The sequence below is a fragment of the Amycolatopsis sp. NPDC000009 genome, assembly GCF_055563465.1.
In genome coordinates, this window is record NZ_JBVHDI010000005.1 from 367,767 (window position 1) to 483,109 (window position 115,343).

A 115,343-nucleotide genomic window follows, 5' to 3' on the forward strand; every position below is an offset into this window, starting at 1 on the left:
CTTAGTTGCCCGCGTCCCAAACCCCACTTTCGGGACACCAGACGTCTCGAAAGTGGCTTTCGCGACACCCGCGCCCCCGGGGGACGCGCGGAGCGGCAGGCTAGGTTGACCGGATGAGTCTTCTCGATGACGTGGCCGAGCGCGACGGCTGGCGCTGCTGGGTGTGCGACGAACCGGTCGACCCCGACATGTCGGTGAACGACCCGCGCGGGCCCAGTGTCGACAGCCGGACCGCCGACCGGAAGGCCAAGATCCCCGAGCGGCTCGCGCATCGCGGGTGCAACACCCGCAAGGGCGCGGTCAAGGTGGTCATCGCCTGGCCGGACCGCCTCCACGTGGTCGAACCCGCGCCGTTGATCACCGTGGCCGGACGGCTGGAGCGCAAGGGAGGCCGCGAATTGGTCGCCCGTTGCCCAACCGAGCAAGACGCCAAAGAGGCCGCGAAGTGGCTCGAAGACCGGTTTTCCCGTCTGGTGCCGGGTTTGCCGGTGACCGCGGGCGTCGAGCCGGGCGGCGGCCAGTTCCTCGTCATCCTGAACGCCGGCCGTCGCTGAAGCGGCCGACGGAGCGCGTCCGTCCTCAAAGGACACCTGGCGATAGCCCTTTCTCCGTCTTCGCGCAAGCCCTGAACACACCATTGTCCGAGCCGTGGCCTGCCTGTTCACTCAGGGACGCCTGACGACGACAGGGTTTGATCGCCCGGGAAGCGAGGACACCGTGAGCGGATCCGGAAAGGCGTTACGGCGCAGGGTTGGCACGATGGCGGCCGCCGTACTGATGGCGGCCGGTCTCTCGATCACCGGCTCCGGCACGGCTTCGGCCGCGAACTACTACTACGAACTGCCGTTCCCGGCGGGTGAGGCGTACACGGTCACCCAGGGGCCCGAAGGCACCTTCTCCCACACCGGCCCCTACAACGAATACGCCTGGGATTTCGCTCTCCCCGCCAACTACGAGGTTTCCGCCGCGCAGGGCGGCCAGATCCTCGTCTCGGATTGGTCGCCCTACTGGCAGAACGGCATCGAGGTGATCATCCGGCACTCCAACGGCACTTGCACGCATTACGCGCACCTGAACCGGGCCATCTACAACGCGGGCACCCGGGTCCCGCAGGGCCGGGTCGTCGGCTGGTCCGGCACCACCGGGGCGTCCACCGACCATCACCTGCACTACCAGGTCATCAATTGCGCCACCCGGGTCGGGATCTCCTCCACCCTCCAAGGCGGCGTCCCCCGGACCGGTTCCCGCCCGGTCAGCGTCAACACCAGGGCGTAGCTCCTCTCACGGGCGCCGGCCGCAATTCACCACGGAACTTGAGGCCATAACGGCAATTTCACCCGAAAGTGGGTACGACGTCCGTGTTCCCCGCATTTCATCGGTATTTCATCGGCGCTCATTAACGTTCGGCCGGTAAACCCGACAGTGGGGAGAAACCGATGAAAAGAACCGGAGCACGTCTGCTCGCGACCGCCGTCCTGTCCGTCGTCACCCTGGCCGGCGCCATCGCCGGATCGGGCGCGGCACAGGCGGCGCCCGCGCGGCCCGACGGCCCGTGCGGGCCCGTCATGTTCGTCGTGCCGGGTTATCAGGACGGCGGGGCACAGAAACTCCTCGACCGGGCGTTCTCGCCCGGCGGCGCCGACCCGGTGCGTATTCCGTATCCGAACGGCGCCGGGGACGTGAATCTCTACGCCGACGTCGACGCCGGCGTCGCCAATCTCCGGACGGCGCTCTACAACCTCTATGTCACCTACGGCTGCGACCTCGAAACGAAGGTCTACATCGTGGGGTTCAGTCTCGGCGCCCTCGTCGCGGGCACGGTGCTGGAGACCGAACCGCCCGGACGCAACATCCAGGGGGTGCTGTTCGCGGACGGGCGGCGGCAGCCCGTCGAGTCGAATTGGCCGGGTGACCCCGGCGGGCTGATCGGGCACCTGCCCGTTCCCGGCCCCGGCGGCGCCGGTTTCCGGCCGGTGGATTCCTTCCGGTACCCGACGCTCAGTCTGTGCAACGGGCCGAGGGCGGCCGGTGGCGCTGATCTGATCTGCTTCGGCGGCACCAATCTGGACAGCTATTTCAGCTCGCACCCGTATTACAGCTTCGAGGTGAGCAACGAGCTGAACATCCACGGGGAAGGCCCGTACCCGAACAACCTGCGCAACCGCGTCATCCCGTAACCGGCTTCGCGACCTCCCCGGCGTTTCGCGCTCCACGCCGGGGAGGTTGCGTGGCGAACCGAGGTCGTGCCCTGGGGGACACGGCGGTCCGGACCTTCGGGCAACCCTTCGCCGCACCTGCTCTCGAAAGCAACCGCATTCCGCTTCCGGCGTCTTCCGGACAAAGCTTCGAACAACGGATGCGAGAGGGGCGCCGAAATGAAATTCACCGCGAAGAAGACGATCAAAACGGCCATTGTTGGCGGGGCGTTCGCCGCCACCGCACTCCTTTCCGCGTGCGGCGGGAACAATGTCGCGGGAAATGGTTCTCCGGTGAAGAACGCGGCCGTCGAACAGGCGCAGGCGGGTGGCGGCCAGGGGGCGGCCGCCGGCGGTTCCGACGCCGAGTCGGCCGGCGGCGATGTCAACTGCAGCAAGCACGGCGGCCAGGTCGGCGCCCCGGGGCGGCCGCGGATGGATCTGATCGCGGTGGCGGCGACGGACGGCACCACGCCGGGTTGCACCGAGGCGTACAACGTGATCACCGAGTACTACGAGAAACTGCCGCAGGCCGAAGGCCCCGGCGAGCGGGTGCTCGACGTACAGGGCAAATGGACCTGTGCCCGTCTGACGGAATCCGGGACCGAGGTGGTCTGCGGCGTGCCGAACAGCTCCCTGCAACTGGAGACCAGGCCCGCGGGCGGCGAACAGAACCGCAAATTCCCGGACACCACGCAGGATGTGCAGTTCACCGGATACGACGCCAATCTGCGAATGGTGCGCTTCCAGCTGATGGCCGACCAGTCCGGCGGCAAGACGTACCGGCTTCCGCTGCGGTCCGGCGCGGAGGTGTTCAGCGCGGCCACCCTGTGCCCCGGCGAATCGGTCACCGTCGACGACGAGGGCTACGGCAACCTGCCGTGCGGCAGGGACCAGCTGATCCGGCAGTTGCGGGACGGCAACCCGGTGCTCGCGCGGATCAGCGTGAACGGTGCGGACCAGATCACCACGGTCAAGGAGATCCACCGCCCCTGACACCCGGAAGGCGGAAACCGGTGGCCGTGGTCGAACCGTGCCGACCGCAGGCGTGACCCCACGCGAAATGTCCACAAGGACACTCCGCCTCGACGGAGCACCCGATTCATGCCCTTGTGCACAGTTCCCCCGTGGGGTCGTGAGTGAAAAAGAGGGTTAGAACGATCATTGCCACTCACGACCCCCGGCGCAAAGCGCGCAAATCGGGCACCGGGCGAGCCCTGGCGTCCCTTGCGGACGATTACCCCTCCAGATGAGCGAGCACTTCGGCCGCGGCGCGATACCCGGAACGGACGGCGCCGTCCATGTAGCCGTTCCAGATGTCCGAGTTCACATCTGTGCTAGCGTTCAAATGTTCTCAACATCTGATCTGAACATCTTGGATGGACACGTATGCGGATTCTCTTCGCCAGCCTCGCGTCGGTCGGCCATACCTATCCGCTGATCCCGCTCGCGATCGCCGCCAGGGACGCCGGGCACGAGGTACATTTCGCCGCCGGAGAGAACGTCCACCCGCCGCTGCTCAGGAACGGTCTCAAGCCCTTTCGCCCGGCGGACGCGTTCTACGAGATCTACGCCGAGGATCTCGAAGCGGACCTGGCCCGGCTGCGGCCCGACCTCGTCGTGCACGAATGGGGACAACCCGGGGTGGCCGTCGCCGCGGAACGCGCCGGGATCCCCGGCCTCTGGCACGGGTTCGGCCGCATGTTCCCCGACGGGATCGGGCTGGAGCCGCCGACGCGGCCCAGCCGGCCGCATCTCGACATCTGCCCACAGTCCTTGCAGGACAAGAACTTTCTGGCGACCGCGGAACGCGTCGCGCTGCGCCCCGTGCCCTACTCCGAACCGGCGGTGCCCCCGTGGCGCGTCGAAAAGTCCGCACGCCCGCTGGTCTATCTGACGCTCGGCACCGCCTTCGGCACGCCGGAACTCCTCACGACCGTGATCCGCGGCCTGGCTCCGCTCGGCGCGGACGTGGTGGTCGCCTCGGGCCGGGTCCGCCCGGAGGAACTCGGCACCGTGCCGGACAACGTGACGGTGCGGGCGTGGATCCCGCAAGCGGATCTGCTGCCGCACGTCGACGTGGTCGTGCACCACGGCGGCAGCGGCACGACGCTGGGCGCGCTCTCCGTCGGAGCCCCGCAGCTGGTCCTCCCGCAGGGCGCCGACCAGTTCGCCAACGCCGAAGCCCTGTGCGCGGCGGGTGCCGCGCTGAGTCTTCACCCCGGCGAACCGAGCGCGGAAGCCGTCACCGCGCACATCGGGAACCTGCTGGGGCGCGACGACCATCGCGACGCGGCCAGGGCGATCGCCGAGGAGATCGCCCGGATGCCCTCCCCCGGCGAGATCGCCCGCGTTCTGCCGGACTGGGTCTCGTAAGCGACTCAGAAGCCGAAGAGCTCCTGCGGCACTTCGTGCTCGTCCGGCCAGGTCAGCCAGGCGACGTCGGTCGGGCCGATGGCGCAGTTGGCCACCCGCCAGGACCGCGGGTCGTCGTCGACGCCCGTTTCGCTCCTCTTCTTGAGCAGGGCGACGTAGACGTCGGACATGACGCCGTCGGCCCGCTTGTTCTCGTAGATGGTGCCGGCGTAGTACGAACGGCCGGGTTCGGTGCCGCGCATCGTCCCCTGCAGGAACACCCAGGGGCCGAGCCGGTCGAGCTGTTCCACGGCCACCTGGACCCGATCGCCGAACTCCTGGTCGAGCCGGGCGGTGGCGGCCGCGAGTACCGCTTCCCGGACCGGGTCGCCGGGGTTCAGCGACACCGGAACGGGTCGTGCGGACGGGGTGTACATCAAGCTACCTCCCACTGGCGGGCGGCGACGCGAGTGAACGCGTCCGCCTGCCCGGTGCTGCTACGGCGTTCTGTCGGATCAGGTCGGCGGGGTGAGGATCTTCACGAGGCCGCCACCGCCGCCCATGCTGATCTTCTGCGAACCGTCGGGGTTGACGTTGTTCGAGCCGATGAACTGGCCATCGCCCGCGTACAACACGACGTGCCCGCCGTTGTTCGAGATCACCACGTCGCCCGGTTTCGCTTCGGAGAGCGGCACCGACCTCCAGCCGTCCGCTTCGAGGTTGGCCGTCAAGCCCGCGACCGAGGCACTGGCCTGCCCCTTGTCGATCAGGCCCGCCGCCTCGAGACAGCCGGAGACGAAGTTCGCGCAGTTGACGTTGTTCGGCACCCACGACTGCATGGCGGGCAGCTCGCCGCTGCCCTTGAGGTCGCCGGCGTTGCGGCCGAGGAACTGCTCGGCGATCTTCGCCGGGTTGTCGCCCCGCGCGTCGATCGGCTTCGCGGGCCTGCCGTCGCCCGGCACCCCGGCGGGGCCGCCACCGCCACCACCGCCGCTTCCACCACCGCCGCCGTCTCCCCCGCCGTAGCTGGGTGTGCTGCTGAGGTTGGAGTTGACCGGCTTCGCGTTGACGCTCGACGCCGTGGTCTGGCCGTCGTCGGCGGGGATGAGCTCGATGAAACCGCCTTCGATCTCCAGGCCGAGCGGCTTGAGGAGATCGTCGATCTGCTTCTCGGCGTCGTCCAGCGCCTTCTCGATCTCGTCCTTCTTGCCGTTGGAGTCTTTTTCGTTGAGCTGCCGGAGCCGCTCGATGTCCGACGCGGCGGCGGCGATCTCGTTGTCGTCCTCGGAGCTGTTCTTCCGGCGGCGGGCCGAATCGATCAGCTTGCGGTTGTCCGCGTCCTTGTCGTTGGCTTCCTGGGCGAGCTGTGCGACCTTCTTCTTGACCTCGTCGAGGATCTCGGACACCCGCTGGAGGATGTTCTTGGCCGCCTCGGCCTTGTCGCTGACCTTGTAGCTGGCCTTGCCGAGCTTTTCGAGGTGGTCGGCGACGGCGTCGGCGTCCTTGCCCTCCCAGTGGCGCAGGACGTCGTCGCGGAAGACCTTGAGATCGTCCCCGAGGTCGTTGGCCCTGGTGGCGGCTCCGCCGACCTTCCTGGCCTGGTCGTTGACCGCGCCTGAGTTGAGCTTCTGCGTCTGCTGGGCGTGTTTGTCGATGGCGTCCAGCGACTTCGGGCGGTCGTGCGACGGGTCGTCGAGCGTGCTCGGATTCCGCTCCGCGGTGGTCATCGGTAAATCCCCCTGGTTCCCGTCTTCAGTCCGATCAGTCCCGCTCGCGACCGTTGCCGCGGAGGGTGTCGACACCCGCGGCTTCGTCGTTCCGCATCCGCTGCGCGGCGTTGGCCAGCGCGTTCGACGCGGCGTCGACGAGCTTCGCGGCGGCCGCCAGTTCGGCGTTCACGCCGCGGTGGAAACCCTTCATCGTGGTCCCCGTGCTGGCCGCGTTCTTCAGGTCGCCGAACGCGCTTCCGGGATCGCCGTCGCCGAGGTCCTTGCCCGTGCCGCTGTAGCCGTCCTTCAGCCCGCCGACCTTCTTGGCCAGCGCGGCGATCTGCTCTGGATCGAATCGGCGAGTCATGAATGATCCTCCAGTCCGGCGCCTGCGCGCGTGCTTACCTGACCCACACTGCTCTGCGCACCCTATGAGTTCACACCCACGCGTGCGCACCGTTTCCCGAAACGCGGTGACGCCGTTCGTGCACTACCGACGCATCCGGCTACGCGTTGGTTCCCGGAAGATTTCCAACGGCATCCTCGGCGTGGAGATCTTACCCTCTCGGCACCCACCGCCAGCAGCCGAAGCTCACCCGGTCGGGGGGCCGGTGAGAGCGCGGAAACGCCTTTCCCGGAGCTCGGGCCTTTGCCAGGATGAGCCGCGATGACCATCGATCGGCGCACTCGCGCCTTGAACTCCCTGTCCGGCTTGACCCTCGGCGACGCGCTCGGTTCCCAGTTCTTCGTCCCTGAAAATCGCGACCACTGGGCGCGGCGGCAACCCCCGCCCGGCCCGTGGCAATGGACCGACGACGCCGAGATGGCGTGTTCCGTTTTCGCCGTCCTGGACCGGGCCGGCCGGGTCGACCAGGACCTGCCGGCCGCGAGTTTCGCGGCGCGTCACGACTTCGACCGGGGCTACGGCCCGTCCATGAACCGCTTGCTGCGGTTGGTCCGCGAAGGCGGCTCGTGGCGTGAACTGGTCGCGGATCTGTTCGACGGGCAGGGTTCCTGGGGCAACGGCGCGGCGATGCGGGTCGCGCCGCTCGGCGCTTGGTTCGGCGGCGATCCCGACGAGGCCGCGCGCCAGGCCGCGCTTTCGGCCGAGGTGACCCACACCCATCCGGACGGGGTGGCCGGCGCGATCGCGGTCGCGGTCGCCGCCTCGCTGGCCGCCACCCCGGAGCAGGCGGCACCGAAGGACTTCCTCGACCAGGTACTGCGGCGGGTGCCGCCGGGCCGCGTGCACGACGGTGTCCGCGCCGCCGTCCGCCTCGCCGGCGAGCCCTCGGCCGCGACCGCCGCCCACGAGCTGGGCAACGGCAGCCACACCGGCGCCCACGACACGGTGCCGTTCACCCTGTGGGCCGCGGCCCGGAATCTCGACGACTACGAGAAGGCCTTCTGGACCACGGCGGGCGCCGGTGGCGACGTCGACACCACCTGCGCCATCGTCGGAGGCATCGTCGCGACCCGTGTCGGGGCCGACGGCCTTCCGCCGTCCTGGCGGGACGCGTGCGAACCGCTCCCCGGCTGGGCGGGCGTCTAGACCAAGCCCAGCTCGCGCGCCCGGACGCCGGCCTGGAAGCGGGACCCGGCGCCGAGTGCGGCCATCAGCTCGGCCACCCGGCGCCGGTAGGTCCGCACGCCGAGGCCGAGGCTCCGGGCGGCGGTTTCGTCCTTGACGCCGCTGCCGAGCAGGTCCAGCACCGCGGGCGCGAGCCGCCGGATCTCGGACACCCGCGCGTCGAAGACGGCTAGCTCGGTGGCCGATCGCCAGGCCGCCTCGAACAGCGACATCACGCCCTGCACGGTTTCGGGCTGGGTGATGACGCTGTAGCCGCGCCGGCCGGCGGTCAGGTCACCGGCGAGGATGACGAGCCTGCCGTCCATCACGATCGTCTCGTTGACGTCCTCGGTGGAAATACGGACCTGGGCTCCGTGCCGGTCGCGGACCCTCGCGAGCTCCCGCGCGGTTCCCGGGTCGAGCAGCAGACCGGCCCGGTAGATCTTGCGGATCCGGACCTCGCCAGCCCGGCGCTCGGCGATCTCGCCTGCTCCGTGGGCGGCGACCCAGGTCGCGAGGTCGTTGGCCGCGCACGCCATGTCGGTCACGGTCGAGAACAGGTGCCCGACGCGGCGGAACAGCTCCTCCTCGCCGCGCACGACCGTGACCGCATCACTCGTCCGCATGGCATCGATACTGCCTCAACCGCGCGATCAGGTGGCAGGTTGTTGCCATTTTCTGACTACGGACGGCCTCGTCACGACGCTGGCGGTCATGACGAACCTTCACGACACCTGGCGGCTCGGCGACCTCACCGTCAACCGGATCGGCCTCGGCGCGATGCGGTTGACCGGGATGCCGTGGGACGAGAAGCCAAAGAGCCGCGAAAGCGCGATCGCCGTCCTGCGCCGCGCGATCGAACTCGGCGTCGACCACATCGACACCGCTTCGTTCTACTTCACACCCACGCGCTCGGCGAACGAGCTGATCGCCACCGCGCTCCAGCCCTACCCCGAAGGCCTCGTGATCACCACGAAGGTCGGCGCGGGCCGCGACCGCGACGGCGAATTCTCCTACGCGCGCCCGGATCAGCTCCGCGGCCAGGTCGAGGAGAACATCCGGCAACTCGGCCTCGACCACCTCGACGTCGTCAATCTGCGCTGGGGCGCCGCGATGGGCAAGGAGCCCGGCTCGGTGGCGGAGCACTTCGCCGCGCTGGCGGAGCTGCGCGAGGCCGGCTTGATCCGCCATCTGGGTGTCTCCAACGTCGTGGCGGACCAGCTGACCGAGGCGCTGTCGATCGCTCCGGTGGTCTGCGTGCAGAACCGCTACGGCCTGGCCGACCGGGAGGACGACGCGCTGGTCGACCTGTGCGGCGAGCACGGCATCGCGTTCGTGCCTTTCTTCGCCGTCACCACTTCGCTTCCCGGCGCCGCGACACCCGACGCCGTTCCGGGGCAGGCCGAGATCGCGAAAGTCGCCGCGGCGCACGACGCGACCCCGGCGCAGATCCGGCTCGCCTGGACCCTGCACCGCGGCGCGCACGTTCTCGCCATCCCCGGGACCGGCGACCCCCGGCATCTGGAGGAGAACGTCGCGGCGGGCGGCATCCGGTTGAGCGATGAGGAACTGGCCCTGCTCGACGGCGTCGGCCAGGCGAGTGGTCGTGAGGGTTCGACTTCGCGAGGGGTCGTGAGGGGTAAGGAGGGTTAGAACGATCATTACCACTCACGACCCCGCACGAAGCGTCCACATCGGGCATGCAGGCGAGTCTTGGTGTCCCTTGTGGACGGTGCGGTCACGAGCAGCCCGACTGGCAGGTCCCCCGGCATGCAAGACGCCACCTTTGGCTTTCCCTTCGGCTCACGACCCCGGTGGCCCGCTCGTGCCGGCGCCTCAGCGGCGGATCCGGTGATCCACGGCGACCCAGTTCGTCTCCCAGGTCGTCCCGCCGTCGGCCGAGAACGCCTGCTCGAAGCGCGCCACGTCCGGGCCTTGCCGGAAGACGAGGAAGCGCACCTTGATCGGACGGCCGCCGAGCTGGTCGTCGCCGTGGAACTCACCGACGCCGTCGCGGAATCCACCGTGGACCGCCGGGGTGAGCAGGCCGTCGCGCATGTTGACGAAGGTCAGGCTCCACCGCCCCGCCTGCGGTTCGTACAGCCGCAGGTTGAGCGCGTCGATGCGCCCGCTCGGGCCCGACACCTCGAATTCGAGGGCGTTCGCCCGCCGGTCCATGAGCGGGCGGACGGTGCTGGTGCCCGCGAACTGGAGCCACTGGTCCGCGGATTCCGAAAGCGGCTCGGCGAGCACCCGCACCGTCGAACGCCAGGCGCCGATCTCCCAGTCGAAAGCCCGCTGGGGATCAGTGCCCGAGGTCGACGCGTCGCCCGACGCCGCCGTCGCGATCAGCATCAGGGCCGAAAGGCCCACTGTCAGGATTCGTTTGTATGGCACGGTCATGGTCGAACTATCCGAGCGGAGGACGACCATGGACAAGAAGGCACCTGCGGGTAACCTTCCGCGGCCCAACCCGCTGCCCGGCTGTCCGATGGCCGCGGCGTTCGCCGCGATCGGCGGGAAGTGGAAGCTGACCCTGTTGTACTGGCTCGCCCACGGCGAGACTCATTTCGCGGGCCTCCGCCGCCGGGGCGCCCCCATCACGCCCAAGGTGCTGGCCGAACAGCTCCGCGAACTCGAAGCCGACGGGCTCGTCGAACGCGTGGTGACCGGGCCGGTCCCGGCGCGCGTCATCTACCGGCTCACTCCGTACGGGGCCACGGTGCTGCCGGTGGTCGAGGGAGTCCGGGTCTGGGGCGAGGCGCATCTCGAACGCACCCGAGGCGACGCCGCCCCGAACGCGGCGATGGGCTGTGCCGACGCGATCGGATAGCGCACACGCGTGATTGAACGGCGCACACGCGTGATCAGACGGCGAACTCGCGTGATTGAACGGCGAACTCGCGTGATCAGACGGCGCGCACGCCGGACCGGCGGGCGGCGGTCGCCGTGGCGAGGGCCTCCAGCACCTCCTGGGTGGCGGCGAGGTCGATGCACGCGTCCGTGATGGACTGACCGTAGGTGAGCGGCCGGTCGGGGTGGAGGTCCTGGCGGCCCGCCTTCAGGTTGGATTCGAGCATGACGCCGACGATGCCGCGCTGACCGTTCTTGACCTGTTCGGCGATCTGGCCGGCGACGACGGCCTGCCGCAGGTGGTCCTTGCGGCTGTTGTCGTGGCTGGCGTCGATCACCACCCGCCGCGGCAGCCCCGCGTTCTGCAGGGTGGTGAGCGCCGCGCGGACGGACGCCGGGTTGTGGTTGGGCGCGCTGTTGCCGCCGCGCAGCACGAGATGACAGTCCGGATTGCCGACCGTGTGCAGGATCGCGGGCAGGCCACTGGGGTCGACACCGGGGACGACGTGGCGCGCTTCGGCGGCGCGGATGGCGTCGACGGCGACGGTGACGTCCCCGTCGCGGCGGTTCTTGAAGCCGACCGGCATGGACAGCCCGCTGGCCAGCATGCGGTGGTTCTGGCTTTCCACCGTGCGGGCGCCGATCGCGCCCCACGAGACGGTGTCGGCGAGGTACGCCGGGATGGTGGTGTCCAGCCATTCGCACGCGGCGGGCAGGCCGCCGTCGGCGAGTTCGAGGAGCAGGTCCCTGGCGATGCGCAGGCCGCGGTTGACGTCGCCGGTGCCGTCGAGGTGCGGGTCGTTGATGAGCCCCTTCCAGCCACCGACCGTGCGGGGCTTCTCGAAGTACACGCGCATGACGACCAGGAGATCGTCGGCGAACCGGCCGGCGAGGGCGGCGAGGCGGTCGGCGTATTCGAGGGCCGCCGCGGGATCGTGGATGGAGCAGGGCCCGGCGATCACGAGCAGCCGGTCGTCCGTGCCGTCGAGGACGCGCAGGACGTTTTCCCTGCCGTGCCGCACCGTGTCGGCCGCGTTGGCGCCGAGCGGCAGTTCATGGTGCAGCAGGGCGGGCGTGACCAGCGGGACCATCCGGTCGATACGCTGGTTGTCGAGTTCGACCGTGGCGAGGGTTGTCATCACAGATATCCAGGGTTTCTGCCGGCACCGGTGCGGGAAAGCCGGGTTTTCCGGCCCGGCCGGCGGTCTCGGGTGAACGAAGAAACAAACCCGGCGTTATTCGAGCGAGAAAGTCTCTTACCCGGAATCTTCCACCATTCGCCACGCGGAACAACGGTCCAACCCGAATTCAGCGACCGGTCCAGACCGGATCCCGTTTCTCGGCGAAGGCACGGGCGCCTTCGCTCGCGTCCGCACTGGTCCGTCGCCGTTCTTCCCACGGATACGAGGTTTTGAACGCTTCTTCGAGTGGGAGGTCGAGCGAGCGCAGCGCGGCCTCCTTGATCGCGCGGACCGAAAGCGGGGCCGCGCGCACCAGGTCGTCCGTCCATTCGGCGACACGCCGGTCCAATTCGGCGAACGGCACGACTTCGTTGACCAGCCCGTGGTGCAATGCCGTCGCCGCGTCCATTCTCCGCCCGGTCAGCAGATATCCCATCGCCACCTTCAGCGGAAGCTGCCTCGGCAATCGGAACACCCCGCCCGCGCCGGCGATCAGGCCGAGCCGGACCTCCGGCAACGCGAAGACCGCCTCGTCGGAGGCGACGACGACGTCGCACGCGAGCGCCAGCTCGAAGCCGCCGCCCAGCGCGTAGCCGTGCACCCGGCCGACCACCGGTTTGGACAGGGTGAACCGGTCGGTCAGCCGGGGATGTCCCGGCTGACCGCTGCTGCCGAACGTCGACGCCTCGACGCCTTCCTCGGTCAGCCGCGCGCGTTCCTTGAGGTCCTGTCCGACCGAGAACGCGCGATCCCCCGCGCCGGTCAGGACCACCACACGGACGTCGTCGTCGGCTTCGACGTCGTCCCAGATCCCGGCGAGTTCCGCGTGCATCCGCCGGTCCATCGCGTTCAGCACTTCGGGCCGGTCCATCGTCACGTACGCGACGTGGTCCTTCTTTTCGTACCGCACCGGGCTTTCGCTCATCGCGAGCCCACCGCGAACCCGTCCACCTTGCCGATCACGTCCGCGCCGTAGATGCGCAAAGCCTGCTGCAGCGCGAATTCGGCGATGTACCGGCGGAATTCCTCCGGTGGTTCCTCGGCCAGGTTCAGCATGCGCCGGTTCGCGACCACGGCCTCGCCGTCGAGCCGGGCGAGTGCGCCGCCGATCGCCGCGTCCATCTCCTCCGGCGCGACGACCTCGTCGACGATCGACCGGGCGGCCGGCTCGTCCGCCCGGAGCTTGCGGCCACCGAGGATCACCTGCCGCGCCACGCGGGGCCCGGCGATCCGCGAAAGCCGGAAGTTCGACACCCCGGGGATGATCCCCTCCTTCGCCGCGGGCAGGCTGAGGTACGCGTCCGACGCCGCCAGCACGTGGTCGAAGACCAGCAGCAGCTGGGTCCCGCCGCCGATGGCGAAGGAATCGACGGCCGCCATCCAGGGCTTGTCGGTGAACCGGGAATGCCAGGACTCGCCGGTCAGCAGGCCGCGGAAGATCTTCTGGATATAACCCGTCTCACGCCGCAGAAGGAAATCGACGAGCGGGATCTCGCCGGCGCTGAGCTTCTTGAGGTTGATCCCCGCGCAGAACACCCGGCGCCCCAGATAGCGGGGATGGCTCATCACCCCGCCCCGCACCAGTCCCATCCGGACGGACGGATCGAGCAGCGCCAGGTCGACCGCCGTCTCCATGTCGTCGACCTGCTGGGCGTCCTCGGCGTTCAGGCAGTCGTCGCGGCACAGGGTCAGGTGTGCGACACCGTCACGGCGTTCCAGCCGGACGGCCTCCATCTCCACGACACCGGTCTCGGCGAATTCCGGTAGCAGCCGCTGTGCCCTGGCGGTGGGCCGGAGCATCGCGTCGAGCAGATGCGGGCCGGCCTTCGGCGCGCGCAGGATCCCGCGCAGGAAGATGCCCTGGTCGATCTCGCGCCCTTCCTTCGCCGCCTGCGGACGCGACCGCTCGGCCGCCATCTGCTGCTCAGAGGGCACCAGGCCGGGGAAGGCGAGCGCGGCGGCACGGACGAGTTCGTCGACACGCAGGTACCGCGTCCGGCCGTCGGTCAGTTCGGCGTAGATCTCTTCGGCGTGCGCCTCGACGAAGGCCGTGCGCGCGGCCCGGATCTCGTCGTCGACCCGGTGGGCCTCCCCCGCCAGGGCCCGGAGATCGAGCCCTGGCGCGCTGTCCGTCGTCACGACTTGGCTTCCCGGCGCAGCGCCCGGTCGGCCGCGGCCAGATGGGAACCGAGTGCCTCCTCGAAGGCGGTCGAGCCCGCTTCGAAGATCAGCTGACGCCGGATCGCCGCCTCGGCGCCGTCCAGCACGCTGTCCAATGAGGACAGTGTCGCGGCCGGGTCGGCGGACACCTCGTCGATCAGGTCGAGGGCGAGCGCGCGGTCCGTCCCGATCGGGGTACCGAGCAGCACGGCCCGCCGGATGCCCGCCGCACCCGCCTGTTTGGTCAGCCGGTACACGCTCATCCCCGGCCAGGTGCCGCCACCCGCCCAGGCGAGCCGCAAGGTGGTGCCCGGCTCGGCGATCCGGATGTCGGCGGCGAGCAGGAGATCCAGTGCCATCCCGGCGCACTCGCCCGACGCCACCACCGCCGTGAGCCTGCCGAGGCGTTCGAACCGGCGCACGGCCCGCTCCCATTTGGACACCAAGCCGACCGCGAGTCCCTTCGCCCAGCCGGCAGGCGGGGCACCCGTGACGTGGATGGTCACCGGTCCCGGCTCACGCTGGTCCTCGGCGCGATCGCAGAGCGCCGCGATCTCCTCGACGGCCGCGGCCGACAGCGGACGGGAGCCGTCGAAACGCAGCACCAGGTCACCCTTGTTCTCATTACGTGTCACCATTGAATAAGCGCCATTTCGATTGTGGAGCCAGGCCCCATGGTCATGAGCACGCCGTAGTCCCCCGGGCGGGCGACGTCTTCGTCGGCGAGCCGCTCGTAGGAGAAGAGGAAGGAGCCGCTGGAAAGGTTCCCGTAGTCGCGGAGCACGCCGGTGGTGTGGCGGACGTCGTACCGGCTCAGGCCGAGGTTGACGACGACCGCGTCGATCACCTTCTTCCCGCCGGAATGCACCAGCCAGTGGCCGATGTCGCTGCGGCGCAGACCCGTCCCGGACAGGAGCCGGTCGATGACGATTTCGGCGTGCGCCCCGACCACGTAGGGAATCTGCGGATCGAGGAAGAAACTGAACCGGTCCTGGTCACGGTCCCAGTCGTAGCGCATCGCGTCGACCGCGTCGGTGATGATGTAGCTGGCGAATTTCAGGACGCGCGGACCCGGCACGCGCCCGTCTCCGGAAACGAGCGCGAGCGCCGCGGATCCGTCGCCGAAAAGACTGTTGACCACCGCGGTCCGCATCGTGCCGTCCAGGGCGTAAGCGGCGGAGCACGCCTCGCTGCACAGGACGACGCCGAGTTCGCCAGGGTGCGCCGCGGACCAGCCCGCGACCACGTTGAGCGCGTTGAGACCGGCGTTGCAGCCCATGCCCACGATGTCCGACCGGCTGCAGTGCGGGTCGATGCCCAGCTCGCGGATGATCAGCGCGCTGAGGCCGGGGGTGAGGAAGCCGGTCGAGGTGACGCAGCAGAGGTGACGCAGGTCGGAAAGCGTCGCTCCCGCCGACTTCAGGCAGGCTTCGAGCGCGCGGCAGCCCATGTCGACGGCGATCTTCTTGTGCTTGTCGAGCAGATCGCCCTGCGGTTCGGCCGCGCGGGCGCCGCCGCGCTCTTCCGGTGGCAGGGTGAGGAAACGCCGCTCGATGGCGCTGTTCAGGAAGACCGAGCGGATCTTCGGATCCTCGATGCCGAGGATTTCGAGCAGTTCGGCTTGCGAGTAGGACGCCGAGGAGACCGCGGTCCCCACGCCGGCGAACCGGGTGATCTCGGTGAGTCCGGTGAGGACGGAAAGGTCTTCGGCCGGTTCGATGATGGCAGTCATCGGTACATCCACCCCCATGTTCTGAGCTTGCTCCGAAGCAGCTGCTTGACCTGCGCAGCGGGCATTGGTCTCACCTTTCGCGGATCTCAGTGGACAATTCCGAAATTAGGCTTCGCCGATCTCGTCGGTCAACGCGTCCAAGCCCTTTTCGCGCCGGAAACCGTTACCGGCTCACGATTCGGGACCGAGTGGAACGTGTCGCGAAAGCCACTTTCGGGACATCTGGTGCCCCGAAAGTGGCTTTCGCTACATGTGGCGACTGTCGCAAGTGGACCGACCGCGCGTCATGGAGGCCGGCTGTCCGTGAAGGCCTCCATGACTACCTTCAGGGTAGGGAAGGAGGCCTTCACGGAACGAACGACTCACGGGCGGCGGTAGATCGTCATGGAGTGGCCCACCCGCTCCACCTGCGTGCTCCCGGCGATCAACGCCGCCAGATCGCCGGTCGCACCGCCCGGCTGACCGCCTCCACCGGTACCGCCTCCGCCCATCGGGTCGGAGAAGGCCCCTAGGACCGCGGAATCCGACACGGCGAGCACCCCGTGCACCTGGTCCGCGGGCACCGTGAGCGGATCGGCGGCGTCGATGCCGTAGTGGGACGGCAGACCACTCCCCTGGTAGACGAGCCAGGTGCGCTCACCCGCGTAGTCCGTCTTCAGCCGGTCCGCCAGGCGGCCGAGGTCCTGCCCCCAGTCGACGTTCGAATCCAGCAGGTACCGGTGGGTGTTCTCCGGCCCGCCGAACGCCTCGTTGGAGTACGGGAGGTAGTACGGGAACGTCATCAGCGAACTGACCGCGGCGAAGGCCACGACGACCACCGCGGCAGCCTTCACCCACCGTCTGCGGACGACGAGCACCGCGGCCGCCGCGACGGCCAGGAACATCGGCGCGAAAGCCAGGTACCGCACGCCGTTGTCGCGGACGATGACCATGGCCGTGGTCATCAGCAAGGCGGTCGGAAGGAGTACGTACGGCGCGGCCGGGCGCAACCGCCGCACCGACAACAGCACGGCGGCGCCCGCCAGCCAGATCGCCATCGCGCCCAGTGGCGTCTTCACCAGCAGCGCGGCCGGGCCGTAGTACCAGAGCGATCCCGTGTAGTGCCTGCCGAACAGGAAGTTGTGCCACACGTGGTCTTCGAGTTCGAACTGGAACCGCATCCCGTCCTTCAACGGCTGAGGGAACGGCAGCCAGTCGACGAAGGTGCGCATTCCGTGGAGCGGTTGCATTCCCTGCGGTGTCTCCCAGCGCAACCGCGGATCCACCACGAGGTAGGAGGCCCACACGACGGCGATCGCGATCAGCGCCATCCCGGCGGCCGCCAGCACGCCGCGTCCGATCAGCATGGCCGGGGCCTTCAGGTCGAGACCGAGGGCGCGGCGGGCGTGCCACACGGACAGCACGGCCAGCGGGATGAGCACCGGGACCGCCACCAGGGAAAGCACTTTCGTGGCGGTGGCCGCACCGAGGGCGAGCCCGGCGAGCGGGAGATAGAGACCGGGGCGGCGCCGGGCACGCCACACCAGCCAGACCGACGTCAGCAGGAACCCCGCCACCGGCACGTCGAGCGTCGCCAGCGAGCCATGCGCGATGACGTCGGGCGAGAAGGTGAACAGGGTGAGCGCCAGCAGCCCGCCGGCGCGGCCGGCCAGATCGGACGCGAACGCGAAGACGACCAGCCCGAACAGCAACGTCAGCAGGATCACCGGCAGCCGCGCGAACAGCATCAGCCGTTCCGGATCGTTCCCCGCCTCGTAGACGACGTGCTTGCCGAGTTCCCATTCATGCCCGTTGAAGCCGGGAGCCACCTTCGGATCGGTGAAGGCCACCCCGGTCGCGATGATGAGTTTGCCCAGCGGTGGGTGTTCGGGGTTGTACCGCAGGCTGTGCTCTTCGAGATAGACCACCGCGGTGCCGACGTAGACCGGCTCGTCGATGGTCGGGGACTGTTCCACGGCGGTCGTGATCATCGCGATCGCCATCTGGGTGAGCAGGGCGAGCACGGCGCCCGCGAACAACCACCGCTGGTGTCTTCGCACCCAGGCGATCCACTTCGAAGTGTCCATTGACGGCTGAAGGCCATCGGTCGTCAAGTTCGGCGTCCTTCCCCCGGCGGGCCGGTGCGCCCGGCCCGCCCTGGATAACGATTACCCGGCCGGGCACCCGCGCCTTCGAGGGCCATCACGGCCGGCGCCGCCGTTCGGGCGGCGCCGGGTCGGGTCCGTGATGGCCCTCGTCGGCCGGGCGTGGATGAAGAGAAAGTCAGACGGAGAGCGGAAGAACGGACAGCCGCCGTTCGATCTCCTGGCAGACGTTGTAGTCGGGGAGCATTCCCTGCCCCTCCGCCTCGCCGAGGGTGAGGGCCGCCGTGTCCCGTTCGGACAGGATCGGCACGACGTCGGTGTCGATCGGCAGGCCCAGCGCCGGGTCCAGGGGCGAAAGGGCGAGCTCGTTCTCCGCCACGTACGGCGAGGAGATCATGTACGACATGACGGTGTCGTCTTCGAGCGCCACGAAGGCGTGGCCGACCCCGACCGGGAAGTACATCGTCCGGAAGTTCTCCTGGTCCATCAGGACCGCGTCCCATTTGCCGAACGTCGGCGAGCCGACCCGGATGTCGACCACGATGTCCAAGGCCTTGCCGCGGGGACAGTAGACGTACTTCGCGGTGCCCGGCGGCGTCACGGTGTAGTGGATTCCCCGCACCACACCGCGTTTCGACCGGCTGTGGTTCGTCTGCGCCACCGGGAAGAGCGGGCCGCCGTGGGCCTCGATGAACGCCTCCTCCTGATAGGGCGACACGAACAGGCCCCGATCGTCGGGGAAGACGCGCGGGGTGAACTCGAGCGCGCCTTCGACGGCGAGTTTGCGTGCTTGCACGGTTTGCTCCTGTGGTCAGAGGGTGGACAGCACTTCGCGGACCGCGTGGATGACCTTGTCCTGAAGGTCGGGCGAGAGCGCGGGGTACATCGGCAGCGAGAAGATCTCGCCCGCCAGCTTTTCGGTGACCGGGAGCGAGCCCTTCTCGTAACCGAGGTGGGCGAACCCGGTCATGGTGTGCACCGGCCACGGGTAGCTGATGTTCAGGTGGATGTCGTAGGCCTTGAGGCGTTCGAGGATCTCGTCGCGGCGCGGGTGCCGCACCACGTACACGTAGTAGACGTGCTCGTTGCCGGGGACGGTCTTCGGCAGCTTCAGCTCGGTGTCGCCGAGGGCGTCCACATAGCGCTGGGCGACGGCGCGGCGGCCTGCCGTGTAGGCGTCGAGCCGCTTGAGCTTGCGCCGCAGGATCTCGGCCTGGACCTCGTCCAACCGGCTGTTGTGGGCAGGCGTCTCGACCGTGTAGTAGCGCTCCTCCATGCCGTAGTACCGCAGCCGGCGCAGTTTCGCGGCCACGTTCTCGTCGGAGGTGAGGGCCGCGCCGCCGTCGCCGTACGCGCCGAGCACCTTGGTGGGATAGAAGGAGAACGCGGCCGCGTCGCCGGTCGAGCCCGCGATCGTGCCGTTCTGCCGCGCGCCGTGCGCCTGGGCACAATCCTCCAAAATGGACAGTCCGTGCTTCGCGGCGAGTGCCTTCAGCGGCGCCATGTCCACGCACTGGCCGTACAGGTGCACGGGCAGCAGGCATTTGGTGCGATCGGTGATCGCGGCCTCGACCTGGCCGGTGTCCATCAGGAAGTCGTCCTCGCGGACGTCGACGAAGACCGGGGTGGCGCCGGTGCCGTCGATGGCGACGACGGTCGGGGCGGCGGTGTTCGACACCGTGATCACCTCGTCGCCGGGGCCGACGCCCAGCGCCTGAAGGCCGAGCTTGATCGCGTTCGTCCCGTTGTCGAGCCCGACGCAGTGCCCGGCCCCGTGGTACGCGGCGAATTCCGTTTCGAAACCGCGCAGGCTCGCGCCGAGCACGAGCTGCCCCGAGTTGAACACCGTCTCGACCGCGTCCAGCAGGTCGGCCCGTTCGGTCTCGTATTCGGCGAGGTAGTCCCATACGCGCGTGGTCATGTGCGAGCCTTTCCGTGAACTGGGGTGGTCAGCGCGGCGACGGTGCGACGCACTCCTTCGGGCAGTGAGATCTCCGGACGCCAGCCGGTGACCGCCCGGAACGGCGTGGAATCGATGGTGACGCTGCGAAGATCCGTCGACGGCGCGTGCGACGGAGGCTCGACACAGACCACGTCCACCGGCTCGCGTCCGGTGTGCGCGGCCATTTCCTTCGCCACCAGCCGGAAGACGTCGGCCAGCTGGTCTCCCCGGCCGGCGCCGAGCAGCCAGTGGCCGCCGACGAGCGCGTCCGGGGCGGCCAGCGCCGCGGTGAACGCGGTCGCGATGTCCTCGACGTGGACCAGGTCGCGGCGCACGGTGCCGTCGCCCCAGATGGTGAGGTCGTGCCCGTCGAGCGCGCGGCGAGCCATGGCGGACACGACGCCGCGGTCGGAGTTCGCGCCCTCGGTCAGGGTCTCGCCGAACACCGTGGGCAGCCGCAGGCTGATTCCGCGCACACGGCCGTCGGCCGTGGCCTGCTTGAGGATCTGCTCCGCCGCCAGTTTCTGCTGGTCGTACGGGGTGCCCGGCTCGTCGGGCTCGCTACCGTCGATCGGCTCCCGGGGCGGCACCCCGACCTGCGACGCGGCACCGCCGTAGAGCACCAGCGGCTTTCCGCCGACGACGTCCACGAGATCCCGCATGACGCCCAGGTTCACGCGTTCGGCCTCTTCGGTCTCGGCGACCCGCCAGCCGCCGTCGGCGAGGAGCAGGTACACGATCGCGTCCGAGCCCGCGACCGCTTCCGCCAGCGCGGCGCGGTCGGTGAGATCGGCGGTGACGACGGTCGTTTCGGCCTGGCCACCGGGCGGGGTGAGCCGCCTGCGCGACACCGCTCGCAACCGGATCGGTTGCCGCGCCAGCGCGCGCGTGACGGCCGAGCCGACGAAACCCGATGCCCCGAGGACGGTGATCTGTTTCATTTCATGCCCTCTCGTTGCGGCTGTGCCGTCGCGGCGTTGATACAGGCGAGCAGGGTGCGGGCTTCGACGTTGACGTAATGCCCGTGCCGGGTGAGCGCGGTGAGCTGGCCGGGGGTTACCCAGGCGTAGCCCGGCGGGGCCTCGACCGTGTCGTCCGCTTCGATCGCGAGGTACCGGGCCCGGACGTTGAGGAAGCGGCCGCCCTCTTCGGAATGCATGGCCTCGTACCGGATCCGCGATCGCGGCGCGTTCAGCACGTGGTCGAGGAAGGGCGGACGGCTCTCGGCGGGCAAATGCGCGTAGTTCTGGGGCGTGCACTGGACGGTCGGCGCCAGCTCGACGGTGTCCAGGAAGCCGCCGTCGGCGCGGGCGTGCACCAGTACGTGCGGCACGCCGTCGATCTCGCGGACGAGGAACGCGACCACCCCCGTGCCGACCGATTCCAGCAACGGCTGGGTCCAGCTGATCTTCTCGCGGTTGCCGCCCTTCACGGCGACCGCGAGGACCTTGAAGTACCGGCCGTCCTCGTGCTCGATCGCTTCCACACCCTGTTTCCAGCCGCAGACGTCGGTGAGCGGGATGCGCCGCGCGCGCACGTCGTGGCGCGAACGCTCGTTCGTGAACCACGACAGCAGCTGGACGTCGGACAGCAGCGCGCCGGGAGCATCGTCGTGGAAGGGCAGACAGGACAGCACGCTCCTGGCGTTCATGTTGATCGTCTCGTCCTCGTGCATGAGCTCCGCGATCTGGCCGAGGGTGAGCCAGCAGAAATCGTCCCACATCGGCACGTCTTCGACGGTCTCGACGATCATGTTGCGATTGGACTTGCGGAAGAACCACGAGCCCTGCTCGGCCTGGAGGACGTCGACGATGACCCGCTCCGGGTCCGGCGGGGCGAAGTACTCGATCAGTTTGACGTTCGTGCCGCCGTGCGCCTTGGTGTAGTTGCTGCGGGTGGCCTGCACGGTCGGCGACAGCTGCACCAGATTGGGGTTCCCCGGCTCCATCTTGGCCTGCATGAGGAAATGCAGGACGCCGCCGAACTCCTTGGCCAGGATGCCGAGAATGCCCACCTCGGGCTGCTTGATGACCGGCTGCCGCCACTCGCGGTACGGGCCGTCGCCGTGGGGGCCGTCGGCCTCGACCACGTGCAAGCCCTCGATCGCGAAGAACCGCCCGCTGCTGTGCACGAGATTCCCGGTCACGTCCTCGAACCGCCACTGGTCGAGGTCGGCGAAGGGAATGCGTTCGACGTGGAAGACGTTCGCCTCACGGCGTTCGGCGATCCACGAGCGGACGTCCTTGGTCGGCATGTGGACCCCGCCGGTGGTCGCGGCCGACAACGCGATGCGGTCGGCGTGGTCGCGATCGGCGCGAGGGCGCACCGTCACGGGCGCGAGAAGGGGCAGCATGGACCTCACCTTTCGTATCGAGTGCTCAACCGCCGGATCGCGCGCACCGAATCGCAGCCCGCCAGCCCCATCGCGTTCCGGAGTTCGACGGCGAGCAGGTCGAGCACCTGCCGGGCGCCCTCCTGGCCGTCCGCGGCGAGCCCCCACATGAACGGCCGTCCGACCAGCACACCGGACGCGCCGAGGGCGATCGCCTTGAGCACGTCCCCGCCGGTCCGGATCCCGCCGTCCAGCAACACTTCGCAGCCGCCGGAGACCGCGTCCGCGATCTCGCCCAGCATCGCGATCCCCGGTACGGCGCCGTCCAACTGACGGCCTCCGTGGTTGGACACCACGATCCCGGCGGCACCGGCGTCGACGGCCCGCACGGCGTCCTCGACCGCGAGGATCCCCTTGAGCACCACCGGAAGGTCCGTGTGCGCGCGGACGGCCTCGACGGATTCCCAGGTGGCCGGGGCGAATTCGCGCGCGGTGTGATCGGCGACGGCGGAAAGCCCTTCGGTACGGCGATGCGCGGCCGCACCGGCGTCGAAGTTGGCCGCCGTCACCGATTCCGGCAACGCGAAACCGTTCCGCATGTCCCGCAGCCGCCGTCCCATCCACGGCACGTCGACGGTGAACACGATCGCCTCGCAGCCCGCGTCCTCCGCGCGGCGCACGAGCTCCAGCGACCGCTTTTCGTCGCGCAGCCAGTAAAGCTGGAACCACGGCCGTCCACCGACGGCCGCGACCTCCTCCAGCGGGACACTGCTGAGCGTGCAGATGGTGTACGGCACGCCGGCGTCCCGCGCCGCACGGGCCGCCGCGAGCTCACCCTCGGGATGGAACAACCGCTGGTACGCGACCGGCGCGACCGCCACGGGAAGCGCGGCACGCCGGCCGAGGACCTCGGCCTCGGTGGTGCCACCGGTCAGCTCGCGCAGCATCCGGGGGATCACGAAGATCCGCTCCAGCGCGGTGCGATTGGCCTCCAGCGAGGATTCGGCCCCGCTGCCCCCGGCGAGAAAATCCCAGATCTCGCCGGGGAGGGCCGCCCGGGCGGCACGTTCGAGGTCGTCCAGGCAGAGGTGGGTCATCGCTGGGCGGGGCCCAGCTTGCTCTGCCCGGTGCGCTCCAGCTCCACGGCTTCGTACAGGGCCTTGATGTTGGAGCTGCCGAACGTGCCCGCGCCCTGGCGCTCGATGATCTCGAAGAAGATCGTCTTCCGCGGGTGGGTGGAGGCGGTGAAGATCTGGAACAGCTGGCCGCCGTGGTCCTCGTCGGCGAGCAGCTTCGTCTCGCGCAGGTCGTCCAGCGAGTGCGTCTCCAGCTCGATCCGCTCGCCGAGCAGGTCGTAGTAGGTGTCCGGGGTCTTCAGGAATTCCACGCCACGGGCGGAAAGCTCCTTGACCGCGCGGACCGCGTCCGGGCTGGTGAACGCGATGTGCTGGACGCCGGAGCCGTGGTGCTCCTTGATGAAGTCGTCGATCTGGCCGGGGTCGGCGGTCTTGTCGGGCTCGATCAGGGTGAGGGTGACCGCACCCGACGTGCTCTGCACGACGGTGGAGTTCATCGCCTGGGCGCCGACCACGATGTGCTCTTCGAAGATCTGCTTGAACCCGAGGGCCCGCTCGTAGAACGCCACCGTGGCGGCGAGGTCGCCGGCGTTCAGGCAGACCGCGAAGTGGTCGATCTCGTTCAGGTCCACGCCGCCCTTGCCGCGGAAGGCTTCCGGCGCTTCCTCGGTGTCGTCGCTCTGGACGAGGGTGTGCACGACATCGCCGAAACCGCTGACGGTGGCCGTGACGACCGAGTCGGCGCGCTTCTCCGGCTCGCGGATGGGCTGCGCGCCCGCCTTCACCGCGGTCTCGAAGGCGGCGGCCACGTCGGGAGTGCGCAGCGCGATGTCCGCCACGCCTTCGCCGTGGGTCTGCAGGTACGTCGCCCCCGGATGCCGGTCGGTCAGCGGCTCGGTGAGGACCAGCGCGATCGTGGCGTGCCGCAGCGTCACGCTCCGGTGGTCCTCCGACCGGTCCGTGGCCGCGACGGAGAAGTCGTACCTGTCCATCCAGCCGGACGCGGCGGCCTCGAGGTCGGCCACGTACATCTCCACATAGTCGATCTCGAAATTCTGCGTGCTTTCGTGAGCAGACAAGACATTCCTCCGTGGAATAGATGTGATCCTCATGGCAAGAATGGCGCGAAGCCGATTCCGCATCAATGGTGTCCGCTTGACAGTTCAGTCCAGATAGGACGGTCAACGTCCGGTGAAGCGCACCGGAAGTTCCCGGTATCCCTGCACGACGACCGCCCGCAACCAGGACGGCTCCTTCGTCAGCTCCACTCGCGACACTCGCCCGGCCACTTCCCGCAGCACGACCGCCAGCTCGATCCGCGCGAGCGCGGACCCGAGGCAGTGATGCATACCGTGCCCGAAAGCGATGTGCCGATTGGGTTTCCGCCCAGGGCGGAACGTGTCGGGATCCTCGAACACGGCGGGATCCCGGTTCGCCGCGGGCAGCCAGGCGACCACCGGCGTCCCCGGTTCCAGGTCGCGGCCGTTGAGGGTGACCTCTCCCGTCGTCACGCGCAGGACGTGCATCGCGGGCGAAGTCCAGCGCAGGACCTCGTCCACGACGGTGTCGACGTCCACATCGCCGTCCCGTACCTGCGCCAGGAGCCCGGGCACGGTGGCGAAAGCGTGGACCGCGCCGGTGATCGCGTGCCGCGTCGTCTCGTTGCCGCCGATCAGCACGTTGTCGCAGTTGAGCAACACGTCGTCGATCGACAGTTCGTCGTCGGAAAGCAAAGTGCTGACGAGGTCTTCGCCGGGGCTCTCCCGGCGCGCGGTGATCAGTTCGTCGAAATAGACGAGGATCTCGGTATGGGCCTGGCGCGGGGTCATCCCGTCGAACAGCTCGTCCTCGCCGCCGAACGCGTGGTTGGTCAGATCGATGAGCATGTCCTGGTCCTCGGCGGGCACACCGAGGATCTCGCAGACCACGGCCGCGGGGATCCGTGGGCCGATCGCCGCGGCCACGTCGCACACGTCGCCGTCGAGCACCCGGTCCAGGACGCCGGACACTTCGATCCGCACCCGCTCCGAGAGCTTGCGCGCCGCCGCCCTCGAAAGCAGCGGCCCGACCAGCTTGCGCAGTTTCCGGTGCTGGTCCTGTTCGGAGACCACCATCATCTGGCCACCCGAATTGTCGGGATGATCGCGGTCGAACCCGATCATCATCCCGTATTCGGAGGTGAACGGGGCCGACGGCCCGAGCACCGCGGCGCACGCGCGATGCGAGAACACGGACCAGAATCCGCCGGGCGAGCTGCCCGGCTCGCTCCACACCATCGCGTCTTCCGCCGCGTACGCACGCCATCGGTCGTGCCGGTCCAAAGTCGTGTAGAGGTCGGGATTTCCGAGGTCGACGGCTGTCGTCGTCTGCATGACTGGTCTCCAGGTCAGGTGTGGGCGCCGTCGAGCACCTTGGCCAGCCGGGCCACCGTCGGCGCGTCGAAGAACGCCTGCACCCTCAGCCGGATCTTCAGGCGTTCCCGGATCCGGCTCACGAGCCGGGTGGCGAGCAGCGAATGGCCGCCGATCTCGAAGAAGCTGTCGTCCACGCCGACGCTGCTGACGCCGAGCACTTCGGCGAACAGCTCGACCAGGATGATCTCCGTGGGAGTGAGCGGTTCCCGGCCCGCCGCGGCACGCCCGGCGTGCTCCTCTTCGGGCGTGGGCAGGGCGACCCGGTCGATCTTGCCGTTGGGCGAGACCGGCAGGCTCGGCAAGCCGACGATCACGTCGGGTACGAGATATCCGGGCAGCTGCGCGCGGAGCGGCGTCAGAAGGCGTTCAGCGGGGACACGCTCTCCACCAGTGCCGACCACGTAGGCGACGAGCCTGTTCTCGTGCTCGGTCACCACCGCCTGGGCCACCCCGTCGACCGCCAGCAGCGCGGCCTCGACCTCGCCCGGTTCGATCCGGTGGCCGCGTACCTTCAGCTGGTCGTCGACCCGGCCGACGAAAACGTACTGGCCGTCCGCGCGCGTCCGGACCCGGTCCCCGGTGCGGTACATGCGGCCGCCCGGCGCACCGAAGGGATCCGGCAGGAACCGTTCCGCGGTCGCGGCCGCTCTTCGGAGATAACCGCGGGCCAGGCCGGGCCCCACCGTGTACAGCTCGCCGACGTCCCCGTCCTCGACGGGACGCAGCCTGTCGTCCAGGACGTAGGTGCGGACACCGGTGATCGGCCTGCCGATCGGCGGCGTCTCCTCACCGGTCAGCGGCTCGCTCGCGGTGACCGCGACCGTGGTTTCGGTCGGGCCGTAGGCGTTGATCATCACGCGGTCCACCGCCCACCGTTTCGCGACGGGGGCGGGGCACGCCTCGCCGGCGACCAGGAGGGTCAGCCCCGTGGGCAGGCCGCCCGACTCCTCCAGCGGCGCCAGCGCGGACGGCGGCAACGTGACATGCGTGATGCCCTGTTCGCGCACCAGCCGGGAAAGCGGCTCGCCGGGGACCAGGTCCGGTGCGGAGGCCAGGACCAGACAGCCACCCGCCTGCCAGATCGGCCAGAACTCGGCGACGGCGGCGTCGAAACTGGGCGAGGCGAAGGCCAGCAACCTGCTGTCCGGCCCCAGTTCCTGACGGCGCACGTAGTCGTCGGCCAGGTTCGGGATCCCGCGGTGCGTGACCAGCACGCCCTTCGGCCGCCCCGTCGAACCGGACGTGTAGATGACGTACGCCGGATGGTCGGGACGCAGCGGGCCGATGCGCTCCCCGTCGTCCAAGTTCGGCTCGGACAGTCCCGGTTCCCGTTCCACGGTCAGGACGACGGGGGCACCGGCCACGTCCTGCCCCGGCAGGCACAGCAGGCAGTGCGCGGCCGCGTCGTCCAGCATCTGCCGCTTGCGCTCCTCCGGATAGTCCGGGTCGACCGGGACGTACGCGGCTCCGGCCTTGTGCACGGCCAGGATCGCGATGACGAACTCGATCGACCTCGGCATCGCCAGCGCGACGAGCCGCTCCGGGCCGACACCGTGCGCGACGAGCCGCCGGGCGAGCCGGTTGGCCTCGCCGTTCAGCTCGGCGTAGGTGAGGGTGGTGGTGTCCATCGCCACCGCCTGCCGATCCGGCAGGACGGCCGCGGTCGCCTCGAACAGATCGGGTGTCGTGGCCGCCGAAAGGACGGTCATACGGTCTCTCCCAGTGTCTCGCGCGATCCGGCGCGGAGGAACCGGATCAGCTCGCGGTTCACCGCTTCCGGGTTCTCCAGGTAACCGAAATGCCCGCACTCGGGAATCGTGCGGTACGTCGCGCCGGGGATCGCGGAGGCCAGCTCCAGCCCGCCCGCCGGTGGCGCCACGAGGTCGTGCTCGAACGAGATGACGTGACAGGGCACCTTGATCGCCTTGTAGGCGTCGTGGCGGTCGGGCAACGCGCTCACGAGCAGCTGCGCCCGGACGCCCGGACCCCAGGCCCCGGTCGCCGCGAACAGGTCGAGCCAGTCGGCCGCGGTGTCGTCGTCGGCGAGCGTCGCGGGCCCCAGGTTGTGCATGGCACGGACGGCGGCGAGGAAACCCGGCGGCAACTCGATGCCCTGCTCGATCAGCTTCGCCTCGCCCTCGGCGAGCTCCCGCTGGACGAGGCTGCTCTTGCCGCAGGCCGCCATCAGCACGACCGAATCCAGCAGTTCCGGTTGGGCGAGCGCGAGTTCCTGCGCGATGTACGAGCCCATCGACGTGCCGATCACCCGGCAGGGCACCGCGTCGAGGTACTCGATCAGCGAGGCGACGTCGTCGACGAGGTCCGCGATCGTGAACCCGCCCGCGCCGTCGTCGCTCGGCGGGATCCCGCGGTTGTCCATGGTGATCACCCGGAAACCGGCGGCACGGAGCGCGGGTACCTGATGCAGGTCCCACACCGAACTCGGCGCACCGGTGCCGGTCAGCAGAAGGACCGGCGGGCCGTCACCACAGTCGTTGTAGGACAACCGGATCCCGTTCTCGGTTGTCATCAGCATGATGCTCCTTGAGGGGAAATGGCCGCTGCGCCGGGATTCGTTGGCGCGGCGCGGATCCGACCGTACCTTCGGGGATCGAGTGTCTGGACGATTCGGCGATGGACATTCTCCGGAAATGGCGTCCACGGCCCGTTCTTGACACCTCAACGGCGTATGGAAATCCTAGTATTCATGGATTCAAACGGTCTGTCCACTCACTGGAACGTGGAAACACTGCATGGATCGCTCACCGATCCGGCCATCTCGTCGATGAATCTGCTCAACGAACTGATCGACGAATACCCTGTGGCCATTTCCATGGCGGCGGGCCGGCCGTACGAAGAGTTCTTCGACATCCGGCTCATTCACGAGTACATCGACGCCTATTGCGCACATCTGCGCGAAGATCGAAAACTGGACGAGGCTGGGGTCACCCGCACGCTCTTCCAATACGGCACCACCAAGGGCGTCATCGCCGACCTCATCGCGAAGAACATCGCCGAAGACGAGAACATCGACGCCGCCCCGGAATCCGTCGTCGTCACCGTCGGCGCGCAGGAGGCCATGTTCCTGGTCCTGCGCACCCTGCGCGCGGGCGACCGCGACGTCCTGCTCGCGCCCGCCCCCACCTACGTCGGGCTGACCGGGGCCGCGCTGCTCACCGACACTCCCGTGTGGCCGGTGCGCTCGACCGAGAACGGCATCGACCCGGACGACCTCGTCCTCCAGCTGAAGCGGGCCGACGAGCAGGGCAAGCGGGTGCGGGCCTGCTACGTGACCCCCAACTTCGCCAATCCCACCGGCACCAGCATGGACCTGCCGTCGCGGCACCGGCTCCTCGACGTCGCCGAGCAGAACGGGATCCTGCTCCTGGAGGACAACGCGTACGGGCTGTTCGGTTCCGAGCGGCTGCCCTCGCTGAAATCCCTCGACCGGTCGAACTCCGTGGTCTACATCGGCTCCTTCGCCAAGACGGGCATGCCCGGCGCCCGCGTCGGCTTCGCGGTGGCGGATCAGCGGATGGCCGACGGCGGCCTGTACGCCGACCAGCTTTCGAAGCTCAAGGGCATGCTCACGGTGAACACCTCCCCCATCGCCCAAGCCGTGATCGCCGGGAAACTCCTGCTCAACGACTTCAGCCTCACCAAGGCCAACGCGCGGGAAATCGCCATCTACCAGCGTAATCTGCGGCTGACGCTGGGCGAACTCGACCGCAGGCTCGGCTCGTGCGCCGGCGTCAGCTGGAACACCCCGACCGGCGGATTCTTCGTCACCGTCACGGTCCCGTTCGTCGCCGACGACGAACTGCTGGAAGTCGCCGCCCGCGACCACGGCGTGCTGTTCACCCCGATGCACCACTTCTACGGCGGCAAGGGCGGATTCCATCAGCTCCGGCTTTCGATCAGCCTGCTCACTCCGGAACTGATCGAGGAGGGTGTCGCGCGGCTCGCGGCGCTCATCACGGCGCGGCTTCCCTGAGGTCGCTCTTTGTACGGGAAAGGCCCCCATCCGAGGTCGGGATGGGGGCCTTTTCGTGGTGTTCATGAAGGATTCAGGACGTTGAGTGTCCCGATTCCTTCATGGACGACCTTCGTGACACTGGGCTCGCACTCGCGGCGAGATAGGGCACGTTGCGAAAGCCACTTTCGCAACGTTGAAGGTTGCGAAAGTGGCTTTCGCAACCTCTCCGGGCCCGCGGTCGCGAGCCGAGAGGGCGAAGGTGACATTGAGTGAGGGGTGCGTGGAAATAGAGACGTCGAGTGTCCCTATTTCCACACACCCCACCACGAGAGGACCTGTCACAAGTACGTGAAGGGGTCCTTCACGTACTCGCGGCAGATAGAGCACGTCGCGGGCCGGGCAGCCGTCAGGGCTTGGTACCGGTCACCAGCGCGTGCTCGAACGGCAGCTCCACCGAACGCACGTCCACACAACCCACCGACTTGAGCCACGCCGAGGCCTCGGCCTGCGGCCAGGCCATCCCGCGCCCGGTGGCGAGAATGTTGAGATACAAGGAAAGCCGCGCCGACAGCGGCCCGCCGGTCTCGTCGTCCGCCGCCGCGAAGCCGTAGATCGAGATCTTCCCGCCGGACGGCAGCACCTCGTACGCCTTGGCCAGCAGCATGACGGACTGCTCGGCCGTGAAGGTGTCGAGCACATGGCTGAACAGGGCGTGGTCGGTGCCGCCGGGGAAAGCGTCGGTCAGCAGGTCCGCCGGGTGCAGGGTGAGCCTGTCGGTGACTTCGGCGGGCACGCGCTGCTCGGCCAGCTCCACGCTGCTGGGCAGGTCGAGCAGCGTGGCCTTGAGTCCGGGGTTGGCCTTCAGCAGGGCCGCCGCCGTGGTGCCGTCGCCACCGCCGACGTCGAGCAGGTGCCGCGACGACTTCACGTCGATGTGCTCCAGCAGCCCCGGCATCGTCTGCAGCGAGAACGCCGACATCGCCGTGTAGAAGATCCGCGCCTTCTCCGGGTCGTTGCCGAGCCGCGCGTACAGCGTGTCCCCGGGGCCGTCGAGGGCGTCGAGGGCCTCGTTGGTGCCGGCGCGCAGCGCGGAGGTCATCCGCGCGAACGCCGGGTAGTAGATGGTCTTCCAGCTGAGCAGGATGTGCTGCCAGCTCTCCGGTCCGCTCGTGGCGAGCAGTTCGGTCGCGACCGGGTGGTTCACATAGTCGACGCCCCGCTTCTCGATCAGGCCCGACGTGGTCAGCGCGAGCATCAGGACGCGGACCTTGTGCGGCTCCAGGCCGGTGAACTCGCCGAGCGCCGCCGCGTCGGCGCCCCCGCGCTCTTCCAGGAAGTCGAAGATGTCCAACTCGATACCGGACACCACCGCGTTGAACAGGGCGGGACCGTTGGCGATCAGCTGGAAACGGCGGTGAACCTCGGTGGAGTCGAGCGATTCCTGCATCGGCAGTTTTCCTTTCCGGCCGGCGGAGACTTCCGCAGACGTTGAGAACGACACCGGCCCGCCTCAGAACGAGCCGGACGCCGGCCCGGCATTGGCGTCGAAAGAGCTGCCGGAGTAATCGGGATGGAGTACGGAGAAGGCATAGGTGGCCGGCGCGGCGATCATCGCCGCGACACCGAGGGCGAGGGCCGCGGTGACCAGCGATTTCGGGGCGTGCTCACGCATTCGGGCCACGATCAGCACGACGAGGGCGGCCACCCCGAGCACCAGCGTGCCCCATTTCGCCCACGGCAGGAAGTTCGGGTAATGGGACCACAGCCAGGCGCCCCAAGCCAGCTCCGCCGCGATGGCGATCGGCAGGATCCAGCCCTGCCTGCCACCCGCACGGTACGCCCGCCAGAAGGTGACGATGCCGAGCCCCGAAAGGGCCGCGATGGCGGGAGCGAGAGACGCCACGTACGCGGTGTGCGCGACAGCGCTCGCACTGAAGACGAAGAGGAAAGTCACCAGCCAGACGCCCCACATCACCAGCCCGCCGCGCACGGGATCGGTCCGCTCGGCGCGGCGCCACCACCAGAGCCCGCACAGCAGGGACAGCAGGGCGAGCGGGAACAGCCAGGCGATCGCGACGCCGAGGTGACCGTCGAGCAGTTTGGTCGCCCCCATCGGATCCGCTCGTGTCTCCATTTTGGACGGATCCGGCTGCGGGCCGCCAGGACCGAGGGGCTGGCCGCCTTCGGCCTTCGGACCGAAGTCCCCGTTCTGTTCGTCCTGGTGCTTGGTCCCGAAATTCCCGTTCTCGTCCAGGCCCTGACCGCCGCCGGGGCCTTGCGGATCGCCGGGGCCACCCCCAGGACCGTCACCCGGGCCGCCCTCGGGGCCTCCAGGCCCACCGGGGAAGTCGCCTGGACCGCCGCCGGGACCGCCCGGGCCCAGCGACGGAAGGCCACCGCGGCCGTTGGGGTCCTCGGCGCCGGGCAGGTGGACGCCGACCCGGCCGAGACCGTTGTAGCCGAACACCATGGCGAACGCGCTGTTGTTCGTGGTGCCGCTGATATGCGGCCGCGAACTGTCCGGAGTGAAGGTGTAGAGCGCGATCCACGACAGCGACACCGCCAGCGTCACCACGCCGGCGAGCGCCAGATGCTTCATCCGGCGGCGCAGCTCGACCGGGGCGGTGAGCAGGTAGCCGATCGCCAGCGCGGGCAGGATCATCCACGCCTGCACCATTTTCGCCTGGAAGCCGATGCCGACCCAGACACCGGCCCAGACCAGCGACCGGAGCCGCGCCTCGAGCACGGCGCGCTGATAGGCGTCGACGGCCAGCACCAGGCACATGGTGAGCAGGCCGTCCTGCATGCTGTGCCCGAACATGGACGCGAGGACCGGGGTGAGGGTGAAGATACCGGCGGCGAGCAGACCCGGCACCACACCCGCCCAGCGGCGCACGACCCGGTACAGCACGAGTACCGAGATCACGCCCTCGATCACCTGCGGCAGTGCCAGCGACCATTCGTGGTAGCCGAAGATCTTCGCCGAGATGGCCTGCGGCGCGAACGATCCCGCGAGTTTGTCGAGCGTGTACGTCGCTCCCGGGTCGACGGTGCCGTAGAAGAACGCCTTCCAGCTCTCGGACATGCTCTTGGCCGTGTCCGAGTACAACGGCGCGAAGTCGACCCTCGGCAGGTTCCAGGCGTAGAGCACCAAGGCCACGAAGGCGATGCCCAGCAGCGCCGGCCGGGCCCACCGCGGCTGATCGGCGGGTGAGCGCCAGAATGCCCAGCGGCCGCGCACACCCTCGGGCGCGGGGTCCAGTGACGGTGACGGCAGATGGGTGAGTGTTGCGGACACTCCGGTACCTCGCTTAACCGTTGTTGTCGTCGAGGAGAACGGGCCAGGTGGTTTCGCCGAATCCGCCCCGCGGCGAATTCTTCCGCGCGTGCTCGTCCAGCCTTGCGAACAAGTTCTTGTTCCTGCCGTTGAGCATCGTCAGCTGGGAAGAATAGCACTCGACGGCTTCACGTTTCCGTTTCCAAGTCTCCGTCTTCGCGGACTCGAATTCGGAAGTGCCGAGCCGGAAACCGGCGGGAAGTTCGATCTTTCCCGGTTTGAACATCGAATAGGGAAGGTCTTCCCACAGCCGGATCGGAACGTTCTTCGCGCGCGCGGCGGAGGACGCCGCCAGGGCGGCGTCACGGGTGGCCAGATTGTCGGGATGGTCGACGACGGCCGCGCACGTGAGGATCAGCGTCGGCTCGAACTCGGCGACGATCGCCTCGATGTCTTCCTTGATCTCGGCGACGAGGCCGTCGTCCCCCGGCGAATCCTGGGCCACCGCGAGCTTTTGCCCGCCCTCCACGTGATCGGTGAGCCATCGGCCGTCCGGCAGCCTGCGGTAGATGGAGTCGAGGAACCGGCCGTGCCGGTACGCCAGCCCCAAGTGGGCGAGCGCGGCGATGTCCTCGTTGCGGCGATGCAGCGGCGCGTCGTCCTCCGGGGAAAGTCCCCAGACCGCGTGCATTCGTTCCGCCGCCGCGGAATAGGGAGGCGGGGCCGTTCCGGCGAAGACCGTGTTGACGAGCACCTCCGCGCCGTCCCCCGCCGCTTGGGCGAGGGTCGCGCCGAGAGAAAGGACCGCGTCGTCCAAATGCGGGGAGATCGCCAGCAGCCGGGTCTCGCCGGGGCGTGGAAGCATGGTGCTGATTTTGGTTACCGCCTTGTCGCGCTTCAACGGGTGAGTCTGGACAGTGCCCGGGCCTCGTGAGTGGTAAGGACGGTTCTAACCGTCCTTACCACTCACGAGCTCAACGCACGACCGCGGCGCGCACGAGGTCCGCGGCCACCGTCGTCCCGTCGGTGCGGATCGTTCCGGCGACGGATTTCGCGCGGGCGGAGGGTTCCGGGGACAGCGCGGTGACGAGCGCGGCGGACAAGGATTCGACCGTCGGGTTCGGGCCGTCGTGCGCCACGCCGATACCGAGTTCGGCCACCTTGGCGGCGAAATGCGGGTGGTCCGCGATCTGCGGGACCACGACCTGCGGGACACCCGCCAGTGCCGCCACATGCGTCGTGCCGGTGCCACCATGGTGGACCGCGGCGGCCACTCGGCCGAACAGCGCCTGCAGGTTTTCCTCACCGACGGCGAGGCAGTCGGCGCCGTCGTCGGGCAGCGTCAAACCGGCCCAACCGTGGGAAAGGACCACCCGGCGCCCCTGGGCGCGGATCGCCTCGACGGCCACCTTGGCGATGTCGGCGGGAGCGGGCGAACAGCCGAACCCGACGTACACCGGCGGCGCACCGGCCGCGAGAAACGCTTCCAGCTCGGCGGAGAGCGGCCGATCGTCGGGGTGGATCCACGCGCCGGTCCGGACGCCGTCGGCCGTGGGTGCCAGGAGCGGATCCGCCGCCAGCAAGGGCTTGTCGGTGGTGCTGAAGTCGTACAGGTCCTTCACCGGCGGGAGGCCGATCGAAGCCCGGAGCTCGTTGAGCGCGCCGCCGAACATCCCGTCGGCGCCGTCGTTGTACATGCCCCGGTGTTCGGGCGACGGCACGAGCGCCGGCGAGGGGACGACGTAGAAGTACGGAATGCCCAGTTTCTCGGCCACCGAACGGACACCGATCGCGCCCGACAGCAGACCGGTCGCCACCACCGCGTCACAGCCTTCGGCGGCCGCCGGGATCTTGTCGAACTGCTCGGCGATCCCCGCGATCGCGGCCTCGGGCGATTCGGGCGGGCCGCCCAGCGCGCCCGCTTCTTCGAGCACCGGCTTGCCGACCAGGACGTGCGGCACGCCGACCTCGGCCAGCCGCCCGGTGTAGTCGGGCGGCGCGCACATCCGCACCTCGTCGCCCAGTTCGCGCAACCGCAGCGCCAGTGCCACCAGCGGTTCGACCTCGCCGCGGGTTCCGTACGACCAAAACAACACGCGCATTTCGTATCCCCTGGTGTGTTTCAGCGCCGGACCGCGGCGATGCCGACCGTGGCGTAGTTGATGGTGAACGACCCACCGATCTCGTCGATGGCCGAGCCGAGATACGCCAGGAACCGGACGCGCGCGTCCTCCGCGAGGTGGTTGAGGCCGCCCTGCGTCGGGATCTGGTCCAGCCATTCGTCCCGGGTGCAGACACGCGACCACTCGAACCGCAGCTCCTCCGGCTGGCTGAACGCGCCGGTCCGGAGGATGCCTTCCGCCGCCTTCACGTACTGCTTGGCGTAGATCTGCTCGACGTACTCTTCGACGTCTTCGTCCTTTTTGGACGGAGGCTCGAACTTCACGTCCGGCATGGCGTGCCGGTACGCCTCCCCCTGCGCCGCCATGACGGCCTCCGGGAGTTCGAAACCGTTGTCGAACAACGCGATCAGGCCATGCGGGGCGAGCACCTCCGCCACCTTGGCCGCGCCCGCGAACGGGTCCACCCAGTGCCAGGCGGTCCCCGAGGTGACCGCGTCGAAGGTGCGGCCTGCCGGGTCCCAGTCCTCGAACTTGGCGACCTCGACGTCGAGCCCGCGCCTGCGGGCGACCTCCGCCATCCGCGCGTCCGGCTCGACGCCGAGCACCGTGCACCCGGCGGCCTGGAACGGCCGGGACGAAAGGCCGGTGCCGCAGCCGACGTCCACGAAGTTCTTGCCGGGGCTCATCGAGACGACCCGGTCGACCAGGGCTTCGGGGTAGGTGGGCCGGGCGCGGTCGTACCGTTCGGCGTCGGCGCCGAACCACTGCGCCATCTGCCGGTTCTCGTGCGGTGCTGCAGCCAGATCGGACATTTTCCTCACCCTGGTCGGTTGATGGTCAAACGGAAACGCGGCCGACGGCGGCGCGCAGCCGCTCGGCGGCGACGGTGCTCCCGTCGGTGCGGAGCGTGCTCGCGACGGCTTTCGCGCGTGCCCGGGTCTCCGGGGACAGCGCCGTGGCGAGCGCGGCGGACAACGAATCGAAGGTCGGCGCCGGGCCGAATTCCTCGAACGCCACGCCGATGCCCAGCGCGGCCACCTGCTCGGCGAAGTACGGCTGGTCGGTGATCTGCGGCAGCACGACCTGCGGAACACCCGCCCGCGCGGCCACGGTGGTCGTGCCACCGCCGGCGTGGTGGACGACGGCGGCGACACGGGCGAACAGCGCCTGGAGATTCACCTCTCCGACGGCGAAGCAGTCGGCTCCGTCGTCAGGGAGGGCCATATCCGCCCATCCCCGCGAGAGGACCACCCGATGCCCCTGCGCGCGGATCGCCTCGACGGCCAGCTTCACCGTGTCCGCGATTTCGGGCGTACTGCCGAAACCGACGTACACCGGCGGCGGACCGGCGGCGAGGAACGCCTCCAGGTCGCCGGGAAGGGGCCGTTCGTCGGGCAGGATCCACGCGCCGGTCTGCACGGCACCGAGTTCGGGCCGGGGCGGGGCCAGCACCGGATCCGCCGCCATCCAGGGCCGCTCGGTGAACCCGTACCGGACGAGGTTCTCCACCGGCGGCAGGCCGAGCGCCGCGCGACGGCCGTTGAGCGCGTCCGAGTACCGCCGGGAGAAGACCTCGTTGTAGAAGTCCCACAGCGCCCGGTTGTCGTCCATCGCCTCCTCCGGCGGCCGTCCGTCGCCCCGCGACAGAGGTGGCGGGTAGTACGGCGACGGCAGGTAGATCGGGCAGTAGGCGGCGTAGAAGTACGGGATGCCCAGGCTTTCCGCCACCGACCGCACACCGATGGCGGCGGACAGGACGCCGGTCGCCAGCACCACGTCACAGCCCTCGGCGGCCGCCGGGACCCCGTCGAACTGCTCGGCGAGCTCGTCGGCGGGGCGCCGGGGCTCCGGCCCCTCCGTCATCCCCCGCATCATGGCCTGCAACGACTGCCCGACCGGGACGAACGGGACGGCGAATTCGGCCAGCCGCTCCCCGGTGTCCGGCGGCGCGCACACCCGCACCTCGGTGCCGAGTTCCCGCAACCGCACCGCCAACGCGACCACCGGCTCGACGTCTCCGCGGAGTCCGGTCGTCGACAACAACACACGCATCTCGTACCCCTGGCTTCAGACGGAAACGCGGTCGACCGCGTCGAGGAGGAATTTCGCGGCCACGGCTGCCCCGTCGGTGCGGACCGTGCCCGCCACGGCGGTCGCCCGCTCCCGGGTCTCCGGGGCGAGTGCCGTTTCGAGCGCGGCGGACAGGGACTCGAAGGTCGGGGTGGGGCCGTCATGCGCCACGCCGATGCCCAGTTCGGCCACCCGGCCGGCGAAGTACGGCTGGTCCGCGATCTGCGGGACCACGACCTGCGGGACACCCGCCCGGGTGGCCGTGGTCGTCGTGCCCGCGCCGCCGTGATGGACGGCGGCGGCTACCCGGCCGAACAGCAGCTGCTGGTTGCCCTCCCCCGCCGCGAAGCAGTCGCTCCGGTCGTCGATCAGCGCGAGATCGGCCCAGCCACGGGAAATGATCACACGGCGGCCGTGGGCCCGCACCGCCTCGATGGCGACCTTGGCGGCCTCGTCGGGGGCGCGCATGCTGCCGAAACCGACGTACACCGGCGGCGGGCCGGCGGCGAGGAACGCCTCCAGCTCCGGGGCAAGCGGCCGCTGGTCGGGCAGTGTCCAAGCGCCGGTCTGGACGACGTCGAGATCCGTCGGCTGGCGCGGGGCGAGGGACGCGTCGGCCGCCAGCAGCGGGTGATCGGTGAAGCCGTACCCGAAGATGTCCTCGACCGGCGGAAGGCCGATCGCGGCCCGCTGGCTGTTGAGCGGCTCGCCGAAGCGGTTGAGCGCGCTCCGGCTGTTGCGCTCCCACAGCGCCCGGTTGTCGGTCCCTTCCGGCGCGGGCGGCTCGCCGAGCGGGGGCGGCGGCGCGTAATGCGGCGACGGGATGAAGCGCGGGCAGTAAAAGCCGTAGTAGTACGGGATTCCGAGCTTCTCCGCCACCGACCGGACGGCGACCGCGGTGGCCAGCATCCCGGTCGTCACCACGACGTCGCAGCCCTCGGCGGCCGCCGGGACCTCGGCGAACTGGACGGCCATCGCCTCGGCCGAAAGCCGCGGCCCGTCCTCGGGGGACGGCGGCTTCGCCCCCCTGATCGCGGTGCGGGTCGACTGGCCGACCGGCACCAGCGGGACACCCACCTCGGCCAGCCGTTCGGAGGAGTCCGGCGGCGCGGCCATCCGCACCTCGGCGCCCGCCTCCCGCAGCCGCACGGCCAACGCCACCAGCGGCTCGACGTCTCCTCGGCTTCCGGATGTCGCCAGCAACACGCGCTTCACGTAATTCCCCGTTCTTTCAGTTCAGGCGGGAACCGACGGCTTTTCGCGGCTGACCGCGTCGCGCAGCAGGTCCACGGCCACGGTGGTCCCGTCGGCGGGGATCGTGCCGGCGACCTCGATCGCCTTGGCCCGCGTCTCAGGGGCCAGTGCCGTGGTGAGCGCGGCGGACATGGCCTCGAACGTCGGGGCCGGTCCTTCGAGGGCGACCCCGATCCCCAGTTCGGCGACCCGGTCGGAGTAGTACTGCTGGCCGACGATCGACCGCACGATGATCTGCGGCGAGCCCGCCCGCGTGGCGATATGCGTCGTGCCCGTGCCGTCGTGGTGGATGGAGACGGCGACCCTCCGGAACAGCTCCTGCAGGTTCACCTCGTCGACGGCGAAGCAGTCGTCCTCGTCCTCGGGAAGGTCCAGACCGGCCCAGCCACGGGAAAGGATCACCCGGTGGCCCTTCGCGCGGATCGCCTCGATGGCCACCTTCGCCGCGTCCGCGGTGCCGGACGAGCTGCCGAAACCGACGTACACCGGCGGCGGTCCGGCGGCGAGGAACGCCTCCAGGTCGGCGGGAAGAGGGCGCTCGTCGGGCAGGATCCAGGCGCCGGTCTGCACGGCCTCGTGCCGCGGCTCCAGCGGCGCGAGGATCGGATCCGCGGCCAGCAAAGGCTTTTCGGTGGAGCAGTAGTCGAAGAGGTTGTTCACCGGCGCCAGGCCGATCTCGGCCCGCTTCGCGTTGAGCGCGTCACCGAACAGGCCGTCGGCCCCCTGGTTGTACATCTCCCGCTGCGGAGCATCGAGGTGGCTCGGCAGGTGGATGGGGCACAAAGCGACGTAGTAGTAAGGGATTCCGAGCTTCTCGGCCACGGACCGCACGGCGACGGCGCCGGACAGCAGACCGGTCGCGACCACGACGTCGCAGCCTTCGGCGACGGCGGGCATCTGGTCGAACTGGTCCGCGATCCCGGCGGCGGCGAGTTCGGGATCCCGGCCCTCGCCGTCGTTCATCCCGCGGTCCGGCCGGGCGACCGGCGCCAGCGGCACGTCGATCTCGGCCAGCCGCTCCGCGCTGTCCGGCGGCGCGCACACCCGCACCTCGGCGCCGGATTCCTTCAACCGCGCGGCCAGCGCCACCAGCGGTTCGACGTCCCCGCGTGAGCCACACGCCCACAACAACACGCGCATTTCGCTTCCCCTCTACCAGGTGACCGGCAATTGATCCGGGCAGTCGATGAACGCGTTCCGGAGCTTGACCTCGTCGTTGGACACCGCCAGGCGCAGCCCGGGGAACCGCTGCCACAGGGACTGATAAGCCATACGCAGCACCGACCTCGCCACCGCGGCGCCGATGCAGTAATGGATGCCGTGCCCGAAACCGACGTCCGAAACCGGCGGGCGCCGCGCGTCGAGGACGTTCGGATTCGGCGTCAGCGCTTCGTCCCGGTTCGCCATCAGGATCGAGCAGAGGACGTAATCCCCCGCCTTGATCAGCTGCCCGCCGACGACGACGTCCCTGAGCGCCATCCGCGGATTCGGCTGCTGCACGGGCGAGAGATAGCGCAGCAATTCGTTGACGACGCGATCCGCCTCTTCCCGGCCTTCGAAGAGCATCTGCTTCTGGTCCGGGTGATCCAGGAGCGCGAGCACGCCGAAGCCGAGCATCCCCGCGACGGTCTCGACACCGCCGAGCAGCAGCGCCGTGCACAGGCCCTTCAGCTCGTCGTCGGTGACGTTGTCGCCGTGTTCGCGCACGAGCATGCCGAGGAAACCGTCGTCGGGATCCTTGCGCTGGCGGGTGATAAGGCCGAGCAGGTACTGGTTGAACGCCGCGCTGTCGGCCGCCCTCGCCTTGAAGCCGCGGCTGAGATCGACGTTGCGCCGGATGCGGCGGATGAACTCGTTGCGGTCGTCGCGCGGGATGCCGAGCAGTTCACAAAGGACACCGCCGCCCACCGGGTCGGCGAAAAGTCCTTGTACGTCAGCGGGTGGGCCCTCGGCCTCCACCTCGTCGAGACGTTCGTCGATGAGTTCCTGGATCGCGGGCTCCAGCCGCCGGATCCGCCGGACGGTGAACTCCGGCGTCAGCATCCGCCGCAGCCGCGTGTGCTCGGGCGGGTCGTAGGTCGAGATCTGGCCGACGAACTGCGGCGCCATGGGAACGTCTTCGCCGTTCGTCGTCCGCTCGGCTTCCGCCTCGGTGAGCCGGGGGCGCGTCGTGAAATTCTCGTGGTCGCCGAGGATCTTGCGCACGACGTCGTAGCCGAGCGCCTGCCAGACGTAGCCCTTGCCGAGCTGCGTGGACGCGTCGCCGAGAATCCGGACCAACGGTCCCTTCTCCCGCAACGTGAACATGTCCTCGTGCGGATCGCAGTGCGTCCTCATCATGTAGTTCGCCGTCGGCTCCACGGCCGGCGCGACCTCGTCGATTGCGTGCTCCATACCGATGGAAGCTCCTTTGGTGACCTGCGGTCCGGCCGTCTGCCGCGCCGCAATCTTCATCCGCGATCGGGCGGGACGTCCAGCGCCGCCATGGACGTCTCGTGAGTGGCAAGGACGGTTCTAACCGTCCTTGCCACTCACGAGACCCAGCGCCTGACCGCCACTTCCCTCACCACTCGACCATCAGGCTCGTGAGCCCGTAAGCCGGGGTGGTGAGGCGGAACATGGTGTCCTTGGCGGGATCCGCGAGCCTCAGGTCCGGAAAACGCCGCCACAGCAACGTGAAGACCGTGCGCAGTTCGAGCCGCGCCAGCGAAGCGCCGAGACAGTGGTGGATCCCGTGCCCGAACGCCACATGCGGCGCGGGCTCCCGCGTGAGATCGAGCCGGTCCGGATCGGTCACCAGCGCGGGATCACGGTTCGCCATGGGGAGCGAGCAGAGCACGGTCTCGCCCTCCTTGATGATCTCGTCCCCGATGGCGACGTCCTCCATGGCCGTGCGCGGTGTCGGGGCGTACGGGACCGTGAGGTACCGGATCAGCTCGTCGACCGCCCGGTCCGCCGCCGGGCCGTCGCCCCGGATCGCGGCGAGCTGCTCGGGATGCCGCAGGAGAGCCAGTACGCCGAGGCCGATCATGCCGGAGATGTTGTCGTCACCGGCCAGCATCACCTGAACGCAGAAACCCCGCAGTTCCTCGTCGGTGGCCTCGTCGCCGTGTTCGGCGACGACCGCGCCGATCAGCCCTTCCCCGGGCTCCTTGCGGTTACTGGCGATCATCGCCAGCAGGTAGCGGGAGAACGCCTCGCCGGCGGCCGCCCGTCTCCGCTGGCTCAGCGAGGCGTCGAGATGTCCGTGGCACAGCTTGAGGAACATGGCGCGGTCGTCACGGGGCACCCCGATCAGTTCGCACAGCACGGCTCCCGGCACCTCGTCCGCGACGAGCTCGATCACGTCGGCGGGGGATCCCTCGTCCGCCATGACATCGAGCCGTTCCGTCACGATCTGCTCGATGTACGGCTCCATACGCCGCATCTTCCGCAGGGTGAATCCCGGGGTCAGCTTCTGCCGCATCCGGGTGTGCTCGGGCGGGTCGTAGTCCATCAGGTTGCCGACGAGCTCCTGCGGCCGGAAGATGCCCTGTCCGCCGACCTCGTCCTGCTCATGCCAGCGGCGCCGGGTGCTGAACCGCTTGTGGTCGCCCAAAACCTGGCGGACGACGGAGTGTCCCGCGGCCATCCAGATGGTTTCGGCGTCCGCCCCGGTGCCCACCGTGACCTTCGACAGCGGCCCGGCGGCACGCAGTTCGTCCGCCGGGTCGAGATCCTGCCTGCGGATGTGCAGCGGACGCGTGTCCTCACCACTCAACGGGGAGCTCCTCGATGTTGAACGGCGCGGGTTTGCCCGCCACGAACCGGAGTTCTTCCTCCGGGACCGCCAGCCGCAGCGCCGGGAACCGTCGCGCCAGGATCGGCAGCGCCACCCGCAGTTCGAGCCTCGCCAGCGGAGCCCCGACGCAGTGGTGGATGCCGTGCCCGAAGGCGAGATGCCCCGGGCTGTTCTCGCGGGTGATGTCGAACTTGTCCCCGAGTGCGCGGTTGACCGCCAGCATCGAACAGGTCAGCACGTCACCGGCACGGATTTCGTGGCCGGCGATCCGCAGGTCGACGAGCGCGGTCCGGGGAGAAGGCGCCTCGACGATCGTCGGGAAGCGAAGGACCTCCTCGGTCGCGCTGTCCACCAGTTCCGGACGCTCGCGCAGCAAGGAGAGCTGAGCGGGGTTCGTCGCGAACAGGAGCACCGCCATCGCCAGCTGGGCGGCCATCTGCTCGACGGCCACGATCAGGATCGCCTCGGCGAGCCCCGAGAGTTCCTCGTCGCTGACCTTGCCCCCGTGCTCGCGCACGATGAACCCGATCAGCTCGTCGCCGGGATCGCGCCGTTCGCGGGCGGCGAGCTTTTCGCAGTAGTTGACGACACCGAGGCTCGACTGGGCCCGCTGCTTGGGGATCCGGCTCTCCCGGCTGTCCCGGATCATCCGCGACAGATCGGCCTGATCGTCGCGCGGGACACCGAGGAACTCGCAGGCGATGAGCGCCGGGATGGGCCAGCCGGCGTAGCGGACGAAGTCGATCGGCGAACCCATGCTCTCCAGATCGTCGAGACCCTCTTCGATGACTTCTTCGACCCGCGGCCGCAAACGCTCGATCCGGCGGACGCTGAACGCCCCGGCCACCGTCCCGCGAAGGCGGGTGTGGTCGGGCGGGTCGTAGGCCTGGAGGATCCCCGGCAGGTGGGCGCGGTCCGCCTCGTCGTCGACCGGCCGCATCGAGCTGAACCGGGTGGCGTCGGCGAGGATCTCGCGCACCTCGTCGTATCCGGTGACCAACCATTGCCTGCGGCCGTTCAGCCCGGTCTCCGTGTCGTATCTGTGCAGCGGGCCTTCCTGGTGCAACGCCCAGAGCTCCGGCGCCGGATCGAGCCGGATCCGCTGATGCGGCAAGGGAACTACCATGATTCTCCTCAGGCTTGCTGGCGTTACCAGTCGAGCGGCAGGGCTTCCACGTCGAACGGTGGCGGTCCGAACTTGAGCTTGCGGTCGGGCTCGGCGAGCCTCAGCTTGGGAAGACGCCGTGCCAGCGCGGGAATCGCCTCCCGGAACACCATCTCCGCCAGCGGCCTGCCGAGGCAGTGGTGGATCCCGTGCCCGAACGAGACATGCGGCGACTTCTCCCGGGTGATGTCGAATTCGTCCTCCGGCGCGGGGAATTTCGCCCGGTTCGCCCCGAGCAGGGAACACGTGACGGTGTCACCGGCCTTGACCAGGCGGCCGCCGATCGTCACGTCCTCCTTCGCGATACGCGGGTGGAGCTTCTCGTCGGTGGTGAGATACCGGTTCAGCTCCTCCAGCCAGTCCGGGATCGTGTCCGGCTGGTCCCGCAGGATGTCGAACTGCTCCGGGAAGTCGGCCATCAGCAGCGCGCCCGCCGCGAGGAAGCGGGCCACCTGGTCGCCACCGGCGCCCATGATGAACGCTGCCACCCCGGCCAGTTCCGCGTCGGTGATCTCGTCGCCGTGTTCGCGCACCACGACCCCGAAGAGGTCGTCGCCGGGATCGCGGCGGACGCGAGCGACGGCCTTGTTCATGTACTGCATGTACTTGTTGCCGGCGGCGTTGCGCCGCTTGTCGGTCCGCTCCGTCCGGCTGGCGTGCAGGGTGCGGGACAGATCCGCCTGGTCGTCCCGTGGGATGCCGAGGAAGTCACAGGTCGCCGTCGTGGCGATCGCCCAGCCGAAATGCGGGACGAAATCCACCGGACCGCCCATGTCCTCGATGGTGTCCAAGGCGTCCTCGACGATCTGCGCGACCTCGGGCCGGAAGTCCTTCATCCGCCGCATGGTGAACGGCGGGGTGACCAACCGGCGCAGCCGCGTGTGGTCCGGCGGGTCGTAATGGGTGAGGAAGCCGGGCCAGGCGATACCGGCCGCGGTGCCCCCGTAGATCAGGCGCGCGCTGAACTTGTCCGAGCTGAGGACCTGGCGGACCTCGTCGTATCCGGTGGCGAGCCACGCCGTCCGCCGATCGCCGTCTACCTCGGTGCCCAAGGCGGAAATGGGACCTTCGGCCATCAGGGCGAGGAGTTCGGCTCCCGGATCGAAGCGGTTCCTCCGGTGGATTTCCAGGCCCTTGACGACGTTGAGCTCCTCGAACACGGCAGTTCCTTTCGCCTCAACCGGCCGTCACGCGCGGAAGGGATGTTCCCGGCCGGCCGGACGAGCGTCGAGTTCGTCCAACCGCCCGGATCTGGGCGTGCTTCTCGTTCCGGGCCTTCGCTACCCGCGCCGGAGCGCGTCGCCATCGGAGGTGGGCGGGAGCGGGCTGCCGGGAGTGGGCAGGGTGGCACGTTGCGAAAGCCACTTTCGCAACGTTGAAGGTTGCGAAAGTGGCTTTCGCAACCTCGGCGGCGGTCGGCTGCTCGCCTCGTGAGTGGTAAGGACGGTTAGAACCGTCCTTACCACTCACGAGCGCAAGCGGGCGCCGAGCTCGTCCAACCGCCCGGATTGAGCGGCTGGACACCCTCGCTCAGCCGTTGACTTCGGCGATCAGGCTCTTCGGCCGCAGGTCGGTCCAGTTGTCCTCGACGTAGGCGAGGCATTCCTGGCGCGAGGCTTCGCCGTGGACGCGGGTCCAGCCCGCGGGCACCTCGGCGAACGTCGGCCAGAGCGAGTGCTGGCCCTCGTCGTTCACCAGCACGAAAAAGGAACCGTCTTCGTTGTCAAAGGGGTTGCTCATGATCGCTTTTCCTTTCACGCGCCCGGCCGGGGCCGGAGCTTCTCGGCGACGATGGATCCAATCTGGACCAACGCCGCGGGTTGCACCATGTCGTAATGGTTGGTCGGGATCTCGTGGTGTTCGATCGTGCCGCTGGTGAAGTCCTTCCAGCCCGCGACGGCCTCCGACACGGGCAGGTGCGCCGGCCGGTCCTCCGAGGCGACGAACAGCAGGATGTCGCCGTTGAACGGCGACGCCGTGTGCTGCGGCCCCACCTTCCAGAGGTTCTTCATGACCGCTTCCAGCCGCTCCCGGGCACCGGGGCCCTGGACCATCCCGCCCGCCAGCTCCAGATCCTGCTGTTTCCGTTTCTGGAGGCCGTCTTCGTCGCGCGCCGCCTCTTCGGTCACCGTGCCGGTCGCGTTCCGTCCCATGTAGACGGGATAGGCGTCGAGCAGCGCGAGCAGACCGAGTTCTTCCCCGTCGGCTTCGAGCATCGCGGCCATCGCCTGCGCTATCCGGCCGCCGAGCGACCAGCCGAGCAGGTGATACGGCCCGGTCGGCTGCACGGCACGGATATGCGCGAGGTAGTCGGCCGCCATCTCTTCGACGCTCTCGGGCAGCCGTTCGGTCCGCGCGAGGCCGCGTGCCTGCACGCCGTAGACCGGCTGGTTCGCGGGAAGATGCCGCAGCAGCGGCCCGTAGTTCCAGCTCAGCCCGCCGCTCGCGTGCACGCAGAACAGCGGCGGCCGGTCGCCGCCCGCCTGCAGCGGCAACAGGATCTCGTAGTCGCCCGTCTTCACCGAAGTGCTCGTGCGCCGCCGCTCCCCCACCACGATCAGGGTCTTGGCCGGGGTCTTGCGGGCGAGCAGGCCGGTGTTCAGCATCCGGTGTCCCGGCTCGCCGAACGGGCAGGGCTCACCGGACTTGCCCTCGTCCACCGCCGGTCCGGTGACGTAGAGGTCGCCGACGACGCCAGGGGCGACAGGTCGCTTCTGGCCGTCGAGCACCAGCGCGCCGAGCGGACCCAGCTCCGCGACCACCGAAGGCACCTCACCCGCCCACCGGGCCGGCGCGATCGCCGGACGGCCGCGTTCGGTCTCGTCGAGGAAGAGGTCCAGCTCGCTGATCCGCCGCTGCGGATCCTCCGCCACCTGCTCCAGGACGTGGACCAGCCGCCGTGCGACCGATTCCGCCGTGGCCTCGTCGAACAGGTCCGCGGCATACCGAAGCGTGCCTTCGAGACCGTCCTCGTTGTCGTCCTCGTCGAGCCGCTCGGTGAGCTTGACCGCGAGATCCAGTTCCGTGGCCTCGATTCCGCCGGGTTCGACGCTGGTGCGCAGCGCGGGCAGTTCCGCCGCGTCCCACGCGCCGATGTCCTCCTCGTCGACCTCCAGCCCCACCTGGAACACCGGGTGACGGGACAGCGAGGCAGGCAGGTCAAGCAGGTCGACGATCCGCTCGAACGGCACGTCCAGCTGCTGGCGTGCACCTCGGACGGCCTCCTGCACCCGCGTGACGACCTCGAGGAAGGTCGGGTCACCGGAGAGATCCGTGCGCAGGGCGAGTGGCCGGGCGAACGGCCCGATCATCGGTTCGAGGTCGATGAGGTCCTCGTCCCGCGCCAGCTTCGTCCCGATCACGAGGTCTTCGCCCGCGCCGAATTTGCTCAGCAGCATGGCGAGCCCGGCGTGCACGACGTGGATCGTTTCCGCGCCAAGCCTTTCCACCGCTTCGGTCAGCCGGTCGTACGGCTCGGCGCCCAGCCGCAGCGCGACCGTGCCCGCCTGCCGCGACGGGACGGCCGGACGCGGCCGGTCGAACGGGAGCACCGTCTCGCCTTCGATCCCGGTCAGGGTGTCTCGCCAGAAGGCGACCTGTTCGTTGATCAGGCTGCCCTGTTCGTCCTCGTCCGCGAGGAGCCGCTCCTCCCAGATCGCGTAGTCGGCGAACTGCAGCGCCAGCGGCGCGCGCTCCGGGACACGGCCCGAACGCCGGGCACCATAAGCGGCCGCCAGGTCGCGGAAGAAGACGTCGAGCGAGTCGTCGTCGGCGAGGATCCGGTGCAGCCGCAGATGCAGCACGTGTTCCTTTTCCGCGAGCGCGAACAGATCGCAGCGCCACGGCACCTCACGAGTGAGGTCGAAGACCGACGCGCGCAGCCCGGCGAGCAGGCCGGGAAGCTCCTCCTCGGTGGCGGGCACCGGGGTCAGCTCGATGGCCGCGGGCTCGTGGACGAGCTGCCGGACGTTCTGCGCGTCTCCGGGGAACGTCGTGCGCAGCACCTCGTGCCGGGTCGCGACGTCGCCGAGCGCGGCCGCCAGCGCGGCCACGTCGAGCCTGCCGCGCAGGCGCAGTGCGACCGAGATGTGCAGTCCGGCGGTCTCCTCGCCGGGGCTGGCCAGCAGCCAGGCGCGGAGCTGCCGCGCGGTGAGCGGCACCCGCTCGGGCCGCTCGGCGGGCTCCAGCGCGGGACGGGACTTCGCGGCGAGCGCCCTGGCGACACCGGCGGGCGTCGGCGAGGAGAACAGCTGCCGGATCGGCAGATCCACGCCGATCACCTCGCGGATCCGCGCGATGAGCCGCATCGCCAGCGCCGAACTGCCGCCGAGGTCGTGGAAAGCGTCGTCGACACCCACGTTCTCGACGCCGAGGATCTCGGCGAACAGCTCGCAGAGCACCTTTTCGGACTCGCTCTCGGGCGCCTTCTCCGACGCGCGGCCCGCGAGATCCGGAGCGGGCAGCGCCCGGCGGTCGACCTTTCCGTTGGGCGTGACCGGAAGACCGGGCAGGGCGACGACGGCCATCGGGACCATGTACGCGGGCAGCACGAGACCCATCTGGCGCTTGATCTCCTCCGGGCCGGCGTCACCGCCGTCGGAGACGAAGTACCCGACCAGCCGCTTCTCGCCCGGCTGGTCCTCGCGCGCCATGACGACGGCCTCGACCACGCCCGGCTGGGCCGCCAGCACGGATTCGACCTCGCCCAGTTCGACGCGGTAGCCGCGGATCTTCACCTGGTCGTCGGCGCGTTCGAGGAACACCACCTCGCCGTCGCGGGTCCAGCGGGCCAGGTCGCCGGTGCGGTACATACGCTCGCCCGGAAGGAACGGGCACGCCACGAAGCGCTCGGACGTGAGGCCCGGGCTGTCGAGATATCCGCGCGCCAGCCCCGTTCCCGCGATGTACAGCTCGCCAGCCACACCCGGCGCGACCGGCCTCAGGAACGCGTCGAGGAGGTAGATCCGGCGGTTCGTCATGGGGTGGCCGATGGGCAGTTCCCGGCCGACGACGTCGCCGGGTTCGATCGGGAGCCACGTCGCACACAGGGTGGTCTCGGTCGGCCCGTAGGTGTTGCGCACCCGCAGATTCGGCTGGGCCCGCCGCAGGTTCTCCACGGACTGCGCGGGAACGATGTCGCCGCCGGTGCCGATTTCGACCAGGCCGTCGAAGCATTCCGGCGACGTCTCCGCGAGCGCGCGGAAGGTACCGGCGGTGAGGTGGACGTAGTTCGCGCCGCGGGCGACGGCCTGCCGCACCCCGGCCGCGTCGAGCACGCCGGGCTCGGTGAGCAGGACGCGGGCACCCGTCGAAAGCGGCACCCACATCGCGTACAGCGACGGGTCGAAGACGTGCGTCGCGTGCATCAGGACGCCGTCGCCGGGGCCGATCTGCCAGCCCTGGTCGCCGGCCAGACCCGCCACGCCACCGTGCGGGATCCCCACGCCCTTGGGCAGGCCGGTGGAGCCGGAGGTGTACATGACGTACGCCAGATCGTCCGCGCTCGGCCGGAATCCCGGTGCCGTGGCGGCGGAAGCTTCGATGGCGGCCCGCGTTTCCGGGGCGTCGAGGACGATCGTGTCCTTCGGGACGACACCGCTGGTCGCCTGCGTGCACACCACGACCGAGACCGCGGAGTCGTCGAGGACGAACGCGATCCGCTCGGCGGGGTACTCGACGTCCACCGGGACGTACGCGGCTCCCGCCTTCCAGATCGCCAGGAACGCGATGAGCAGCTCCGGCGACCGTTCCATCGCCACGCCGACGCGGTCGCCGCGGCCGACGCCACGGGCGGCGAGGTACGTGGCGAGCCGGTTCGAGGCCCGGTCGACGGCGGCGTAGGTCAGATCCGCGCCCGCGGCGTCGGTGATCGCCACCGCTTCGGGCGCCTCGGCCACCTGCCGCGCGAACAGTTCGACGACGGAGTCACCCGGTACCGGTCCCTCGGTCGCGTTGAATTCGTCCACCACCAAGGCGCGTTCGGCCTCGCTCAGCAGCGTCAACCGGCCGACGAGGACGTCGGGTTCGGCGACCAGCCGCTCCAGCACGCGGGCCAGCGCACCGACGACCGATCCGGCGACCTTTTCGTCGAACAGACCGCGGTCGTAGTCGAGGATGAGCGGCATCTGCTCGCCGGGACCGGTGACCAGGGTGAACGGGTAGTGCGAGGAATTGCGTCCCCGTTTGACCGGACGCAGGGTCAGGCCGTCGTGCGCCTGGCCGAGTCCCTTGCGGGGGAAGTTCTCGTAGATGACGAGCGTGTCGAACACCGCGCCGGGTCCGACCACCGCCTGCACGTCCTGAAGGCCGAGATGCTGGTGCGCCATGAGCGCCGACTGGTCGCGCTGCAGTTCGGCGAACAGGTCGACCGCCCGCTTCGCGCCGTCGAGCCGCACCCGCACCGGCAGGGTGTTGAGCAGCTGGCCGACCATCGACTCGACACCCGCCAGTTCGGCGGGGCGGCCCGAAGCGGTCGCGCCGAACACGACCTCGGTCCGGCCGGCGAGCTGTGACAGCACGACGGCCCACGCGCCCTGTACGACGGTGTTCAGCGTGAGGTCGTGGCCACGCGCGAGATTCGCCAGCCCGTCGGTGAGTTCCGTGGACAGCTCGACGATCGCGGTGTCGATCTCCGGCACCCGGCCGGGATCGGCGGGCGCGACCGCGGTGGGCGTGTCGATCCCGGCGAACTCCTCGCGCCAGGCCGCGCGGGCGATCTCCTTGTCCTGCTTGCCGAGCCAGGCGAGATAGTCCCGATAGGACACTGTGGGCGGCAGCCCGGACGCGTCCCCGCCCGCGGCGTAGATCGCGGCGAGTTCACGGTGGATGATCGGCATCGACCAGCCGTCGGTCAGCACGTGGTGCAGCGTGTGCACGAGCCGGTGCCGGTCCGGGCCGAGCCGGATCAGGTGCAGCTTCATCAGCGGCGCCACCTCGATCCGGAGCCGCTCGGCCAGCTCGTCCGCGGCCAGCCGGTCGACCTCGCTTTCGAGGATCTCCTCCGGCAACCCGGTGAGATCCGTTTCGCGCCAAGGGATCTGTGCGTCCCGGCTGATGACCTGCACCATCTGCGCGCCGCTGACGTAACGGAAACAGGCCCGCAGCGCGGCGTGCCGGTCGACGAGTGCCTGCCACGTCGCCCGCAGCAGAGCGGCGTCCAGCGGGCCGTCGATGCCGTAGACGGTCTGCACGGTGTAGGTGTCGGGCCCCTCGTCGTCGAGGGCGGTGTGGTAGAGCATTCCCTCCTGCAGCGGGGAAAGAGGCCAGACGTCCTCCACGCTGGAACGCGGCTTCGCGCGAGTGTCGTCAACGGTCACGATTTGCTCCTTGGTCGAGTGGGTGAGTGAACTCGCGTGTCCGATGGGGCTCGTGAGTGGCAAGGACGGTTAGAACCGTCCTTGCCACTCACGAGAACCCGGCCTCAAGCTGTTCCAACTGATCCGCGGAAAGCGCCACGAGCGAACCCCCGTCGGGTTCCGGCTCCGGGGCGGTCTCGCCTTCAGGTGGGATCTCCTTGACGAGCGTCGCCAGCCGTTCCGGTGTCTTCTCCTCGAACACCTGCCATGGGCTCAGTTCCAGCCCTTCGCGGCGGGCGCGGGCCGACAGCTGCATCGAGATGATCGAATCGCCGCCGAGTTCGAAGAAGCTGTCGTCGGGCCCGACCTGCTCAAGGCCCAGCACCTCCGCGAACAGCTCGCACAGCTTCGCCTCCATGGCCGTGCGCGGGTCGCGGCCGGAGGACAGGCCGGAGAAGTCGGGTGCCTGGAGCGCCCGGTGGTCGAGCTTGCCGTTCGGGGTGAGCGGCATCTTCTCCAGCGCCACGAACGCCGCGGGCATCATGTACTCCGGCAGCCGGGCGGCCGCCAGCTCGCGCAGCACCGACGTGAGCGAACCGTCGGCCTCGTCCGCGGGCACGACGTAGGCCACCAGCCGTTTGTCGCCCGGCCCGTCCCGGTGCACGGCGACCGCGACCTGGGCGACGCCCGGATGTCCGGCCAGCACGTTCTCGATCTCCGCGGGCTCGACGCGGTAGCCGCGCACCTTGACCTGCGCGTCGACCCGGCCGACGAAGATCAGCTCGCCGTCGGGAGCCCAGCGGAACCGGTCGCCGGAGCGGTACATGCGCTCGCCCGGCGTGAACGGATCGGCGACGAACCGTTCCGACGTCAGACCCGGCCGTCCGAGATAACCGCGGGCGAGTCCCGCCCCGGCGATGTACAGCTCGCCCGCGACCCCCGGCGGCACCGGCTGCAGATACGCGTCGAGGATGTAGTGCTTCACGTTCCGGATCGGGCCGCCGAGCGGGACGATCTCGTGTCCCGGCGACAGCGGGGCGCTCATGGTCGAGCAGATCGTCGTCTCGGTGGGGCCGTACGCGTTGATGAACCGGCGCCCCGGCGACCAGCGGTCGACCAGCGCGGGGGTGCACACCTCGCCCCCGGTCAGCACGCCGCGCAGGGTGTCCGGCAGATCCTCCTCCACCGCCAGCACACTCGGCGACACCGTGAGATGCGTGATCCCCCACTGCCGCAGCGCGTCGCCGAGAGTCACCCGCGGCGGCATGCTCTCCGCGTCGGCCAGCACGAGGGTCGCACCGGCCAGCAAGGACATGTACAGCTCGGAGACGATGGCGTCGAAACCGATCGCGGACAACTGCAGGACCCGCGACGACGCCGTCACACCGAGGCGTTCGATATGCGCGGTCGCCAGGTTCCCGAGCCCGGAGTGAGTGACCTGGACGCCCTTCGGCACCCCTGTCGACCCGGACGTGTAGATCACGTACGCCGCGTCGGTCGCCTTCACCGACGGCAACACGACCGACGGATCGGCGGCCGGAAGTTCGTCCAGCAGCAGGATTTCGCCGTCGAACGTCGACGGCACCACCGCCCGCGTGGCCGCCGTGCACACCAGCACCCGCGGCGCCGAACTGGTCAGCATCAGCTCGATCCGGTCGGCCGGATAGTCCGGGTCGACCGGGACGAACGCCCCGCCGGCGAACGTCACGCCCATCATGGTCACCACGAGCTCGGCCGACCGTTCGACCAGCACACCGACCCGGGTCTCCCGCCGGACACCCAGCCCCACGAGCAGCCGCGCCAGCGTCTCGACCTCGCCGAGCAGTTCGCCGTAGGTCAAGGTCCGCTTCGCGTCCTCGATCGCCACGGCGTCGCGCGACCGCTCCACCTGACGGCGGAACAACACCGGCAGGGCCTCGGCCTCGAACGGCACGTCGGTCCGGTTCCACTCCTCGATCACCAGGCGGCGCTGCTCCGGCCCGATCAGGGCGACCCGGCCCACCGGTACCCGCGGCTCGGTGACCACCTGGTCGAGCGCCCGGATGATCGAGGCGACGATCTCCTCGATCCGGTCACGACCGAACACGTCCGGCCGGTAGATGACCTCGCCGTGGACGCCACCGCCTTCGGAAGCGCGGATGGACAACGGATAGTGCCCGGTGTCGTCCGGGATCCCCGCCGGGCGCAGGGCGAGGACGTCGGGATCGTCGGACGGCGGGGGCGGCGGCGGATAGTTCTCGAACACCACGATCGTGTCGAAGGCCGCGCCGGGACCGGCGAGCTGGTTGATCTCGGTCAGCCCGACGTGCTGGTGCGGCATCAGCGCGACCTGGCGTGCCTGCAGATCGGCCAGCATCTCCAGGAACGGCTGGGCGCCGGTGAGCCGCGCCCGGACCGGCAGCATGTTCATGAACAGGCCGACCGCGGATTCGACGCCGGGGATCTCGACCGGCCGTCCGGCCACCGTGGTCCCGAAAACGACGTCTTCGCGCCCGGTGAGCCTGGCCAGCAGAAGTGCCCACACACCTTGGAAAAGCGTGTTCGTCGTGACGCCGTGGCGCCGCGTGAACTCCATCAGGCGGCCGCTGAGGTCGTCGTCGAGTTCGAAGCGGACGCGGTCCGGCTCGATGGGTACGGCGATCGTGTCCGGTGGCACCACGTGGGTCGCCTCGTCGAGCCCGGCGAGTTCGGTCCGCCACGCCTCCTTCGCGGCCGCCTTGTCCTGGCGGGAAAGCCAGGCGAGGTACTCGCGGTACGACGTCGGTGTGGGAAGCGACTGGTCGCCTTCGTACGCCGCCATCACCTCGCCGAGGAACACCGGAAGCGACCAGCCGTCGGCCGAGATGTGGTGCGACCGGAGCACCAGCCGGTGCCTGCGGTCGGTGAACCGCACCAGGTGCAGATGCAGCAGCGGCGCCTTCGCCAGATCGAACCGCTCGGCGTGGGATTCCGCCGCGAGCCGCTCGAATTCCGCCAGCGCCTCGTCCTCGGGCAGATGCGACAGATCGGTTTCCCGCCACGGCACCGGAACGTCGCGGACGACGGCCTGGACGGCGGTCCCGGAGCCGAGGCGGTGGAAACCCGCCCGCAGCGCGGGATGCCGGTCGAGCAGGGTCTGCCACGACGCGCGGAACCGGACGACGTCCAGCGGACCGTCGAGGATGATGTCACGGATACCGGCGTAGACGTCCGGGCCGCGCTCGTCGACCGCGTGGAACAGCAACCCTTCCTGCAGCGGGGAAAGCGGCCAGATGTCGTGCAGGCTCGGGACGAGGGCCTCGACGTCCGTCACTTCCTGCTGGGTCAGCGAAATCAGCGGGAAGTCCGACGGCGTGTGCCCGCCCGCGCCGCCCGCGGCGTGGCGGGCGAGCTCGGTCAGCATGTCCAGCCATGCCTGGCCGAGCGCCTCCGCGTCGGCCTCCGTGAGCAGGCGTTCCGCCCAGGTCAGAGTCAGCGAGAACGCCCCGTCGAGCACGACCGCGTCGATCTCGACGGCGTGCCGCAGCGGCAGGTCGTCTTCCGCCGTGCCACCGATGGTCCCGGCCAGCTGCCAGGGTTCCGCGTCGCCTTCGGGCCGGGCCGAGAACCGCCCGAGGTAGTTGAAGCCGATCTCCGGCGCCGGCAGCGCAGCCAGTGCCTTCCCGGTCTCCGCGTCGAGATACCGCAGCATCCCGTAGCCGAGCCCGCCGTCGGGCACCGCTCGCACGTTCTCCTTGACCTGCTTCAGCAACCGGCCAGGCGTGTCCGCCCCGGCGGTGTCCAACCGGAGCGGATGGACGTCGGTGAACCAGCCGAGCGTCCGCGACAGGTCCATCCCGTCGAGGGACTCACGACCGTGACCTTCGACGTCCACCACGACGGCGGTGCCGCCACGCCACTGAGTGACCGCGCCGGCGAGGGTCGCCAGCAGTATCTCGTGGACGCCGCAGTGGAAGGCCGTCGTGGCCTTCTCGACGAGCACGCTCGCGCGATCCCGCGGCAGCGTCCACGACTTGCGCCCCGAAGTCGCGATGGTGTCGCGCTGAGGATCGAGTTCGCCGACCCGCGCCTGTGCGCCGTCGAGGATTCCCTTCCACAGCTCCAGTTCCCCGGTCCGCGACGCCGCCTGGCCTGCCAGCGTCCGCGCCCAGCGCCGGAACGAAACGGGCGGCGGGTCGAGCACCGGTTCCTCGCACGCCGCTTGCAGATCCGCCAGCAGGACACGCCACGACACCACGTCGACCGCGAGGTGATGAGCGGCCAGCACGAGCCGTCCCTCGGATCCGGCATCCACCCAAACGGCCTGGAGCATCACGCCCGCGGTGGGGTCGAGCCGTCCGGCGGCCTCGTGCGCGTGACGCTCCGCGATCTCGTCGAGGTCACCGTCTCCGCCCTCGACCCGCTGAAGCAGCGCCGCCGCGTCGACGGATCCGCGTTCCGCCACGACCAGGCGGGAATCGATCACCTTGCTCCGCAGCAGGTCGTGCGTGTCGATCACCGCGCGCAGACCGGCCGTCAACGCCTTGAGTGAAAGGTCGCCGGGCACGCCCGCCGTCACCCACTGCGCCAGCGCGCCCCGCGACATCGCGCCGGGATCGCGTTCGAGCAACGCCCGCACGACCGGCGTCCACGGCACCTCGCCGACACCGTCGGCGACCTCGGCCTCCTGCACGCCGCGCTCGGCGACCGCCGCGATCCCCGCGGGGGTCTTCTGCTCGAAGACCTGCTTGGCACCGAAGACGAAGTCCTCGCGCCGGGCGCGGGCGGCCAGCCGCATCGACAGGATCGAGTCGCCACCCAGTTCGAAGAAGCTGTCGTCCGCGCCGACCCGCTCCAGGCCGAGGATCTCGGCGAAGAGATCGGTCATGACGCGTTCGGCCTCGGTCCGCGGTTCGCGGCCTGCCGGTTTCCCGGCGAACTCGGGGGCGGGCAGGGCGGCGCGGTCGATCTTTCCGTTGAGCGTCAACGGGAAGGTGTCCAGCACCAGCACCACCGCGGGCACCATGAACTCCGGCAGCCGCTCCGCGAGCCGGGTGCGGATCGTTTCGGATTCCAGTCCCGATTCCGCGGTGACGTAAGCGATCAGCCGCTTCTCGCCGGGACGTTCCTCCCGCGCCACCACGACCGCCTGCGCGATGTCGGGCAGCGCGGTCAGCGCCGCCTCGATCTCCCCCGGTTCGACGCGGTAGCCCCGGATCTTCACCTGGGAGTCGGCCCGGCCGCCGAACAGCAGCTCGCCGTCGTCGGTCCAGCGCGCGAGGTCGCCGGTGCGGTACATGCGCTCGCCGGCCGCGAACGGGTTCGCGACGAACCGCTGGGCCGTCGCGGCCGGAGCGCCCAGATAGCCGTGCGCCAGACCGGCACCGGCGAGGTACAGCTCGCCGGTCACGCCCGGCGCCACCGGCTGGAGGAACGCGTCGAGCACGTACGCCTGCCTGCCGGCCAGCGGTCCGCCGATCGGCAGGACGTCGCCCGTCTCGGCACCCGGTTCGAGGACGAGCCAGGTGGCGCACAACGTGATTTCGGTGGGGCCGTACAGCTGACGGAACCGGACGTCGGGGCAGGCGCGGCGCATCCGCTCGACGGAGGCGAGCGGCACGGCGTCGCCGCCGGTCAGGATCTCCCGAAGCCCGGTGAAGGATTCCGGCGCTTCTTCGGCCACCACGCGGAAAGTCCCGGCCGTCAGGTGGATCGTGGTGACACCGCGTTCGACCGCTTCCCGCACCCGCTGCGCGTCCACCGCGCCCGGTTCCGCGACCACCACGGCGGCCCCGCTCACCAGCGGCACCCAGATCTCGACCAGCGACGCGTCGAACGCGTGGGAAGCGTGCAGCAGCACCCGATCCCCCGGCCCCTGCGACCAGCCCGGGTCACCCGCGAGCGCCGCGACACTGCCGTGCGGCACCGAAACACCCTTCGGCACGCCGGTCGATCCCGACGTGTACATCACGTAGGCCGTGTCGTGCGCGCCGATGGTGACCGGCGGTGCCTCGTGCTCCGTCACACCCATGACCACCGGCTCGACGCCGTCCGGCACCGCGTCGCGGCTCGCCGCCACGCAGATCGCCAGCGCCGCACCGGAATCGGCCAGCATCCGCTCGATCCGTTCGGCGGGGTAGTCCACGTTCACCGGGACCTGGGCCGCACCGGCCTTCCAGACCGCGAGCAGGGCGACGATCAGGTCCGCGCCGCGTTCCATCACGACACCGACGCGGTCACCACGCCGCACGCCCAGCGCGGCAAGCCGCCCGGCCAGCCCGTCCGATTCCCGGTCGAGTTCGGCGTAGGACAGCGTGCGGTCCCCGTCGACGACGGCGAGGGCGTCCGGAGACTCCCCGGCCCGGCGCCGGAACAGCTCCGGCACCGTGACCCCCGTGGTCACCTCGCCCGTCGCGTTCCACCGCTCCACCACGGATTCGCGTGCGGGTTCGCTGGTCACGCCGAGGCGTCCCACGGGAAGCGAGGCCTCCGCCGACACCCGCTCCAGCACCCGCACGACCTGCCGGGCGACCTCGGCCGCCGTTCCCGCCTCGATCCGGTCGGGCCGGTAGGCCACGCGGATCTGCAGGCTCTTCCCGGGCGAAACGCTCATGGTCAGCGGATAACCGGTGCCCGTCCTGGTCTCGACCGAGCTGATCGAAACACCGCCGTCGTCGCCGAGACCGTCGGCGTCGTGCGGGTAGTTCTCGATCATCACGATGGTGTCGAAGACCGCGCCCGAACCCGCCGCGCGCTGCACCTGCGACAGCCCCAGGTACTGGTGCTCGGTCAACGCGGACTGCCGGGCTTGGAGGTCCTGGAGCATTTCCAGCACCGGCAGGTCGCCGTCGAGCCGCACGCGGACCGGGACGGTGTTGATGAACATCCCCACCATCTGTTCCACGTCCGGCACGTCGGCCGGACGTCCGGACACGACCGTCCCGAACACGACGTCCGTCCGGCTCGCCAGCCGCGACAGCACCAGCGCCCACGCGCCCTGCACGATCGTGCTCAGCGTCAGGCCGTGCCCGCGGGCGAAGCCGGTGAGGTTCCGCGTCGCCGTCTCGGACAGCCGTTCGGCGTGCTCACCCGGCACGACCATCGCCTTGTCCGCGTCGGCGTCGACCACGGTCGGTTCGTCGGAACCGGCGAGTTCCGTCCGCCACGCCGCCTGCGTCGCCTGGACGTCCTGGCGGCTCAGCCAGGTCAGATAGTCCCGATAGGACGGTGTCTTCGACGGGTTTTGCCCGCCCGCGTAGGCGATCGACACCTCGCCCAAGACCAGCGGCGTCGACCAGCCGTCGAGGAGGACGTGGTGCGACGTCAGCACGAACCGGTGCCGCACCGGGCTCAGCTTGATCAGCATCAGCCGGAGCAGCGGCGCCTTGGTCACGTCGAACCGCTCGGCCTGGTCCTCGGCGAGCAGCCGTTCGATCTCCGCGGCCGCGTCCGCCTCCCCGACGCGCGAGAGATCGACCGTGCGCCAAGGGATTTCGGCTTCGGCGGCGACGACCTGCACCGGTTCGCCGGATGCCAGCTGATGGAAACTCGTCCGCAGCGTTTCGTGCCGGGAGACCACCTGGTTCCACGCGGCGCGCAGCCGCTCGGCGTCGAGCGGCCCGTCGAGGTCGAGGATCCGCTGGCTCTGGTAGACGTCGACACCGTCGTCGGCGACGGCTCGCTCGAACAGCATGCCTTCCTGCAGCGGCGAAAGCGGCCAGATGTCGGTCAGCCCCGGCGTCGCGGCTTCCAGCTCGGTGACGTCCTGTTGTGCCAGGTCGACGAGCGCGAAGTCGGACGGCGTGTGCCCACCGGCGGCGGAATCGGCGGCGAGCGCGTTCAGCGTCGCCAGCCAGGCCTCCCCGAGGCGTTCCACCGTGGCGGGGTCGACGTCCCGGCCGTCGATGGCGAGCCCCAGCCGGGGTCCGTCCGGCGTGTCCTGGACCTCCGCGCCGACCTCCACGGGGTGGGCCAGGATCATGTCCGGGCCACCGCCGAGCGGGCCTTCACCCGCCGGCTGCCACGCCGGGTCCTTGGCGGAAAGGCTTGTCCGGCCGAGATAGTTGAACCCGATCTGCGCGGATGGCAGCTCCGCGAGCCTGGCGCCGGTGTCGGGGTTGAGGTACCGCAGGAGCCCGTAGCCGAGCCCGTCACCGGGAATCGCGCGGATCTGTTCCTTGGCCGTCTTCAGCAAGTCTCCCGAAGAGACGTCGAAGCGGACCGGGTGCACGCTGGTGAACCAGCCCACGGTGCGCAGCAGGTCCTCGCCGTCGGCGGCCTCGCGGCCGTGGCCCTCGACGTCCACCAGTACCGCGTCGCCGGTTCCTCGCAGCGCACCCGCGAGACCCGCCAGCAGGACGTCCTGGATCCCGCAGTGGAAGGCGTTCGGCAGCCGGGTCAGCAGGTCGTTCGCCACTTCGCCGGACAGCGTCGCGGACCACGAGTGCGTCTTGCCCGGGCTCAGTTCCACGGCCGGTTCCGCACCTTCGAGGAGGGCGATCCAGCGTTCGGTTTCGGCCACGGTGCGCTCGTCGCGCGCCTGCTCGGCCAGCCGCCGCGCCCACTGCCGGTAGGGCGTCACCACGGGTTCGAGCGCCGCGTCTTCGTAGGCCGAGCGCAGATCGGGCAGCAGGATTCCCCACGAGACCGCGTCGACGGCCAGGTGATGCGCCACCAGCGCGAGCCGTCCCTGCCCGGTGTCGGGAGAGTCGATCCACACCACGCGCAGCATCGCCCCGGCCGCCGGGTCCAGCGTGGCCGTCGCCTTCCGGACCTCGCGTTCGGCGGCCTCGTCCAGGTTCTCTTCCACCACCCGCGTCACGAGTGCGGCCGCGTCCACCGCGCCCGGCTCGGGCACGATCAATCGCCCCGATTCCACCCGCGCCCGCAGCAGATCATGCGTGTCCAGCAGCGCCTGCACGGCCTTGACCAGCGTGTTCTGGTCGAATTCCGCAGGGGTGACGATCACCCGTGCCTGCGCGAAGCCGGGGCGCACGGCGTTCTCGCCAAGAGCGAGCATCACCGGCGTCATCGGGATCTCGCCCACCCCTGACTCCACTGTGGACGGTGCCGCGGTTTCCTTGGCCAGCGCCGCCAGCCGTTCGGGCGTCCGGTGCTCGAAGACCAGCCGCGGCGTCAGGGAGATCCCCTCGCGCCGGGCGCGGGCGGCCACCTGCATCGACGAGATCGAGTCGCCGCCCAGCTCGAAGAAGCTGTCCTCGACACCGACCCGCTCCAGCCCGAGGACGTCGGCGAACACTCCACAAAGGACTCGTTCGTCGTCGGTCGAAGGTTCCCGGCCCGCCGCCTTCGAGGAGAAGTCCGGCTCGGGGAGCGTCTGCCGGTCCACCTTGCCGTTGACGGTCAGCGGAAGTTCGTCCAGGACCAGGATCGCGGCCGGGATCATGAACTCGGGCAGCGTCTCGGCGAGCCGGCCGCTCAGGCGCGCCGGGTCGAGATCCTGCCCCGCTTCGGGGACGACGTACCCGATCAGCTGCTCACCGCGGGCGATCACCACGGCCTGGGCGACCCCGGGCAGCCGGCCGAGCGCGACCTCGATCTCCCCGGGCTCCACCCGGTAGCCGCGGATCTTCACCTGGTCGTCGGCGCGGCCGGCGAACGCCAGCGTGCCGTCCTCCGTCCAGGACGCGAGGTCCCCGGTGCGGTACATCCGCCCGCCGGGCACGAACGGATCCGCGACGAAGCGCTCGGCCGTCAGCGTCGAACGGCCGAGATAGCCTTGCGCCACACCGGCTCCGGCGACGTACAGCTCACCCGGCAACCCCGCGGGCACGGGTCGCAGGAACGCGTCGAGGACGTAGACCCGCCGTCCCGCGAGCGGACGGCCGATCGGCAGCACCGATCCCATGTCGTCGCCGGGGTCGAGCAGCCACCACGTCGCGCACAGCGTGGCCTCGGTGGGCCCGTAGAGATGCCGCACCCGCACGTCCTGACAGGTCCGCCGCACTCGCTCGACCGCCGCGGGCGGCACCGCGTCGCCCCCGGTCAGCACCTCGCGCAGCCCGGCGACCGACTCCGGCGCCTCCTCGGCCAGCACCCGGAAACTCCCGGCCGTCAGGTGGGCGGCCGTGACGCCGTCCGCCACGTAGCCTGCCAGCGCCTCGCCGTCCACCGCACCCGATCCGGCGAGCACCACCCGGGCGCCCGAGACCAGCGGCACCCACATCTCGTACAGGGAGATGTCGAAGGCGTGCGAAGCGTGCATCAACACCGCGTCGCCCGGGCCGACGTCCCAGCCCGGTTCGCCGACCAGGGCGGCGACGTTGCCGTGCGACACCGCGACACCCTTGGGCGTTCCCGTCGAGCCCGACGTGTACATCACGTACGCGACGTCGTCCGCCGTGGCGCCGATCGACAGCCGGGCGGACTCCGCGACCCCGCGCCGGGTCTCCGGATCGTCGAGGACGATCGGTGCGAGACCGCCGTCCAGGACGGCGTCCCGGTGCGCTTCCGTGCACACGACCGCCGACGGCTCGGCGTCCGCCAGCATGAACTTCACCCGTTCCGCCGGATACGCGGGGTCCAGCGGGATGTACGCCGCTCCCGCCTTCCACACCGCGAGCAGGGTCGCGACCAGGTCTGGCGACCGGTCCATCACCACGGCGACCCGGTCGCCGCGCCGGACTCCCTTGCCGCTCAGGTAGCCCGCGAGCCGCTCGGCGCGCTCGGCCAACTCGCCGTACGACAACGTCTCGTCACCGGCGACGACGGCGATCGCGCTTTCGTCCTGACGCGAGAACAGATCCGGCGCCAGGACGTCCGGTTCGGCCTCGGCCGGCACACCCCACCGGCCGACCGTTTCGCGCTCGGCCGCGGTGGTGACGTCGATGTCGGCGACAGTGAGTTCGCGCGACAGCTGACGCAGCACTCCGGTGAACCGCTCGACGATGACTCGCGCGGCGGCCTCGTCGAACAGGTCCGTGAGGTAGTCGAGTTTGACGAGCATCGACTCGCCGGGGACGGCGACCAGCGTCAGCGGATAGTGGGCGGCCTCCTGGCCCTGGTTCACGCGAATACCGAAGGGCGCGGCGGAATCCGGCCCGCCGAGCTCACGCGGGAAGTTCTCGAAGACGATCATGGTGTCGAAGCTCGCGCCGGGTCCGGCGGCCTGCTGGATGTCCGCGAGCCCCACGAACTGGTCGGGGATGAGCGCCGACTGGCGTCTTTGCAGCTCCGCCAGCATCTCGACGACCGGCGCCGAACCACGCAGCCGCGCGCGCACCGGGACGGTGTTGAGGAACAGCCCCACCATTCCCTCCACGCCGGGAAGATCCGGCGGGCGCGCCGAAACGACCGCGCCGAACACGACGTCCGTGCGGCCGGACAGCTGCGCGAGCACCATCGCCCACGCGCCCTGCACGACCGTGTTGAGCGTCAATCCGTTGCCGCGGGCCAGATCTTCCAGCGAGCGGGTGAGCTCCGAGGGCAGCTCGACCGTGATGCTCTCGGGAATTCCGGGCGCACGTCCCGGATCGGCGGGCGCCACCAGGGTCTGCGCTTCGAGGTCGCCGAGTTCGTTCGTCCAGGCCGCGAGCGCCTTCGTCTTGTCCTGCCGGTTCAGCCACGCGAGGTATTCGCGGTACGGCGTCACTTCCGGCAGCTCCGCCGCCGCGTACAGCGCCGACAGCTCGTCGAACACGATGGGCAGCGACCAAGCGTCCATGATCGCGTGATGGCAGGTGACCACCAGACGGTGGCTGTCGTCGCCGAGCCGGATCAACGTCAGCCGCAGCAACGGTGCCGTCGCGAGGTCGAACCGCTTCGTCCGGTCCTCCTCGGCCAGCTCCCTGACGGCCGCTGTGGCGTCTGCGAGGTGGGACAGGTCGACCTCGCGCCAGGGCAGTTCCACCTGCCGGGCGATGATCTGCACCGTCTCGCCGGTTTTACGCTGCCGGAAGCAGGCGCGCAGCGACGCGTGCCGCGCCAGCAACGCCTCCCACGCCGCGCGCAGCCTCGCCGCGTCCACGGGACCGTCGAGCTCCAGGACCCAGTGTCCGATGTAGACGTCGAGCCCGTCACCGTCGTAGACCGCGTGGAAGACCAGCCCTGCCTGCAACGGCGACAGCGGCCAGATGTCCTCGATCCGCGACTGAGCCATCAATTTCTCCCTCGATCAGCGAAGTTCTTCGGCGAATCCCGTCCTGCGCGAAGTCGAGGCGCCGACGTCGAATGCGGCATGTCCCCCCACCGAATCGTCGCCCGAAGGGCCGACCCGGACAACATGTCCAACGGGCCCCGTTCCGGGCCGGTGACGCGGGGGTGTGTGGAAATAGGGACGTTGAGCGTCCCTATTTCCACACACCCCCTACTGAACGTCCCCGCGCCCGGTTCTGTCCTTACGTCTGGCCGGCGCTCGTGTTGCGAAAGCCACTTTCACAACCTTCAACGTTGCGAAAGCCACTTTCGCAACACGCCACCTGGCCGGCACCGCTTCACCTGACCAACCCCGCGTCGCGAAACCGAAAAGGGGGTGGGGGGGGGGGGGGGGGGGGGGGGGGGGGGGGGGGGCGCCCCCCCCCCCCCCCCCACCCCCCCCCCCCCCCCCGCCACGGCGATCGCGCTCCGCCCCCAGGCCCTGGGGGCCACCGGCCGGCGGCCGGCGTGGCGCAGCCAGGAGGTCCATCCACCTATGAACACCAAGGCCAGCCCGGTCCGGAAACCACCGCACATCGAGGTTGACCCAGTCACGTTCACCCTCACCTGGGGGGAGCGCACCGTGCCATGGTTCGGCCCCACCGGTGTCGTCGACTACGCCGCCGCCAGCGTGGAGGATGCACAGCAGGGTGACCGCAGCGACGCCGGGCTGGAGCCGTCCTACGGAGACCCGCTCATAGTGCGACCCGACCTCAACGCGGTATTCTATCGGGTCGGGAGCCTGCTAAATACCGCTCCGATCCGCGGCGGTCACGTCGAGTTCGACCAGACACGGATGATTGATTGGGCAACAGCCGGTCCCCGCCTCGAACAGTTCCGGGTCATCGAGCACAACCTCACCGAGTGCAGCCCGCTACCGACGCTGGACCCGGCGCTACACGTCGTGCAGGTCGAGGCCACCGGGCGAATGACACTTTCATACCTGGTTGCCGACACCGACGGAAGCCCAGTCATCGGCCCGGTCACCCACCACTACGCGCCCTACCTCATCGACGAGGAGCAGGAGGCCGCGGCCCGGCACGGCCTCCCGGCGATTGCCGGACTGTGGCAAGAGCGCATGGGCGCGAAGGGCGGCCAAGGCGGTTGGGAGATCGCGCCACCGTCCCAGGCTCTGCCCCTGGCGGCCGCCGGATTCACCGTCACCGGCGCCGCAGCGGAACGGCCCGGCCTGGCCGCCGCGTTCCGTGTCCACGCCGGGCAGCAGTGGGTACCGGGCTGGTACGGCGGCACCCGCCTGCTTGCTCTGGCACGATTCCGGCGTGGCACCGTCGTCCGTGACTTGGACTACGACTACCACGAGCCCGGAAGCCGCCAAGCCACCGTGTTCGACGGCCCGGATGTGTATGTCACGCGCGCACCGGCCGACGCCGAGACCCGCCCCCGCGGCGAGTCCGTCAACCTCGGGATCGCCGTCGGCCACTGGGCCGAGTCCACGGTCATCGAGGCGGGCAAGGTTGCGATACAGGAGCCGGTCCTGATCGAAGGCCCGTTGCCGGCCGTCGACCACCTGGTGACCTGGGCCGCCAACTGCCGCCGATGTGGTGTGCCGTTGCACAGCAGCGCCGTCGGCCGCTACGACTTCGTTCCCTACGTCCACGACTTGCATTCCGACGACTGGCGGGCCCCGTGCCCCGCGCACCCGGCGTCCGATCGGCACCGCCCGCACGCCCCAGTCTGCCGGGTGATCGAACGCCCCCAGGATGAGACGCCCGGCCTGCCCCCTGAGGACCTGGTGGTTCCCTTCTGAGCCACAGGCCGCAGTCGCCATCCCCCGGCATACCGGGCGACTGCGGCTCCTCCGCCCCCGCATAACCCGTCCTGACGGGATCCGCAGGCGGACGACCAGTCGAGTGGGGCCGACGGCGACCCGGCCGCCCGGCCCCACCCGCGACCGCATCCCTGCCCCAGCCGGCGTACGGCGCCTCATCCCGGCAGCGCTGGGTGGTCACCGGAGCCCCCCTGGCCTCGATCGTCTTATGTCGGGCCAGCCGCCTCAAGGGTTCTGTGAAAAGATTTTTGACTCCGCAAGCTCCGCCAAAAATCTTTTCACAGAACCCTTGACCCGTCTACCCCAACACAAGAGATGGCAGGGACAGGGGGAACGGGGAAGAAAGGGCAGCAATCAGCAAGCGCATATCAATTCTTGCATTTGCGCTCACCTTTTCGACGCGAGAAACGCGTGGTCAGAGCCATAAACCACGGGGAAAAGTTGCAAAATATTGACCATCGGAAAGCGCCCTATTCCTTGAAAAGTAGCGCTTTGGACACTAAGCTTAAAGCCGTAAGCAAAACCGGGAACGCCAAACCCGGCAGGTGGAAAAAAGTAGTGGGGAATCATTCAATGTCTGTTGTTTACTCCGTTCCGGAGAACCTTACCGAGCTGACCAAGCTTGTGGAAGCGGGAAACATTCCCGCCGCAAAGAAGCTGGGAAAGACGCTTCTCAACAAAGCCGACATGCGCGCGCTCTGGCTGATCGCCAGGATTGCCACCCTGATGGAGAACCAGCCGCACCGCTGCGTCGACATGCTTCGCGCATGGTGGGAAAGCGCCCCCACCGAGGCCGACCGCGCGATCATCGCCGCGTGTGCGCCCAAGAACGGCGAGCAGCGCCACCGCCCGCAGGCCAGCAACGACCGCGCGCCCCGCTGGAACGGCCATAACAACTACCAGGCCCCCAGCACCGTACAGACACGCCGACAGGACGCCGCCGACCTTCGCACCCGCCGCAAGGCCCGTCAGCAGGCAGCCGACGCCGCCGCCTTCCGCCGCTACCAGGGCGAGCGCGGCGGAGTCGCCGAAGGCACCCAGTTGGCCACCCGCGAGGACCGCGAGGCCGCCGAGAACGTCTACGCATCCGGATTCGACTACGACCTAGCCGCCATGCGCGGCACCGAGGTGCCGTTGCGATGCCTCGCGTGCACGATCAGCCGAGGCCGGTACGACCTTGACCACGACCGCATGAAGGCCGGACACGGCGACGACGGATTGTGCGCCGAGTGCCGGGAGAAGAACCACCACCCCGGCATTCCCGAACTCGCAGAAGGGCACACCTTCGCAGACGCGCTAGACGCCCGCTACAGGGTGGCCCTTACCGATCTGGACTTCACCGCCGCGCGGGTGTTCCTGCTCACCGAGTGGAAGCAGGCCGCCGGATCCGCCGCCCTCCGCGTCGCTATCGCCGACTACGGACGCGCCCACTTCCCGAGCAGGCCCGCCGACGAAGCCCCCGCCGAACTCGCCCCGTGCGCCGGGTGCCCCGACATGCGCACCAGTCGCGACCTTCGCGGCGTGACCGAAGACGACGGACTATGCGCCGGATGCCGCGCCGCCGACGCCGAGAACGCCGCCGCCAACGCGGTAGCCGACGAAGTGGCCGCCCGCAGGGCCGCCGCACGGGCAGCCGTCGCTAAGGGCGAGGCCGAGAACGCCGCCGCCCGGTTGGCCGCCGCGAAGGTGGCCGAAGCCGCCGCCATCGAGGCCGCCGAAACCGCCGCCGCCGAAGGTGGACAGGACGAGGTGGAGAGCGCCGCCGAAATTGTCGAGTTCGCGACCGCCGAAGCTGCCGAGGCCGAAGCCGCCGCCGCCAAGGCCGCCGAGGCCGCCGAGGCCGCCGCCGACGAGGCCGAGAACGCCGCCGCCAAGGCCGAGCAGGCCACCTACGACGCGGAGGCCGCCGCCATGCTCGCGGAAATGGACGCCGCCGAAGCCGCCGAAATCGAGGCCGAAGCCGCCGAGCGCGAAGCCGTTTCTGTCGCCTAACCCGCCCGCCGGGGGTCCGCCAGAGCGGACCCCCGGCAACACTCCGGCTCACACCCGACAAAACACATTCAGGAGACGGCCGACATGCACGACCACGTAACCGATATGTTCGACCCCTCTTACCCCGCCGGTGAGGTAATCGACACCGCCGCATTCTTTGCCGCACTGGCTACCGACGTCGCCCAACGATGGCCGCGCCAGAGCGCAGCGCGGGACATGTCCGCCAAAATCGCCAATGGCGCCCGACCTATGCCCGAGCTCATGCCGGTGCATGAGTTCGTAGTGGCCGCAGAAGACACGATCAGGAGCTTTGACATTCACTGGTACTACCAGATTCACCTATGGAACGTGCTCGACGAGTATGCGGCCAGGCAGAACCGCATCTTCGTACCGACGCACTCCGACGAAGCGGTACGGGAAGCGGTAGCCACCTTGCCCCGCCCACGCGCGTTGCAGGCCGCAAGCGACAGTGGCGCCGCGTAGATAGTTGAGCACCGCCGCGCCAGGGTGCACGGTGGACCGCCTAGCGCCCGTTCGGCTTGAAGCCCCCCGGTTTTCGCCGGGGGGCTTTTCGCGCGCGCGTCCGGTCATCGTGCGCCGACGCCGCCCGCCGTTCGCCACCGGCCGCGCCCGCGCCGTACCGGCCGCCGCTGGTCACCAGCCGCCCATGCCATCCGGCCGCACTAGCCTGCCGCGCCACAGCTCGCTCACGACCTCGCCGGCACACAGCACCTCTTGCATATGCCATGCGAACCGGAACTGAATCGTTTAAGTCCCTCGACCATTTCGCGGCATAACAGCTACCTTGGAGGGCAACTGATATGGACAGGCGGCGAATTGTGGCCGCCTGTTCTGACCTCTTCCGCTGTGTTCACGGGTCCGTGGAGCGCCCGGTAATGCGCTGGGAGGAGCTCAGCGGTTAGAAGTCGGAAGTGGCAACTGGTGTGGACGTAGGAAAGGTGTGGGGTGATCGGTGTACGCAAGCTGTCGCCCGGCGGGTATGAGTACCTGACCGGGTCGGTGGCCTGCGCGGACCGCGATCTGGAACCCGGTGAGTCGCTGTCTGACTACTACCTCGCGCACGGCTACCCGCCCGGCGAGTGGTTCGGCCGGGGCGCGGCTGAGTTGAATATGCACGGTGAGGTGACCGCCTCGCAGATGAACGCGCTGTTCGGCGAGGGGCGGCACCCCGATGCCGATCGCATCGAAGCGGAGATGATCGCCGCCGGTCATACCGCGGCCGAGGCCACGGCCGCGACGAAACTCGGTCGCCGCTTCTATCAATACGACGGCCTTGATCAGCTGCGTAGCAAGGTCATCGCGGCCTACAAGCTGCACAACCTCGTCAACGAGCGGCCGCTGAACGCCCCGATCGACGACGCGACGCGCGAGACTCTCCGCCGCGAGGTCCAGGCGCAGGCCTACGCCGACGCGCACAAGGGCCAGCAGCCGTCCGCAGCCGAGCTGACCGCGTGGCTCGCAGGGCAGAAGAAGGCCATGAAGTCGGCCACCAGCGGCTTCGAACTGGTGCTCGCCCCGTACAAGTCGGTGAGCGTGCTCATGCTCGCCGATGACGCCACCCGCGAGCGTGCCATGAACATTCACCGCCAGGCTGTGCGCGACACCCTGGCCTACTTCGAGAACAACGTCGCCTATACCCGTCGCGGCAACGGCGGCCCTACCCAGCACGACGTCAGGGGCATCGCGGCGGCCATCTTCGAGCACTGGGACTCGCGCGCGGGCGACCCGCATCTGCACACCCACGTGACGATCAGCGCGAAGGTCCAGGGCGCGGACGGGATCTGGACCGCGCTCGACGGCCGCACCATCCTGGCCGCGTCGGTGACGATGAGCGAGTTCTACAACTCGCGAATCCGTGACCTGTTCCGGGAAGCCGGGGCGTCGTGGAGCGCACGGCCCGCCGGCGGGATCGATCTCAAGCGGCCGACCTGGGAGCTGGACGGCGTGCCCGACGAACTGCTGGCCGGGTTCTCCCAGCGTGCCGCCAAGGTCGAGCAGGACCGTGCCCGCCGCATCGTCGCGTTTCGCCGCACACACGGCCGCGAGCCCAATCCCAGAGAGATTCTGGAGATCTCCAAGCAGGCGCAGTACGGCACCCGTCACGCCAAACAAGCACCCCGATCACTGGCCGAGCACCTCCATCGCTGGCGGGCTCAAGCCAGGAAAATGGTGTCTCCCGAGGTGATCGGCGAGCTCGGGCGGCGCGTGTTCGGGGGCACGCCCGAAGCGCTGTCCGAGGTGGACATCGGCGAGCTCGCCGAGGCGACTCTGGCCACTGTCTCGGACTACTACTCGCACTTCAATGTGTGGAACATCGAGTCCGAGGCACACCGGCAGACTGCGCACCTGCGTGTCGCCAGGGGCGGTCGTGACCAGCTGATCAACGACGTCGTGGACTCCGTGATCCGTTCCGTCGACATCATCGCTCTGGAAGGGCCGTCGATCGTTGACGAGCCGGACGCGTTGCGGCGGCGCTCGGGCGAGTCGGTGTTCGTCGAGCACAATAGCCAGCGCTTCACCACCGGCCGGACCCTGCGCGAGGAGTCCGCGCTCGCCGCGTGGGGGCAGCTCACCGACGGCAACCGGCTCACTCCGGCGACCGTCAAGCGGGCCCTGGCCGGTGCCCGCCGGCTCAACCAAGGTCAGCGCGCCGCGATCGTTTCCTTCGCCACGTCCGGGCGCCGGGTGCAGTTGCTCTACGCCCCGGCCGGAGCGGGGAAGACCACGGCGATGAAGGTCTACGCGAACGCGGTGCGCGCGGAAGGCGGCCGCATTTTCGCGTTCGGCCCGAGCGCGCGGGCCGCGCACGTTCTCGCTGAGGCGATCGACGCGCGCCCGCACACTCTGCACCAGGTCACGACCGCGCAGAAACTCGGCACCGTGGAGAAGGGTTTTCCGTTCCGCCGTGGGGACGTCCTGATTATCGACGAGGTGTCGATGGCAGGCACCCACACCCTGCACGATGTCGTGGCTTATGCGTTGCGCCGCGGCGCCGATGTCCGATTGGTCGGTGACCACAAGCAGCTCTCCGCGGTTGAGGCAGGTGGCGCGGTGCGGTGGTTCGAGGCGATCAACGGCGCGAACCGGCTCAAGGAGGTCGTGCGTTTTACCGATCCGGGCCAGCGTGCCGCCTCTCTCGAACTGCACGAGGGCAACGCCGCGGGTCTGGATTTTTACTTCGACCAGGGCTGGATCAGCGGCGGTAGCCGGGAATCTATCCGTGACGCCGCGCATCGTGCCTGGCGGGCGGACTTGGACATCGGACGCCAGTCCCTGCTGATCGTGCCGACCAACGTCGATGTCACCGCGCTCAACCTCGAAGCGCGCGAACTGCGGATCGCCCGCCGCGACGTCGACTCCCGCGGACATGCCGCGCAGTTGCACGACGGCACACACGCCAGCCGCGGCGACTGGGTCGTCACCCGCCACAACGACCGCTACAGAACCCTGTTCGGCGGACGTGACTTCGTCAAGAACGGCGACACCTGGACGGTCAACGCGGTCCGTAAGGACGGCTCGCTCAAGTTGAGCAACCATATCAATAGAGGCACTGTCGTGGTGCCCGCCAGGTACGTCGCTGAACACGTCGAACTGGCCTACGCGTCCACAATCGACCGCGTTCAAGGCATGACCAGCAAGGGATCCGCCCACGCGATCGCCACCCAGGGGATCTCCCGCGAGCAGCTCTACACTCTGATCACGCGCGCGGTCGACGACAACCGCGTCTACGTCGAGACCCACCAGCACACCATCGACGCCCACCAGGAGACCCCGCCCGAGCAGACCGCGCGCACCGTGCTGGAGCGAGCGCTGTCGCGATCGTCTGCGGAGACCTCGGCCAACGAGGAACAGCGGGACGCCCTGGTGGCCGCCGAGTCGCTGCGAACCCTAATCGGCCGCCACGACTATGTCGCGCTACTCGGCTCCGAGGAACAGGTTGAGGCCACGCTCAGCAAGCACGCCCCCGAGTTGCTCGAGCGCCGCGCCGCGCCCGCGCTGCGGCAGACGCTGCATACCGCGGAAGCACTGGGGTGGCAGGCATCCCAGCTCATTCCCGACGTACTGAAGCGAGGGCCCCTCGACCGTGACGGCGTCGACGACCCAGCCGCGCTGCTGAAATGGCGCATCGAGCAACGGATCCTCGACGGTGAACCGCCCCCACGCACCGACGTTCCCACCCGCGCCTCCATCACCCGGTGGCGCACCATCATCGAGCGGCGCAACCCCGGCGCAGCGGTGGAGGACGCCACCTGGGATCCGGTGTGGTCGGCGGCGGCAGCAGCCGGGAACGAGCAGATGAACGCTGACGCAGCGATCGGTGACGTATCGCGCCGACTCGCCGCGCGCCCGAGCAACGACCCGATGAGTGACCACCAATTCGCTGCCGCCGTGCTCGACGAGGCAGTGCGACGGTGGCGAGCGGAGGGCGGTGGATGGCGGCCCGCGCTGCCGTGGCTGGCGCACCCAAATCATTCCCATCTCACCCAGCAGCCGGAAATGATGCAGTACCTGCGCCGAGTGGACAGCGCCATCGGTGCACGGGCCCGGGAACTGCGTGCCCTCGTTATCGCCGAAGAACCGGCCTGGACCGGCGCGCTCGGCGCGCGCCCGCTCGATGACACCGCGGCCGCGCAACGCTGGGAGCATGTCGCGGGCCTCGGCGCCGCCTACCGCGACACCTACGGCGTCACCACCGACGACCCGCGCTACCCGCTGGGCGAGGCCCCTCGCGGCAACAGCTTGCGGGCCCGAGCCTACGAAGACCTCATGACCCTGTGGAAGCCACCGCTCGGCGCGGAGGACCTTCAACAAGCTGCCACAGCGGATCAGCCCAGCATGACGGACCTGCTCCGGGACGCGCTCCACCCGGACGAGCTGATGGCGGCTCTGAGCGACGACGAGCTGGTCACCAGCACACTTCTTGAGGAACGGCTGTCCGACCTCGTGCCCCGCTATGAACGCAACGCCCGCTTCGCCGACGAGCAGCACATCGACAACGAGATCACCCGAGTACTCACCGAACGCGCCCCGCGCACACTGGGCCGCGATGCCGAACCAGCGCTGCGGTGGCTGCTGCGCCGCGCCCATGATCTGGGCTGGACAGTCGATCAGGCCGTACCCGACATCGACAGCCTCGCCGGCATCGCGGGAGCGCGTGACCCGGCCGCGGTCGTGTACCGACGGGTCGAACAGCGCCTGCAGCGCGCCGACCCACCCAGCGATCCGGTCTACCACCCCGGCCCTCTGCTCTGGCTCGATGCCGCCGCACCGGAGGCGCTCGACGACGAACCAGAGCTCGCCCAGCACCTCGAGCAGCTCGGGCAGGCGATCACCGAGCGCGCCGAAGAGCTGAGCATCGAGGTCGCAAGGGAACAGCCGTCCTGGACAGCAGGGCTCGGACCACGTCCCGCCGAACCGGCCGCAGCTCACCGGTGGGACACACTCGCCGGCGCGGCTGCCGCCTACCGCGAGACCTACCGCATCAGGACCCCCAATCCCGATGTCCCGCTGGGGGCTAAGCCCTCCGGCGATACCGCCCGCGCTCGTGCGTGGGTGCACCTCACCGACCAATGGAGGCCCATCGTGACCGCACCTTTCGACCAGTTTTCGACCAACCAGGCGCTCATCAACGCCCTGCGCGACCAGGTCATCGAACGCGCGGAAGACCTGGGCGCGGACGCCGAAGAGCGCGCGGTCGACAACGCCGACGAGAGCTGGGACTTGACCAGCGACACCCACGCGGCCCAGGCGGCCGAGGAACTGGACCGCCTGGACGACGCCCTAAATATCGACGAGACGCCGGACCTCCACACCGGGTTCGGATACTGACCAACGCCCCGCAACGCCGTCGTTCCACGGGCTATCGGACAGCACGCTCCCCGCGTCCTCTGTGGACACCTCCGGTCCGACCGTCAGACGGCGCCACGGCAGAACGCACACGAACAATGGAGTCGCCCCGCAGGGGGGCTCCGTTGAGGTGCCCCCCACGACGATGCCGTGCTCTCCGGGGAAACCGAGTTGTGCCAGGCGGGGCGAATCCCGGTGCGGCGATCACAGTCACGGCGTCGCGCCCCATCTCCCGTAAGGAGAACCTGGGGCGCAGAGCGGACGCGTTCGGAAGCGTCCGATCACGACCTGTCCCGCCTGGTGCGAACTTCCAGGACGCGCCACTTTCGTTCCCTACCGAGCAGCATCGACGGCATCAGGGTGCCCTCGCTGACCGTCATGAACGAGGTGCAAGTGGTTGGCCCCGATCGCCGACCCGTCAGCGCGAAGGTCAACGTTCGCCCGCCGCGACTCACCATCCTGGGCTCGGCCGTACGCCTGGGACTCCCGGTTGTCGGCGCGGTCGGCTACTCTGGTGCCCGGCCGTCGCTGTACACGGCCGTACCTGGCTGAGACGCCCAGCACGTTTCGGCGGCAGGTTAAGCCCTTCGGGCAGGCAGCAGATCCGACGACTTTGACGATGCGCCCCGCCACTGCGAGAACCGCGCGGCGGTCGCGTGCAACCTGTCGAGAACAGGACATCCACGATGACTTCCACCAAACCGGACCGGCCCAACGCACAGAAGTCGAGGGCCCAGGATCTTCGCGACCGGACCAACATGCGCTACGCGGCTGCGCTGCGCCAGGTCATGCTCGCTTTCGAATCGTGGCAACCCACCCACCGGTGGGTTCTCACCGACGATGTGCGCGCGTGGCTGGCGGGCGACAGCTGGCACGGCCGCGGATACGGGAACCTCTATACGTGGCTCGACAACGAGGTTGATCCGGTCTTTTCCTGCGACCACTGCGGGAAGCCGGGCGACGCCCGCGAGAACGACTCCAGCATCTGCCTGATCGTCACCGCCTACGACCCCGATTTCGCACCGGTAACCCAGCACCTCGAGACGAGGAAATACCACGCGGCCTGCAAAACCTCGTCGATCCTGTGGACGCCTCCCACCGAGATTCCGTCCGGTCCGCGACCCCTCAGGCTCCCGTCCAGCGCCAAGATCGGGCTCGTCGGTGACTTCGACCTCGAGGTTCGCGCCGTGCTCGACATCGATCCCGAGGACGGCACCCGGCACGCGATGCTGCTGCTGACCGCACACATCACCGAGGACCATGGCCTGGGCACCCTCGCGTGGCTGACCGACCTCGACCTGTACTTGGCGGGTGAAGGCCTCGGCCGGGCGGATGTCCTCGACGACGAGGACGGGGACGAGACCGCCTGGGCACTGCGCATCGCCACCGGGCACGCAGACCTGAATCGCTTGCCGTGGATCGCCCTCCGCACCGAGCATGGCTGGGTTGTCGGTGGCATCCCGCGCCACGTGCTGCGATGTCAGCTCGACCTGCCCGACGGCTGGGCCGAGGCCGCCCGCCGCGACGGCTACGTGGACGCCGTCGTCGGCCCGTGTACACGCCACTGGGACTTCACCCCGATTCCCGAAGACTTCGACGATGAGTTCAGCGAACTCTTCGAGGCGAACTCTGTCACCACGGAAGGACGTTGCGGGTGCGCGCTTCTCAGCGCTGACCACGTCATCGCGCTCGCCGACTCAGGCGCCTTCCACGCCGGATCCGTTCGTGTCCTCACCGATGAGCAGGGCCACTGATCCCCGCAGAGGCCGGCGACCAGGCGCGACCGGCGACGGCGTGCTCAGTCGCGGGTGAGCGTCGGCAACGGCCCGCGGACATCCCATTCCAGCAGTGCCCGTCCGGCCGCTCGGTAGAACGCCTGCTTGGCTCTCTTGCGGAGTTCGTAGCTCTCGCGGCCGCGGACACCCCAGACCTCGACGTAGGTTTCGGGGTCGTCGTCGATCAGGACGAAGTCGGGAAAGACCTCGCTGCCGTCATAGTGCAGAGGCTTGATGAACGCTCGCCCCGCCCTTACGAGCGCGTCGGCCATCTCCGCCTCGTGACTTGAGTCGGCAGGCAGGTAGGCGCTACTGGTGAGCATCGCGGCGAGGTCCACGATCATCGGATAGCCCCGAGGACTGCGTTCCACCAGGCACAGCACGACCTGCCGCCGACCGAAACGGGTCGCCAGCTCGCTGAACACGCTCGGGTAGGACCGGCGGATCCGATCCATCAGCTTCGCCGAGAGGTACAGCGGTGCACGCTGGTGGGCCAGGCGTATCCGTTCGCCGAAGCGGGTCTGCTCGACGTCCCGGATTTCCCCGATCACCAGACCTCGACGCCGGACACGGCCGACGTTGACCAGGCTCCCCATGAAGCGCTCCCAGCCAGCGTTGATCCGGTCGACGTGATCACGCTGAAAAGGAGGGACGATCCACAGTGATTCGTTGAGGGACTGCTGGTTGACCCGGCAGTCGCGGGCTTGCTCCTCGATCAGCGCCCGGCAGGTTCGCCAGTCCCGTGATGTCCCGCTCGGATGCCACACGTTGAGCTGCGCAGATTCCCACAAGAAGTGCAGCAGCGCCAGCAGTCCCATCGACCGTCGCGCGGTCTGGGGCGTACCGGCAGAGGTCTTCAGGGCGACCGGTTTGTCCGCGGCCGCGCCGCGCACCGTCAGCGGCGTGGACAACCGGATCGACGTGCCGGTGTCGCTGGTGCTGATGGCCTCGGCGTAGGCACTGCGCCCGGACATCGAGGATGGGCTGCGGTACCACGAGCAGCCGGGTGCGTGCTGATGCCCGCCGGCGGGCCACGTGGCCAGGTGATACCGCCCGGCACGGCAGCGAATGACCAGGCGCACGACCTCATCGGTCCGGCACAAGCAGACACCGTGGCCTACCTCGCTGCGCGCCTTGCCGAACAGCGAGCTGTACCGGTCGGGATGCTTGCGCACGTCACCGAGCTGGACGACACGATCGGACAGGCGAACCTGCCCCACGGCCGGGTTCCTCGGGACGCACGGCTCTTCTCGGCCGGCTGGATGCATTGCGGTCCTCCCTCTTCTCAGGTCCGTGCCTGATGTCCCTGCCAAGCGGCAACCCGATCGTGTCCCCGTCGCGGGAGCGAGTCTGCTCCCCATTGCGACGTGGCCACGCCTTCGTTCCGGCCGCGACCGACACGAAGGTGAGTCCCCCGTGCCCCTTGGTCGCTGACCTGCGCCAGGACCACGGAACGAGCGAACGCCTCTAGTCCTCGTGCCACCAGTAGGCCACCCTTTCTTCGGTGTCACTGAGACGGGCGAAGTAGACCGGGGCGATCGTGGTGGGGCCTAGAAGCCTGGTCCGGGCAACAGGCACCTGGTAGAGCCCACCCACACCGTGCGCGTAGCGCACGAGCGTTCGCAGGGTGCGGGCTTGCGCGGCCGGGCTGGCGAATGGCGCTCCGAGGAGGTCCCGGGCGACGTGATCGCTGACTCTGACGATCCGGTACCCGTCAACGCGCACATGGTGCTTGTCCAGGTCGACCGTGCGGGGACCGCCGAAGAAGAGCGTGGCTGCCAGCCGGTGGAGCAGGCGGCGGACCCCATGTGGTCTAAGTTCCGGCGAGTGTTCATCGACAACTGTCGGTGGCATGTCCAGGTCGTTCCTTTCGCAGTCGTTGCAACAGTGAGAGGCTGGCCCAGTGGCCTGGCTACGGGGTCGGCCTGGGCGGTCAGGCAGGTTGGCTCGCCTGCGCCGTTGCGGCGGCGTGCTGTTCGGCGAGGGCGAAGCGGTCCGGGCGGTGCGGGGCTCCGTCATCGCGGTGGTCGCCGTCCAGGCAGTCTGGGAGTACCCAGTCGCGGACGAGCCGGTCGCTGAATCCGGGCCGCCACTGGTGCAGCCATTGCTGGGCGTCGCGTGGGGTCGCGCCCGGCCCGACGTTGGCTGCCCGCCACGAGTAGGCGAGGGCGGCGACTTCCATGGCCAGGCCTTCGTGCTGGCGCCAGCAGTCCGGGATCGGCCGGGCCCGGCCGCCGTCGACGCCGACGAAGGTCCGGTTGTACCAGATTACGAAGTTGTCGATGGTCTGTCGGGGATCCTGGTCACTGGCGGGGTCGTCTTCCGTTGCGGCCGGCGGCGTGAACAACACCCACGCGCCCGGCTCGGAGGGGTCTTCGTCCTCCTCGTCGGCGCCGGATTTCTTGCCGGAGGACTGGCCGACTTTGCGTTCGACGCGGCGCAGATTCTGGGCGAGGGCGCCGACGATCTCGATCAGGGCTTTGACCTGGGTGTCTCGGCCTCCGCCGCCGGGGTCACTGGCAGGGTGCTGAGGATCGCTCATGCCGCAGACCTCCCTGCTCGCGGGAGGCTCGGCGGGGTGGTAGCGGCGAGCCCGTCCGGGCCGATGGGCACGTCGGCGTCACGGACGGCACGGACGTGTCCGCGGATGACTTTCCAGTCGGGGCGGCTTTTCACGTCCAGTGTGTAGGCGAGAATCGGGTCGAGGTGGCGGTGGATCACCAGGACCCGGCCGCGGCGGATTTTGCGGACGGCTCCGGGCCGGTAGGTGGGGACGGTTTCGCGGCCAACCGAGGTGCGGGAGTGACCGAATATGCCGTCGTTCTGTTCCTGGTAGCGGCTGCGCTCGTGGTGATCGGTCAGTGTCGAGATCCATTGGAGTGTCGCGGGATCCTTGATGCCGCCCCAGATGCTGAGCGTGGTCGTATTGTCCAGCAGCTGCCTGGTCCGCTGCGGGGTGAAGGTGTTCTCCAGGGCCGCCAGTGACTGGGCGCCCCAGTGGATCAGTACACCGCGTCCGGCTGAGTCCGAGACGATGTCGGGGATTTGAGGCACGCGCGTCGCGTTCGTGATCTCATCCAAGATCGCTGTGGCAGGAGGATCGAGACGGCGATGCCCAGTGTGCAGCGACATTTCCTGAGCCGTCGTCAGCCAGTGCTCGACCAGCGCGGTCAGGATCGGCGCGGCCTGGGCGGCCTGTTCCTTGCCCGCGATCAGGTACAGCGACCCGTGCCGGACAATCATGTCGCCCACGTCGAGATCGTTGCCCGGCGCCGGCGTGCACAGCTCGCGGATCTGCGGATCCATGAAAGGCTCGATGACCCGCCGTACGCTCAGCCACACCGCGTCGGAGGTCTCAGCGACCATCCCGATCTCCGAGCGCAGGTTCCGGGCGTGCGCGGCGAACCCGGACTGCTGCAGCAGTCTGACCGGTTCCTGGTCGACGGGCTTGCTCATCGCCCACCGCACCAGATCATCGACGCCACGGCGATGGAGCGCCGCAGCCATGAAATACGCCTGCAGCACGATCTTCGCCCGGTCCCGGAACACCTTGTCGTTGCCGCCCACACTTGCAAGCTCGACCGAAGCGGCCTCGACCATGGTGTGCGAGCGGCGGTAGGCGACCGTCGGGTCCTCGCACCCCTGCATCGGCAGCCACTGCACCCGCGCTGGCCAGGGCACCGCGCCGGTGAGATCCGCGACCTTCACCGGACCGGCGCCCGGACGGGCGGCCCGCAGCAGTCCGCTGAACTCGAGCAGATCGGCCTTGGTCGTGGAACACAGCAGCGCGCCGGGCGCGCCGATCACCTTGTGCACCAGATCCCGGCGGGACTTCCCGGACTGGGTCGGCGCGAGCGTTCCGGTCGGGTTCTCCAGCGGCGTGCACATCGGCCGCCGTTGCGGGCTCAGATGCAGCGGCGCGGCGACCTCCTCCAGAGGGGCGCGATCGACCTGCGCGCGGGGAATGCCCGGCCGTGTCCATTCCGCGGTGCGCCGCGCGGCGTTCACCGACAGCTCGTCGCGGATGTCCTCGCGACTGGCGTGCCCAGGCTGCGACGGCCCGAACCGGCGCCAGACAGGAACGGCAACAAGCAGCACGACCATGACGGCCGCCACAAGCAGCAGCCCGGCGATCACCCAGTACCAAGCCGCGTGTCCGGCCAGGGTGCCCGCCCACGGCTCCCCTAATCCGGATCCGGGCTGGCCAGGATTGCTGAGTATTCCCGCGAGTCCGACGAGCCAGGTGCCGGTGTCCGGCATCGCCCAGGGGCCGCCGAGCAGTGCTGTGGTGACTGCGGCTGCGGCCATCAGCGCGGCCGCGATGCCAGAGAGGGCGCCGAGGAGAGCGACGATCAGGCTCATCAGCACGAGATCGCGGTTGGCGGTCGGCGACGTGGATTTCATAGCCGCGGGTCACCTCCTGGTGATGGTTGCCTGTCATCAGAGGGCGCGACGCGGCGGATGGCCACCACCTTGGGCTTCCACGAGTCGAGGGTGGTGAGGATGACGCCGCGGTTCTCGTCAAAGGCGTCGACGACGTAGCCGTTGCCGATGGCCATCCCTACGTGCCTGGGACGGGATGGGGTGCCGTTCGCACCGGGGATGAACAGCAGGTCGCCTGCCTGAACCTGAGCTAGCGATCCGACGGCTTGCCCGTCGTACCGCTGGGTGGCTGTCATGCGGGAGATCGCGACACCGCCGCGTGCCCAGGCGGCCTGCATCAGGCCGGAGCAGTCGAACGCGTCCGGGCCTTCCGCACCCCACACATACGGCTTGCCCAGTTGCGCGAGCACGTACCGCACCGCGGCGTTGTGTCGCGGATCGGTGGGGAACACGAAGTTCTCAGGCAGCTTTTTCGGATCGAGCTTGCCGTCGTCGAGCTGGCCGCGACCGGTGTCCGGGCAGCCTCCGGCGGCGTAGTCGACCGTCTGCACCGGGTTGGTTCCCGGTGGCGGCGGAGCCGGGTTGTCCGGTCCCTGCCAGAACCGTTCGGTCAGGGCGGCGGCCGCTGGTTCACGCGGCGCGTACCGGTCGGGGAAACCGGACCGCTGCACCTTCTGCTCGGCGATGCCGGGCGGCATGTTCTGCCACCCAGGTATCGCGACCAGATGGTCGTAGAACTTGTTCGAGGCGTAGACGGGGTTGAGGATCTGCTCCGGGCTACCCCAGCCTTGGCTCGGGCGTTGCTGGAATAGCCCGAGCGAGTCTCGGTCGCCGTAGTTGACGTTGCGCAGCTTCGACTCGACCATCGCTGTGGCGAGCCCGAGCACTGCCGCCCGCTTGGGCAAGGTGCGCTGGACAGCGACCTGGACGATGGTCTGGGCGTTCGCCAGCTGCTCGCCGGTGAAGGTGTCGTCGCCGATCTCCTGCGTGTCGCCGCCGGGCCCGCCGCCGGCGAACTGGTCCGTCGCGCACACCGCCGCCGCGGCGGTCACGCCGATGGCGCCGGACCCCGCGGCCATCAGCACGGTGCCGGCGAGCATCGCAGGCACCACGACGAGGACGTAGACCACCGCGGCGATCCCGGCCAGCAACGTCCCCTTGCCCACTCCGTTGTCCACGGCGGCCTACCTGCCCCGGGGCGCAGCGAGGTCGGAGTGAGTAGGTCGGGGAATCGATCGCCTCTGCATCAGTACCCGACCCCGGTCCCGCTGCCCAGATCGTCGGCGGGCGGTTCCTCGTCCAGAGCGTCCAGGCTGTCGTAGAGGCTCTTGAGGTCCTCGGCATCGTCGATGTCGGTGCCCTCCCGCGCGGCTGCCGTCATCTCCTTGGTCTCGAGAGTGTCAAGGACGCCGTCATCCAGTCGGGCGAGGCGATCATCGTCGTCATCGCGGTGGTAGGCGGCGTCGTTGACTTCGGGCCATTCGTCCAGGCATCGGATTTCGCACCCGGCGGTGGAGTCGGCGTCGGCCCGGTAGTAGTCACCAGGATCGACGCCGAGTTGATCACTCACGTCCCGGATGGCTTGATGTTTGGCTTGGTGCGCACGGACGTCCACATCGGCCGCCTCGTAGTACGCGGCCGGGTGTTTCCGTTGCGGGCTGGCGAAGTCGTCACGCACCATGGCGGCAGCGCGCTGCGCCTCGGTGGTGATCTGGCGTACGACCTCCACCGCCAACGACGTGCCGGACTCAGCCTTGGCGCCGTAGCGCTCGTCTCGGGAAACCTCAGCGAACTGGCGGCCGTCTAGATCCCTGGTCTGGTCCTCGTGGGACAGGATGCGCTGGGTTTCGAACCAGGCTAGGTAGTCGCCAATGGGATCCTGATTGATGACATCGAGGGGAACCTCCGGCCATTTCTGCGCACACTCCGGTTCGCAACTACTCGCGGAGCCCGGATCGGCCCGGTAGTAGTCACTCGGTTCCACACCGAATTCGGCGCTGGCCGTCCGGACGGCTTCGTGCGCGGCAGCGTGAGCGCGGTTCGTGAAGTCCGCCAATGCCTCCTGGGCGGCCTCGGAATCCGCCTCGTCGGACAGCGGTAATCCGTCAAACGCCGCGACGAACGCCACGTGTGCGGCGTCCTGAATCCCGGCGATGAAGTCGGGCCTCATGTGGTCACCTGCCCTCGCACGGTCGAGCTGGTTGTCTCTAGTGCCACGGGTTCGTCACAGGTCCTGCAGTCCTGGTCGAAGCCAGCACCTCGTGGAGTGCGGTTCACACCAACGGATGAAGATTCGATGATCCAGTCGAGATTCCTGAAGGTCCTGCCTAATAGATGACACATGGACCGGATCACCGAACAGGGCGTGCGGTGAGTCTTGCCGTCGTGCGGAATGTCGGTGCACCGCGAAGTCTGCGCTCGGCGCAAGACCTGGAAGATTTCGAGCAGGAGATCGTCGACCAGTACGCACTGTCGATGGCTGCGGCCGGTCTGACCGACGGCCACATCGGCGCGTCCCGGTCCACTGTGGTCGATTTCGCGCGAACCCTGCCTGGTCCGCTGTGGCCGGCCTCGACCGACGACGCTGACCGGTACCTCACCGACCTGCGGCGCAGTGGGCGGGCACGCAGCACAGTCAAGGGCAAGGCCGATGGTGTCGCCCGCTTCTACGACTTCCTTATCTCCCGCTACCAGGGCGATATTCACCGGCTGACTGGCTGGGTCGTCGCCCAGCCTGTCGACGTATACAACCGCCCCGCCAACCCGGCTTACGGCTCGGTGCGTGTCCCGCCTTCCGACGAACACCCCGACGTGACCAAGGAACCCGTCTCGAGGTCCTAAACCCATGACACCACAGACCCTCGGTTCCTGCCCCCAGTACCTGGATACCGACCAATAGACCGTCGGTTTTATGAACTCACGGGACACGCTGCGCGACTGAGCGTCGGCACCGAACACCTGCCGTTGGGCAAACACACGCGCGTTCGCAATCCGGTGGCCAGCGATCACGTTCGATAGCAGCGCCATAGTGATCAGTACCCCAGACCCGAGTGGAATCCGCTGTCCAGGGTTTCCGACTCGGCTGTTTCGTAATCCTCGATACCCAACTCGGGCGCGCTGTCGGTCTGGATGTGTTGAACATCGCGCCTGACGAGGAAATCAGCGTCAGGGTGAGGTTGACTGACGGCGACGGAAATCTCAGGCCAATTGTCCAAACACGCTGGTTCGCAAATGACTGCGGACTCGGGGTCTGCCCGGTAGTAGTCACGCGGATCAACCTGGAGCTCGGCGCATTTTGCCCGGACTGCTTCATGACCTGCCGCGTGTGAGTGGTCTTCGACGGCCATCATCGCGTGAGACAAGCCACCGAAATGTACTCCCTCGGGAATCACGGATTTGTCCCACACTTCATCGGCGGCGGCCTCTACTGCGGCGCGAATCTTGGCCTGGACGTCCTCGCGCATTCGATCACCTGCCTTCATCCGGATGAATCTCGAGCGCATGGCGTTGCTGACCGAAGGCTTCCACTCGGCGCGCAACGACCTTCATTGAACTCGCTGACGTGGTTAACGACGCCCCACGGGTTCCCGAACCCACGACACGACCTGACGTCATTTCGGGCCCCCTACACTTGGGTTCCGGGGACCAGGCCCGTCAGTCTTCGCGAACTCACGGGAGACGGGACGCAGCTGCGCGTTGGTGTCGAAGATCTGTCGTTCGGTGCGCGAGAGGACGGTCTGGACCTTGTAGCCGGGATGGTTCTCGATCTTCCACAGCGCGCGGCCGGTGCGTTCCATCGCCCAGCCGGTGGTGACCTGCTGCTCGCGTTCGGACAGGGCGAAGTCCTCGGCCAGTTCGTCGGCCACCCGTGTGGACTGTCCGAAAAGGATTCGGGTGCTGCACAGGGCGAGCAGGTCTTTGGCTATGGCGACTTCCTGGGATCCGGCTGCGCCGACCGAGAGCGGGTCGGAGGGTTTGTGCATGACGAGGATCTGGATTTTGCGTTCGGCACGGGACAGTCGCAGGTCGGAATCGACAGCTTGGACCGCGCGCAGCCCGAGGCGCATCTGCCGCCAGACCTCGTCGCGGACCACGATGCGGATCTCGCCGTCGTCTTGCAGGTCGGTCACCATCGACGACCAGGAGCCCAGACAGGTCAGCGCGACCGCGATGGCCTGGTCTCCGCGTGAGCGCAGTAACGACAGGTCCATCGACTGCACCGGGGCATCCCAGTCGAGCTCGAAGTTCGTCTCCTGGTCGAACAGCCCGGCCAGTGGCCCGTTGATCAGGTTGCCCAGTGCGTCGGTGATGGGGCGCAAGGTGTCCAGGAATTGGCGGCGGTCGGCGAACCGGGTCGCCGTCCACAACGCGTCGTCCGGGTCGGCCAGCTCTCTCTGCACGTCGGGGATGGTCACCGGGCGCAGCTGGGTGTAGCCGTCGTCGACGCCGACCAGTCTCCGCAGCACCGTTGAGAGCACTGCCTCGTCGGTGACGGTGGGTCGGTAGCCCTGCGCTTCGGCGAGGGCGACCAGGAGTTTGACCCACCGGCCGTGCACGCCGGCGAGCTCTTCCCGCTGTCGGGCCACCGACCAGCCATCCCATCGGCTGCGCAGCGGTCCCAGGTCCAGTGCGTTGAGCCGGGCGGAACTCCCCCGTCCCAAGGCGATCGGCGTGATCCCCAGGGCCCGCAGCATCGGCGTGTACTCGCCTTTGACGTCACCGGAAATCAGTGTCTTGATGCCGAACAGCATCATCCTCAGCAGGAACGCGACGACCGTGCTGCTCTTGCCACGCCCGGGTTCCCCGAAGATCACGATGTTCGGATTGGCGCACAGGCGATATCGGGTGACCCATTCGATGGGGTGGGCGTAGAACGCGCCACCGGAGAGCGTGTCGTAGCCGATGCGGGCGCCCACTGCGGGAATGCCGTTGGCGGCCAGCAGCGGGAATAGGCCGCCGATCTCGCTGGTGGCGGCCTGATACACCGCCATCGGCGCCACGACCGGCGACCACCCTTCACCGGGGCGGGTGCGGCCGCGCCGCGGCGCGATGGGCCGGTTGATGCGTTCTTGGCCGCTGCGCCGCGGCCGCCTGGTGCTTGGTTTGGTGGCGGGAGGGGCACCGAAGTCACCGAGCAGCTGCGCGGCGCTGCGCTCCCGCGTTGGCCGTCCCTTCACAGCAGGCCTCCTCGCTGGCGGGGTAGCCCGATCCCTAACGGGAGAACGGCGACGACGAACGTCGAGTCCTGCGCGAGATCCAGGCGCAGCAGCCGGAATCGCCCGGATGCGTCGTTCTCCAGGCGAGCGGCGTGATCCTCGACGTTCCAGCCGATGGGCACGGTCACGGAGGCCGCGACGGCGAACCGGACCACCGAGTGCCCGGCGGCGACGGCGCGTTCCTGCGCGCGGGCACCGCCGGCTTCGCGTTCGTCCATCGCCGTGGTGTTGAAGCCCTTGCTGTGTTTCCAGTCGGTCATCACGTTCGACCGGAACCTGTTGCCCTGCACGGCGCGGTGCGCGCGGCGGGAGTCCAAGACCTCGTAGTGGATCGCGAGAGTGCGCCGCTCCCCCGCGGTCCGGACCGCCAGCAGCGGCCCCAGCGACCCGAACACGGTGCCCGCTTCGGGCATGAGCGCGGTGTAGGAGACGGTCGTGAATCCGTCGTGGGTGTAGGCGCGTGGGGATGGTGACGGTGCCGAGGTCGGCCCGGCCGCCGCCTTCTCCAGGCCGCGGCCGCCCATGCCGCGTTCATGCGCGGTAGCCAGCACCGCGCGGGCGGCGGGGTTGAACCCCGTACGTAGCGCCTCCGCCATTCCTGGGCCGTCCAGCCACTCGACGCTGCGCGCGCCGAGCGCCTTGAGCGGATCTTCCAGTCCGTCGAGGACCCGGTACAGCGTCAGCGCGCGGCCGTCGACGCCTCCACCGGCGGCCGCGGCGGGCTTGCGCAGCTTGTCTTCCGGTCCGGACACCGTCACGAACACCTCGTGCCGGACAGAGACGTTGCCGATGGTGCGGTCCAATTCGTTGGTGGCTTGGCGTGCCAGACGTGGTGCGTCGCGAACCTCGTGGTCGCTGCGCCAGACCTCGTATTCGCTGCCGTCGTCAGGGACGGTGCGCACCAGCAGACTCATCCGGTCGACGACCTCGCGATGCCCCAGGGACAGCAGAAGGTTCCCCAGCCGGTTCGCCAGCCGTGCGCACTGCTCGTCCGACAGCATCCCGACACCGGCGTGGGTCAGGCGAGCGGTGGCACCCCACCGGCCTTCGCCGGTGTCGTGGATCAGGCACAGCCGCCCCGTGTCCTTGAACTGAGGGCCGTCCGGGAAGGCGACGCGCTGGAGCACGCCGGGAAGGTCTGGCTCCTCGGGGTCCACGGCCGCACCGGCGGCGGCCTTGGACTGCCAGCGAGACCAACCAGTGAAGATACCGACCTGGAACAGCACCAGGTGCAGCAGCCAGCGGAACGCCGGGCGCCCGCGTACCGGGACCACCACCAGCGCGGCGATCGGTCCGCTGATCGCCAGCAGGATGACCGCCTCGGTGAACCGGCCGGCGGAGATACTCCACAGCACCGGCACTGCGAGCAGAATGCACACCAGGACCTGCGTCGGTGTCAGGCCCATGATCCAGCCCGCGTGTTCGCGCCGGTTGAGCCCTCGGTAGATCCGAGGCGTCGTCATACGATCACCGCTGCTTCCTCTGCCGTGGCCGCGGTTCCCCCGCCGCCGGATGCCGAGCCGCCACCTCCGCCGCCACTGCCGGGTGGTGTCGGCGGCGACGGTGGTGTCGGCGGGCCACTGCCGCCGGGATCGGGAGGTTCCGGCGTGGGCGGGTCGCCTCCCCCATCGCCGCCGTCCCCCCCATCGCCGTCGTCGCCGTAGTCGCCGGTGGGTTTGCGTCCGTACTTGCCTGAGGAGACAACCGATCCCGAGTTCGCGTAGGCGTGCGCGGGATTACCGACGTCGTCGCCTTCACTTCCCGCGCTGTCGGCCTCGTCAGGGGATCCGCCGTCATCACCGGAGGTTGCGGAACCCGCGTCGCCGACCCCGGATTCGTCCATTGAGGTCTCGGTCTGATCGGCTGCCGCCTCGTCGAAGCGGCCGGTGTTGGCGTCTTCGATCGCGTCACCTCCGTCACCGGAGTCATCGTCACCACCACCGCCGCGCATGCTGGTGGCCGCCTTCACCGCGGGGTTGTTCGCGCCGTAGGAGTCGACACCCATGCTGGACAGGGCGCCGCGGAACGCCGCTCCGGCATCGGTGTTCGGATCGACGAAGGCGAACAATCTGAACAACACGAACGGGCAGAACAGGGAGATGAGCAGGACCCCGACACCGGCGAGTAACCCCGACAGGCCCTGCGAGCCACCGGCTGTCGCCACCCCCAGTACCAGGGTCAAGGCGAGCACGGGTTCCATGAAGATGCAGGCCAGCATCATGCGGCAGGTTCGCCAGAACCAGGGGGCGGAGATATTGGCCAGAAGCCCGGCCGCGGTCACCGGCACGGTGCCCACGAGGACATAGACCGCGGCCTCACGGAACAGCATCTCCAGGACGTAGCCGATGCCCGCCGGAATCACGCCGACGAAGGCGCAGATTCCCAGAACGATGGCCTCGACCCCATTAACGGTGCTGTTGGCGTCAAAGGTGGTGCTACTGAGCGCGTCAGTAAAGCTCTCGGCACGTAAACCGTATTCCAGGATGCCGGCTGTCAACCCGTCCACGGCGGCGAGCAGGGCTGCGACCATGCCCACGGTCACCGCCAGAGCGAGGCCGTACTGCACCGGTCCGCTGACCAGCCTCATGAATCCGCGGCCGCCGCGCAGGCTGGTGACGATCACTTGCCAAAAGAACATACCCAGCGCGAGGACACCGCTGATCCACAGCATCATCGGCCACAGGATCGACACCGGTCCCGATCGGGTATCGACGGTGAAGGTCGAGAACTCGTCGGCGAGAATGAACGCGCCGCGCAGCACGGCGAGGCTCGCCTCCCAGATCGCTTGCATGGCAGCCTCGAAGGCCGAGGCGATCATGCCCTTGACTCCGTCGCCTAGCAGGCCGCCGATTCCGTCAAAAGGCCACATCCGGTCTCAGCCCCCGCTCAGCTCGCGGTAGCCGGCCTTGACCGCGTCCACGCTGCCCGGCCACGCGCTCGGCGCGGGCGCGGCCAACGCACCGGAGGCGATCCGCCACTGCGAGCCGGACCACCGCATCGCCTGGCAGTCACCGACACCGGCGCTGACGATCTGACCGTTGACTCCCACGGAGAACTGCCCCAGGACACAGACCACCGCGAAGGATCCGTGCGAGGCCACACCCTTGACCTGGCCGTGAGTGATCTCGTAGCTCGCGCTCAGCCCGGGAACGGGCCCCGTGTCGGGCAGCCGCGCCCGCGAGCGCAGGCTGGTAAGCAGCGACACGAGCCCTGTTGACCCGGGATCCGGGGCTCCGGTTTCGGCGATCTCGCGAAAGCCCCGTACGTAGGCCTGCGGGTCGGCGGTCGTCATCGTGGTTTCGTCGAGGGCTTTGAGCTGTCCCAGCGCTCCTTCGGGGGTTCGGGGGAACCCGCCCGGAATCCACTGCCCTGTGGTGACGGAGGCGGTCGGGACGGGTATCGGCGGCCCGGCCGTCGCGGTCGTCATGGGCTGTGGCTGCGCTGCCTGCAGGGGCAGCTGCAGCATCTGCCTCGCGGCAAGCGCGTTCTCCTCCGCTGACGCTCCGTCAGGCATCGCCGCCGGGCCTGAGGCGGCCGGGGTGGCGGACGGGGAGGACGCCGATGGGGCCGTCACGTAGTGCGCCACCACCACCGCCGCGACGCCCCCGATCACGACGAGCGCGGCGATCAAGACGGCGATGAGGGAAAGCCCGGCCCGCTTGCGGACGCGGATATCGGTGGCTGAAGCGTCGGACATCACTTCGCTCCGGCAAAGTAGTTGATCGCTTGCCAACCGATGCCATAGAGAATGCCGCCGCCGATGGCGCACAGCATCATGACCAAGCCGACTTTTCCCGCGCGGTGGTGGTCGATCCAGCGGCCACCGGCCCAGACGACGAGTCCGGCGAAGAAGCCGATCAGCAGGGCGATTCCGGCCGCCCATTTCACGTTGCCGACCACACCGAGGATCTGTTGGGCGCCGGGAGGCTCCAGGGGCGTGGGGTTCGGGATCTGGGCCAGGAACATGGCGGTGTCGAAGTGCTCGATCATGAGCGCCTCCTAGGTCTCGACCGCCTGCTCGTGCCTGCGGTGTCGGGCAGAAGGCCCCAGCGGTGCAGGACCGGCGTGATCGCCTGCCGCAACCGGAAAGGGGTGACCTCGGCGGTGACGCCCGTCGCGGCGAGATCGGGATCGTGTGGCAGGAACACCGTGTCCGCGAGCAGCGTGCTCACTCGGCGCCCAGCTGCTCCGGCCACCCCATCCGGCCAGCGTTTGGCGCCCATCACCACCAGCTGGGCCGGCGCGGTGGCCGCGGCGCAGGAAACCCAGGGGTCGAGGCGGGCCAGCACTTGCTCGGCGTGCAGTAGCGACGGGCGGCTGGGCCGCACCACCAGCAGCGGGCGAGGCTGGGGCGTCCCGCGGCGAAGCCATGCACCAGCGCCGATGAGTGGATGCGCGGTGATCCGCCACGGATCGTGGCCAAGGTCGACGACGGTGGAGTGCAGTTCCTTTGCCGGTGGGCGCCACCATCGCGGCGGCGGGACCATGCCCGGCGCGATGACGGGGAGGCTGGTGTCCAGCTGGGCCAGAACTGCCTGCGCCCGCCAGGAAAACCGGATGTCCACGTTCGGCTGCGGGTGCGCCAGCCAGGGACCTTGCGTGCGGGCCGCGGCAAGAAGACCCGACCGTGGCGGGTCTGCGGGGTCGATCATCAGCACGCGCAGCTGGTGCAGCTGCAGCACGTCAGCCAGCACTGCTGCCAGCGTTGACGCCCCGGCGCCCGGTGACCCGGCGATCACCGGAAGGACCGTTCCGAAGCCGCTCCAATCCACCGGGGTGGCCGTGTCGGGCGGCAAGCCGTGACGCTGGAGTGCTGCGGCCGCGGCGACGGCGGCGGTCATCGCGTGCGCTGCGCCGCCTGACTTATCAGGCTGATCGCTGCCGATCGCCGGGTCGACATGGGTGGTCGCGGCTGCTTCGGTTGCCGCGGAGTGCATTCCCGCTTCCACGGCGGCGTCGATGTCAGCGGAGGGAAGCTGCGGCCACGTTCGCCGGGCGACCAGCGCGAGCTCCGTGACGAGGGTGCGCAGTCCCTCGGGTTCAGTCGGCTCGGCGGTCGGCCCGGCGGGTGGCATCGGTGGTCCACTGGGGGGTGGGGTGGAGCTCACCGGTGTCGGGGAAGCTTTCGTCGTCACCACGACGGTCGACGGTGGGTCACTCAGATCTCGAGGAGCTTCGGCGGCAGGTTCCTTGCTGCTCGGCGATATGACCGCTGCGGCAGAGTAACTCCCAGAATTGGGGTGTGGCGTGATCTCCGCGAGATGGGCTTGGGCGCGGAGGCCGAAGGACGTCGCGTACCGGGCTTCGCCCAGCCCGCTGGGGTGCCGGGGCCGGTTGTTCATGGCGGTCATGTCCTTCTCCTCTCCGAGTACGCCGCTGGCGCTTGTCGCGCTGATCGAAGGCACGCTGAATACGCCCCCGGCCTGCGGGGGCTGTGTTGCCATGGCTTAGGGCGGTTCGGGAATGAGGCGCGACGACGTGAAGGTGATCGAGTTACGGCCCTTGCCGGGTACTCGCAGTGCCCGTCATAGGTGGTGACAAGAGCACGCCATGTCGCCACAGCGATTCGATGCTTCGTCGGTCCGACGCCCGAACCTCACTCGCGCCACCAGAAACGGTCGACTGATCGGACCTCGTACCGACCCGTTCCTGGCCTGCTTCCCGACCGCGCACTATGGTCACGGTCCGGGCCGATGTACGTCGGCGTGCTACCGCTCGTGTGCGTCTAGCTTGCCGGCTTCGGCTGAATGTTCATCTGCCCCCTTTTCTGCGGCATCGACTGGCGTCGATGCCGGCGTATTCCGACCCCTCGACCGGTTGCGGCCTCCCCTAGTCAGGCTCTCCCTGATGGGGTCGAGTTCAGTCGAGCTAGCCCTGAATGGAAATCCCTGTCCATATCAGTTGCTTCTCTGTGCTTTCGAGCATATGCAGCGAGAAGGGATTGTCAACTGAGATGGACAGGGTGGCGTTGTTTCATCTAAGTTTGAAACTAGGGTGGTCGCGAGCCGTCCGAACAACTAGAGACCAGAGAGGCGGGCTGCCGTGGCGGAGGCACCCACACTTGCGGAGACCATCGAGAAGCTCTTCCGAGCGCACACGAAGGTGGACGGTCGTCCCTTGACGTTGAGATACGTAGCGGGCTGGTGCGCGGAGTGGCTGCGTGAACGCGACTTTGCGAAGAGCTTCTCGCCGGAGTACCTGCGTCAACTCAGGAGCGGAGAGGCCACCAATCCAACCAAAGGCCATCTCGAGGCGCTCGCCGCCTTCTTCGACGTGGATCCGGCGATCTTCTACGGATCCAAGAAGGCGCAACAGATCCAAAAGGACCTCGACCTCCTCTTGGTACTCAAGGAGCACGACGTGCGCTCCTTGGCGATGCGCGCAACGGAGCTCACACCGGAAAACCTAGCCGCGGTTCAGAAGCAGATCAGCACACTTCTACAGCAGCAGGCGACCGAATCCGACGACGCCTGATCCGCGACCGCGCAAACGGAATGCCCTGCCAGACACGGCCGATAGTCCTGCAGGGACGACAGCGCCACCCGACGCAGCTGGCACGCTAATCTTGACCAACGAACTGGCGGATTCCAGCAATACCCTCGCCCGGTGCGGTGCCCGGGTGTTCAACGGGACGGTGTCGCCAGCAGACCATTTTGCCTCAGCGGTCCGGTACGTAGCCCCGTCCGCCCGAAGGGTGGCGTGCCCTTGATGCACTGGGGCAACGTTGGCGGCGCGTTCGGGCGCAACTGCGCAGTCGACGGCCCAACAGAGCTGGTTTTAGAACTACCTCCCACCCGAACGGCTCTGCGCAGCCTACTACGCCCTCCCCGGGCGAACGGGCGTTCGAGCCGTGGTCGATCTTTCGCTGAGAGGCAGGGTTACTCCGGACAGTGTCGACGAGTTCGGTCTGCGGTTGGCCGTCGTGCCGCCGCCAGCACCAGCCGACATCGGATCGGTCCGGCTTTGCTTTGGACGAACAGCCTTCGGCGAGATCCGAATTTCGTTGTGGGCCATCGTTCGCCGCGCGATGCTTGTGCACGTGGACATCGACGAGGAGTACCGTCGTCGAGGCACCGTCCGGGCCTGGGTGGCCGCTGCAGGACCCCGCGGCCTCGACTTCGAATCGACGATGGCGCCGATCGCGAGAGATCCGTGTCGGTCGCATTCCAGGCTGGCGTCTGAGTGCGCGAGTCGACGCCGCATGCTCACACCAGATTGCAGCGCGAGTAGCTCCGCCGTGCTCCCCGACGAAAACCGACCGTCGACGACGCGGGAACCGATGCCACGGCGCGGTCCGGGCACCGGTTCCCGCCCACAGGACCTCCGGCACAGGCCGGCCCTCCGGGCCGGTGCACGACGATGTCCCGGCGAGACGCACCTGAGAAGCCCAAACAACCCGCGCCGGGGCGATTCGGACTTCCACGGGCCGTCCGCGGCCGGGATCAGTGCAGCCGGATGCGGTCGAAGGGCCACTGGTGGTGTGGCACGACCGGCGGGCCGCCGTCGGTTCGTTTGGCGTCGGGATCGATCGACTCGGGCCAGGTGTACTGGTCGAGGTTGTAGGCGATTTCAGGCTGTGGGCCTGTGGTGACCGGCGCCCCGCCGAGATCCAGTCGCGGGGTGGCCAGCGTCACCGAGTAGGCCGGCAGCAAGGTCGAAGGGTTGAGGAAGTAGCGCTTCTTGAAACCCTGGTAGGCGCCGATGTTGATGCTGTAGGGCTGATCGAAGGGGCTCTTGCCTGTTTGGGCGAACGCGGCGTTGAGGAACGCTGCGCCTTTCCTGTCGTTCATGCCGTCGGGCTGGGGTACCAGGGTCACGTCGAGCTGGACGTACCTCTTGCCGTCCATGCCGGTGATCGTTTCGGGGTGTGCGACCTGAATGAGGTCGGGCACGTGGTCGAGGTAGGAGATGAACTTGTCGGTCTCCTGCGGGGAGAGCCCGTAGGGAGCCAAGCCATCAGTGACGTGGTTATTGGCCACGACCTTGCCGGGTTTCATCCGGTCCGGGCAGTTGCTCGCCGGAGGATTCTCTACGACCTTCCAGGTGGCGGCCCGGTCACCCGACCGTGCTTGGTGATACGTACCTTCCCGTGCTGATCCAGAGGCCGAGCCGACGCAGCGGAAGATCAGGTAGGTGTCGATCTTGTTGTCGGCGTCGATATCGGCGTCGTCGCGGGTGAACTCCCTGGTGCGCCAGTCGATGGCTGAGCGGATCGCGGAATGGGCCCCGGGATAGGACATCTCGTACTCGTCGATCGAGGGGTACCAGCGGTTGACCAAGTCGGTGACCGGGCGCTCTGCCTGTCGATGGAGCGTGACCCACAATAGCGTCCGGGGATCGATTCCGCCGAGCTGCTGATCGGACAGTTCCGCACCGGAGGGTAGGCCGGGCAGGTCGGTCGGATAGTGCTTGGTTTCACCGGCGGGGATGTTGACGGCGTACCTGATGGGGTCTGTCACAGAACCCGATCCGAGGTCAGCCTCGGCCGGTGTCTTGCCGCTTGCCGACGGCGACATCCACGCGCGAACGGTGATCACGCCACCGAGCGCGACAATGGCGACGACGAAAATCGCGAGCGCGATTTTCAGACGACGGCGTCGTTTCTTCGGCGGCAGCGGCGATGGTGTCTGGGAACCCGGGAAGTGCTGGTATTGCGGCGGGTACGCGGGTGGCGGAAACGACGACGGCATGTCACTGGGAGGTGGCGTGTTTCCCTGCGCCCGGTGATGATTCGGTGGGCCGGGGTTGCCCGGCGGCGGTGGATAGTACCCGTTCATGTCGTCCGTTCCTCCCTGTGGACTGCTTGCTCGTAGATCGACTTCAATTCTTCCTGCTCACGGGCCTGACTGGCGAACTCCTTCGCCGGCCTGTCCCTCACGGCTAGCGACCGTTGACTCTCTTTGCTTGGGCCTTGACCTATTGTGGCGTGTCCTGTCTCGCGGCAGGCTCTACGATCAGGTTCGGCAGTGCATCGACAGGGGAGGAATCGAGTTCGCCGTGGCCGCCGATGACGACATGTTTCATTTCGACGCCCAGTTCTTCAGCGATCCGGATGCGGCCTATGCCGCGTTGCGCGTTGGGAAGCCCGTGCACCGGGCGGTCACGCCAGATGGTTCCCCGGTGTGGCTCGTGACGCGGTACGACGACGTCCGCGCCGCACTCGCGGATCCGCGCCTGTCACTGAACAAGCGCAACGCCGGCGACGGTTACAAGGGTTTCGCGTTGCCGGCGGCGCTGGACGCGAACCTGCTCAACATGGACGCGCCCGACCACACCCGTCTGCGGGCGATCCTCGGGCGCGGGTTCACCCGCGCCCGTGTCGAAGGCCTGCGGCCCCGGATCGGGGAGATCGCAGTCGACTTGCTGGCCGCGCTCCCCGACACCGGGGAGGTGGACCTGATCGAGGCCTTCGCCGCGCCGCTGCCGATCACCGTGATTTGCGAACTGCTCGGGATCTCCGCCGCGGACCGCCCGGATTTTCGGTCTTGGACCGACCAGATGCTCACCGCAGGGCGGCCTGAGGACATCGGGATCGCTGTCACGTCGCTATGGCAATACTTGCTGCGGCTCGCGGCGGCGAAACGCGCCAAGCCGGGCGAGGACCTTATCAGCGCGTTGATCGAAGAACGCGACGTCGGTGATCGCATGTCCGAGGAAGAATTGATCAGTGCGCTGTTCCTCATCCTGGGCGCAGGCTACGAAAATGTGGTGCATCAGATCGGCAACGGGTTCGCCGCCATGTTGACTCGGCCGGAGATCCTCGCGCGCCTTCGCGAGGACCACACACTGCTGCCCTCGACTGCAGACGAGTTGGTGCGGTTCGCGTCCCCGGCGCAGCTGGCGATCCGCCGCTTCCCCACCGTCGATGTCGCTATCGGCGGGGTCACGATCCCCGCCGGGGACACGGTGCTGCTGTCGCTGGCCGCAGCCAACCGCGATCCAGACCGCTTCGCCGCCCCTGACGTTCTCGACCCGAGCCGGGCGGGCAACCCGCACCTCGGATTCGGACACGGGGCGCATTACTGCATCGGCGCGCCGCTGGCACGGATCGAGATCGAGGTCGGCCTCGCCGCACTGCTCGACAGGTACTCCGAGCTGGCTTTGGCGCTCCCCCACAATCAGCTCCAGTGGCGGCAGTCGTTCCGCAACCGGGGCCTCCTCGCTCTTCCCGTCCGCGTCGGATCGCTCCTCTCCGACGGCACTGCCGGTCCACTGTCAAATTCGACAACCGCCAGCTGACCACGAGCCTCTCGCTCCGCAGCACGCCACCGCGGTCAACGCGGTGTGCGAATCGCGCGACCCCGTAGCCCTGGCCGTTCGCGACAATCAGGCAGCCACGACGTGACTGACCCGTCAGGATTGACAGGTGGCCAGCCGGGCGGAGGTCATCGGCCGGGGTCGCAACGTGCGGCGCACGAAGCGCACAGTGCGACTGAATCGGAACGCCACCCCGACCGCCGCGAGATGGCGGGCCTCGTCGAACGGGGTGGCCAGGATCCGGTCGTGGTTGACGTAGTCCACCGCGGGGCCGTCCGTGGACGGGTGTTCCCGCCGGGCGCGGAAGGCATCGAGTCCGGTTGCCAGCGCCGCGGCCTCGAACAATGCGAGGCTGTGCTCGTCGGTGGGTTCCCGCTGCGATCGCTTCGCGGCCACGAGCTGGGCGTCGGGATGGACATAGGGCGCCAGCCGCAGCTGAACATCCCGGATCTCGATCACCCGCCGATACAGCATCGCGGCGCCGCCACAGGTACTGACATCGACCACGACCTCGGGGAAGGCGCGGACCAGCGGCCGCCACAGCGAGGTGATCAGCGCCAGGGCCACGAGGACCCGAAGGTGGGCCACCGGTCGCAGGAGGTGCCACACCGTGCGTGACCGCAGCAGCGGCGGCATCCACTCCGGGAAGGTCACTCCTGATGCGACGAGCCAGGCACACAGCACTGGCAGCACGGTGGCGCCGATCGACGGTGTCCCGATCGGCCAGCCGGTGTGCTGGGCGAGGACGTCGATCGCTCGAGTCAGCAGCCATAGGTATCCGAAGCACAGGCCGAGCTGGGTGACCCGGAATCCAGCTCGCGCGATGATCGTGGTGGAGGGCGCATGGAAGTAGCGTCGCCCCAGCCGGTGGAACGTCACCATTCCCCAGGACAGGTATCCGGCGTAAATGGCCAGGTAGAGATCGATGAGGGGATCGCCGCCGTAGGTGGCGACGAACGCGGTAGTCGGCGCGGTGTTCGCGAGGTCGAGCAGGAACGACATGGCCACCGCGCCCACGAGGAACACTGCGGCGTGGCCGGTGATCCGGCGCTGAGGATGCGGATCACGTCCTGGGGCCATCGTCGAGAGCACGAGCATGCAGTAGGCGGCGCCCATGGCCAGGACGTCTCCGATCAGGCGTGCCAGGTTCGGGACGGCTTCGTAACCTTGTGCCAGCTGGAGCGAGGCGGGCGCGCCGAGCGCCAGCGCGGCACTGAGCAGGAGAAGGCCGAGGATCAGGAATTGGCGGGCGCGTGTCCGGGGCCGTCCCGATCTCCGTGCGGCCAGGTACTTGGTCGCGGCCGCGGCCATCGCCAGCAGTGCTCCGGCGTAGCTCAGGTAGTTACTCACCAGCGGCCTCGCGAGCGTGATCAGCAGTCATGGTGCTCTCCCATCCCCGAGAAGGAAGTCTGCCGTCACGCTGCGTTGCAGGGCTAGTACTTGTTGTTTCAACTTCGATGTAACAAGCGTGGCTGTCGTCGCTGTCTCTGCCGCGCATGGATTCGCATCCGTCTTCGCCCGTGCTTCTGGACGTAAACATTGTTTATTTCCACTCTGACCGGCAACGATGTGTGGCACGATCATGAAAGTCGAGACTGGCGGGAGAGGGGCGGAATGCCGAGGAACTCCGACCGTGCGGCCTCCGGACCTCCTACAGCCGCCGAGCAGTTCGGCAAGGCGCTTCGAACGTTCCGGAAGCTCCGCAGGCTGACCTTGCGCGATTTGGACGCGAAAGGGGTCGGGTACAGCTACAGCATGCTCGGCCGGATGGAGACCGGGAAGCAAAAGCCGACGATGGAGGGCGCGAGGCTCCTCGATCAGGTTTTGGACGCCGGCGGTGCGCTGATTCAGCTGGCGGCCGCGGCCCGGGCCGAGCCCTATGCCGGACTGCCGCCGGCGACCCCGCACTTCGTCGGCCGCGAGGCGGCTCTGGCCGAGCTCACGAAAGCCTTGATCGACGACGCCGCGCCGGACCGATCGACCGTGGCGTTCGTGGTGGGGCCGCCAGGCGTCGGTAAGACCGCGTTGCTGCGTCGCTGGGCCAACAGTCACCAAGAACAATTCGACGCTGTCCTGTACGCGGATTTGCACGGTTTCGGTCCGCGTGCCCCCGCGGAGACTGGGGATATTCTCGAGGCGTTGCTGCGGGGGTTGGGAGTTAGGACGCGGCTCCCTACCGCCGACGACGTGCGGCTGGCGTTGCTGCAAGGGCAATTGCAGGTTTTGGACAGGGCAGGACAGCGGGTGCTCATCGTGCTGGACAATGCCCGCAGTTCCCGGCAGGTCAGCGCGGTCCTGCCGGGAACGAGGAACGTATCCGTCCTGGTCAGTAGCCGAGTCCGGCTGGCCGGACTCGTGATTTCCGCCGACGCCCCGGCGATCCCCCTGGCTTTTATGGCCAAGCCCGACGCTGTCGCGTTGATCCGTAGTTACCTCGGCGATGAGCGGGTGGATGCCGAACCCGACGCTGTCGCCAGGTTGGCCAACCTGTGCGGGACTTTGCCGCTCGCGTTGACGATCGCCGCTGAGCAGGTTGCGGCGAACGAGCGCCTGACGATTCAGCAGCACGCCGATCGTCTCGCCGACCGGGCCTTGGAACTGCAGATCGAGGACGACGAGGATTCGGGTGTCCGTGCTGCCTTCAGCTTCTCCTATGGACAGCTGAGTGCCGCTCTCTCCCGAGTGTTCCGGCTTTGCGGACTGCATCCGGGCCAGGAATTCAGCGCGGCATCGGTCGGTGCGCTGACGGGGCTCCCTGAGACTGAGGCGAACCGGCTGTTGGAACAGCTGGTCGAGTTCTCTCTCGTAGAGCAGGTCGCGTTGCACACGTTCCGGCTGCACGATCTGCTGCGCGTGTATGCCGCTGAAGAGGCAGGTCGTGAAGAATGGGCCGAGGAACGGCGGATCGCGATCGACCGCGTTGTCCACTGGTACCTCTACACCTCTAATGCCGCCTCATGGCTGATCACACCGGAACGACCTGACCATCACATCGTTCTGCCCGCACCACCGGAAAACGTCGAACCGCCTACGTTCACCTCCTTCAGTGAGGCCTACGACTGGTTCCGGCGGGAGCTGCCAACGATCGCTGGCATCGCGGACCTGGCGTTACACAACGATCTGTTGTTCGCGGCGTGGCGAATCCCGGTCGAGTGTTTCGACTTCTACATCCACCATCGCCCTCTCGGCGCGTGGATTGACGGGCACGAATGCGCCTACACGGCTGCCGAGCGAGCAGGCGAGCCGTTGCAGATCGCGCAGGCGGCGGAGGAACTGGCGGAGGGCTACCTTCGCCGCGGCAGTCCGCAGGACCTCGACCGCGCCTGGAAGCTCAACGAACGCGCTATCGAGGTCTGTGAGAACCTGGCACCGAACAGATTCGTCGCGTTCGCCTATGTCGAAATGGGAAACATCCTGTTCGAGCGGGGACGGTACGCCGAGTCAGCGCAGCTGTGCGAACAGGCCGTCCAGGCGGCGCAAGCCGCCGGCGCGTTCATCGGGGAAACTCTCTCGCGGACGCATCTGGGTGCCGCCTACCGCGAACTCTCACAATTCGACCGCGCGATCGAGCACGGCACCCGCGCTTTCGACATGCTCGTGGAGGCCGACGATCAGCACGGCGTGGCGTTCGCGGCCGTGCCGTTGGCCCGAACCCACCGGCTAGCCGGCAACCTCGATGCTGCCCTGGGATACTGCGAACAGGCACTGGAGAGCTACACCGCGACCAGCGATCCGCAGGGATACGCGGAAGCGCTCGGCGAGAAAGCGCTCACGCTCGCTCAGCGCGGCGAGGTCAGCGACGCGACCGGAATCTTCCGCAGCGCGATGTACAGGCTCCGAGACCTCGACCTGCGCAAGGCCGGCGCGCTCGAAGCCGATTGGTACAAACTCCTGCCTGAAAGCTGAGGCGGGTTGTGTTCACGACGCGAGGGACTTCCGCGCGGTGAAGTAGACTTGCGGCTCGGGATGTGCCCTGTCACTGGCCGGGATGAATTCCACCTGCACCTCACGCACGACCTGCAATCCCGTGTCCTCAATCCGTTTCCGCAGAACCGGTATGGGATAGCTGAAGGTCTGCACCCAATGGCCCATCCATTCGCCGACCCTACCGGGGTTGTCCCTAGGGACGGTCGCCAGAACGAAGTAGCCGCCCGGAGCGAGCCACTGGGCGAACCGGGAGATCATCGCGTCTTGGTCCGTGCGTGGTAGCTGCAGCATCGAGAAGAACACCAGAATCGCATCCCATGTGCCTTCGCTGAACTCGAGGTCGCGCATGTCCGCCAGTTCGAACGTCGCTGCGGGCACACGCGACCGGGACAGTTCGATCATGGTCTCGGACACGTCATACCCGGTCACGTCATGGCCAGCCTCCGCGCAGGTCAGCGCCACCAGTGCGCCGGTTCCTGATCCGACGTCGAGAATCTTCGACCGTGACGGCAGTAGAGGTAGCAGGTGCTCGAGCGTGGCCCCGAGGGCGGGCTGGTGACCGAAAGCGTCCTCGTAGGCCTGTCCCAGGGCGTTGTAGAGCTGGGCGGCGGTCTCAGGAATCGGGTCTGCCATGAGGGGCACCTTTCGGATGGGGAGGGGATTCGCGTGTGTCCGACGTGGGGACGCCGGGGACAGGTGACAGGGCAGAGCCGGGGCTGATCCTCCTGGCGCTGCCGCGAAGCTGCCAGCGAGCGTGCGCGCAGAGCACGACCAACGCCGTGAGGTACGGCAGCAAGTGATAGACCTCGGTGGCAAGACCGAGGTCGCGGGTCTGTGCGAGCAACGCCAGCCCGTCCATGACAGCGAACAGCGCGGCGCCTGCGACCACACCGCCGGGTGTCTGGCGGCCGATGATCACAACCGCTAGAACAAGGAACCCTCGCCCGCCGGTCATCAGCGGGGTGAACGTGCCGATCGTGCTGACCGCCAACACCGTGCCCGCGACCCCGGCGAGCCCTCCGGCGATCAGCGCGGCCACCAGCCGGTAGCGGCCGACCGCGATCCCGCGCTGCACGGCGATGTCGTGATCTGCCGCAGCCCGCATCCGCAGACCAGCTCTCGTGGACCTGAGTGTCCATGCCGCCACGATCGCTACGGCGATCGCCAGCCACAAGCCGACGCTCAATTCCCGCAGCGGCGGCCCGACCACTGGCAGGTGCGCCAGGCCTGGTACCGGCATCGTCGGCAGGAGCGGAGCGGAGATGTTCGTCCTACCGGCCGGGGCGATGATCTCGAAGGCATATGTGGAGACACCGGCGCCGACGATCGACATAGCGATGCCGGTCAGGACAATGTCCACACCGAGCGCCACGCTAACCGCGTACACCAGGCCGCCCGCGACACCGGCCGCGAGACCGGTCAGCAGCCCGATCCACGGTCCGGCCGCCGCCGAACCGAGCACTCCCGCGAGAGCCCCGACCAGCATGATCCCGTCGATGCCCAAGTTGAACCCGGCCCCGCTGCGTTCGAGGACCATTTCGCCGAGCCCGGCCAGGATCAGCGGAGCTGCCGCGATGAATGCGGCGCCGAGCAGCAACGTCAGAAACTCAGCCATCGGAGGCCCTCCGCCGTGCGCGGTGCCGCTGGGTCAGCGCGAGCGCCAGGGCCACCGCGAGCAGCAGGACCCCTTGCGTCACTTGACCGATCGACGAGGGCGTCGATGGGGAGAGCAGTTGGATCCCGCTTGCGCCGGTGGTCAGTGACGCCATGATCAATCCGGCGGCGACGATCGGAACCGGTCGGCTGGCGCCGATCACCGCGACGACCAGACCGGTGAAGCCGATGCCGCCGGCTACTCCGGGGGTGAGATTCCCGTCGACCCCGGCCACCTGCATCCAGCCCGCGAGCCCGGCGGCCGCTCCGGAGACCGCGCCGGTGCCCAGGATCGCTCGCGCCGGTGTCACGTCGAGCCGCCCTGCTAGCCAGCGGTTCTCGGCGAATACGTCCAGGGCTCTCGCGGTCCGGGTGCGATGCCACCAGACACCGGCGAGAACGAGCAGAGCCACCACGATGACTCCGGCGGTGAGTCTGCCCGCCGTCGGCAGGAGCGGGATCTGCGATGGCCCGGGCAGTTCCGCGCTGCGCGGAGTCGAGTGGCCTTCGGGGTCCCGCATGCTCGTCCGCAGAAGGTAGGTCAGCAGATGGAGCGCGATGTAGTTGGCCATCAGCGCGGTGAGGATCTCGCTGACCCGCCAGCGCAGCAGAGGGATCGCGGGGATCATCGCCCACGACGCGCCGCCGACCGCGCCTGCCAGCGCGCCGAAGGGCAACGCCAGCGCCATCGGCAGGTGTCCCAAGGGGGACAGCGCAACGGCCGTCGCCGTGATCGCCCCGACGATCACCTGCCCTTCGGCACCGACGACGATGACCCCCGCCCGCAGCGCCGGGGTCGCCCCGAGCGCGATGAGGACCAGCGGAGCGGCGTAGGCGAGTGTCTGGCTGATCGCGTAGGGGGTGCCGACCGCACCGTAGGCCCAGCCGGACACGGCGACCGCGAGATCGCCGCCCGTGACGGCGAGGATCCCGGCCACCACGGCGAAGCCACCGAGCACGCACGCTGCCCCGATGCCATAAAGCCGGGACCGGCCGGTCACCGGCATACGCAGCCGTGTCATGCCGTGCCGTCCTCATCGGGACGGACGTCGACCAGACGGTGCACGGCGTCGTCGTAGTCGGCTGCGGTGTGCTCGCCGACGATGCGGCCATCGCGCAGCACCAGGACACGGTCGGCTAGCGTGCGCGCTTCTTCATGGTCGGCGGAGAGCAGCAGAACCGCGGCACCCGCCGCGGCGGTGGCGAGGATCAGTTCGCAACTCTGTTGCGCGGCGCGCAGATCCAGTCCCTGGGTTGGCGCGTGCACGACCGCGACTGCGGGCGCGGCGTCGAGCTCTCGGCCCATCACGAGTTTCTGGGCATTTCCGCCTGAGAGCGCGTCAGCGGACAGATCCGGGTCCGGTGGCCGGACGTCGAAGCGGGCGAGCAGGTCCCGGGCGAACTCGTCGACGGCGTTCTGGCGCACCATGCCGAAGCGGGTGAAGCGCCGGTCCCGCAGGCGCGGCAGCACTGCCGACCATTTCAGCGGCAGACTGGGCAGGAGCGCGTCGGCGCGCCGCTCGGGAATGTAGGCGACGGTTCCGGTGACGCGGCGGGTGCCGCGCTCGGGCTGGATGACCGCGGCGGCGGCCTCGGCGAGTGCGCGCTGGCCGCTGCCCGCAGTTCCGGTGACGGCCACGATTTCCCGGGGCCGCACGCTCAGGTTGATGTCCCGGACCGGCGCGAGATCGTCGGTCGCGGCCCATACCCCGTCGAGGACTAGCGCGGGTTCGGCATCGTCGCCGATCGGCGGCCGGGACGGTGGCGTGCTGGAGGGCAGCTCGCCGACCATCGCCCGAGCCAAGGACAGGTCGTCGACGTCGGCGACCTGTCCGGACCAGGACACCGTGCCGTGCGAGAGCACTGTCGCGGCGTCGGCGACCGCACGTACCTCGTGCAGGTGATGAGTGATCAGGACAACGGTGATGCCGTCGTGCGCGAACTCGCGCAGCTTGACGTGCAAGCCGTGGATCTCGTCGGCGTCGAGCACGGATGTGGGTTCGTCCAGCAACAGGATCCGGGCGCCTTGTGCGACGGCGAGAGCCAGTTCGCCGAGTTGCTGCTGAGCGCGGCCCAGCCGTCTCACCGGGGTGGTCATGTCGATGGGAAGTGCGGCGGATGTGGCCGCGGCTTCCAGGACTTCGCGGACGTGGCGGCGCCGGATCAGCTGACGTGGCTGGGTCAGTGCGAGGTTCTCGAGCAGCGTGAGCTCGCCAATCAGGCTGCCGTTTTGCGGGATCAGTCCGATTCCTTGCTCGATGGCCGAGTCTCGTGTCCGTAACCGGATCGGGTTCCCGTCCAGTTCGACGGTCCCGGTGTCCGGTTGGTCGAGACCTGCCAGGATCTTGATCGCCGTGGATTTGCCGGCGCCGTTCTCTCCTAGCACGGCGTGCACCCCAGGTCCGAAGTCCAGGTCCACCCCCAGCAGAGCCTGGACGGTACCGAACCTGCGGGACACGCCGCGCAGGGAAAGAACCGGGTTCACGACCCGATCTTGATCTTGCCGTCGGCGATCTGCTGGGCGAGATCCTGCGCCCGAGCCTGGAGGTCGACCGGAAGCGCCGGAGTCGCCTCGACCTTGGTGAGTTCGTCAAGCACCAGGGAACGGTTCCCGATCGTGCTCGTCGAGGTCTGGCCACCGAACGTGCCGTTCTTGACCCGGTCGACGATCTGGCGTAGCAGCGGGAGCATGTCAAGCTTCGCTCGGCCGATGTTGACTTTCTTGGTCTCGGCACTGGCGGTCGATGCCATGCCGACGGTGGCCACGTTGCGAGCCGCTGCGGCCGAGGCGATGCCCGGAGAGAAGCCCTCGCTGTTGGTGGCGATCATGCGTGCCCCGCTGCCGATCTGCGCTGTCGCGGCCTGATTGGCCAGTAGCGCGTCTTCCCAGCTGCCGATGAAGACGGGCTCCCGGACCTCGGCGGTCGGTTGAACGGCCTTTACCCCGAGCGCGAAGCCTTCCCACTTCTTTTTCTGCGCGGGCAACGGCTTTCCGTCGATGATGCCGATCGGGGACAGCTGTGCGTGCCCGGCGATCCACCCCAGCAAGTAGCCGTAGGAGAGGTTGTCGTAGGTCCAGGTCTCCACATTCGGGGAGGTCTTCTGTTTGTCGCTGGAGTCGCCCGTGACGAGGAACTTTGTCTTGGCGTACTTCGAGTCCGCGCTGATCTTGTACATCGATGCGGAGAACGTCGCCGACCAACCGATCACCAGGTCGTAGCCCTCAGCGGCGAACTGCTGAAAATAGCTCTCGGCCTTGCGTTCATCAGCTCCAGGCCGGACCTGGGCCTCGATCTTGCCTTCCTTGGCCAGCTGATCCACCGCGGAAGCCCCAGCCTGGTTGAAGCCACCATCATTAGGTAGGCCTCCCAAAACGATCGCCACACGGGGGACCCCCGTGTCGGTGCCCGAGTCCGAAGCACCGCATCCAGCGGCTGACGCCGCCACCAGAAGAGCCCCCACTACAGCCGCCACTGCTTTGAATCGCATGCCTTTTGATCTCCCCACCTGACAGTGCCATCAGACTGTGCCATCTCTGGCCGTGTTTCACCGAAACCCGAAACAAGCCGCCGGCGGCCGATCCCGCGGCGGTGCTCGGAGAACTCTTGACGAAGCCAACGCCCAGTGGCGTCAGGAACAGGACACGCCGCCGCGGCGCCTCGGGACGTCGAACAGCGCCGCGAGCCCGTCGGGGAATTCCTCATCGACCCGCTGGTCAGGCAGCTGGACGTGCACGGTCCGGGCCTGCGCCATCGTCGCGAAGTATTCGGCCTCACGCTCCTGCGTGTCCTCATAGGTCGTGCGTGCGCGAAGCCTCGCGACCAGATCTGGATGCAAGTCGGGGATCAGCTGGCGGACTGTGCGTTCAAACTCATAGTTGCGCGGTGGTTCCGGGCCGTCAGCATTCGACAGGTGCAACAGCACGTGACCCAGCTCATGGTTGGTGATATGCGTGCGGTGTAGCTTCGAGGTGTTGCGCGGGCACAGAATCGTGTAAGTGGTGGCTGTTTCCAGCACCATGCCGAACGGCATCAAGCCAGAAAGCTCGGCGGGCCGGACGATGACTTTCCGGCCGGTCTTCGCACTGGTCGCATCCAGCAGATCCTCGGTGCTGAACCGGTCGGGCAGGTTCAGCGATCCCAGCGCCGCATGGCATTTTGCCTCGATGCGTCGTGTCTCGGCATTCACTACAGCAACCTCCCCATTGCCATAGGACGGCGTTCTCCCGCGTGCATGGTGGCAACGTGCGAGAAACGCCGCTGATGAGCGAGTCCTGCTCTCGGATAGCGTCTGCGGCCCCGTCCGCGATGTGACGCCCCGTGAAGAGTTCCCGCGATTCCCGTTATGTTGGGCGACGATAGCCCGGACAGGTCGTATTGTGCAACGAACTGCCGATTGTGCAGTACACTGCACATCACCGTGGGGGGAGTGATCGCGATGTCCGAATCAGCAACAGATGCGCTGCTGGAGACAGTGAAATCCGACGTCGGCCGCCGGTTGAAATACGCCCGGACACATCACCCGAATGGCCGCCTCAGGACCCAGGCCGCGCTCTCCGAAGCGACAGGCGTGTCCCGGCGCGCCCTCGGTGAAATCGAGGCGGGGACCGCAAACCCAAGCCTGGACACCCTGGTCAAGCTCGCCGCCGGACTCGGTGTCGAACGCGTGGCCTACCTGCTCGACGAAGCGGTGTTCGACCAGGTCAACAGCGAGTTCGGCACCCTAAGGCAGAACCTCGAAGTCAAGGAAAAACTCGGCGTGTCCTCGGTCGTCTTCCGTGCGGATTCGGAGCCCCCGTCCCCCCAGGACATGGGCGGCATTTTGCAGCAGCTACAGAAATGGGTGACCGCGGCGCAAAATGCCAACAACCACGACGGCGGCTCCCCCCGGCCGTGACGGATTTCTATCGCTGGAGAGTCATGAAGCACGACACCGGGGCAGGCGCCGCAGAAGACGACCTGCGCGAAGACGCACGGCAGCGACTGGCGCGCCTACGGTTGCCGAGGTTCACGAAGATCCGTCTGCCCGAGCTGTGCGAGCGGGTGGGTGAGGCGCGAGGACGCGAGACCCGGCTCGTGCCGATGGAATTGCCCGACCAGGTCACCGGGATGTGGCTGTCGACCACGGCCGGCGTCGACTACATCGCGTTCGAGAAGCGGGCGGCGCCCGACCATCAGGCGGCCATCGTCCGGCACGAACTCGCACACGCCATTTATGAGCACCAAGCAGGCCCGGTCATCGACCTCACCGCGATCAAGACACTGTGGCCCTCGCTCAGCCCGAGCATGGTCCAGGGCGTACTCGGCCGAGACCATTCGGACTCGCCCGCGGAGTGGCAGGCCGAGTACCTCGGAACCATGCTCGCGAGCCGGACGCGCTGGACAGCGGACTTGACGCGCCGGATCAGCGGCGACCAGGAAATCCTCGACCTCGCCGCACGACTGTCCGCACTGTTCGCGCCACGGAGCTGACCAACCCAGTGACCACCATCGTGTACCCGCTGTGCGCGGGAATCGCCTTCCTCGCCCTGCTCTACCGCATCCGCAAGGCCGTCGCGGTCCCGAATCTCGCCAACATCGGGCTCTGCGGGATCTTCTTCTTCATCGTTCTCGGGTGGGGGCTGGTCACGCCGTGGCTGTGGCATCCCATCGCGGAGACCTTCGGGATCAGCTCACTCGGGGGCCTCCTGGCGCAGATTTCGGTGATCGCGATCATCGGCTGTAACACCGTCGTCCTCCTGCACTATGGCTACGACCGCATGGAAGCCTGGCGCCGGGTGACGCCACGGCTCGCCCTGGTCGCCGCCGTCGTGATCGCCATGGTGGTGCTGTTCAACGCCACCTACACCGATGACCGCGCCGGATTCGCCGTTTCCCGCGCCATCTCCTCCCCCGCGTACCTCGCCGTGTACATCACGGCGTTCGCCGTCGGGCAGTACGACGTCCGCCGCCTCGCGCGGCGCGCGATTCGCGCCGCGCCGACCATGTGGGTCCGGCGCGCATTCCGGGTCATCATCGCCGCGACGTTGCTGCAGCTGATCTACATCTTCGGCCGCGTCGCGGACATCCTCGCCCCGCTGCTGTTCGGTATCTCCGGTGCGGCGTGGGAACCGATCACGGTCGCCGCGCTCGGTGTGGGGTCGATCCTGTACACCGTCGGATGGTTCCTGCCCGACCTGGGCCCTCACCTCTCGGCGGCGTGGGTATTACTGAGGCGGCGGTCGTTCGAACGCAAGCTGGCGGGATTGCATGCCAGGCTCGTGACGGCCGTTCCCCAGGTCGCCCGGGAGCTCTCCGAGCGGGACACCGGCGACGGCACAGCCTTCCGGATCACCAGGTACCTGGTGGAGAACCGGGACGCGCAACGGTCCCTCACGGCCTGGATGAACCCCGCTGCGACCGCGGCCGCCACGCGTATCGTCGATGCCGAACGTTTGAGCCCGGAAAAGCGGGCAGCGGCGATCGAGGCCGCGCAACTGCGGGGCGCGATCGCCGCCAAGACCAACGGGTTCCCCGCCGGACCACTGGATCCCGACAGCCGGATCGCGGAACCGGACGGCAGAGCCGAGGAAATCCTGTTCCAGCTCAGAGTAGCTCGCGCGTTCAGCACTCCCCTGGTCGGCAAAGCCACCCACGCCATGATCAACGACGCGGGCTCGCGCCGGCACTGAGCCACGAACGCCGAGACCGCGCGCACCGCCATGACATCCAGATCGCGCCGTCAAGCCTTGGACTCGTTACCTTGCTTCCGTAGCGCGCCGACGTAGGCCCGGATCTCCGTGGCCAGCTGCAGCATGTCCTGAGGGGACATTGCTTGCCCCGGGTTAGGCTGCCGGAACGCGGCAGCGAAGTCTCCTCCGACCTCCCGCAGCTCCTGCAACGCGCTGAGCAATGCGTCCTGAGCTTCCAGCTTCTGCTGGTCGGCACGTGACTTCTCGTCATCGAAGAAGAAGGCCGGCGAAACCTCGAAGAACGCGGCCAAGGCTTCGATCTTGTCCTTCGCCAGGCCGTTCGGCTCACGATCGTTGAGCAACTGGCCGATGTACTCCGCTCGGCAACTCCGTCCGGTGTAGCGACGAACGTGCTCCGCGATCTCCTCCTGTGTCAATGGCTTGCCCCGCTCCTGGCCGTACTGATATCGCAGGTGCTGCAGCCTCTGCCCGAACGTGCCCTGCGGATCCCCGCGGTCCTCCAGATCGGCGAGCGTCTTCCCGAACTGCGTCAGGATCGCCTCCAGCCGCTCCGGATCGGGATGCCGGACGGGCTGCCCGGTGAACAACTTCTCGATGTATGTCTCGCCGCACTGCCGCCCGGTGGCACGAGTGACGCCTGTGGCTATGTCCTCGAAGGACAGCATCTGGTTACCCAGCCCCCGCTGAGTCCAGTGGAGGTACCGCAATTTTTGCGCGAGGTTGCCGCGCGGATCGCCTCGATCCTCGTCCGCCACCGTGTCTCAGCTCCAGCCGTCACATCCGGTACCTCACGGCATCGGACCTTCATCCCCAGTAGCAGGCCACCGCAGCATCGCGAGTGGTGTCTGCAGCTGCAGATCCTAACCGAATCGCGGTCATCGGAGAAAGTTGTGTCGACTTCGCCTGAAACAATCCCCGGTCCCGATCAGGCCTCTACCTGCACTTTTACCTTGGTTCGCGCTCAAGTTTGCCAATTTTTTGTCAACACGACGGCGGTCCGCCAGGTAGTGGATCCGCGTTTCAGTTGACTTTCCTACCCGCTTCCCTATGCTCGTCATGTCGAAACCGAACTGGAACGCGAATCTCCTACTTGCAGCGGGATGGTATCGCTGTTCCGAACGGCAACGACGCAGGTCAGCCGCCTGTGGGGAGGGATCATGGAAGGGGGGAGAGTCCGATGAGCGTGCAGATGGGGATCACGCGTCAGGTGGCCGAGTCGACAGCGCCCGACCGTGACGTGCTCGTCGGTCCCCGCGGGTGTAGCGCCCGCCGGTACCAGCCCATGACCACGGCAGACCTGAGCGCCGGTTTCACCAACCCGGCGGTCAACGCGCTGGTCCGGGCGCCATTCCCGGCGCCTGGACCAGCCGCACCGGATGAACCATCGTGCCGCCCGGATGTACCTCCGCGGCACGTGCCCGGCGGGCGCCGCCGTCTTCGACTGCGGTAGCGCCCGCCACCAACGAGATCGAGTACCCCCTTCCCCGCGGGTGCGCGGTGGCGACATCGCCGCACACCCACGCCGGCTCGATCGACTTGACCGCCGCCCGGCAATGACCGGCCGCGGCTAGTGGACGGCCAGCGTTACGAAGGGGAAAGGCATGCGCTCGAATCTGATCGACAGGCGGATTGTGACCAGCGCGGACGGCACGCCGATCATGGTCCACCGTGTCGGGGTCGGCCCCGACGTCGTCCTCGTGCACGGCGGAATGGACAGCTCGGTGAGCTGGCTGCCGGTCGCGTCCTCGCTCGCCCGCCGGGGATATCGGTGCTGGTTGCCGCAACGGCGGCGGGCCGACGCCGGTGAGGGCTACTCACTGGATCGGGAGATCGATGACCTGGCCGTGGTACTCGAACTGGTCGACGGGGCCGCGCGGATCGTTGGGCACTCCTATGGTGCCCTGATCGCCCTCCGTGCACTTCTGCGCACCCCGGTGCTGCCAATCGCGGCCGCCGTGCTCTACGAGCCGCCGCTGACTGCGGGCGGGCCGATCGTCGGTGACCTGCTCGCCCCGATATCCGCCGCCGCTGCGGGCGGAGATCACGCCGCCGCGTTGCTCATGTACCTGCGCGACGTCGCCGGCCTCACTCCCGAAGCCGCCCAACGCCAGGCCGGGAACGCCTGGCTGCAGAGCCAGGTTCCGGCGCTATTGCCGGAAATCAAGGCCGCCGACCGTCTCGTGTGGACACCGGACACCTACGCCGCGATCGCCGTGCCGACGATGTTGCTGCTCGGCGAGCGCTCAGCTACGCACCCCAATCGCGACTCCACCCTCGCGCTCGCGCAGACCATTCCGGCCAGCCGGGTGGTGCGCATGCGGCGGCACGGACACCTGGCTCATCGCCGGGATCCGTCCTATGTCGCCGGCCTGATCCGCTCCTATCTCTCCGATCACGCGCATCCCGATGCCACGGGAGCGGCGTGACCACAGCTACCGATGCCGCAGGCCAGCCCGTCCGATCGAGGAGGAACCACGATGACCGACTCCACCCCGCCCGTCGCCCCGCTTCTCGTTCTCGTCCGGGACGACGACTCGGGCTGGGCGCACGTCGCCCGCCAGCCGCGCGACCCGCGCGCGACGCCGCAGTTCACTGGATTTCTGCACACCACCACCAAAGACGAACTCGTCGCCGCCATGCGCACGGTCGGCTACAGCGTCTTCGCCACCTACGCGATCGATCCGGGCACGACCAACTACTGGTTCGCCCCCTCCTCACCGCCGACACCACCGGGGCAGCCACAGCCCGTCGCGCTACCGTCGATGGCAGTGGCATGACCAGCCTCGCCTCCTCCGCGCCGGCCGAACCGTGGTGGGAAAGCACCCTGGATGCTCACCGACTGGTACTGCACCTGGGTGAGCGCAGCGCGACCGTGCCAGCCCAGGTCGCCGCGATGCTGCTGGAGCAGCGCCAGCCCCGGAGTGACGCCGCCGCTGACGTCCTGCGGATGGACGCCCACGTGCGAGACCTGGAGCAGCGCGCGGCCGACAGAGCAGCCGCCGACATCGCCGAATACGCGCGGCTACGACGACTGCTGGTGCAATTGGGTCGAAGTTGGTTCGCGCGCACTCGCCGCGCCGAGGTGCGAGCCGAGTCCGAGAAGGCACATGACAGCTATCTCGAAGCGTGCAGGATTCACGCGGAGACCCTTGCCATGAAGCGGGCTCTCCGAGCCTTTGTGATCGCGATGGCGCCTCAGGAGGGACTGCTCGCCGAAGCAGTGGCCGGATGGACGCGCTCCCCGGCCGTACCCGCCGGAGTAGCGGTATTCGAGGACGCCTCCTACTTTCTGGCCGACACCCGCCGGGACGCGTCACCAGACGGGCTCGCGGGCACCATCGCGGGCGAGGACTACGGCGAACTGTGGCGACGCGAGGGCGACGACCCGATCGAAAAGCCGCTCGCACGGGCGGGATGCTGGCAGGTGGGCTACATCGCACGGACCCGCGAGATCTACGCCGTCCGGCGCTGCGGCACGGAGTCCCGCGAGGTCTGGCTGCTGGGGCGGGGATTCACCGCCGCGCGAGCGCATGACCTGCTGGCTCCCCTGATGGCGCGGATGCAGGAGCCGAACTCGCTGATCCTGGTCGCGGAAGAGGTCGTCCGCGCCGCTCACCAGCGCCCCGGAGGCGGCGCATGAAACCCCGGACCAGCTTGGCCCTCGTGCTCGCCGCGACCGCGGCTTCCCTTCTCGCCTGTAGCGGCGGCACCCCCGGGCCGTCCCCGCCGCCCCTCACCGGCTGGGTGAACCCAGCCCCCACCGACCGACCCGGACCACAGATCGTCGTCGACGGCACCGCCACCTGGCGCACCGACCACGTCGGATGCGCCGAGATGGTCACCGACCACGGGCAGCAACTCCGGCTCGTCGGCCAGGTCGCGACCGACCATGAACGCGCCGTGTTCGAAGGCGCCCCAGCACAGGAACACGTCCGCATCACCGGCTACACCTTCAACCCACTAGCCAACGCGACCGTGTGCGGATCAGGAATCCCTTTCGTCGCGGAAAAGGTGGAGCCAAGCCCGATCCGATAAACAAAACCTTCATTCGACAGCTCGCGGACCTCTATACCATTCGGTCCTCGAACGCTTCACCCTGCCCAAAAATGCTCAATATAATGCGGCAAGAAAATGTTTTCGTAATTGGTTGACAGATCATTTGACGGTTGTGCAGAGTGAGTCGTGAACCGGGAAACCGCAGTTCACAGGTCAGCATCGAGACGCTGGCCGCACATCGGAACGCGAGTGGCCCACACGGGAAATAGCGCTGAACCCAACCGTCAGCACTGCGTCTATTCGACTCTTCCCATCCCGTGAATTGATGGCCAGCGCACTATTCCGGCGTGTTGCACACGCCAACCGAGTAACGGGGGCAACACATGGCAGTACGACCATCTCGCGCAGCCGGCGTGATCGCCGGATGCGCGGCACTCGCCGGGATCGCGGCCGCGACACCCGCGATCGCCACGACCGGCCAGGACGGCAACCGGGTCGCCGTCACGGGCAGCACACCGGCCTGGGCCACACCGGCCGCCAAGATCGGAGGCACCGACGGCGGCACGCAGCGTCGCATCCAGGTCGCGCTGGCCCTGCGAGATCGGGCCGGCGCCGAGCGGCTGGCGAAGGCGATCAGCACACCCGGCTCACCGCACTACCGCAAGGTCTTGACGACCGCCCAGTTCACGCACCGGTTCGCCGCGACCAACGACACCGTCAACAAGGTCCGCAGCTGGCTGCAGAAGCAGGGCGTCCGCATCACCGAGGTGTCGGCGAACCGGCACCTCATCGAGGCGGTCGCCGACACCTCAACTCTGGAAAAAGCCTTCGGCGCCAAGCTTTCCACCTACCAGCACCGCGGAAAGCACGGCAAGGTCGAGAACCTGGTCGCCCCGGAGTCAGCGATCACCCTTCCCGCCTCCCTTCGTGACGCGGTGACCGCGGTGGTCGGACTGGACGACTCCGAGAAGACCATCACTCCGCAGCGGGTGGATCGCCGCACGTCTGCGGCACAGGCACAGGCCGCGGACGGAACCGGCTGCGCGACGTACTGGGGCCAGACCGTCAACAGCGGCGTGCCCCGCAAATATCCCGATCAGTCCAACGAAATCTGCGGCTACAACACGGCACAGACTCGGGGACTGTACGGGCTGACCGCCACGCAGACCGGGGCCGGGACCAACGTTGGCATCGTCGCCGCCTACAACGGCGACCGCACCTTCGCTGACGCCAACCGCGCGGCCGCGAAGTTCGGCTCGCCGCCGCTGGCGCCCGGCCAGTACACGGTGAAGCTGCCCGACGGCGGATTCAACCCGGACCCCGCCTGCGAGCCCGACGGGTGGGCCGGTGAGCAGGCCCTCGACGTGCAGGCCGCACACACCATCGCCCCGGCCGCGAAGATCACCTACTATGCCGGGCGGGACTGCCGCGGTCTCTACACCGCGCTCAACAAGGCCGTCGCGGACAACGAAGTCGGGATCATCACCAACTCGTGGGCCTACAACGGCGACGAGACGACCGTGTCGCCCGCATCCCGGCAGCTGATGGATTCCATCGGCGTCCAGGCCGCCATCCAAGGCCAGTCGATCTTGTTCTCTTCCGGCGACGCGGGCGACCTTACCGGCGTGACCGGCGGAAAACAGTCGGCGACCTTCCCGAGCTCTCACCCGTGGGTCACCGCCGTCGGCGGCACCTCGGCCGCGATCGACGGCGCGGGCAAGAAACTCTGGGACACCGGATGGACCTCCACCGCGCTGGTCCAGTCCGGTGATCGCTATGTCCCGACCCAGGACAGGGACGGGCCGTTCGCGGGCGGTGCCGGCGGTGGCGTGTCGCAGGTGTTCGAGCGTCCGCAATACCAGGCGGGCAAGGTGTCCAGCACCCGGCGAGCGGTTCCCGACATCGCCGCCTTGGCCGATGCCTACACCGGTTTCGCCGTGGGCCACACCGTTCCCGGTCACGGCTATGTCGAATACGCCTCCGGCGGCACCAGCCTCGCCTCGCCGCTGCTGGCAGGCATGATCGCCGCCTCCGCGCAAGCCGCGGGCATCGATCGGCTCGGGTTCGTGAACCCCGCGATCTACGACCTCTCGGGAACGCCGGCGATCTCGGACGTCAAGCACCGCGACGGCGGGGTCTGGACCGATCGGCTGGGCTCCTACGGCGGAGTCACCGTTCCCCCTGGGCAGGGCAGCTACCTCGTGGACTTCGACCAGAAGCCCCAGTCACTGCAGAGCGGCCCCGGCTGGGACCCGCTGACCGGCGTCGGCACACCGGCCGCCGGTTTCCCCGCCGCGCTCAGCAAGTAGTCCCCGTTTGTGCCGTGGCGGCGCTCCGCGCAGGAACGCGTCGCCACGGCACCCCGGCCCATTCCCAGCAACCCCACCGAACGGAGGTTCCCATGGACAAGGACGGCGACCAGCCCCCGCAGCCGAGTCAGACCGGACACGAGCAGGACGCCTCGCTCGGCTCGAACACCCCACCGGGACGGCGCGGCTCGACGGAGCCGCCCTCGAGCGCACGGAACCGCCGGACCGGATTGGCCGCGATCGCGGGGCTGGCCGCCGTCGCCATCGCGCTGACAGCCGCGATCATCATCACTTCCGACGAGCCGACGGTGACGGTCACCAGCCTGCCCGGCAGCTCCGACATCCCGAGCTCGCCGGACACCGAGCAGATCGTGGTACCGCGGGAGATCAGCGCACAAAGCTTCGCCGAACTTCCCCATGCTACGACCTTCACCACCATTCCTGGTGCACCACAGGACCCCGCGCCCAGTGCGCGCGCCTCGGGCCGAATCATCCACCCCACCACCACGATCGCGGTGTACGCGCTGCCCGGCGGGCCGCCGATCGCGGCGCTTCCCGCGCAGCAGACATTCGGCGAGCTGAGGACCGAGACGAAGGTTCCCGTGATCACCGAGGAACCAGGCTGGGCGCAGGTCCTGCTTCCCAGCCGTCCCAACGGATCCACCGGCTGGGTATCCCTCGACGACCCGGCCGTCACCGTCGAGCGCAGCAAGCACCGTCTCGTCGTCGACCGCGCTCGCTTCACCCTGACACTGTTCGAGCAGGACCGTCATCTCGGGATCTGGACGGTCGGCATCGGCCGGCCGGGCGCGGCCACTCCAGCGGGCCGCACGTTCATCCTTTCATCCATTTTGGACACCAGCCCGCAGGCATTCAGTCGTGTCGTCCTGCCGCTCGGCTCGCACTCGGACACCTACTCCACTTATGGCGGCGGTCCGGGGACAACCGCCATACATTCCTGGCCCACCCCAACGGTTTTCGGGCGGGCCTCCTCTGACGGCTGCGTCCGCGTTCCCGCCGACGCACTCGACGTGATCTCCCGGACCGTGCCCTTGGGCAGCCTCGTGGAGATCACGTGACCACCCGCATTCACTTCACTCACACAAGGGGGGACCACGTGGTCCACACACTCGATCGACCCGCCACCCGCCGGGTGCTCGTGACCGCCGGCATCGGCGGCATCCTCGCCGCAGGTCTCATCGGCGTCACCGCCTCCACCACCGCATCGCCCGCCGCCGCAGCCGGATCCACCGCGTTCGGTGTCAGGGCAACCGGGAACGAGAACAAGGCCGCCAACAGCGGCTCCATCTCCGGGATGTCGTTCTCCGCGTCGGGAATCTCGACCGAGACCCGGCCCGGCTACGCCAAGGCGACCGTCGGCAACTTGACCGTCGGCGGCAAGGCACTCGGCTCGGTCACCGCGACCTGCGAACAGGGAATCACCAGGGTCAACTTCTCCGGCAGCGCCCAGAATTCGAAATTCTTCCAGGTCGTCCCCGGAAAGGGCGGCGGCCCCAGCGTCGTCGGCGTCACCGTCACCATCACCGACGTCAAGGGCACGAAGAGCCAGACCGTCGCCGCCGCCGGAGTGAGCTGTGACAAGGCAACGACCCCGCCGACCACACAGCCGCCGACCGGTAAACCGGACCCGACCGGCACCCCGGCCCCCACAGGCAAGCCCACCGGCAAACCCGGTACCCCGACGCCGCGAACTGGCAAGCCGGGAACCGGCAAGCCCGGAGCGGGCAGGGCACCGGAGAAGGACGCCACGCCGGTCCCGCCGCGACCGGGCCACCACGCGGTGACCGGCTGATACCCGCCGGGGCAGCGCCCGCCAGCGCTGCCCCGGCGCCTCTCCCGTTCCCGCGGACAGGCTCGTTCACCTCGCAGCGCGCCGACCGTCCGGAACGGACAACAACCGAGGGGAAGCACCAGGTTTTCCCTCTATCCCAACAGGAAATGAACTACGACGCGGCTTTCGCCGCATCTTGGAGGAGAAACGTGAACTCGACGACCACCACAACCGGCCGCGGGCGGATCGCGCTGACCGCGCTCGCGCTCGGCGCACTCGTCGTGGGCGGGGCCGCCGTGACCACGAGCACCGCCAGCGCCGCACCCACTGGGGTCATCAGCATCGACGGCAACTGGGATCCGGGCTCCGCGCAGGCCAGACTGAAGCTCGCCCCGGACGCGGACGTCGGCCCCGTCCCCGGTGGCCTCGCAGGAATCGACGTACCCGCGATCGCGCCGGACGGGACCGAGATCCGCGGCCTGCAGTCCGACCCGTGGTCGGGCATGGCGCACCGCCGCGGCGACAACCAGGCCATGCGGTCCGCGGGCGGAGTTCAGGCGCAGGGCGGCTCCTACGTCGACATCACCGCCAACGGTGCCCGGCTGCGCGCATCGGTCCCGAGCGGCCGAGTCCTTGCCCTGGGCTACCGCAACTCGACCGCCTACGTCGGCTGCAAGATCCCGCACGGCGGCTACACCTGGGGCTGGATGAGCCTTTACACCTCGGGCGGATGGCGCAGCGGCTGGATGCGCAGCGATCTGTGGGAAGTCCGCCAGTCCACCGGGCCGGGTGGTGGTGGCACCGGGTACGTCCCGTGGTGCTGATCAAACCCCACCGATAGCCCAGTCCCAGCCACAGGGTCAGCCACCGCACCGCACTGGGAAGGGGCAGTGGGGGGGGGGGGGGGGGGGGGGGGGCCCCCCCGCCCCCCCCCCCCCCCCCCCCCCCCCCCCCCCCCCCCCCCCCCCCCCCCCCCCCGCCCCCCCCCCCCGCCCCCCCCGCCCCCCCCCCCCGCCCCCCGCCCCCCCCCCCCGGCCCCC

At 68.8% G+C, this 115,343-nt stretch carries 86 protein-coding genes; 29 read left to right on the forward strand and 57 right to left on the reverse strand.

Annotation, left to right across the window (positions count from 1 at the left end; all coding sequences use genetic code 11):
- Window positions 1–113: 113 nt before the first annotated feature.
- From ACZ3HL_RS17630 to ACZ3HL_RS17650, 5 genes are all read left to right on the forward strand, one after another.
- Window positions 114–554 (forward strand): hypothetical protein, encoded by a 441-nt coding sequence (locus ACZ3HL_RS17630; protein WP_465532084.1) that lies wholly within the window; start codon window positions 114–116, stop codon window positions 552–554.
- A gap of 205 nt (window positions 555–759) precedes the next feature.
- Window positions 760–1,275 (forward strand): M23 family metallopeptidase, encoded by a 516-nt coding sequence (locus ACZ3HL_RS17635; protein WP_465532086.1) that lies wholly within the window; start codon window positions 760–762, stop codon window positions 1,273–1,275.
- A 161-nt stretch (window positions 1,276–1,436) separates the two neighbouring features.
- Window positions 1,437–2,177, forward strand: coding sequence for a hypothetical protein (locus tag ACZ3HL_RS17640; protein WP_465419771.1), 741 nt, complete (start codon window positions 1,437–1,439; stop codon window positions 2,175–2,177).
- A 198-nt stretch (window positions 2,178–2,375) separates the two neighbouring features.
- Window positions 2,376–3,191, forward strand: coding sequence for a hypothetical protein (locus ACZ3HL_RS17645; protein WP_465532088.1), 816 nt, complete (start codon window positions 2,376–2,378; stop codon window positions 3,189–3,191).
- Window positions 3,192–3,584: 393 nt separating this feature from the next.
- A complete protein-coding gene (locus tag ACZ3HL_RS17650; protein WP_465419775.1) occupies window positions 3,585–4,571 on the forward strand; it encodes a glycosyltransferase in 987 nt (328 codons plus the stop codon).
- 5 nt (window positions 4,572–4,576) lie between these two features.
- On the opposite strand, the gene ACZ3HL_RS17655 is transcribed toward ACZ3HL_RS17650, so the two are convergent.
- The 3 genes from ACZ3HL_RS17655 to ACZ3HL_RS17665 form a co-directional block, all read right to left on the reverse strand.
- Window positions 4,577–4,987 carry a hypothetical protein gene (locus tag ACZ3HL_RS17655; protein ID WP_192746224.1) on the reverse strand — a complete coding sequence of 137 codons (411 nt, stop codon included), beginning with the start codon at window positions 4,985–4,987 and terminating at the stop codon, window positions 4,577–4,579.
- Window positions 4,988–5,065: 78 nt separating this feature from the next.
- Window positions 5,066–6,277 (reverse strand): WXG100 family type VII secretion target, encoded by a 1,212-nt coding sequence (locus ACZ3HL_RS17660; protein WP_465532090.1) that lies wholly within the window; start codon window positions 6,275–6,277, stop codon window positions 5,066–5,068.
- A gap of 34 nt (window positions 6,278–6,311) precedes the next feature.
- Window positions 6,312–6,626, reverse strand: a complete 315-nt coding sequence (locus ACZ3HL_RS17665) for a hypothetical protein (RefSeq protein ID WP_465532092.1) — start codon at window positions 6,624–6,626, stop codon at window positions 6,312–6,314.
- Window positions 6,627–6,926: 300 nt separating this feature from the next.
- Between ACZ3HL_RS17665 and ACZ3HL_RS17670 the strand changes: the two genes are divergently transcribed.
- Window positions 6,927–7,811: an ADP-ribosylglycohydrolase family protein gene (locus tag ACZ3HL_RS17670; RefSeq protein WP_465532094.1), complete on the forward strand. Its 885-nt coding sequence runs from the start codon at window positions 6,927–6,929 to the stop codon at window positions 7,809–7,811.
- Here ACZ3HL_RS17670 and ACZ3HL_RS17675 read toward each other — a convergent pair.
- On the reverse strand, window positions 7,808–8,455 hold the full coding sequence (locus ACZ3HL_RS17675) for a DNA-binding response regulator (protein WP_465532096.1): 648 nt from the start codon (window positions 8,453–8,455) through the stop codon (window positions 7,808–7,810). The two genes, ACZ3HL_RS17670 and ACZ3HL_RS17675, sit on opposite strands and share 4 nt — an antisense overlap.
- Window positions 8,456–8,543: 88 nt before the next feature.
- Here ACZ3HL_RS17675 and ACZ3HL_RS17680 point away from each other — a divergent pair, with 88 nt between their 5' ends.
- A complete protein-coding gene (locus ACZ3HL_RS17680) occupies window positions 8,544–9,482 on the forward strand; it encodes an oxidoreductase (protein ID WP_465532098.1) in 939 nt (312 codons plus the stop codon).
- Window positions 9,483–9,665: 183 nt separating this feature from the next.
- Here ACZ3HL_RS17680 and ACZ3HL_RS17685 read toward each other — a convergent pair whose 3' ends face one another.
- Complete coding sequence (locus tag ACZ3HL_RS17685) at window positions 9,666–10,232, reverse strand: hypothetical protein (protein WP_465419787.1); 567 nt, start codon at window positions 10,230–10,232, stop codon at window positions 9,666–9,668.
- Between ACZ3HL_RS17685 and ACZ3HL_RS17690 the strand changes: the two genes are divergently transcribed.
- Window positions 10,231–10,662, forward strand: coding sequence for a winged helix-turn-helix transcriptional regulator (locus tag ACZ3HL_RS17690; protein ID WP_465532100.1), 432 nt, complete (start codon window positions 10,231–10,233; stop codon window positions 10,660–10,662). The two genes, ACZ3HL_RS17685 and ACZ3HL_RS17690, sit on opposite strands and share 2 nt — an antisense overlap.
- 76 nt (window positions 10,663–10,738) lie before the next feature.
- On the opposite strand, the gene ACZ3HL_RS17695 is transcribed toward ACZ3HL_RS17690, so the two are convergent.
- The 15 genes from ACZ3HL_RS17695 to ACZ3HL_RS17765 form a co-directional block, all read right to left on the reverse strand.
- Window positions 10,739–11,821 carry a 3-deoxy-7-phosphoheptulonate synthase gene (locus ACZ3HL_RS17695; protein WP_465419791.1) on the reverse strand — a complete coding sequence of 361 codons (1,083 nt, stop codon included), beginning with the start codon at window positions 11,819–11,821 and terminating at the stop codon, window positions 10,739–10,741.
- A 169-nt stretch (window positions 11,822–11,990) separates the two neighbouring features.
- Window positions 11,991–12,788 (reverse strand): enoyl-CoA-hydratase DpgD, encoded by a 798-nt coding sequence (gene dpgD, locus ACZ3HL_RS17700; protein ID WP_465532102.1) that lies wholly within the window; start codon window positions 12,786–12,788, stop codon window positions 11,991–11,993.
- A complete protein-coding gene (gene dpgC / locus ACZ3HL_RS17705) occupies window positions 12,785–14,002 on the reverse strand; it encodes a (3,5-dihydroxyphenyl)acetyl-CoA 1,2-dioxygenase DpgC (RefSeq protein ID WP_465532104.1) in 1,218 nt (405 codons plus the stop codon). The genes dpgD and dpgC overlap by 4 nt, the downstream gene beginning before the upstream one ends.
- Window positions 13,999–14,661: an enoyl-CoA-hydratase DpgB gene (gene dpgB, locus ACZ3HL_RS17710; RefSeq protein ID WP_465532106.1), complete on the reverse strand. Its 663-nt coding sequence runs from the start codon at window positions 14,659–14,661 to the stop codon at window positions 13,999–14,001. Before dpgB ends, dpgC begins: the two co-directional genes overlap by 4 nt.
- Complete coding sequence (gene dpgA, locus ACZ3HL_RS17715; protein WP_465419800.1) at window positions 14,655–15,755, reverse strand: 3,5-dihydroxyphenylacetyl-CoA synthase DpgA; 1,101 nt, start codon at window positions 15,753–15,755, stop codon at window positions 14,655–14,657. Before dpgA ends, dpgB begins: the two co-directional genes overlap by 7 nt.
- A gap of 362 nt (window positions 15,756–16,117) precedes the next feature.
- Window positions 16,118–17,794 (reverse strand): ArnT family glycosyltransferase, encoded by a 1,677-nt coding sequence (locus tag ACZ3HL_RS17720; protein ID WP_465532108.1) that lies wholly within the window; start codon window positions 17,792–17,794, stop codon window positions 16,118–16,120.
- 223 nt (window positions 17,795–18,017) lie between these two features.
- The gene (locus ACZ3HL_RS17725; protein WP_465419804.1) at window positions 18,018–18,635 is read right to left on the reverse strand and encodes a dTDP-4-dehydrorhamnose 3,5-epimerase family protein; all 618 of its coding nucleotides are present in this window, start codon (window positions 18,633–18,635) and stop codon (window positions 18,018–18,020) included.
- A 15-nt stretch (window positions 18,636–18,650) separates the two neighbouring features.
- On the reverse strand, window positions 18,651–19,760 hold the full coding sequence (locus tag ACZ3HL_RS17730) for a DegT/DnrJ/EryC1/StrS family aminotransferase (protein ID WP_465532110.1): 1,110 nt from the start codon (window positions 19,758–19,760) through the stop codon (window positions 18,651–18,653).
- On the reverse strand, window positions 19,757–20,722 hold the full coding sequence (locus ACZ3HL_RS17735) for an NAD-dependent epimerase/dehydratase family protein (RefSeq protein WP_465532112.1): 966 nt from the start codon (window positions 20,720–20,722) through the stop codon (window positions 19,757–19,759). Before ACZ3HL_RS17735 ends, ACZ3HL_RS17730 begins: the two co-directional genes overlap by 4 nt.
- The gene (locus ACZ3HL_RS17740) at window positions 20,719–22,134 is read right to left on the reverse strand and encodes an NDP-hexose 2,3-dehydratase family protein (RefSeq protein WP_465532114.1); all 1,416 of its coding nucleotides are present in this window, start codon (window positions 22,132–22,134) and stop codon (window positions 20,719–20,721) included. The genes ACZ3HL_RS17735 and ACZ3HL_RS17740 overlap by 4 nt, the downstream gene beginning before the upstream one ends.
- Before the next feature lie 5 nt (window positions 22,135–22,139).
- On the reverse strand, window positions 22,140–23,210 hold the full coding sequence (locus ACZ3HL_RS17745) for an alpha-hydroxy acid oxidase (RefSeq protein ID WP_465419812.1): 1,071 nt from the start codon (window positions 23,208–23,210) through the stop codon (window positions 22,140–22,142).
- Entirely contained in the window at window positions 23,207–24,268 is a 1,062-nt protein-coding gene (gene hppD / locus ACZ3HL_RS17750) for a 4-hydroxyphenylpyruvate dioxygenase (protein ID WP_465532116.1), read from the reverse strand. The genes ACZ3HL_RS17745 and hppD overlap by 4 nt, the downstream gene beginning before the upstream one ends.
- 102 nt (window positions 24,269–24,370) lie before the next feature.
- Window positions 24,371–25,561 carry a cytochrome P450 gene (locus tag ACZ3HL_RS17755; RefSeq protein WP_465532118.1) on the reverse strand — a complete coding sequence of 397 codons (1,191 nt, stop codon included), beginning with the start codon at window positions 25,559–25,561 and terminating at the stop codon, window positions 24,371–24,373.
- A gap of 14 nt (window positions 25,562–25,575) precedes the next feature.
- Window positions 25,576–27,312: an amino acid adenylation domain-containing protein gene (locus ACZ3HL_RS17760; RefSeq protein WP_465419819.1), complete on the reverse strand. Its 1,737-nt coding sequence runs from the start codon at window positions 27,310–27,312 to the stop codon at window positions 25,576–25,578.
- A complete protein-coding gene (locus ACZ3HL_RS17765; RefSeq protein ID WP_465419821.1) occupies window positions 27,309–28,139 on the reverse strand; it encodes an alpha/beta fold hydrolase in 831 nt (276 codons plus the stop codon). The genes ACZ3HL_RS17760 and ACZ3HL_RS17765 overlap by 4 nt, the downstream gene beginning before the upstream one ends.
- Before the next feature lie 171 nt (window positions 28,140–28,310).
- Between ACZ3HL_RS17765 and ACZ3HL_RS17770 the strand changes: the two genes are divergently transcribed.
- Complete coding sequence (locus ACZ3HL_RS17770; protein ID WP_465419823.1) at window positions 28,311–29,597, forward strand: aminotransferase-like domain-containing protein; 1,287 nt, start codon at window positions 28,311–28,313, stop codon at window positions 29,595–29,597.
- Window positions 29,598–29,985: 388 nt separating this feature from the next.
- Here the strand turns inward: ACZ3HL_RS17770 and ACZ3HL_RS17775 are convergent, their stop codons facing one another.
- The 15 genes from ACZ3HL_RS17775 to ACZ3HL_RS17845 form a co-directional block, all read right to left on the reverse strand.
- On the reverse strand, window positions 29,986–31,026 hold the full coding sequence (locus ACZ3HL_RS17775) for a methyltransferase (protein ID WP_465532120.1): 1,041 nt from the start codon (window positions 31,024–31,026) through the stop codon (window positions 29,986–29,988).
- Window positions 31,027–31,089: 63 nt separating this feature from the next.
- Window positions 31,090–32,877: an ArnT family glycosyltransferase gene (locus ACZ3HL_RS17780; protein WP_465532122.1), complete on the reverse strand. Its 1,788-nt coding sequence runs from the start codon at window positions 32,875–32,877 to the stop codon at window positions 31,090–31,092.
- A 13-nt stretch (window positions 32,878–32,890) separates the two neighbouring features.
- Window positions 32,891–33,721 (reverse strand): PIG-L deacetylase family protein, encoded by an 831-nt coding sequence (locus ACZ3HL_RS17785; protein ID WP_465532124.1) that lies wholly within the window; start codon window positions 33,719–33,721, stop codon window positions 32,891–32,893.
- Window positions 33,722–33,830: 109 nt separating this feature from the next.
- Window positions 33,831–34,958, reverse strand: coding sequence for a glycosyltransferase (locus ACZ3HL_RS17790; RefSeq protein ID WP_465532126.1), 1,128 nt, complete (start codon window positions 34,956–34,958; stop codon window positions 33,831–33,833).
- A 20-nt stretch (window positions 34,959–34,978) separates the two neighbouring features.
- Window positions 34,979–35,791, reverse strand: coding sequence for a class I SAM-dependent methyltransferase (locus tag ACZ3HL_RS17795; RefSeq protein WP_465532128.1), 813 nt, complete (start codon window positions 35,789–35,791; stop codon window positions 34,979–34,981).
- Between the two features lie 25 nt (window positions 35,792–35,816).
- Window positions 35,817–37,031, reverse strand: coding sequence for a glycosyltransferase (locus ACZ3HL_RS17800; RefSeq protein WP_465532130.1), 1,215 nt, complete (start codon window positions 37,029–37,031; stop codon window positions 35,817–35,819).
- Between the two features lie 15 nt (window positions 37,032–37,046).
- Complete coding sequence (locus tag ACZ3HL_RS17805) at window positions 37,047–38,264, reverse strand: glycosyltransferase (protein ID WP_465532132.1); 1,218 nt, start codon at window positions 38,262–38,264, stop codon at window positions 37,047–37,049.
- Between the two features lie 21 nt (window positions 38,265–38,285).
- Window positions 38,286–39,443, reverse strand: coding sequence for a glycosyltransferase (locus tag ACZ3HL_RS17810; protein ID WP_465532134.1), 1,158 nt, complete (start codon window positions 39,441–39,443; stop codon window positions 38,286–38,288).
- A gap of 12 nt (window positions 39,444–39,455) precedes the next feature.
- Window positions 39,456–40,697 carry a cytochrome P450 gene (locus ACZ3HL_RS17815; RefSeq protein WP_465419843.1) on the reverse strand — a complete coding sequence of 414 codons (1,242 nt, stop codon included), beginning with the start codon at window positions 40,695–40,697 and terminating at the stop codon, window positions 39,456–39,458.
- A gap of 169 nt (window positions 40,698–40,866) precedes the next feature.
- Complete coding sequence (locus ACZ3HL_RS17820) at window positions 40,867–42,063, reverse strand: cytochrome P450 (RefSeq protein WP_465532136.1); 1,197 nt, start codon at window positions 42,061–42,063, stop codon at window positions 40,867–40,869.
- Window positions 42,053–43,210 carry a cytochrome P450 gene (locus ACZ3HL_RS17825; RefSeq protein WP_465532138.1) on the reverse strand — a complete coding sequence of 386 codons (1,158 nt, stop codon included), beginning with the start codon at window positions 43,208–43,210 and terminating at the stop codon, window positions 42,053–42,055. Before ACZ3HL_RS17825 ends, ACZ3HL_RS17820 begins: the two co-directional genes overlap by 11 nt.
- Before the next feature lie 23 nt (window positions 43,211–43,233).
- On the reverse strand, window positions 43,234–44,409 hold the full coding sequence (locus tag ACZ3HL_RS17830) for a cytochrome P450 (protein ID WP_465532140.1): 1,176 nt from the start codon (window positions 44,407–44,409) through the stop codon (window positions 43,234–43,236).
- A 370-nt stretch (window positions 44,410–44,779) separates the two neighbouring features.
- Complete coding sequence (locus ACZ3HL_RS17835; protein WP_465532142.1) at window positions 44,780–44,989, reverse strand: MbtH family protein; 210 nt, start codon at window positions 44,987–44,989, stop codon at window positions 44,780–44,782.
- Between the two features lie 14 nt (window positions 44,990–45,003).
- Window positions 45,004–50,565, reverse strand: coding sequence for an amino acid adenylation domain-containing protein (locus tag ACZ3HL_RS17840; RefSeq protein WP_465532144.1), 5,562 nt, complete (start codon window positions 50,563–50,565; stop codon window positions 45,004–45,006).
- Between the two features lie 88 nt (window positions 50,566–50,653).
- Window positions 50,654–62,620, reverse strand: coding sequence for a non-ribosomal peptide synthetase (locus ACZ3HL_RS17845; RefSeq protein ID WP_465532146.1), 11,967 nt, complete (start codon window positions 62,618–62,620; stop codon window positions 50,654–50,656).
- Window positions 62,621–63,151: 531 nt separating this feature from the next.
- On the opposite strand from ACZ3HL_RS17845, the gene ACZ3HL_RS17850 reads away from it, so the two are divergent.
- From ACZ3HL_RS17850 to ACZ3HL_RS17870, 5 genes are all read left to right on the forward strand, one after another.
- Window positions 63,152–64,423 (forward strand): hypothetical protein, encoded by a 1,272-nt coding sequence (locus ACZ3HL_RS17850; protein ID WP_465532148.1) that lies wholly within the window; start codon window positions 63,152–63,154, stop codon window positions 64,421–64,423.
- A 594-nt stretch (window positions 64,424–65,017) separates the two neighbouring features.
- Window positions 65,018–66,436 (forward strand): hypothetical protein, encoded by a 1,419-nt coding sequence (locus ACZ3HL_RS17855; RefSeq protein ID WP_465532150.1) that lies wholly within the window; start codon window positions 65,018–65,020, stop codon window positions 66,434–66,436.
- An 84-nt stretch (window positions 66,437–66,520) separates the two neighbouring features.
- Window positions 66,521–66,919: a hypothetical protein gene (locus ACZ3HL_RS17860; protein WP_465532152.1), complete on the forward strand. Its 399-nt coding sequence runs from the start codon at window positions 66,521–66,523 to the stop codon at window positions 66,917–66,919.
- A 483-nt stretch (window positions 66,920–67,402) separates the two neighbouring features.
- A complete protein-coding gene (mobF, locus tag ACZ3HL_RS17865; RefSeq protein WP_465532154.1) occupies window positions 67,403–72,286 on the forward strand; it encodes a MobF family relaxase in 4,884 nt (1,627 codons plus the stop codon).
- Between the two features lie 704 nt (window positions 72,287–72,990).
- Entirely contained in the window at window positions 72,991–74,058 is a 1,068-nt protein-coding gene (locus tag ACZ3HL_RS17870) for a hypothetical protein (protein ID WP_465532156.1), read from the forward strand.
- Window positions 74,059–74,102: 44 nt separating this feature from the next.
- On the opposite strand, the gene ACZ3HL_RS17875 is transcribed toward ACZ3HL_RS17870, so the two are convergent.
- From ACZ3HL_RS17875 to ACZ3HL_RS17900, 6 genes are all read right to left on the reverse strand, one after another.
- Window positions 74,103–75,299 (reverse strand): DUF1173 family protein, encoded by a 1,197-nt coding sequence (locus tag ACZ3HL_RS17875; protein ID WP_465532158.1) that lies wholly within the window; start codon window positions 75,297–75,299, stop codon window positions 74,103–74,105.
- Window positions 75,300–75,546: 247 nt separating this feature from the next.
- Window positions 75,547–75,933: a hypothetical protein gene (locus tag ACZ3HL_RS17880; RefSeq protein ID WP_465532160.1), complete on the reverse strand. Its 387-nt coding sequence runs from the start codon at window positions 75,931–75,933 to the stop codon at window positions 75,547–75,549.
- 79 nt (window positions 75,934–76,012) lie between these two features.
- Entirely contained in the window at window positions 76,013–76,621 is a 609-nt protein-coding gene (locus ACZ3HL_RS17885; protein ID WP_465532162.1) for a hypothetical protein, read from the reverse strand.
- Window positions 76,618–78,483: a type IV secretory system conjugative DNA transfer family protein gene (locus ACZ3HL_RS17890; RefSeq protein ID WP_465532164.1), complete on the reverse strand. Its 1,866-nt coding sequence runs from the start codon at window positions 78,481–78,483 to the stop codon at window positions 76,618–76,620. The genes ACZ3HL_RS17885 and ACZ3HL_RS17890 overlap by 4 nt, the downstream gene beginning before the upstream one ends.
- Window positions 78,480–79,640 carry a C40 family peptidase gene (locus ACZ3HL_RS17895; RefSeq protein ID WP_465532166.1) on the reverse strand — a complete coding sequence of 387 codons (1,161 nt, stop codon included), beginning with the start codon at window positions 79,638–79,640 and terminating at the stop codon, window positions 78,480–78,482. The genes ACZ3HL_RS17890 and ACZ3HL_RS17895 overlap by 4 nt, the downstream gene beginning before the upstream one ends.
- A gap of 68 nt (window positions 79,641–79,708) precedes the next feature.
- Window positions 79,709–80,632, reverse strand: a complete 924-nt coding sequence (locus ACZ3HL_RS17900) for a hypothetical protein (RefSeq protein ID WP_465532168.1) — start codon at window positions 80,630–80,632, stop codon at window positions 79,709–79,711.
- 200 nt (window positions 80,633–80,832) lie between these two features.
- On the opposite strand from ACZ3HL_RS17900, the gene ACZ3HL_RS17905 reads away from it, so the two are divergent.
- Window positions 80,833–81,303, forward strand: coding sequence for a hypothetical protein (locus ACZ3HL_RS17905; protein ID WP_465532170.1), 471 nt, complete (start codon window positions 80,833–80,835; stop codon window positions 81,301–81,303).
- Between the two features lie 191 nt (window positions 81,304–81,494).
- Here ACZ3HL_RS17905 and ACZ3HL_RS17910 read toward each other — a convergent pair whose 3' ends face one another.
- The 7 genes from ACZ3HL_RS17910 to ACZ3HL_RS17940 all read right to left on the reverse strand — a co-directional run bounded on the left by ACZ3HL_RS17910 (window position 81,495) and on the right by ACZ3HL_RS17940 (window position 88,753).
- Entirely contained in the window at window positions 81,495–81,926 is a 432-nt protein-coding gene (locus tag ACZ3HL_RS17910) for a hypothetical protein (RefSeq protein ID WP_465532172.1), read from the reverse strand.
- A 147-nt stretch (window positions 81,927–82,073) separates the two neighbouring features.
- On the reverse strand, window positions 82,074–83,639 hold the full coding sequence (locus tag ACZ3HL_RS17915) for an ATP-binding protein (protein ID WP_465532174.1): 1,566 nt from the start codon (window positions 83,637–83,639) through the stop codon (window positions 82,074–82,076).
- A complete protein-coding gene (locus ACZ3HL_RS17920; RefSeq protein ID WP_465532176.1) occupies window positions 83,636–85,141 on the reverse strand; it encodes an SCO6880 family protein in 1,506 nt (501 codons plus the stop codon). Before ACZ3HL_RS17920 ends, ACZ3HL_RS17915 begins: the two co-directional genes overlap by 4 nt.
- A complete protein-coding gene (locus tag ACZ3HL_RS17925) occupies window positions 85,138–86,496 on the reverse strand; it encodes a hypothetical protein (protein WP_465532178.1) in 1,359 nt (452 codons plus the stop codon). The genes ACZ3HL_RS17920 and ACZ3HL_RS17925 overlap by 4 nt, the downstream gene beginning before the upstream one ends.
- Window positions 86,497–86,553: 57 nt before the next feature.
- Complete coding sequence (locus ACZ3HL_RS17930) at window positions 86,554–87,375, reverse strand: hypothetical protein (RefSeq protein ID WP_465532180.1); 822 nt, start codon at window positions 87,373–87,375, stop codon at window positions 86,554–86,556.
- A complete protein-coding gene (locus ACZ3HL_RS17935; protein ID WP_465532182.1) occupies window positions 87,375–87,668 on the reverse strand; it encodes a hypothetical protein in 294 nt (97 codons plus the stop codon). Before ACZ3HL_RS17935 ends, ACZ3HL_RS17930 begins: the two co-directional genes overlap by 1 nt.
- Entirely contained in the window at window positions 87,665–88,753 is a 1,089-nt protein-coding gene (locus ACZ3HL_RS17940; RefSeq protein ID WP_465532184.1) for a hypothetical protein, read from the reverse strand. Before ACZ3HL_RS17940 ends, ACZ3HL_RS17935 begins: the two co-directional genes overlap by 4 nt.
- Before the next feature lie 967 nt (window positions 88,754–89,720).
- Here ACZ3HL_RS17940 and ACZ3HL_RS17945 point away from each other — a divergent pair.
- Window positions 89,721–90,152 (forward strand): XRE family transcriptional regulator, encoded by a 432-nt coding sequence (locus ACZ3HL_RS17945; protein WP_465532186.1) that lies wholly within the window; start codon window positions 89,721–89,723, stop codon window positions 90,150–90,152.
- A gap of 968 nt (window positions 90,153–91,120) precedes the next feature.
- Here ACZ3HL_RS17945 and ACZ3HL_RS17950 read toward each other — a convergent pair.
- Window positions 91,121–92,455 (reverse strand): hypothetical protein, encoded by a 1,335-nt coding sequence (locus tag ACZ3HL_RS17950; RefSeq protein ID WP_465532188.1) that lies wholly within the window; start codon window positions 92,453–92,455, stop codon window positions 91,121–91,123.
- 220 nt (window positions 92,456–92,675) lie between these two features.
- On the opposite strand from ACZ3HL_RS17950, the gene ACZ3HL_RS17955 reads away from it, so the two are divergent.
- Complete coding sequence (locus ACZ3HL_RS17955; RefSeq protein ID WP_465532190.1) at window positions 92,676–93,917, forward strand: cytochrome P450 family protein; 1,242 nt, start codon at window positions 92,676–92,678, stop codon at window positions 93,915–93,917.
- 114 nt (window positions 93,918–94,031) lie between these two features.
- On the opposite strand, the gene ACZ3HL_RS17960 is transcribed toward ACZ3HL_RS17955, so the two are convergent.
- A complete protein-coding gene (locus tag ACZ3HL_RS17960; protein WP_465532192.1) occupies window positions 94,032–95,285 on the reverse strand; it encodes an MAB_1171c family putative transporter in 1,254 nt (417 codons plus the stop codon).
- 417 nt (window positions 95,286–95,702) lie between these two features.
- On the opposite strand from ACZ3HL_RS17960, the gene ACZ3HL_RS17965 reads away from it, so the two are divergent.
- Window positions 95,703–97,841: a tetratricopeptide repeat protein gene (locus ACZ3HL_RS17965; RefSeq protein WP_465532194.1), complete on the forward strand. Its 2,139-nt coding sequence runs from the start codon at window positions 95,703–95,705 to the stop codon at window positions 97,839–97,841.
- A gap of 12 nt (window positions 97,842–97,853) precedes the next feature.
- On the opposite strand, the gene ACZ3HL_RS17970 is transcribed toward ACZ3HL_RS17965, so the two are convergent.
- From ACZ3HL_RS17970 to ACZ3HL_RS17995, 6 genes are all read right to left on the reverse strand, one after another.
- Window positions 97,854–98,495 (reverse strand): class I SAM-dependent methyltransferase, encoded by a 642-nt coding sequence (locus ACZ3HL_RS17970; protein ID WP_465532196.1) that lies wholly within the window; start codon window positions 98,493–98,495, stop codon window positions 97,854–97,856.
- Complete coding sequence (locus ACZ3HL_RS17975; protein ID WP_465532198.1) at window positions 98,476–99,477, reverse strand: ABC transporter permease; 1,002 nt, start codon at window positions 99,475–99,477, stop codon at window positions 98,476–98,478. Before ACZ3HL_RS17975 ends, ACZ3HL_RS17970 begins: the two co-directional genes overlap by 20 nt.
- Window positions 99,470–100,537 (reverse strand): ABC transporter permease, encoded by a 1,068-nt coding sequence (locus ACZ3HL_RS17980; RefSeq protein ID WP_465532200.1) that lies wholly within the window; start codon window positions 100,535–100,537, stop codon window positions 99,470–99,472. Before ACZ3HL_RS17980 ends, ACZ3HL_RS17975 begins: the two co-directional genes overlap by 8 nt.
- A complete protein-coding gene (locus tag ACZ3HL_RS17985) occupies window positions 100,534–102,000 on the reverse strand; it encodes an ATP-binding cassette domain-containing protein (RefSeq protein ID WP_465532202.1) in 1,467 nt (488 codons plus the stop codon). The genes ACZ3HL_RS17980 and ACZ3HL_RS17985 overlap by 4 nt, the downstream gene beginning before the upstream one ends.
- Window positions 101,997–103,004, reverse strand: a complete 1,008-nt coding sequence (locus ACZ3HL_RS17990) for a BMP family ABC transporter substrate-binding protein (protein WP_465532204.1) — start codon at window positions 103,002–103,004, stop codon at window positions 101,997–101,999. Before ACZ3HL_RS17990 ends, ACZ3HL_RS17985 begins: the two co-directional genes overlap by 4 nt.
- 141 nt (window positions 103,005–103,145) lie before the next feature.
- The gene (locus ACZ3HL_RS17995; protein WP_465532206.1) at window positions 103,146–103,703 is read right to left on the reverse strand and encodes a hypothetical protein; all 558 of its coding nucleotides are present in this window, start codon (window positions 103,701–103,703) and stop codon (window positions 103,146–103,148) included.
- Window positions 103,704–103,952: 249 nt separating this feature from the next.
- Between ACZ3HL_RS17995 and ACZ3HL_RS18000 the strand changes: the two genes are divergently transcribed.
- Genes ACZ3HL_RS18000 through ACZ3HL_RS18010 form a run of 3 tightly spaced genes read left to right on the forward strand, consistent with a single transcriptional unit; the run spans window position 103,953 to window position 106,185 of the window.
- On the forward strand, window positions 103,953–104,411 hold the full coding sequence (locus tag ACZ3HL_RS18000; RefSeq protein WP_465532243.1) for a helix-turn-helix domain-containing protein: 459 nt from the start codon (window positions 103,953–103,955) through the stop codon (window positions 104,409–104,411).
- 23 nt (window positions 104,412–104,434) lie between these two features.
- Window positions 104,435–104,986: a hypothetical protein gene (locus ACZ3HL_RS18005; RefSeq protein ID WP_465532208.1), complete on the forward strand. Its 552-nt coding sequence runs from the start codon at window positions 104,435–104,437 to the stop codon at window positions 104,984–104,986.
- An 8-nt stretch (window positions 104,987–104,994) separates the two neighbouring features.
- Window positions 104,995–106,185: an MAB_1171c family putative transporter gene (locus ACZ3HL_RS18010; RefSeq protein WP_465532210.1), complete on the forward strand. Its 1,191-nt coding sequence runs from the start codon at window positions 104,995–104,997 to the stop codon at window positions 106,183–106,185.
- A 50-nt stretch (window positions 106,186–106,235) separates the two neighbouring features.
- Here the strand turns inward: ACZ3HL_RS18010 and ACZ3HL_RS18015 are convergent, their stop codons facing one another.
- The gene (locus ACZ3HL_RS18015) at window positions 106,236–106,961 is read right to left on the reverse strand and encodes a helix-turn-helix domain-containing protein (RefSeq protein WP_465532212.1); all 726 of its coding nucleotides are present in this window, start codon (window positions 106,959–106,961) and stop codon (window positions 106,236–106,238) included.
- Between the two features lie 846 nt (window positions 106,962–107,807).
- On the opposite strand from ACZ3HL_RS18015, the gene ACZ3HL_RS18020 reads away from it, so the two are divergent.
- The 8 genes from ACZ3HL_RS18020 (at window position 107,808) to ACZ3HL_RS18055 (ending at window position 115,127) form a co-directional block, all read left to right on the forward strand.
- A complete protein-coding gene (locus ACZ3HL_RS18020; RefSeq protein WP_465532214.1) occupies window positions 107,808–108,632 on the forward strand; it encodes an alpha/beta fold hydrolase in 825 nt (274 codons plus the stop codon).
- A 51-nt stretch (window positions 108,633–108,683) separates the two neighbouring features.
- Window positions 108,684–108,983: a hypothetical protein gene (locus ACZ3HL_RS18025; RefSeq protein WP_465532216.1), complete on the forward strand. Its 300-nt coding sequence runs from the start codon at window positions 108,684–108,686 to the stop codon at window positions 108,981–108,983.
- Window positions 108,980–109,846, forward strand: a complete 867-nt coding sequence (locus ACZ3HL_RS18030) for a hypothetical protein (protein ID WP_465532218.1) — start codon at window positions 108,980–108,982, stop codon at window positions 109,844–109,846. The genes ACZ3HL_RS18025 and ACZ3HL_RS18030 overlap by 4 nt, the downstream gene beginning before the upstream one ends.
- Window positions 109,843–110,241 (forward strand): hypothetical protein, encoded by a 399-nt coding sequence (locus tag ACZ3HL_RS18035; RefSeq protein ID WP_465532220.1) that lies wholly within the window; start codon window positions 109,843–109,845, stop codon window positions 110,239–110,241. Before ACZ3HL_RS18030 ends, ACZ3HL_RS18035 begins: the two co-directional genes overlap by 4 nt.
- A gap of 344 nt (window positions 110,242–110,585) precedes the next feature.
- Window positions 110,586–112,511, forward strand: coding sequence for a S53 family peptidase (locus tag ACZ3HL_RS18040; RefSeq protein WP_465532222.1), 1,926 nt, complete (start codon window positions 110,586–110,588; stop codon window positions 112,509–112,511).
- Window positions 112,512–112,603: 92 nt separating this feature from the next.
- On the forward strand, window positions 112,604–113,590 hold the full coding sequence (locus ACZ3HL_RS18045) for a L,D-transpeptidase (RefSeq protein WP_465532224.1): 987 nt from the start codon (window positions 112,604–112,606) through the stop codon (window positions 113,588–113,590).
- Window positions 113,591–113,628: 38 nt separating this feature from the next.
- Entirely contained in the window at window positions 113,629–114,324 is a 696-nt protein-coding gene (locus ACZ3HL_RS18050) for a hypothetical protein (RefSeq protein WP_465532226.1), read from the forward strand.
- Between the two features lie 188 nt (window positions 114,325–114,512).
- Entirely contained in the window at window positions 114,513–115,127 is a 615-nt protein-coding gene (locus tag ACZ3HL_RS18055) for a hypothetical protein (protein ID WP_465532227.1), read from the forward strand.
- Window positions 115,128–115,343: the final 216 nt, after the last annotated feature.

Coding starts and splice junctions, on each gene's coding strand:
- ACZ3HL_RS17630 (WP_465532084.1), top strand. CDS start 114: ATGAGTCTTCTCGATGACGTGGCCGAGCGCGACGGCTGGCGCTGCTGG.
- ACZ3HL_RS17635 (WP_465532086.1), top strand. CDS start 760: ATGGCGGCCGCCGTACTGATGGCGGCCGGTCTCTCGATCACCGGCTCC.
- ACZ3HL_RS17640 (WP_465419771.1), top strand. CDS start 1,437: ATGAAAAGAACCGGAGCACGTCTGCTCGCGACCGCCGTCCTGTCCGTC.
- ACZ3HL_RS17645 (WP_465532088.1), top strand. CDS start 2,376: ATGAAATTCACCGCGAAGAAGACGATCAAAACGGCCATTGTTGGCGGG.
- ACZ3HL_RS17650 (WP_465419775.1), top strand. CDS start 3,585: ATGCGGATTCTCTTCGCCAGCCTCGCGTCGGTCGGCCATACCTATCCG.
- ACZ3HL_RS17655 (WP_192746224.1), bottom strand. CDS start 4,987: ATGTACACCCCGTCCGCACGACCCGTTCCGGTGTCGCTGAACCCCGGC.
- ACZ3HL_RS17660 (WP_465532090.1), bottom strand. CDS start 6,277: ATGACCACCGCGGAGCGGAATCCGAGCACGCTCGACGACCCGTCGCAC.
- ACZ3HL_RS17665 (WP_465532092.1), bottom strand. CDS start 6,626: ATGACTCGCCGATTCGATCCAGAGCAGATCGCCGCGCTGGCCAAGAAG.
- ACZ3HL_RS17670 (WP_465532094.1), top strand. CDS start 6,927: ATGACCATCGATCGGCGCACTCGCGCCTTGAACTCCCTGTCCGGCTTG.
- ACZ3HL_RS17675 (WP_465532096.1), bottom strand. CDS start 8,455: ATGCGGACGAGTGATGCGGTCACGGTCGTGCGCGGCGAGGAGGAGCTG.
- ACZ3HL_RS17680 (WP_465532098.1), top strand. CDS start 8,544: ATGACGAACCTTCACGACACCTGGCGGCTCGGCGACCTCACCGTCAAC.
- ACZ3HL_RS17690 (WP_465532100.1), top strand. CDS start 10,231: ATGGTCGAACTATCCGAGCGGAGGACGACCATGGACAAGAAGGCACCT.
- ACZ3HL_RS17685 (WP_465419787.1), bottom strand. CDS start 10,232: ATGACCGTGCCATACAAACGAATCCTGACAGTGGGCCTTTCGGCCCTG.
- ACZ3HL_RS17695 (WP_465419791.1), bottom strand. CDS start 11,821: ATGACAACCCTCGCCACGGTCGAACTCGACAACCAGCGTATCGACCGG.
- dpgD (WP_465532102.1), bottom strand. CDS start 12,788: ATGAGCGAAAGCCCGGTGCGGTACGAAAAGAAGGACCACGTCGCGTAC.
- dpgB (WP_465532106.1), bottom strand. CDS start 14,661: ATGGTGACACGTAATGAGAACAAGGGTGACCTGGTGCTGCGTTTCGAC.
- dpgA (WP_465419800.1), bottom strand. CDS start 15,755: ATGACTGCCATCATCGAACCGGCCGAAGACCTTTCCGTCCTCACCGGA.
- ACZ3HL_RS17730 (WP_465532110.1), bottom strand. CDS start 19,760: ATGACCACGCGCGTATGGGACTACCTCGCCGAATACGAGACCGAACGG.
- ACZ3HL_RS17735 (WP_465532112.1), bottom strand. CDS start 20,722: ATGAAACAGATCACCGTCCTCGGGGCATCGGGTTTCGTCGGCTCGGCC.
- ACZ3HL_RS17740 (WP_465532114.1), bottom strand. CDS start 22,134: ATGCTGCCCCTTCTCGCGCCCGTGACGGTGCGCCCTCGCGCCGATCGC.
- ACZ3HL_RS17745 (WP_465419812.1), bottom strand. CDS start 23,210: ATGACCCACCTCTGCCTGGACGACCTCGAACGTGCCGCCCGGGCGGCC.
- ACZ3HL_RS17755 (WP_465532118.1), bottom strand. CDS start 25,561: ATGCAGACGACGACAGCCGTCGACCTCGGAAATCCCGACCTCTACACG.
- ACZ3HL_RS17760 (WP_465419819.1), bottom strand. CDS start 27,312: ATGACCGTCCTTTCGGCGGCCACGACACCCGATCTGTTCGAGGCGACC.
- ACZ3HL_RS17765 (WP_465419821.1), bottom strand. CDS start 28,139: ATGCTGATGACAACCGAGAACGGGATCCGGTTGTCCTACAACGACTGT.
- ACZ3HL_RS17770 (WP_465419823.1), top strand. CDS start 28,311: ATGGATTCAAACGGTCTGTCCACTCACTGGAACGTGGAAACACTGCAT.
- ACZ3HL_RS17775 (WP_465532120.1), bottom strand. CDS start 31,026: ATGCAGGAATCGCTCGACTCCACCGAGGTTCACCGCCGTTTCCAGCTG.
- ACZ3HL_RS17785 (WP_465532124.1), bottom strand. CDS start 33,721: ATGCTTCCACGCCCCGGCGAGACCCGGCTGCTGGCGATCTCCCCGCAT.
- ACZ3HL_RS17790 (WP_465532126.1), bottom strand. CDS start 34,958: ATGCGCGTGTTGTTTTGGTCGTACGGAACCCGCGGCGAGGTCGAACCG.
- ACZ3HL_RS17795 (WP_465532128.1), bottom strand. CDS start 35,791: ATGTCCGATCTGGCTGCAGCACCGCACGAGAACCGGCAGATGGCGCAG.
- ACZ3HL_RS17800 (WP_465532130.1), bottom strand. CDS start 37,031: ATGCGTGTGTTGTTGTCGACGACCGGACTCCGCGGAGACGTCGAGCCG.
- ACZ3HL_RS17810 (WP_465532134.1), bottom strand. CDS start 39,443: ATGCGCGTGTTGTTGTGGGCGTGTGGCTCACGCGGGGACGTCGAACCG.
- ACZ3HL_RS17815 (WP_465419843.1), bottom strand. CDS start 40,697: ATGGAGCACGCAATCGACGAGGTCGCGCCGGCCGTGGAGCCGACGGCG.
- ACZ3HL_RS17825 (WP_465532138.1), bottom strand. CDS start 43,210: ATGGTAGTTCCCTTGCCGCATCAGCGGATCCGGCTCGATCCGGCGCCG.
- ACZ3HL_RS17835 (WP_465532142.1), bottom strand. CDS start 44,989: ATGAGCAACCCCTTTGACAACGAAGACGGTTCCTTTTTCGTGCTGGTG.
- ACZ3HL_RS17845 (WP_465532146.1), bottom strand. CDS start 62,620: ATGGCTCAGTCGCGGATCGAGGACATCTGGCCGCTGTCGCCGTTGCAG.
- ACZ3HL_RS17850 (WP_465532148.1), top strand. CDS start 63,152: ATGAACACCAAGGCCAGCCCGGTCCGGAAACCACCGCACATCGAGGTT.
- ACZ3HL_RS17855 (WP_465532150.1), top strand. CDS start 65,018: ATGTCTGTTGTTTACTCCGTTCCGGAGAACCTTACCGAGCTGACCAAG.
- ACZ3HL_RS17860 (WP_465532152.1), top strand. CDS start 66,521: ATGCACGACCACGTAACCGATATGTTCGACCCCTCTTACCCCGCCGGT.
- ACZ3HL_RS17870 (WP_465532156.1), top strand. CDS start 72,991: ATGACTTCCACCAAACCGGACCGGCCCAACGCACAGAAGTCGAGGGCC.
- ACZ3HL_RS17880 (WP_465532160.1), bottom strand. CDS start 75,933: ATGCCACCGACAGTTGTCGATGAACACTCGCCGGAACTTAGACCACAT.
- ACZ3HL_RS17885 (WP_465532162.1), bottom strand. CDS start 76,621: ATGAGCGATCCTCAGCACCCTGCCAGTGACCCCGGCGGCGGAGGCCGA.
- ACZ3HL_RS17890 (WP_465532164.1), bottom strand. CDS start 78,483: ATGAAATCCACGTCGCCGACCGCCAACCGCGATCTCGTGCTGATGAGC.
- ACZ3HL_RS17900 (WP_465532168.1), bottom strand. CDS start 80,632: ATGAGGCCCGACTTCATCGCCGGGATTCAGGACGCCGCACACGTGGCG.
- ACZ3HL_RS17910 (WP_465532172.1), bottom strand. CDS start 81,926: ATGCGCGAGGACGTCCAGGCCAAGATTCGCGCCGCAGTAGAGGCCGCC.
- ACZ3HL_RS17920 (WP_465532176.1), bottom strand. CDS start 85,141: ATGACGACGCCTCGGATCTACCGAGGGCTCAACCGGCGCGAACACGCG.
- ACZ3HL_RS17925 (WP_465532178.1), bottom strand. CDS start 86,496: ATGATCGCCTCGGCCTTCGAGGCTGCCATGCAAGCGATCTGGGAGGCG.
- ACZ3HL_RS17930 (WP_465532180.1), bottom strand. CDS start 87,375: ATGTCCGACGCTTCAGCCACCGATATCCGCGTCCGCAAGCGGGCCGGG.
- ACZ3HL_RS17935 (WP_465532182.1), bottom strand. CDS start 87,668: ATGATCGAGCACTTCGACACCGCCATGTTCCTGGCCCAGATCCCGAAC.
- ACZ3HL_RS17940 (WP_465532184.1), bottom strand. CDS start 88,753: ATGCCACCCGCCGGGCCGACCGCCGAGCCGACTGAACCCGAGGGACTG.
- ACZ3HL_RS17950 (WP_465532188.1), bottom strand. CDS start 92,455: ATGAACGGGTACTATCCACCGCCGCCGGGCAACCCCGGCCCACCGAAT.
- ACZ3HL_RS17965 (WP_465532194.1), top strand. CDS start 95,703: ATGGAGACCGGGAAGCAAAAGCCGACGATGGAGGGCGCGAGGCTCCTC.
- ACZ3HL_RS17970 (WP_465532196.1), bottom strand. CDS start 98,495: ATGGCAGACCCGATTCCTGAGACCGCCGCCCAGCTCTACAACGCCCTG.
- ACZ3HL_RS17975 (WP_465532198.1), bottom strand. CDS start 99,477: ATGGCTGAGTTTCTGACGTTGCTGCTCGGCGCCGCATTCATCGCGGCA.
- ACZ3HL_RS17980 (WP_465532200.1), bottom strand. CDS start 100,537: ATGACACGGCTGCGTATGCCGGTGACCGGCCGGTCCCGGCTTTATGGC.
- ACZ3HL_RS17990 (WP_465532204.1), bottom strand. CDS start 103,004: ATGCGATTCAAAGCAGTGGCGGCTGTAGTGGGGGCTCTTCTGGTGGCG.
- ACZ3HL_RS18000 (WP_465532243.1), top strand. CDS start 103,953: ATGTCCGAATCAGCAACAGATGCGCTGCTGGAGACAGTGAAATCCGAC.
- ACZ3HL_RS18005 (WP_465532208.1), top strand. CDS start 104,435: ATGAAGCACGACACCGGGGCAGGCGCCGCAGAAGACGACCTGCGCGAA.
- ACZ3HL_RS18020 (WP_465532214.1), top strand. CDS start 107,808: ATGCGCTCGAATCTGATCGACAGGCGGATTGTGACCAGCGCGGACGGC.
- ACZ3HL_RS18025 (WP_465532216.1), top strand. CDS start 108,684: ATGACCGACTCCACCCCGCCCGTCGCCCCGCTTCTCGTTCTCGTCCGG.
- ACZ3HL_RS18030 (WP_465532218.1), top strand. CDS start 108,980: ATGACCAGCCTCGCCTCCTCCGCGCCGGCCGAACCGTGGTGGGAAAGC.
- ACZ3HL_RS18035 (WP_465532220.1), top strand. CDS start 109,843: ATGAAACCCCGGACCAGCTTGGCCCTCGTGCTCGCCGCGACCGCGGCT.
- ACZ3HL_RS18040 (WP_465532222.1), top strand. CDS start 110,586: ATGGCAGTACGACCATCTCGCGCAGCCGGCGTGATCGCCGGATGCGCG.
- ACZ3HL_RS18045 (WP_465532224.1), top strand. CDS start 112,604: ATGGACAAGGACGGCGACCAGCCCCCGCAGCCGAGTCAGACCGGACAC.